At 72.9% G+C, this 111,418-nt stretch carries 100 protein-coding genes, 5 tRNA genes and 2 pseudogenes; 34 read left to right on the top strand and 73 right to left on the bottom strand.

Going from position 1 to position 111,418, the window contains the following annotated elements; genetic code table 11:
* Positions 1-89: 89 nt before the first annotated feature.
* Positions 90-1,292, bottom strand: a complete 1,203-nt coding sequence (ftsY, locus tag ACZ4K2_RS06360) for a signal recognition particle-docking protein FtsY (RefSeq protein ID WP_467474292.1) — start codon at positions 1,290-1,292, stop codon at positions 90-92.
* 171 nt (positions 1,293-1,463) lie between these two features.
* Between ftsY and ACZ4K2_RS06355 the strand changes: the two genes are divergently transcribed.
* Positions 1,464-2,918, top strand: a complete 1,455-nt coding sequence (locus ACZ4K2_RS06355) for a cytosine permease (RefSeq protein ID WP_467474291.1) — start codon at positions 1,464-1,466, stop codon at positions 2,916-2,918.
* 367 nt (positions 2,919-3,285) lie between these two features.
* On the opposite strand, the gene ACZ4K2_RS06350 is transcribed toward ACZ4K2_RS06355, so the two are convergent.
* The 4 genes from ACZ4K2_RS06350 to ACZ4K2_RS06335 all read right to left on the bottom strand — a co-directional run bounded on the left by ACZ4K2_RS06350 (position 3,286) and on the right by ACZ4K2_RS06335 (position 9,670).
* Positions 3,286-4,704, bottom strand: a complete 1,419-nt coding sequence (locus ACZ4K2_RS06350) for a sugar porter family MFS transporter (protein WP_467474289.1) — start codon at positions 4,702-4,704, stop codon at positions 3,286-3,288.
* 238 nt (positions 4,705-4,942) lie between these two features.
* Positions 4,943-8,572 (bottom strand): chromosome segregation protein SMC, encoded by a 3,630-nt coding sequence (gene smc, locus ACZ4K2_RS06345; protein ID WP_467474288.1) that lies wholly within the window; start codon positions 8,570-8,572, stop codon positions 4,943-4,945.
* A gap of 242 nt (positions 8,573-8,814) precedes the next feature.
* Entirely contained in the window at positions 8,815-9,018 is a 204-nt protein-coding gene (locus tag ACZ4K2_RS06340; protein ID WP_030346494.1) for a hypothetical protein, read from the bottom strand.
* Between the two features lie 370 nt (positions 9,019-9,388).
* Positions 9,389-9,670, bottom strand: coding sequence for an acylphosphatase (locus ACZ4K2_RS06335; protein WP_467474286.1), 282 nt, complete (start codon positions 9,668-9,670; stop codon positions 9,389-9,391).
* A 137-nt stretch (positions 9,671-9,807) separates the two neighbouring features.
* Between ACZ4K2_RS06335 and ACZ4K2_RS06330 the strand changes: the two genes are divergently transcribed.
* Entirely contained in the window at positions 9,808-11,253 is a 1,446-nt protein-coding gene (locus tag ACZ4K2_RS06330; RefSeq protein ID WP_467474284.1) for a CAP domain-containing protein, read from the top strand.
* A 22-nt stretch (positions 11,254-11,275) separates the two neighbouring features.
* Here ACZ4K2_RS06330 and ACZ4K2_RS06325 read toward each other — a convergent pair whose 3' ends face one another.
* A complete protein-coding gene (locus ACZ4K2_RS06325) occupies positions 11,276-11,782 on the bottom strand; it encodes a GNAT family N-acetyltransferase (RefSeq protein ID WP_467474282.1) in 507 nt (168 codons plus the stop codon).
* Between the two features lie 129 nt (positions 11,783-11,911).
* Positions 11,912-12,775, bottom strand: a complete 864-nt coding sequence (locus ACZ4K2_RS06320; RefSeq protein ID WP_467474280.1) for a hypothetical protein — start codon at positions 12,773-12,775, stop codon at positions 11,912-11,914.
* Between the two features lie 321 nt (positions 12,776-13,096).
* Between ACZ4K2_RS06320 and ACZ4K2_RS06315 the strand changes: the two genes are divergently transcribed.
* The gene (locus ACZ4K2_RS06315) at positions 13,097-13,504 is read left to right on the top strand and encodes a winged helix-turn-helix transcriptional regulator (protein WP_467474278.1); all 408 of its coding nucleotides are present in this window, start codon (positions 13,097-13,099) and stop codon (positions 13,502-13,504) included.
* Here ACZ4K2_RS06315 and mutM read toward each other — a convergent pair.
* The 8 genes from mutM to recG all read right to left on the bottom strand — a co-directional run bounded on the left by mutM (position 13,477) and on the right by recG (position 20,793).
* Positions 13,477-14,337 (bottom strand): bifunctional DNA-formamidopyrimidine glycosylase/DNA-(apurinic or apyrimidinic site) lyase, encoded by an 861-nt coding sequence (mutM, locus tag ACZ4K2_RS06310; RefSeq protein ID WP_467474276.1) that lies wholly within the window; start codon positions 14,335-14,337, stop codon positions 13,477-13,479. The genes ACZ4K2_RS06315 and mutM overlap by 28 nt on opposite strands.
* Positions 14,338-14,428: 91 nt before the next feature.
* A complete protein-coding gene (rnc, locus tag ACZ4K2_RS06305) occupies positions 14,429-15,244 on the bottom strand; it encodes a ribonuclease III (RefSeq protein WP_467474657.1) in 816 nt (271 codons plus the stop codon).
* A gap of 20 nt (positions 15,245-15,264) precedes the next feature.
* Positions 15,265-15,438 (bottom strand): 50S ribosomal protein L32, encoded by a 174-nt coding sequence (gene rpmF, locus ACZ4K2_RS06300; protein ID WP_007493396.1) that lies wholly within the window; start codon positions 15,436-15,438, stop codon positions 15,265-15,267.
* A gap of 2 nt (positions 15,439-15,440) precedes the next feature.
* Positions 15,441-16,094, bottom strand: coding sequence for a YceD family protein (locus ACZ4K2_RS06295; RefSeq protein WP_467474273.1), 654 nt, complete (start codon positions 16,092-16,094; stop codon positions 15,441-15,443).
* A 131-nt stretch (positions 16,095-16,225) separates the two neighbouring features.
* Positions 16,226-17,320: an ATP synthase F0 subunit B gene (locus ACZ4K2_RS06290; protein WP_467474272.1), complete on the bottom strand. Its 1,095-nt coding sequence runs from the start codon at positions 17,318-17,320 to the stop codon at positions 16,226-16,228.
* A 57-nt stretch (positions 17,321-17,377) separates the two neighbouring features.
* Positions 17,378-17,857 carry a pantetheine-phosphate adenylyltransferase gene (coaD, locus tag ACZ4K2_RS06285; protein ID WP_467474655.1) on the bottom strand — a complete coding sequence of 160 codons (480 nt, stop codon included), beginning with the start codon at positions 17,855-17,857 and terminating at the stop codon, positions 17,378-17,380.
* Positions 17,858-17,883: 26 nt separating this feature from the next.
* Entirely contained in the window at positions 17,884-18,471 is a 588-nt protein-coding gene (rsmD, locus tag ACZ4K2_RS06280; protein ID WP_467474270.1) for a 16S rRNA (guanine(966)-N(2))-methyltransferase RsmD, read from the bottom strand.
* Positions 18,472-18,582: 111 nt separating this feature from the next.
* Positions 18,583-20,793: an ATP-dependent DNA helicase RecG gene (recG, locus tag ACZ4K2_RS06275; protein ID WP_467474269.1), complete on the bottom strand. Its 2,211-nt coding sequence runs from the start codon at positions 20,791-20,793 to the stop codon at positions 18,583-18,585.
* Between the two features lie 195 nt (positions 20,794-20,988).
* On the opposite strand from recG, the gene ACZ4K2_RS06270 reads away from it, so the two are divergent.
* Complete coding sequence (locus ACZ4K2_RS06270) at positions 20,989-22,830, top strand: HSP90 family protein (RefSeq protein WP_467474267.1); 1,842 nt, start codon at positions 20,989-20,991, stop codon at positions 22,828-22,830.
* Complete coding sequence (locus tag ACZ4K2_RS06265; protein ID WP_467474266.1) at positions 22,823-25,888, top strand: tetratricopeptide repeat protein; 3,066 nt, start codon at positions 22,823-22,825, stop codon at positions 25,886-25,888. Before ACZ4K2_RS06270 ends, ACZ4K2_RS06265 begins: the two co-directional genes overlap by 8 nt.
* Before the next feature lie 380 nt (positions 25,889-26,268).
* On the opposite strand, the gene ACZ4K2_RS06260 is transcribed toward ACZ4K2_RS06265, so the two are convergent.
* Positions 26,269-28,014, bottom strand: a complete 1,746-nt coding sequence (locus ACZ4K2_RS06260; protein WP_467474264.1) for a DAK2 domain-containing protein — start codon at positions 28,012-28,014, stop codon at positions 26,269-26,271.
* A 258-nt stretch (positions 28,015-28,272) separates the two neighbouring features.
* Here ACZ4K2_RS06260 and rpmB point away from each other — a divergent pair, with 258 nt between their 5' ends.
* On the top strand, positions 28,273-28,458 hold the full coding sequence (gene rpmB / locus ACZ4K2_RS06255) for a 50S ribosomal protein L28 (protein ID WP_004924906.1): 186 nt from the start codon (positions 28,273-28,275) through the stop codon (positions 28,456-28,458).
* 282 nt (positions 28,459-28,740) lie between these two features.
* Here rpmB and thiD read toward each other — a convergent pair whose 3' ends face one another.
* Positions 28,741-29,535, bottom strand: a complete 795-nt coding sequence (thiD, locus tag ACZ4K2_RS06250) for a bifunctional hydroxymethylpyrimidine kinase/phosphomethylpyrimidine kinase (protein WP_467474653.1) — start codon at positions 29,533-29,535, stop codon at positions 28,741-28,743.
* Between the two features lie 11 nt (positions 29,536-29,546).
* Positions 29,547-30,512, bottom strand: coding sequence for a thiamine-phosphate kinase (locus ACZ4K2_RS06245; protein ID WP_467474263.1), 966 nt, complete (start codon positions 30,510-30,512; stop codon positions 29,547-29,549).
* Between the two features lie 247 nt (positions 30,513-30,759).
* Here ACZ4K2_RS06245 and ACZ4K2_RS06240 point away from each other — a divergent pair, with 247 nt between their 5' ends.
* Positions 30,760-30,993, top strand: a complete 234-nt coding sequence (locus tag ACZ4K2_RS06240; protein ID WP_467474262.1) for an Lrp/AsnC family transcriptional regulator — start codon at positions 30,760-30,762, stop codon at positions 30,991-30,993.
* Positions 30,994-31,013: 20 nt separating this feature from the next.
* The gene (locus tag ACZ4K2_RS06235) at positions 31,014-31,535 is read left to right on the top strand and encodes a DUF3515 domain-containing protein (protein WP_467474260.1); all 522 of its coding nucleotides are present in this window, start codon (positions 31,014-31,016) and stop codon (positions 31,533-31,535) included.
* A 46-nt stretch (positions 31,536-31,581) separates the two neighbouring features.
* On the opposite strand, the gene ACZ4K2_RS06230 is transcribed toward ACZ4K2_RS06235, so the two are convergent.
* From ACZ4K2_RS06230 to ACZ4K2_RS06220, 3 genes are all read right to left on the bottom strand, one after another.
* Positions 31,582-32,739 (bottom strand): D-alanine--D-alanine ligase family protein, encoded by a 1,158-nt coding sequence (locus ACZ4K2_RS06230; protein ID WP_467474259.1) that lies wholly within the window; start codon positions 32,737-32,739, stop codon positions 31,582-31,584.
* Positions 32,740-32,865: 126 nt separating this feature from the next.
* Complete coding sequence (locus ACZ4K2_RS06225; RefSeq protein ID WP_467474257.1) at positions 32,866-33,876, bottom strand: NAD(P)H-dependent glycerol-3-phosphate dehydrogenase; 1,011 nt, start codon at positions 33,874-33,876, stop codon at positions 32,866-32,868.
* Entirely contained in the window at positions 33,873-34,667 is a 795-nt protein-coding gene (locus tag ACZ4K2_RS06220; RefSeq protein WP_467474256.1) for a lysophospholipid acyltransferase family protein, read from the bottom strand. The genes ACZ4K2_RS06225 and ACZ4K2_RS06220 overlap by 4 nt, the downstream gene beginning before the upstream one ends.
* A gap of 198 nt (positions 34,668-34,865) precedes the next feature.
* On the opposite strand from ACZ4K2_RS06220, the gene cofC reads away from it, so the two are divergent.
* Positions 34,866-35,504 carry a 2-phospho-L-lactate guanylyltransferase gene (gene cofC / locus ACZ4K2_RS06215; protein ID WP_467474255.1) on the top strand — a complete coding sequence of 213 codons (639 nt, stop codon included), beginning with the start codon at positions 34,866-34,868 and terminating at the stop codon, positions 35,502-35,504.
* A 47-nt stretch (positions 35,505-35,551) separates the two neighbouring features.
* Complete coding sequence (locus ACZ4K2_RS06210) at positions 35,552-35,755, top strand: hypothetical protein (RefSeq protein WP_467474253.1); 204 nt, start codon at positions 35,552-35,554, stop codon at positions 35,753-35,755.
* Between the two features lie 84 nt (positions 35,756-35,839).
* Here the strand turns inward: ACZ4K2_RS06210 and ACZ4K2_RS06205 are convergent, their stop codons facing one another.
* The 4 genes from ACZ4K2_RS06205 to leuC all read right to left on the bottom strand — a co-directional run bounded on the left by ACZ4K2_RS06205 (position 35,840) and on the right by leuC (position 39,182).
* On the bottom strand, positions 35,840-36,517 hold the full coding sequence (locus ACZ4K2_RS06205) for an HU family DNA-binding protein (protein ID WP_467474251.1): 678 nt from the start codon (positions 36,515-36,517) through the stop codon (positions 35,840-35,842).
* 136 nt (positions 36,518-36,653) lie between these two features.
* On the bottom strand, positions 36,654-36,884 hold the full coding sequence (locus ACZ4K2_RS06200) for an SCO5555 family protein (RefSeq protein ID WP_467474249.1): 231 nt from the start codon (positions 36,882-36,884) through the stop codon (positions 36,654-36,656).
* A gap of 274 nt (positions 36,885-37,158) precedes the next feature.
* On the bottom strand, positions 37,159-37,752 hold the full coding sequence (gene leuD, locus ACZ4K2_RS06195) for a 3-isopropylmalate dehydratase small subunit (RefSeq protein WP_467474247.1): 594 nt from the start codon (positions 37,750-37,752) through the stop codon (positions 37,159-37,161).
* 2 nt (positions 37,753-37,754) lie between these two features.
* A complete protein-coding gene (leuC, locus tag ACZ4K2_RS06190; RefSeq protein WP_467474245.1) occupies positions 37,755-39,182 on the bottom strand; it encodes a 3-isopropylmalate dehydratase large subunit in 1,428 nt (475 codons plus the stop codon).
* Between the two features lie 204 nt (positions 39,183-39,386).
* Between leuC and ndgR the strand changes: the two genes are divergently transcribed.
* The gene (gene ndgR / locus ACZ4K2_RS06185) at positions 39,387-40,103 is read left to right on the top strand and encodes an IclR family transcriptional regulator NdgR (protein ID WP_023546516.1); all 717 of its coding nucleotides are present in this window, start codon (positions 39,387-39,389) and stop codon (positions 40,101-40,103) included.
* Positions 40,104-40,367: 264 nt separating this feature from the next.
* Here ndgR and ACZ4K2_RS06180 read toward each other — a convergent pair whose 3' ends face one another.
* Positions 40,368-40,889 carry a DUF4188 domain-containing protein gene (locus ACZ4K2_RS06180; RefSeq protein WP_467474243.1) on the bottom strand — a complete coding sequence of 174 codons (522 nt, stop codon included), beginning with the start codon at positions 40,887-40,889 and terminating at the stop codon, positions 40,368-40,370.
* An 80-nt stretch (positions 40,890-40,969) separates the two neighbouring features.
* On the opposite strand from ACZ4K2_RS06180, the gene ACZ4K2_RS06175 reads away from it, so the two are divergent.
* The gene (locus tag ACZ4K2_RS06175; RefSeq protein ID WP_467474242.1) at positions 40,970-41,614 is read left to right on the top strand and encodes a MerR family transcriptional regulator; all 645 of its coding nucleotides are present in this window, start codon (positions 40,970-40,972) and stop codon (positions 41,612-41,614) included.
* 53 nt (positions 41,615-41,667) lie between these two features.
* On the opposite strand, the gene ACZ4K2_RS06170 is transcribed toward ACZ4K2_RS06175, so the two are convergent.
* The 6 genes from ACZ4K2_RS06170 to ACZ4K2_RS06145 form a co-directional block, all read right to left on the bottom strand.
* A tRNA-Glu gene (locus ACZ4K2_RS06170) sits at positions 41,668-41,740 on the bottom strand.
* Positions 41,741-41,768: 28 nt separating this feature from the next.
* Positions 41,769-41,840 (bottom strand) — tRNA-Gln (locus ACZ4K2_RS06165).
* Between the two features lie 21 nt (positions 41,841-41,861).
* A tRNA-Glu gene (locus tag ACZ4K2_RS06160) sits at positions 41,862-41,934 on the bottom strand.
* 29 nt (positions 41,935-41,963) lie between these two features.
* Positions 41,964-42,036 (bottom strand) — tRNA-Glu (locus ACZ4K2_RS06155).
* A gap of 21 nt (positions 42,037-42,057) precedes the next feature.
* Positions 42,058-42,129 (bottom strand) — tRNA-Gln (locus ACZ4K2_RS06150).
* 90 nt (positions 42,130-42,219) lie between these two features.
* Positions 42,220-42,963, bottom strand: a complete 744-nt coding sequence (locus tag ACZ4K2_RS06145) for an HAD family hydrolase (RefSeq protein ID WP_467474240.1) — start codon at positions 42,961-42,963, stop codon at positions 42,220-42,222.
* Positions 42,964-43,004: 41 nt separating this feature from the next.
* Here ACZ4K2_RS06145 and ACZ4K2_RS06140 point away from each other — a divergent pair, with 41 nt between their 5' ends.
* Positions 43,005-43,289 (top strand): type II toxin-antitoxin system RelE family toxin, encoded by a 285-nt coding sequence (locus ACZ4K2_RS06140; protein WP_467474238.1) that lies wholly within the window; start codon positions 43,005-43,007, stop codon positions 43,287-43,289.
* 62 nt (positions 43,290-43,351) lie between these two features.
* Here ACZ4K2_RS06140 and gltX read toward each other — a convergent pair whose 3' ends face one another.
* From gltX to ACZ4K2_RS06125, 3 genes are all read right to left on the bottom strand, one after another.
* Entirely contained in the window at positions 43,352-44,836 is a 1,485-nt protein-coding gene (gltX, locus tag ACZ4K2_RS06135) for a glutamate--tRNA ligase (RefSeq protein WP_467474237.1), read from the bottom strand.
* Positions 44,829-45,614, bottom strand: a complete 786-nt coding sequence (locus ACZ4K2_RS06130) for a fumarylacetoacetate hydrolase family protein (RefSeq protein WP_467474235.1) — start codon at positions 45,612-45,614, stop codon at positions 44,829-44,831. Before ACZ4K2_RS06130 ends, gltX begins: the two co-directional genes overlap by 8 nt.
* 240 nt (positions 45,615-45,854) lie before the next feature.
* The gene (locus tag ACZ4K2_RS06125; RefSeq protein ID WP_467474233.1) at positions 45,855-46,049 is read right to left on the bottom strand and encodes a hypothetical protein; all 195 of its coding nucleotides are present in this window, start codon (positions 46,047-46,049) and stop codon (positions 45,855-45,857) included.
* A 570-nt stretch (positions 46,050-46,619) separates the two neighbouring features.
* Between ACZ4K2_RS06125 and ACZ4K2_RS06120 the strand changes: the two genes are divergently transcribed.
* From ACZ4K2_RS06120 to ACZ4K2_RS06085, 8 genes are all read left to right on the top strand, one after another.
* Positions 46,620-50,408: a sensor histidine kinase gene (locus tag ACZ4K2_RS06120; protein WP_467474231.1), complete on the top strand. Its 3,789-nt coding sequence runs from the start codon at positions 46,620-46,622 to the stop codon at positions 50,406-50,408.
* Positions 50,409-50,417: 9 nt separating this feature from the next.
* Positions 50,418-50,831 carry a roadblock/LC7 domain-containing protein gene (locus tag ACZ4K2_RS06115; protein ID WP_218515991.1) on the top strand — a complete coding sequence of 138 codons (414 nt, stop codon included), beginning with the start codon at positions 50,418-50,420 and terminating at the stop codon, positions 50,829-50,831.
* Between the two features lie 111 nt (positions 50,832-50,942).
* Positions 50,943-51,341, top strand: coding sequence for a DUF742 domain-containing protein (locus ACZ4K2_RS06110; protein WP_467474229.1), 399 nt, complete (start codon positions 50,943-50,945; stop codon positions 51,339-51,341).
* The gene (locus ACZ4K2_RS06105) at positions 51,322-51,897 is read left to right on the top strand and encodes a GTP-binding protein (protein ID WP_467474228.1); all 576 of its coding nucleotides are present in this window, start codon (positions 51,322-51,324) and stop codon (positions 51,895-51,897) included. The genes ACZ4K2_RS06110 and ACZ4K2_RS06105 overlap by 20 nt, the downstream gene beginning before the upstream one ends.
* A 382-nt stretch (positions 51,898-52,279) precedes the next feature.
* Positions 52,280-55,573 carry a sensor histidine kinase gene (locus ACZ4K2_RS06100; protein ID WP_467474227.1) on the top strand — a complete coding sequence of 1,098 codons (3,294 nt, stop codon included), beginning with the start codon at positions 52,280-52,282 and terminating at the stop codon, positions 55,571-55,573.
* Positions 55,574-55,583: 10 nt separating this feature from the next.
* Positions 55,584-55,997, top strand: coding sequence for a roadblock/LC7 domain-containing protein (locus ACZ4K2_RS06095; RefSeq protein ID WP_004983065.1), 414 nt, complete (start codon positions 55,584-55,586; stop codon positions 55,995-55,997).
* A 94-nt stretch (positions 55,998-56,091) separates the two neighbouring features.
* A complete protein-coding gene (locus tag ACZ4K2_RS06090; protein ID WP_467474225.1) occupies positions 56,092-56,655 on the top strand; it encodes a DUF742 domain-containing protein in 564 nt (187 codons plus the stop codon).
* Positions 56,636-57,217, top strand: a complete 582-nt coding sequence (locus ACZ4K2_RS06085) for a GTP-binding protein (RefSeq protein WP_009314218.1) — start codon at positions 56,636-56,638, stop codon at positions 57,215-57,217. The genes ACZ4K2_RS06090 and ACZ4K2_RS06085 overlap by 20 nt, the downstream gene beginning before the upstream one ends.
* A 166-nt stretch (positions 57,218-57,383) precedes the next feature.
* Here ACZ4K2_RS06085 and ACZ4K2_RS06080 read toward each other — a convergent pair whose 3' ends face one another.
* The 3 genes from ACZ4K2_RS06080 to ACZ4K2_RS06070 form a co-directional block, all read right to left on the bottom strand.
* Positions 57,384-57,578, bottom strand: a complete 195-nt coding sequence (locus ACZ4K2_RS06080) for an acyl-CoA carboxylase subunit epsilon (RefSeq protein ID WP_467474223.1) — start codon at positions 57,576-57,578, stop codon at positions 57,384-57,386.
* A 35-nt stretch (positions 57,579-57,613) separates the two neighbouring features.
* The gene (locus tag ACZ4K2_RS06075) at positions 57,614-59,209 is read right to left on the bottom strand and encodes an acyl-CoA carboxylase subunit beta (protein WP_467474222.1); all 1,596 of its coding nucleotides are present in this window, start codon (positions 59,207-59,209) and stop codon (positions 57,614-57,616) included.
* A gap of 357 nt (positions 59,210-59,566) precedes the next feature.
* Positions 59,567-60,073 (bottom strand): hypothetical protein, encoded by a 507-nt coding sequence (locus ACZ4K2_RS06070; RefSeq protein ID WP_467474220.1) that lies wholly within the window; start codon positions 60,071-60,073, stop codon positions 59,567-59,569.
* A 215-nt stretch (positions 60,074-60,288) separates the two neighbouring features.
* On the opposite strand from ACZ4K2_RS06070, the gene ACZ4K2_RS06065 reads away from it, so the two are divergent.
* Both ACZ4K2_RS06065 and ACZ4K2_RS06060 read left to right on the top strand, forming a co-directional pair.
* Positions 60,289-60,891 carry a YceI family protein gene (locus ACZ4K2_RS06065; protein WP_467474651.1) on the top strand — a complete coding sequence of 201 codons (603 nt, stop codon included), beginning with the start codon at positions 60,289-60,291 and terminating at the stop codon, positions 60,889-60,891.
* Positions 60,892-61,022: 131 nt separating this feature from the next.
* Entirely contained in the window at positions 61,023-61,571 is a 549-nt protein-coding gene (locus tag ACZ4K2_RS06060; RefSeq protein WP_467474219.1) for a GNAT family N-acetyltransferase, read from the top strand.
* Positions 61,572-61,637: 66 nt separating this feature from the next.
* On the opposite strand, the gene ACZ4K2_RS06055 is transcribed toward ACZ4K2_RS06060, so the two are convergent.
* Positions 61,638-62,060, bottom strand: coding sequence for an ATP-binding protein (locus tag ACZ4K2_RS06055; RefSeq protein WP_467474217.1), 423 nt, complete (start codon positions 62,058-62,060; stop codon positions 61,638-61,640).
* 112 nt (positions 62,061-62,172) lie between these two features.
* Between ACZ4K2_RS06055 and ACZ4K2_RS06050 the strand changes: the two genes are divergently transcribed.
* Entirely contained in the window at positions 62,173-62,994 is an 822-nt protein-coding gene (locus ACZ4K2_RS06050) for a helix-turn-helix domain-containing protein (protein ID WP_467474215.1), read from the top strand.
* On the top strand, positions 62,991-63,233 hold the full coding sequence (locus ACZ4K2_RS06045) for a DUF397 domain-containing protein (protein ID WP_467474214.1): 243 nt from the start codon (positions 62,991-62,993) through the stop codon (positions 63,231-63,233). Before ACZ4K2_RS06050 ends, ACZ4K2_RS06045 begins: the two co-directional genes overlap by 4 nt.
* An 8-nt stretch (positions 63,234-63,241) precedes the next feature.
* Here the strand turns inward: ACZ4K2_RS06045 and ACZ4K2_RS06040 are convergent, their stop codons facing one another.
* Positions 63,242-64,618, bottom strand: coding sequence for a hypothetical protein (locus tag ACZ4K2_RS06040; protein ID WP_467474212.1), 1,377 nt, complete (start codon positions 64,616-64,618; stop codon positions 63,242-63,244).
* A 124-nt stretch (positions 64,619-64,742) separates the two neighbouring features.
* On the opposite strand from ACZ4K2_RS06040, the gene ACZ4K2_RS06035 reads away from it, so the two are divergent.
* On the top strand, positions 64,743-65,345 hold the full coding sequence (locus tag ACZ4K2_RS06035; RefSeq protein ID WP_467474210.1) for a GOLPH3/VPS74 family protein: 603 nt from the start codon (positions 64,743-64,745) through the stop codon (positions 65,343-65,345).
* A 22-nt stretch (positions 65,346-65,367) separates the two neighbouring features.
* Here ACZ4K2_RS06035 and ACZ4K2_RS06030 read toward each other — a convergent pair.
* The 4 genes and pseudogenes from ACZ4K2_RS06030 to ACZ4K2_RS06015 form a co-directional block, all read right to left on the bottom strand.
* Positions 65,368-65,792 (bottom strand): annotated as a pseudogene (locus tag ACZ4K2_RS06030) (VOC family protein).
* 13 nt (positions 65,793-65,805) lie between these two features.
* Positions 65,806-67,416, bottom strand: coding sequence for a citramalate synthase (cimA, locus tag ACZ4K2_RS06025; protein ID WP_467474208.1), 1,611 nt, complete (start codon positions 67,414-67,416; stop codon positions 65,806-65,808).
* Between the two features lie 285 nt (positions 67,417-67,701).
* Positions 67,702-69,024 carry an MFS transporter gene (locus ACZ4K2_RS06020; protein WP_467474206.1) on the bottom strand — a complete coding sequence of 441 codons (1,323 nt, stop codon included), beginning with the start codon at positions 69,022-69,024 and terminating at the stop codon, positions 67,702-67,704.
* Between the two features lie 97 nt (positions 69,025-69,121).
* On the bottom strand, positions 69,122-69,697 hold the full coding sequence (locus ACZ4K2_RS06015) for a TetR/AcrR family transcriptional regulator (protein ID WP_467474204.1): 576 nt from the start codon (positions 69,695-69,697) through the stop codon (positions 69,122-69,124).
* 11 nt (positions 69,698-69,708) lie between these two features.
* Here ACZ4K2_RS06015 and ACZ4K2_RS06010 point away from each other — a divergent pair.
* Positions 69,709-69,804 (top strand): annotated as a pseudogene (locus tag ACZ4K2_RS06010) (MBL fold metallo-hydrolase); the annotation flags it as partial.
* Between the two features lie 164 nt (positions 69,805-69,968).
* Here ACZ4K2_RS06010 and ACZ4K2_RS06005 read toward each other — a convergent pair.
* From ACZ4K2_RS06005 to ureA, 4 genes are all read right to left on the bottom strand, one after another.
* Positions 69,969-70,580 (bottom strand): TetR/AcrR family transcriptional regulator, encoded by a 612-nt coding sequence (locus ACZ4K2_RS06005; protein WP_467474202.1) that lies wholly within the window; start codon positions 70,578-70,580, stop codon positions 69,969-69,971.
* A gap of 793 nt (positions 70,581-71,373) precedes the next feature.
* Complete coding sequence (locus tag ACZ4K2_RS06000) at positions 71,374-72,417, bottom strand: agmatine deiminase family protein (RefSeq protein WP_467474200.1); 1,044 nt, start codon at positions 72,415-72,417, stop codon at positions 71,374-71,376.
* A gap of 16 nt (positions 72,418-72,433) precedes the next feature.
* Positions 72,434-74,158 (bottom strand): urease subunit alpha, encoded by a 1,725-nt coding sequence (locus ACZ4K2_RS05995; RefSeq protein ID WP_467474198.1) that lies wholly within the window; start codon positions 74,156-74,158, stop codon positions 72,434-72,436.
* Positions 74,155-74,850, bottom strand: coding sequence for an urease subunit gamma (gene ureA / locus ACZ4K2_RS05990; protein WP_467474197.1), 696 nt, complete (start codon positions 74,848-74,850; stop codon positions 74,155-74,157). The genes ACZ4K2_RS05995 and ureA overlap by 4 nt, the downstream gene beginning before the upstream one ends.
* Before the next feature lie 143 nt (positions 74,851-74,993).
* On the opposite strand from ureA, the gene ACZ4K2_RS05985 reads away from it, so the two are divergent.
* Positions 74,994-76,427, top strand: coding sequence for a cytosine permease (locus ACZ4K2_RS05985; RefSeq protein WP_467474195.1), 1,434 nt, complete (start codon positions 74,994-74,996; stop codon positions 76,425-76,427).
* A 5-nt stretch (positions 76,428-76,432) separates the two neighbouring features.
* Here ACZ4K2_RS05985 and ACZ4K2_RS05980 read toward each other — a convergent pair whose 3' ends face one another.
* The 4 genes from ACZ4K2_RS05980 to ACZ4K2_RS05965 form a co-directional block, all read right to left on the bottom strand.
* Positions 76,433-77,521 carry a branched-chain amino acid aminotransferase gene (locus ACZ4K2_RS05980; protein WP_467474193.1) on the bottom strand — a complete coding sequence of 363 codons (1,089 nt, stop codon included), beginning with the start codon at positions 77,519-77,521 and terminating at the stop codon, positions 76,433-76,435.
* A gap of 239 nt (positions 77,522-77,760) precedes the next feature.
* Positions 77,761-78,804: a 3-isopropylmalate dehydrogenase gene (locus ACZ4K2_RS05975; RefSeq protein ID WP_467474192.1), complete on the bottom strand. Its 1,044-nt coding sequence runs from the start codon at positions 78,802-78,804 to the stop codon at positions 77,761-77,763.
* A gap of 140 nt (positions 78,805-78,944) precedes the next feature.
* Positions 78,945-79,076, bottom strand: a complete 132-nt coding sequence (locus tag ACZ4K2_RS05970) for a hypothetical protein (protein WP_467474190.1) — start codon at positions 79,074-79,076, stop codon at positions 78,945-78,947.
* Positions 79,077-79,355: 279 nt separating this feature from the next.
* Positions 79,356-79,895 carry a GNAT family N-acetyltransferase gene (locus tag ACZ4K2_RS05965; RefSeq protein WP_467474189.1) on the bottom strand — a complete coding sequence of 180 codons (540 nt, stop codon included), beginning with the start codon at positions 79,893-79,895 and terminating at the stop codon, positions 79,356-79,358.
* 78 nt (positions 79,896-79,973) lie between these two features.
* On the opposite strand from ACZ4K2_RS05965, the gene ACZ4K2_RS05960 reads away from it, so the two are divergent.
* Positions 79,974-80,846: an alpha/beta fold hydrolase gene (locus ACZ4K2_RS05960; protein WP_467474187.1), complete on the top strand. Its 873-nt coding sequence runs from the start codon at positions 79,974-79,976 to the stop codon at positions 80,844-80,846.
* Between the two features lie 62 nt (positions 80,847-80,908).
* On the opposite strand, the gene pruA is transcribed toward ACZ4K2_RS05960, so the two are convergent.
* Together pruA and ACZ4K2_RS05950 are read right to left on the bottom strand one after the other, a co-directional pair.
* Positions 80,909-82,540 carry an L-glutamate gamma-semialdehyde dehydrogenase gene (pruA, locus tag ACZ4K2_RS05955; protein ID WP_467474186.1) on the bottom strand — a complete coding sequence of 544 codons (1,632 nt, stop codon included), beginning with the start codon at positions 82,538-82,540 and terminating at the stop codon, positions 80,909-80,911.
* 40 nt (positions 82,541-82,580) lie between these two features.
* Entirely contained in the window at positions 82,581-83,507 is a 927-nt protein-coding gene (locus ACZ4K2_RS05950) for a proline dehydrogenase family protein (protein WP_467474184.1), read from the bottom strand.
* Positions 83,508-83,671: 164 nt separating this feature from the next.
* Here ACZ4K2_RS05950 and ACZ4K2_RS05945 point away from each other — a divergent pair, with 164 nt between their 5' ends.
* The gene (locus tag ACZ4K2_RS05945) at positions 83,672-84,955 is read left to right on the top strand and encodes a PucR family transcriptional regulator (protein ID WP_467474183.1); all 1,284 of its coding nucleotides are present in this window, start codon (positions 83,672-83,674) and stop codon (positions 84,953-84,955) included.
* Positions 84,956-84,989: 34 nt separating this feature from the next.
* Here ACZ4K2_RS05945 and ACZ4K2_RS05940 read toward each other — a convergent pair whose 3' ends face one another.
* Positions 84,990-85,571, bottom strand: a complete 582-nt coding sequence (locus ACZ4K2_RS05940) for a TetR/AcrR family transcriptional regulator (RefSeq protein ID WP_467474182.1) — start codon at positions 85,569-85,571, stop codon at positions 84,990-84,992.
* Between the two features lie 95 nt (positions 85,572-85,666).
* Here ACZ4K2_RS05940 and ACZ4K2_RS05935 point away from each other — a divergent pair, with 95 nt between their 5' ends.
* A complete protein-coding gene (locus ACZ4K2_RS05935; protein WP_467474181.1) occupies positions 85,667-87,271 on the top strand; it encodes an MFS transporter in 1,605 nt (534 codons plus the stop codon).
* Positions 87,272-87,350: 79 nt separating this feature from the next.
* Here ACZ4K2_RS05935 and serA read toward each other — a convergent pair whose 3' ends face one another.
* From serA to ACZ4K2_RS05905, 6 genes are all read right to left on the bottom strand, one after another.
* Positions 87,351-88,940 carry a phosphoglycerate dehydrogenase gene (gene serA, locus ACZ4K2_RS05930; protein ID WP_467474179.1) on the bottom strand — a complete coding sequence of 530 codons (1,590 nt, stop codon included), beginning with the start codon at positions 88,938-88,940 and terminating at the stop codon, positions 87,351-87,353.
* Between the two features lie 227 nt (positions 88,941-89,167).
* The gene (gene ilvC / locus ACZ4K2_RS05925) at positions 89,168-90,166 is read right to left on the bottom strand and encodes a ketol-acid reductoisomerase (protein WP_467474178.1); all 999 of its coding nucleotides are present in this window, start codon (positions 90,164-90,166) and stop codon (positions 89,168-89,170) included.
* 115 nt (positions 90,167-90,281) lie between these two features.
* Positions 90,282-90,806, bottom strand: a complete 525-nt coding sequence (ilvN, locus tag ACZ4K2_RS05920) for an acetolactate synthase small subunit (RefSeq protein ID WP_467474177.1) — start codon at positions 90,804-90,806, stop codon at positions 90,282-90,284.
* A 30-nt stretch (positions 90,807-90,836) separates the two neighbouring features.
* The gene (locus tag ACZ4K2_RS05915; RefSeq protein ID WP_467474176.1) at positions 90,837-92,687 is read right to left on the bottom strand and encodes an acetolactate synthase large subunit; all 1,851 of its coding nucleotides are present in this window, start codon (positions 92,685-92,687) and stop codon (positions 90,837-90,839) included.
* Between the two features lie 244 nt (positions 92,688-92,931).
* Positions 92,932-95,946, bottom strand: a complete 3,015-nt coding sequence (locus tag ACZ4K2_RS05910; RefSeq protein ID WP_467474174.1) for a putative bifunctional diguanylate cyclase/phosphodiesterase — start codon at positions 95,944-95,946, stop codon at positions 92,932-92,934.
* Between the two features lie 381 nt (positions 95,947-96,327).
* Positions 96,328-97,305, bottom strand: coding sequence for a 2-hydroxyacid dehydrogenase (locus ACZ4K2_RS05905; RefSeq protein WP_467474173.1), 978 nt, complete (start codon positions 97,303-97,305; stop codon positions 96,328-96,330).
* Positions 97,306-97,380: 75 nt separating this feature from the next.
* On the opposite strand from ACZ4K2_RS05905, the gene ACZ4K2_RS05900 reads away from it, so the two are divergent.
* Positions 97,381-98,379, top strand: a complete 999-nt coding sequence (locus tag ACZ4K2_RS05900; protein ID WP_467474649.1) for an aldo/keto reductase — start codon at positions 97,381-97,383, stop codon at positions 98,377-98,379.
* 98 nt (positions 98,380-98,477) lie between these two features.
* Positions 98,478-99,638, top strand: coding sequence for a PQQ-dependent sugar dehydrogenase (locus ACZ4K2_RS05895; protein WP_467474171.1), 1,161 nt, complete (start codon positions 98,478-98,480; stop codon positions 99,636-99,638).
* A 152-nt stretch (positions 99,639-99,790) separates the two neighbouring features.
* Here ACZ4K2_RS05895 and ACZ4K2_RS05890 read toward each other — a convergent pair whose 3' ends face one another.
* The 12 genes from ACZ4K2_RS05890 to ACZ4K2_RS05835 all read right to left on the bottom strand — a co-directional run bounded on the left by ACZ4K2_RS05890 (position 99,791) and on the right by ACZ4K2_RS05835 (position 110,278).
* Positions 99,791-99,988 (bottom strand): DUF6191 domain-containing protein, encoded by a 198-nt coding sequence (locus tag ACZ4K2_RS05890; protein WP_467474170.1) that lies wholly within the window; start codon positions 99,986-99,988, stop codon positions 99,791-99,793.
* A 37-nt stretch (positions 99,989-100,025) separates the two neighbouring features.
* The gene (locus ACZ4K2_RS05885) at positions 100,026-103,070 is read right to left on the bottom strand and encodes a helix-turn-helix transcriptional regulator (RefSeq protein WP_467474168.1); all 3,045 of its coding nucleotides are present in this window, start codon (positions 103,068-103,070) and stop codon (positions 100,026-100,028) included.
* Between the two features lie 212 nt (positions 103,071-103,282).
* A complete protein-coding gene (locus ACZ4K2_RS05880; protein ID WP_467474167.1) occupies positions 103,283-103,474 on the bottom strand; it encodes a hypothetical protein in 192 nt (63 codons plus the stop codon).
* A gap of 196 nt (positions 103,475-103,670) precedes the next feature.
* Positions 103,671-104,372, bottom strand: coding sequence for a hypothetical protein (locus tag ACZ4K2_RS05875; RefSeq protein WP_467474166.1), 702 nt, complete (start codon positions 104,370-104,372; stop codon positions 103,671-103,673).
* A gap of 54 nt (positions 104,373-104,426) precedes the next feature.
* Positions 104,427-104,999 carry a GNAT family N-acetyltransferase gene (locus ACZ4K2_RS05870; RefSeq protein ID WP_467474164.1) on the bottom strand — a complete coding sequence of 191 codons (573 nt, stop codon included), beginning with the start codon at positions 104,997-104,999 and terminating at the stop codon, positions 104,427-104,429.
* Between the two features lie 94 nt (positions 105,000-105,093).
* On the bottom strand, positions 105,094-105,384 hold the full coding sequence (locus tag ACZ4K2_RS05865) for a hypothetical protein (RefSeq protein WP_467474647.1): 291 nt from the start codon (positions 105,382-105,384) through the stop codon (positions 105,094-105,096).
* Positions 105,385-105,648: 264 nt separating this feature from the next.
* Complete coding sequence (gene gatB / locus ACZ4K2_RS05860) at positions 105,649-107,163, bottom strand: Asp-tRNA(Asn)/Glu-tRNA(Gln) amidotransferase subunit GatB (protein ID WP_467474162.1); 1,515 nt, start codon at positions 107,161-107,163, stop codon at positions 105,649-105,651.
* Between the two features lie 16 nt (positions 107,164-107,179).
* Positions 107,180-107,419 carry a hypothetical protein gene (locus tag ACZ4K2_RS05855; RefSeq protein WP_467474160.1) on the bottom strand — a complete coding sequence of 80 codons (240 nt, stop codon included), beginning with the start codon at positions 107,417-107,419 and terminating at the stop codon, positions 107,180-107,182.
* Positions 107,416-108,915 carry an Asp-tRNA(Asn)/Glu-tRNA(Gln) amidotransferase subunit GatA gene (gene gatA / locus ACZ4K2_RS05850; protein WP_467474159.1) on the bottom strand — a complete coding sequence of 500 codons (1,500 nt, stop codon included), beginning with the start codon at positions 108,913-108,915 and terminating at the stop codon, positions 107,416-107,418. Before gatA ends, ACZ4K2_RS05855 begins: the two co-directional genes overlap by 4 nt.
* Positions 108,916-108,920: 5 nt before the next feature.
* Positions 108,921-109,217, bottom strand: a complete 297-nt coding sequence (gene gatC / locus ACZ4K2_RS05845; RefSeq protein WP_006130840.1) for an Asp-tRNA(Asn)/Glu-tRNA(Gln) amidotransferase subunit GatC — start codon at positions 109,215-109,217, stop codon at positions 108,921-108,923.
* 126 nt (positions 109,218-109,343) lie between these two features.
* Positions 109,344-109,838, bottom strand: coding sequence for a cupin domain-containing protein (locus tag ACZ4K2_RS05840; protein ID WP_467474157.1), 495 nt, complete (start codon positions 109,836-109,838; stop codon positions 109,344-109,346).
* A gap of 68 nt (positions 109,839-109,906) precedes the next feature.
* A complete protein-coding gene (locus ACZ4K2_RS05835) occupies positions 109,907-110,278 on the bottom strand; it encodes a DUF4267 domain-containing protein (RefSeq protein WP_467474155.1) in 372 nt (123 codons plus the stop codon).
* A gap of 90 nt (positions 110,279-110,368) precedes the next feature.
* On the opposite strand from ACZ4K2_RS05835, the gene ACZ4K2_RS05830 reads away from it, so the two are divergent.
* The gene (locus ACZ4K2_RS05830) at positions 110,369-110,947 is read left to right on the top strand and encodes a TetR/AcrR family transcriptional regulator (RefSeq protein WP_467474154.1); all 579 of its coding nucleotides are present in this window, start codon (positions 110,369-110,371) and stop codon (positions 110,945-110,947) included.
* Positions 110,948-111,418: the final 471 nt, after the last annotated feature.

The following is a 111,418-nucleotide window of genomic DNA, read 5'->3' as shown; positions in this document are numbered from 1 at the left end:
CCGTCCCCGGCTGCACTGCGGGGGCGGGCGCTTGCTCGGACGCGAGAACGGTCCCATGGTCGTGGAGGCCTCCGACGCTCCGGAGGGGGTCAGTCCCCGATCAGCGCGTCCACGAACGCCTCCGGCTCGAACGGCGCGAGATCGTCCGCGCCCTCGCCGAGCCCGATCAGCTTGACCGGCACGCCCAGCTCGCGCTGGACCGCGACCACGATGCCGCCCTTCGCCGTGCCGTCCAGCTTGGTCAGCACGATGCCGGTGATGTCCACGACCTCGGCGAACACGCGGGCCTGCACCAGACCGTTCTGGCCGGTGGTGGCGTCCAGGACGAGCAGCACCTCGTCGAGCGGCGCGTGCTTCTCCACGACCCGCTTCACCTTGCCCAGCTCGTCCATGAGACCGGTCTTGGTGTGCAGCCGTCCGGCGGTGTCGATGAGGACGACGTCGACCCCCATCTCCTTGCCTTCCTTGACCGCGTCGAAGGCGACGGACGCGGGGTCGCCCGCCTCCGGCCCGCGCACGGTGTAGGCGCCGACGCGCTCGCCCCAGGTCTGGAGCTGGTCGGCGGCGGCGGCGCGGAAGGTGTCGGCCGCGCCGAGCACCACGCTGCGGCCGTCGGCCACGAGGACGCGGGCCAGCTTGCCGGTGGTGGTGGTCTTGCCGGTGCCGTTGACGCCGACGACCATCACGATGCCGGGCTTGCGGTCCTCGGGCTCGGTCCTGACCGTGCGGTCGACCTCGGTGCCGACCAGCTTCAGGAGTTCCTCCCGGAGCAGGGCGCGCAGTTCCTCGGGGGTGCGGGTGCCGAGCACCCTGACGCGTTCGCGCAGGCGCTCGACGAGTTCCTGGGTGGGCAGCACACCGACGTCGGCGGTGAGCAGCGTGTCCTCGATCTCCTCCCAGGTGTCCTCGTCCAGGTGCTCGCGCGAGAGCAGCGTGAGCAGGCCCTTGCCGAGGGCGTTCTGCGAGCGGGACAGGCGGGTGCGCAGGCGGACCAGGCGGCCTGCGGTGGGCTCCGGGATCTCGATCCCGGGAGCCTCGACAACGGGGGGCTCCTCGACGACGACCGGTGCGGGCCCGCCCGGGAGATCCACCTCCTCGATCGTCCGGCGCGGTTCGTCGCGCGGCGTCTCGGCCTCGTCGCCGACGTGCGGCTCGGCCGGGGGCGCGGTGATGTCGGGCGCTGCGGGGGGCGGCGGGGGCAGCGGCTTCCGGCGCCGGCTGCCCACGATCAGCCCGCCGAGCGCGCCGAGCACGACCACGGCGATGACTACAGCAAGGATGACGATTTCCATAACCCGACCAGTATCGGCCATGGGGTGCGCCGGGGGCCCGTTTGTGAGTTCCTCCGAGAGACAAACACCGCTTAGCATGAGGACTCGGAGCAAAGTACGATGGTGGACCCTCTATCCACGCGCGTAGAGTCCCCACGTCACCCCGTCCCCCCACCGTCTGGCACCACTTCCATGAGCACATCCGTCGAGACCGAGGGCGCTCTCGAAACCCGTGGTATCGAGCAGGTCCCCGATCACGAGCGCACCGCGAAGACCCGCGCGCTGTTCCCCACCTGGGTCGGTGCGAACATCAGCGTGCTGCTGCTGACCATGGGCGCGAGCCTGGTCGTGGCGTACCACCTGAACTTCTGGCAGGCGCTGATCGTCGCCGTGGCCGCGCCGGCCGTGTCGTACGGCCTGGTCGGTCTGATCGGCATCGCGGGCAAGCGGGGCGGCGCGCCCGGCATGGCGCTGTCGCGGGCGGTCTTCGGGCAGCGCGGCAACCTCCTGCCCGGTTCGCTGATCTGGGTCGCGCGCTGGGGCTGGGAGACGATCAACGCGGTGACCGGCGCGTACGCGCTGCTCACCATCCTGGACATCCTGTTCGGCATCAAGGCCAACGGCGTGCTCGACATGGTGACGCTGCTGGCGTTCGTCGTCTCGACGTTCGCGATCTCCGGGCTCGGCATCAACGCCGTGCAGAAGTGCAACAAGTACGCGACCTACCTCTTCGCCGTCTTCTCGGTGCTGGTCCTGGGCTACCTGGTGGCGAACACCGACTGGTCGGAGGTGCTGCACCAGGGCGCCGGCTCCACGGCCGCGGTGATCACCGGCGTCGGCATGATCGCGGCCGGCGGTGTCAGCTGGATCCCGACCGCGCCGGACTTCACCCGCTACCTGCCGCGCACGGCGTCCTCGAAGGCCATCGTGGGGACGGCGGTGGGCGGCGCCGGTGTCGTCGTGCTGCCGATGGTCCTGATGGGCGCGGTCATGGCGGTCTCCACCCCCGACCTGGCCTCGGCGTCCGACCCGGTCTCCTTCCTCGGCGAGATCCTGCCGACCTGGATCGCCGTGCCGTACCTGTGCATCGCGCTCATCGGCATGCTGCTGATCAACTCGATGTCGATGTACTCGGCGGGCTTCACCGCGCAGACGCTGGGCTTCAAGGTGCCGCGGCACTGGGCGGTCTCGGTGAACGCCGTGATCTCGCTGGTCTTCGGCGGGGTGCTGATGCTGGTGGCGACGAGCTTCATGGGCTCGTTCATCGCCTTCCTGTCCCTGCTGGCGGTCGCCTTCTCGGCGTGGGTCGGCGTGTTCGGCGCGGACATGCTGCGCCGCCCCGACTACGACGGCGAGGCCATGGCGGACACCACCCGAGCCAGCGCCTACTGGTACAAGGGCGGCTTCTCCCCCGCGGCCGTGGCCGCCTGGGCGGTCGGCCTGGTGGCGGGCCTGATGTTCACCACCTCGGACTGGTTCACCGGCCCGCTCGCCGGCAACAACGTCATCGGCGAGTACGGCCTCGGCTGGGTCGCCACCATCGTGATCTCCGGCGTGCTGTACCTGGTGCTGCCGAAGCCGGCGGTGGCCACCGCGGCCCCGGCCGCCGGCGAGACCGCAGAGGTGCCGGCGCCCGCGGGCGCCTGAACACCGGCCCGCTCGGCCACGACCGCCTGGCGCCGCGCCGGCCACCGTCCCCCTCCACCGCACCGGAGGGGGACTTTCCATGCCCGTCACGGCCGTACGTCCCGACGGGGCCCCGCGCCCGATGCGCCTCCCGCGCGGACCCCGCTGCCGTACCCCGCCGAGGACCCGGACCGGGTGTGGGCCGGGTACGGCGGGCGCTTCCCGGACGGAGGCCCGCGCCTACGTCGCCCGGCGGGCGGGACGGGGACGGGACGGCCGCCGCCCCCGGTCCGGGCGGTGTGCCGGGCCGGGGGCGGCGGACGGTGCGGGGAGAGGGGCAGCGGGGACTTGGCCCCTCTCCCCGGTTCGGGGGGCTTCGCCGGGCGGGTCAGCCCATCTCCTCCAGGGACTTGCCCTTCGTCTCCTTGACGAACTTCAGGACGAACGGGATGGAGAGCGCGGCGAAGACGGTGTAGATCACGTAGGTGCCGGAGAGGTTCCAGTCGGCCAGCGACGGGAAGCTCGCGGTGATGGCCCAGTTGGCGATCCACTGCGCGGAGGCGGCGACACCGAGGGCGGCGGCGCGGATCCTGTTCGGGAACATCTCGCCGAGGAAGACCCAGACCACCACGCCCCAGGAGAGGGCGAAGAAGAGGACGAACAGGTGGGCGGCGACCAGGGCGACCCAGCCCTGGGTGCTCGGGAGCTTGCCGTCGACCAGGGGGTGGCTGAACGCCCACGCCTCCAGCGCGAGGCCCACGACCATGCCGGTCGAGCCGATCAGGGCGAGCGGCTTGCGGCCGATGCGGTCCACGAAGATCATCGCGATCACGGTGCCGATGATGTTGATGATCGACGTCGTGAAGGAGTAGAAGAACGATTCCGTCGGGTCGACGCCGACCGACTGCCACAGCGTCGAGGAGTAGTAGAACGCGACGTTGATGCCGACGAACTGCTGGAAGACCGACAGGCCGATGCCGATCCAGACGATCGGCCGGAAGAGGAAGGAGCCGCCGAGCAGGTCCTTGAAGCTGGACTTGTGCTCGCGCTTCATGGCGCGCTCGATCTCGGCGATCCGGGCGTCCAGGTCGATCTTGTCGCCCTCGACCTCCTTGAGCACCTCGCGGGCGCGCTGCTTGCGGCCGACCTCGATGAGGAAGCGGGGCGACTCGGGGATCGCGAAGGAGAGCAGGCCGTAGAGGGCCGCCGGGATCACCATGACGCCGAGCATGACCTGCCAGGCCTCCAGGCCCATCAGCTTGCCGCGCTGGTCACCGCCCGCCGCGTTCAGGATGGCCCAGTTGACGAGCTGGGAGACGGCGATGCCGACCACGATCGCGGCCTGCTGGAAGGAACCGAGGCGGCCGCGGTAGGCCGGCGGGGCGACCTCGGCGATGTAGGCGGGGCCGATGACCGAGGCCATGCCGATGGCGAAGCCGCCGATGATGCGCCAGAAGGCGAGGTCCCACAGGGCGAACGGCAGGGCGGAGCCGATGGCGCTGATGGTGAAGAGGACGGCGGCGATCTGCATGCAGCGGATGCGGCCGATCCGGTCGGCTATGCGGCCGGCCGTGGCGGCACCGATGGCACAGCCGATCAGGGCGATCGCGATGACCTGTGCGAGGGCCGCGGAGCCGATGTCGTAGCGGCTGCGGATGGCCTCGACGGCGCCGTTGATGACGGAGCTGTCGTAACCGAAGAGGAAGCCGCCCATGGCGGCCGCCGCCGCGATGAAGATGACGTGCCCGAGATGTTCGGGGTGAGCCGTTCTGGCTCCTGGCTGAGGTGCCTGCGCTGTGCTGGTCACGTGTAACTCCTCGGGCCACGGCAACGCTGCCGGGGTGGGGGCGAGCCCTTCTGGCTTCCAGTGGCGCATACGTTCGCACCACTTACACCTGAAGGTATAGACAACGCTGCAGAGACTATGCCTTCAAGTTTCGAAATCAATAACTGGACTGATGTGAAATTCAAGATACGACCATCCTGCCCGTGTTCAAGAGCTGAACACAGGGCGGGGCGATTCGCCGTCGGATGCCGGAGGCGGGTCAGCGCAGCCGCTGGGAGATGACCTTCGAGACCCCGTCGCCCTGCATGGAGACGCCGTAGAGCGCGTCGGCCACCTCCATCGTGCGCTTCTGGTGTGTGATCACGATCAGCTGGGACACCTCCTGGAGCTCCTGCATGATGCGGATCAGCCGCTGGAGGTTGGTGTCGTCCAGCGCGGCCTCGACCTCGTCCATGACGTAGAACGGACTCGGCCGGGCCTTGAAGATCGCCACCAGCAGCGCGACGGCCGTCAGGGAGCGCTCGCCGCCCGAGAGCAGGGAGAGCCGCTTGACCTTCTTGCCCGGCGGACGCGCCTCGACGTCCACGCCCGTGGCGAGCATGTCGTCGGGGTCGGTCAGCACCAGGCGGCCCTCGCCACCGGGGAACAGCCGGCCGAAGACGCCCTCGAACTCGCGGGCGGTGTCCCGGTACGCCTCGGTGAACACCTGCTCGACGCGCTCGTCGACCTCCTTCACCACCCGAAGCAGGTCGGCCCGGGTCTTCTTCAGGTCCTCGAGCTGCTCACCGAGGAACTTGTGGCGCTCCTCCAGCGCGGCGAACTCCTCCAGCGCCAGCGGATTGACCTTGCCCAGCTGCTGGTACGCCCGCTCGGCCGCCTTGAGCCGCTTCTCCTGCTCGGCGCGCACGAAGGGGCGGGGCCGGTTCCGCGGGTGCTCCGGGTCCTCCGGCAGCCGCTCGCCGTCGGCGGGGGGCGAGGGCGGCACGAGCCGGTCCGGACCGTACTCCGCCACCAGCCCCTCCGGTTCGACACCCAGCTCCTCCAGCGCCTTGGTCTCCAGCTGCTCTATGCGCAACCTCTTCTCAGCACCTAGTACCTCGCCTCGGTGAACTGAATCCGTCAACTTGTCGAGTTCCGACTTCAGTTCACGGCCGGCCGTGCGGGCGGCGGCCAGCTCCCGCTCGCCCCGGTCCTTGGCCGTCTCGGCGGCGGAGCGCTCCCGCTCGGCCCGGACCAGGGACACCTCGACGTGCGCGAGGAGCTGCCGGGCGCCGGCGGCGACGGCCCCGGCGACGGCCGCCTCGTGCCGCGACCGGGCCCGGCGCCGCTCGGCACGCGCCCGTGCCTCGCGTTCCGCACGGGCCGCCCGGTCCAGGGCGTCGGCGCGGCCGGCGAGCCCCTTGACCCGCTCCTCGTGCGTACGGACCTGGAGACGGGCCTCCATCTCGGTCTGCCGGGCGTTGGCCCCGTCGGCGGCGAGCCGGTCCCGCACCGAGGTGTCCGGCTCCTCGTCCACCGGCAGCTCCTCGGCCACGGCCAGCCGCTCGGCCAGTTCCTCGGCCTCCAGCACGGCCTTCTCCAGCGCGTCCTGCGCGCGCGCCGCGGCCGCTGCCGACCGCTCGGCCTCCCCGGCGGCCCCGCGTGCCTGTCCGGCCAGCCGTCCGAGCTGCTGGGCGACGGCCGACTTCTCCCGGTCGGCGGTCCGCCGGCGCTCCCCCAGTTCCTCGACCAGGACCGCTGCCTGCGCGCGGCGCCCGGCCGCCGCGCGCTGGGCGCCGGCCAGTTCCTCGCAGCGGACGGCCAGGGCGGCCAGCTCGGCGGCGGCCTCGTCGACGGACGCCCGCACCTCCAGCAGGCTGGGCGCGCCCGCCGAACCGCCGTGCGCGAAGTGGGCGCCGAGGAGGTCTCCGTCGGCGGTGACGGCGGTCAGCTCCGGGCGGGCGCGGACCAGGTCCCGGGCGTCCTCCAGGGTGTCGACGACGACGGTGCCGGACAGCAGCCTGCGCACGGCCGGCATGAGGTCGGCGGGGCCGCGGACCAGGTCCGCGGCGAAGGTGTGGGGGCGTGTGAGTGGGGTGCCGGACGGGTGGCCGTCCGCGGGCGCGCCGTGGTCCGTCGCGGCGGTCCCCGCCCGCGCGCCCGGCGCCGGGCCACCGTCCTCGTGCTCCGGGGCGCCCGCCAGGATGAGGGCCGCGCGGCCGCCGTCCTGCTTGCGCAGCAGGGTGAGCGCCTCGGCGGCCGCCGCCGGGGTGGTGACGGCGATCGCGTCCGCCGACGCGCCGAGGGCGGCGGCGAGCGGGACCTCGTGACCCGGTTCGATCGTCAGCAGTTCCGCGGCCGGACCGAGGATCCCGGTGAGCCGGTCCCGGGCGCCCAGCAGTATTCCCGTGCCGTCCTTGCGGCGCAGGCCGAGCGCCAGCGCGTCGTGGCGGGCCTGGGTGGCCGCCCGTTCGCGCTCGGCAGCGGTGAGGGCCTCGCGGGCCGCGCTCAGCTCCGCCTCCGCCTGCGCCAGCTCGCGCCTGGCGGCCTCGTGCCGGCCGGACAGGTCGGCGTCGCCCGCGTCGAGGCCGTCGACCTCCGCCCGGAGCGCCTCGTACTCCTCCTGGGCGCGCACCGCGCGGTCGCCCGCCTCGTCGCGGGCCACGGCCAGCCGGTCGATCTCGGCCTGCGCGGCGGCGGCGCGGGAGCGGGCCGCGCCGACCTGGCCGGTCAGCCGGGCGAGGCCCTCGCGGCGGTCGGCGATGGCACGGGCGGCGTCCTTCAGCGCGCGTTCCTCCGCGGCCAGCTCGCGCTCCAGTTCGGCGCGGTGGGCGACGGTGTCGTCGAGGGCGTGCCGGGCCGCGTCCAGGGCGGCCTCCAGCTCGGCCTCCTGCTCGCGGACGCGGGCGGCCTCGCGTTCCAGGTCCTCGGGGTCCCGGCCGCGCCGCTCCTCGGGGGGCGCGGCGGTGGCGCTCGTGACCCGGGCGTCGGCCAGCGAGACGGTGCCGCGCACGCGTTCGGCGAGCTGGGACAGTTCGTACCAGGTCTGCTGGGCGCGCTGGAGGCGCGGAGCGAGCCGGCGGACCTCGTCCTCCAGCAGGGCCTCGCGCTGGAGGGCCTTCCTCAGCTCCTGCTCGGCGGTCTCCCGGCGTTCCTTCAGGGCCGCCTCGTCGGCGATCTCGGTCCGCAGGGCGTCGCGCAGGCGCACCAGGTCGTCGGCGAGGAGCCGCAGCCGGGCGTCGCGCAGGTCGGCCTGGATGACGGCCGCCCTGCGCGCCACCGCGGCCTGGCGGCCCAGCGGCTTGAGCTGGCGGCGCAGTTCGTCGGTGAGGTCCTGCACGCGGGCGAGGTTGGCGCGCATCGCGTCCAGCTTGCGGAGCGCCTTCTCCTTGCGTTTGCGGTGCTTGAGGACGCCCGCGGCCTCCTCGATGAAGGCGCGGCGGCCCATGGGGTCGGCGTGCAGGACGGAGTCGAGCCGGCCCTGGCCGACGATGACGTGCATCTCGCGGCCGATGCCGGAGTCGGAGAGGAGTTCCTGGATGTCCAGCAGCCGGCAGGTGTCGCCGTTGATCTGGTACTCGCTGCCGCCGTTGCGGAACATGATCCGCGTGAGGGTGACCTCGGCGTACTCGATGGGCAGGGCCCCGTCGGAGTTGTCGATGGTCAGGGACACCTCGGCGCGGCCCAGCGGGGGGCGGCCGGTGGTCCCGGCGAAGATGACGTCCTCCATCTTGCCGCCGCGCAGGGACTTGGCGCCCTGTTCGCCCATGACCCAGCTGAGCGCGTCCACGACGTTGGACTTGCCCGAGCCGTTCGGGCCGACGACACACGTGATCCCTGGTTCGAACCGGAGCGTGGTCGCGGAGGCGAACGACTTGAAGCCGCGGAGGGTCAGGGCCTTGAGGTGCACGCCGCCGGACTCTACCCGGCGCCGCTATCTCACTCCACGGACACTCGCAACCCCTCGGTTTCGCCACTGGACAGGCAGGGCACACCAGATGTTGAAGAAAGTGAAAGGATGTGGGGGGAAAAAACGAAGGGACGCCGAAGCGTCCCTTGCAAATCTGCCGGCCGGTTCGCAGCCGGATGGATCAACTGAGCGGTTGATGGGGGCAGCCCGATCTCTGACACTGCCGGGGAGCGGCACAGTGATCAGGTCAGCGCAGGCTCCGCCTGGTGTGCGTCGATGCTCTCCATGATCCTGTCCTGAGAGGCGGCGGCCGTCAGCGCTTCGTTCTCCGCCTGGATGCGTCCGAGCTCGGACTCCAGGTCCTGGACACGCTGCTGCAACCGTCGCATCTCGGCGAGGAGTCGAGGGTCGGAGCCGCCGACGTAACCGAGAAGCGCCTTTGCCATGATGGATGGTCCTCCACAATGAGTGACCGACCGATGCGGTGTGGGTCGTGAGGGATTCGCACCCGCGGTGCTTGGCACATCCGGGTGTTGCTCTGCTGTTGCTCCATGCCAAACAGCTAAGGTGCGCGGGGCTTTCAGCGTCTCACCAAAAAGTTTGACGGTCAACACGATCACGCCCCGTATTGGTGGGCTCACCGGGGCGAGCGGCCGGGAAAGCGGCGGCGCTGCGATTCCTCCGGGCCCTCGGGGCGTGGCGACCAGCAGTACCTGCGGAGCCTGCCATGCCGCGCCCGTCTTGGCAACCACCAGGGCGTTTCCGCTTTCCGCATGCGCCACCGGCGGTTCGGCCCGCGGACCCGGCGGAACCGGATCAGCGGATGGCGAAGCCGTCGTAGCCGCCGCGCGGTGTGTCCCAGATCTCGGTGACACCGTCGACGCGCCCGGGCGTGTCGCTGCCCTGGAGCCAGTCGAGCAGCCCCTCGCAGTACTCCCGCGGCCCCTCGGCGACCACTTGCACCCGCCCGTCGGCCAGATTGAGAGCAAAGCCACTCAGCCCGCCGATCTCCAGCGCCTTGGCGCGCGTGAACCAGCGGAAACCCACACCCTGCACGTGTCCACGCACCCAGGCGATCAGTCGAACGTCCTCACTCATGGCTGCAACCTAACCGGCCGGTGCCACTCGGGACACATCGTCCCCGGGCGCCATGGGGTACCGTCCGGACGCGGTACATCGCAGTTGTGAACTCGCTCGGCGGAGGAACTCGCTCGGCGGAGGAAGAGGACAGGGACATGGGACGCCACCGACGCTCCGCCGCCGGCCGCGCCGCCGGGGGCCACGTCACGGGCGTCACGCATCCGCAGACTTCCGGTACGGGGAGCGACGACGGCCCGCCCGCGTCCGCCCCCTCCGCCGGGCCGCGTCCGATGCCCATGGGCACCGCGCCCTACCTGAACCCCGAGGCGTACGCCGAGGCCACCGCCAAGGCGCGGGCCTACCTGTTCTCGGCGGACGGGGACGGTCCGCAGGCCGCGCCCGGCCCGGTCCCGGACCCCGGCTCCGACGGTTCCGGCGGTGGCTCCGCCCCGGAGGACGGTCCCTCCCCCGGCCACCGGCGGCGCACCAGGGCCGGGCGGCCGGTGCGCGCGGGTCTGCTCGGCATCGCCGTCGCCGTCGCCCTGGGCGCGGTCGCGGTGGCGACCGGCGTGCTGCCCGGCCTTGACCGGCTCGGCGGCGGTGCGCATCCCGCCGGCGGGGACCGGGTGCGGACCGCGGCGGCGCCGCGCAACACGGAGAGCCCGCAGGGCGGCACCTCGGGCAGCGCCCACACCGGCGACGGAGCCCGCACGGGCGGCCGTACGAGCGGCCCGGCCACCGGTGGCACGGAGCCGTCCGGCGCGACGAGCCCGTCGTCCTCCCCTGCTTCCCCTTCCTCCCCTTCGAAGCAGGCGCCCCGCGAGATCGCCCCGCCGAGGAGGACCCCGGAGAAGCAGGCGCCGGCGGCCGGGCCCGCCAAGCCGTCCACGTCCGCCCGCCCGTCCGCGCCCGTCAAGCCGCCCGAGCCGTCGGCGCCGGCCGAGCGCAAGGCGTCGAAGACGGCCGCGCCCTCGGCGCCGGCCAGGCCCGGGCCGTCCGCGTCCGCCCGGCCCTCGGTACCGGCCGCACCCGAGTCGTCGGCACCGGCCAGCCCTTCGGCCCCCACCAAGCCCGAGCCGTCGACGCCGGCCGCCCCTTCGACGCCGGCCGGGCCCAGGCCGTCCGCCTCCGCCACGTCGGTCCGGCCGAAGCCCAGCCCCACCCCGTCCCGTACGGCCACCGGGAAGCCGTCGCCGACCTCCGCGCCGGTGACGGTGCCGCTGGAGGCGACCGCCGGGGCCGAGGTGCTGAGCCTGGTCAACGACGAGCGGGCGAAGGCCGGGTGCCGCCCGCTCGCGGCGAACTCCGCGCTGACCGGGCTGGCCGAGGCGTACAGCGACGACATGGCCGCGCGCGGCTTCTTCGGCGACACGGACCCCGGCGGCGGAACGCCCTGGAGCCGGGCCGCGAAGGCCGGGATCACGGGTCTCGGCGGCGAGAACCTGGCCAGGGGCCAGGTTGACGCGACCGCCGTGGTGACGGCCTGGATGAACAGCGCCGGGCACCGCGCCAACATCCTGAACTGCGGCTTCGAGACCCTCGGCGTCGGCGTCCACTTCGGCCCGGGCGGGCCTTGGTGGACGCAGGAGTTCGGCTACTGAGGCGACGGGGCGCGCCGCGTGGTCACGGGCGTGGGACGGTGATCCAGAACCGGTCCTCACCTCGTGCCCGGCCGTCATGACTGCCGCCGTTGGCCTGGATGACGCGGCGGGACGCCTCGTTGTCGGACGCACAGGTCAGCAGCACGCGATCGAGGCCGAGCGACCGGCACTCCGCCAGCCCGGCCGCGAGCATGTTCGTCGCGTGGCCCTGCCGGCGCCACGGCGTGACCACGTGGTAGCCGATGTGGCCGCCCGCCTCGGCCAGTTCCGGCGTCAGACGGTGCCGGAGGACGAGCGTGCCGAGGTAGTGCTCACCGGAGACGTACCAGAACATGGTGCTGGGCACCTCCCAGCGGGTCCGCACGCCCCGGCGCTGCGCGACGTAGGCGTCGAAGTCGTCGGCCGCCGGGCCGATCCAGTCGGTGGACCGTCCGGCCGCCAGGCAGTCGGCTCGTTCACCGGCCAGGTACGACTCCCGTACCGTCGCCGTCGGCCAGACCAGACGCGGTGGTTCGCTCAGTTGGGTCATGCGCCCAGTCTCCACAGGACCGGGCGCGGGGTCTCCGGCTTTTTCGGGGTGCCGACCCGTCACGGTCCCGGCCGGGCGACCGGGACCGTGACGGGAACCGGCGTCGCGCCGGACGGGGCCGGTCCGGGGTCAGCCGTTGCAGTTCGGGACGGGGATGTCGCTGCCGGCGCAGTTGGTGGGCACGTTGCCGTTCACCCTGCTGGAGATCAGGGTGATGGTGCCGCCGGCGTTCAGGGCGCCGCCAGGGGCGACGTCGGCCACGTTGCTGTTGACGTTGCTGGACGTGAGGGTGATCGAGCCGCCCCCGAAGTTGGCGACGCCGCCGGCGCGGTGGGCGATGTTCTCGTTCACGTTGGTCTTCGTGATCTGGAGGGTGCCGTCGTTGGCCGCACCGCCGCCGGACCCGCCGATGGCCCGGTTGCCGATGATGCGGCTGCCGATGATGGTCATGAACCCGTCGTTGGCGACGCCGCCGCCGTTCACGTTGGCGGTGTTGCCCATGATGCGGGTGTCCTCGATCCGGGTGACGGAGCCGGAGCCGCCGCCGATCCCGCCGGAGAAGTTGGCGTGGTTGGCGACGATGGCGCTGCGGGTCACGCTCAGCCTGCCGCGGTTGGCGATGCCGCCGCCGAAGTCGGGCGCGTCGCCGTTGGTGAGGGTGGCGTCCGTGAGTGAGAGGTTGCCGTTGGGGGCGACGGACAGGATGCCGAAGGGGGCCGCGGAGCCGCGGGTGAGGGTGCTGTTCCGGGCGTTGATGAAGATCGTGCTGGTGATGTCCGGCAGCGGGGAGGTCAGCACGTAGCCGCAGCCCGGTGACAGCACCAGGTTTCCGCCCCCGGAGGCGTTGGCCGCGGTGATGGCGGCGGACAGGGCGGCCGCGCTGCAGGGGACATCGGTCTGGGCCGCCGCGGGCGTGGCGGTGGCCACGACCGACGCGAGGGCTCCGGCACACAGGGCGTGGGCGATGAGTGCCGATGGCTTGCGGGTGAACATCAACGGGGCTCCTTCGGGCTCGCGGATCCGCGGGGTGCTCCCGGGTCGGAGTCGTGGTGTCGCGTCTCGGGGGGAGCGGGGTTGATGCTGCCCGCGCCGGCACCTGCGGTGACGGCTCGAACGGACGATCCCCTCGGACGGGGTAGCCGTTTCCGTCCGACGGCCGACGGGAGGGGGCCGGGCGGCCGGTGGTACGGGGGCGCCGCCACCCCGGCGCGCCGGCGAGCCTCTGGAAGTACCGGAGCAACGGCGAGGGGAGTGCACTAACCATCCGTTAGTGCAATCTGGCGGTAAGCGCTGTGCGGGCGTACCCTTGCGTACATGAGCGCGCCCCTCCAGGACCCCACTCGGGACCACGACGACCTCGCGTACAACGTCTTCGCCAGGGCATGCCCGTCACGCGGCACGCTGGAGCACGTCACGGGCCGCTGGGGCGGGCTGACGCTCGGCGCGCTGCACGAGGGCTCGCTGCGCTTCAACGAGCTGCGCCGGCGCGTCGACGGGGTGAGCGAGAAGATGCTGTCCCAGACGCTGCACGCGCTGGAGCGGGACGGGCTGGTGCACCGCGAGGCGCAGCCGACGAACCCGCCCCGCGTGGACTACGAGCTGACCCCGCTGGGCCGCCGGGTGACCGAGCGGCTGCTGGCGCTCATCCACTGCGTGGAGGGCTCGATGGACGACGTCCTCGCCGCCCGCACGCGTTACGACGAGGCGCGCGGCGCCCGCTGACACTTCGGGCAGAAGTAGCTGGACCGGTTCATCCACGGCCGGCGGCGCATGGGGGTGCCGCAGCGCCCGCACGGCAGGCCCTCACGGCCGTACGCGTCCAGGGACCGGTCGAAGTAGCCGGACTCGCCGTTGACGTTGACGTACAGGCTGTCGAAGCTGGTGCCGCCGACGGCGAGGGCCGCGTTCATCACGTCCCGGACGTGGCCGAGGAGTTCCGCCGTGACCGGGCGGGTGAGGTGGGCCGTCGGGCGCTCGTAGTGGATGCGGGCGCGCCACAGGGCCTCGTCCGCGTAGATGTTGCCGACCCCGCTGATCAGGGACTGGTCCAGCAGGGCCCGCTTGATGGTGGTCCGCTTGCGGCGCAGCGCCTGGTGGAAGGCGTCGTCGTCGAAGAGCGGGTCGAGCGGGTCCCGGGCGATGTGCGCGATGACGTCGGGCAGTCCGTCGGGGGTGTTGTCGTGCAACGACAGCCCGCCGAAGGTGCGCTGGTCGACGAAGCGGAGCTGCGTGCCGAGCGAGTCGGCGAACCGGACGCGGATGCGCAGGTGCTTCTCGTCCGGGGCGTCGTGCGGCTGGACCAGGAGCTGGCCGCTCATGCCGAGGTGGGCGAGGACGGACTGGTTCGTCTCCTCCAGCGGCAGCCACAGGTACTTGCCGCGCCGGCAGGGCGCGCCGATGTGGTGGCCCTTGAGCCGGTGCGCGAAGTCGTCGGGCCCGGCGAGGTGGCGGCGCACGGCACGCGGGTGCAGCACCTCCGTCTCGGCGACGGTCCGGTGGGCGACCCAGCGCTCCAGGCCGCGCCGGACGACCTCGACCTCGGGCAACTCGGGCATCGGGACCCCCGTCAGAACCGTACGGACCGGTGGATGAGCCGAGCGCCCGCGCCGGCGTGGACGGCCGGGGCGGGCGCTCGGGTGCTGCTGATCAGGCGGTGGCGGACGACGCGTCGCCGTCCTTGGCCGCGGCTTCGGCGGCCCGCGCGGCCTCGGTGGCCTCCTCGGCCGCCTTGGCCCGCTCGTCCGCCGCGGCCCGGATGGCCCGCCAGGCGGACTCGGCGGCCTGCTGCTCCGCCTCCTTCTTGCTGCGGCCGGTGCCGGTGCCGTACGAGACGCCTCCGACGCGGGCGGCAGCAGTGAAGGTCTTCTCGTGGTCGGGGCCGGTCTCCGTGACCAGGTACTCGGGTACGCCGAGTCCCTCGATCGCGGTCAGCTCCTGCAGGGACGTCTTCCAGTCCAGGCCCGCGCCCAGGTTGGAGGACTTCTCGATCAGCGGGTCGAACAGGCGGTGCACCAGTTCGGAGGCCGCGTCGAGGCCCTGGTCGAGATAGACCGCGCCGATCACCGCTTCCAGGGTGTCGGCGAGGATGGACGCCTTGTCCCGGCCGCCCGTGCCCTCTTCACCACGGCCGAGCCGGATGAAGGCGCCCAGGTCGAGGCCGCGGCCGACCTCCGCCAGCGCACGCGAGTTGACCACCGCGGCCCGCAGCTTGGCCAGCTGGCCCTCGGGCAGGTCGGGGTGGGTGCGGTACAGCGTGTCGGTGACGACGAGGCCGAGTACGGAGTCCCCGAGGAACTCCAGACGCTCGTTCGTCGGCAGACCGCCGTTCTCGTACGCGTAGGAGCGGTGGGTCAGCGCACGCACCAGAAGGGCGGACTCGAGCTGGTAGCCGAGCCGCCCTTCCAGAAGCGTGTGGGACGAGGCCTGGTTGTCCGCCTGGCCGTGCTTCTTCGCCGTGGACACAGTGCCTCTCACCAGCCCGCTCAGACTTCGAGGACCTGGCGCTTGTTGTAGGTGCCGCAAGACGGGCACGCGATGTGCTGCAGCTTGGGCTCGTGGCAGCGCTCGCACGCAACCAGGGTGGGGACCGCAGCCTTCCACTGCGACCGGCGGTGGCGCGTGTTGCTGCGCGACATCTTCCGCTTCGGAACAGCCACGGCTACTTCTCCTGCTTCTCGTCGGCGCGTGCTGACTGAGGCGCGCCGCCGCTCATCTCGTCCTTCTCGCCGTCTTCGAGTGAACCGGCGAGTCCCTGCAAAGCCGCCCAACGGATGTCGACGGCGTCGTGGTGGTGGTCCGGGTCGTCCGCGAGCCGCGCTCCGCACTCGGAGCACAGGCCCGGACAGCCTTCCTGGCACACCGGCTGCATCGGCAGTGCGAGCACCACCGCATCGCGCAGCAGAGGTTCGAGGTCGAACAGTCCGTCCTCGAGGTAGAACCTGTCCTCGTCGTCCTCGGCGTCGTCGCCCGGTTCCGCGATCACGCGGCCCCGGTCGTCGGCGTCAGGGTACGAGAACAGTTCCTGGAAGTCCGCTTCGAGCTCCAGCCCGACCGGCTCCAGACACCTTACGCACTCCCCCTCGGCCTGTGCACGGGCGGTGCCTGTGACGAGCACCCCTTCCATGACCGACTCGAGCCGGAGTTCGAGCTCCACCGGGGCGCCTGTCGGCACTCCGATGACCCCCTGGATGCCGAGGTCGGCGGGGGCGTCGATCGTGCGGGTCAGGCGCTGGAGCGCGCCAGGACGCCGACCCAGCTCGTGCGTATCGAACACGAGGGGGTTGCGGTGGTCGAGGCGGGCGTTGGAGGCCATTCCTGCTTTCGATCTACGAGCTGGGAGGGACGCCGCCCGTCGGTGTTCCGGGCAGCGTTGATCGCGGGCATACGCGCGACCGAAGAGCCAGGATACTGGACCTTTCGCTCAGCGCCCAATCCGGTCCCCGGCTACAGGCCCCGGCCCTGCTCGTACGCCCTCAGCTGATCCGCGCTGATCATGCTCGTGTCGAAGAGGCTGGTCTCGTCGAGCGCGTAGCCCTGCTGGGCCTGCTGCTCCGGCTGCCGCTGGGGCTGCTGCGCGTGGGGCTGCTGGGGGTCGTAGCCGCCCTGCGGTGCCTCGTAGCCCTGGTAGGCGTAGGGCTCGGCCTGCTGGTAGCCGTACGGGTCCTGCTGGGGGGCGTACTGCGGCTGCCGCGGGAAGTCCGCGTACGGCTCCGGCTGCTGTTCGTAGCCGTAGGCCGGCTGCGGCTCGAACGAGGGCTGCGCGGGCTGCGGCTGCGCGGGCCGTGCCAGTTCCGGCTGCCGCCGGGGCGTGCGCTCGACGTCCGCGAGCGCCGCGAGGTCGGCGAGGTAGTCGGCGTCGCTGGAGTGCTGGAAGGTCGTGGTGTCGTCGGCGAGGGCACCGAGGTCGTCGGTGGCGATCCGGCCGTGCAGCTTCTGCCGGCCGCGGCCGACGGCTTCAAGGGTCTTGGCGAGGACCGCCTCGAAGGCGCCCAGCTTGACGTCGACGTACTGGTCGGCGTTGTGGCGCAGGGTCTCCGGGTCGTGGCTGCGCTCGGGGGCGTCCTCGTCCTCGTAGCCGTTCTCGTCGACCCCGGGGCCGGTGCCGAGGAGCTTCTCCCGGCCGCGGCCGACCGAGCCGAGGGTCTTGGTGAGGACGACCTCGAAGTTGGCGAGCTTGGAGTCGACGTAGTCGTCGGCCTCGGCGCGGATCTCCTCGGCCTCCTGGCGGGCCTCGGTGACGATCCGGTCGGCCTCGTCCTGCGACTGGCGGGCGATCTCGGTGCCGGAGATCAGCGAGCCGCGCTCGGCGCGGGCGCTCTCGATGATCCGCTCGGCCTCCCGCCGGGCCTGCTCGACCATCTGCTCGCGGTCGCCGATCAGCTCCTGCGCCTGGGCGAGGGAGCCGGGCAGCGCCTGGCGCACCTCTTCGAGCATCGCGAGCAGCTCGGCGCGGTTGACCACGCACGACGCCGACATGGGCATGGACCGGGCCCCGGAGACCGTGGAGACGATCTCGTCGAGCTTCTTCTGCACGTCCACCTGTGCTCGCCACTCTCTACAGCCGGGTTGGAGACGGACGGGACGACTGTAGCCCCATCAGCCCCTGTCGAGGCGCGCGTTCAGGGCCTGGAGGACCTGGGCGGGCACCAGGTGGGAGATGTCGCCGCCCCAGGCGGCGACCTCCTTGACGAGGGAGGAGGAGAGGAAGCTGTACGTGGGGTTGGTGGGCACGAAGAGCGTTTCGACGCCGGTGAGGCCGTTGTTCATCTGGGCCATCTGGAGCTCGTAGTCGAAGTCGCTGACGGCGCGCAGGCCCTTGACGATGGCGGGGATGTCGCGCTGCTTGCAGAAGTCGACGAGGAGGCCGTGGAAGGCCTCCACGCGGACGTTGGTGTACTCCGAGGTGACGTCGCGGATCAGCTCGATCCGCTCGTCGATCTCGAACAGGCCCTTCTTGGACTTGTTGATCATCACCGCGACGTAGACCTCGTCGTAGAGCCGGGAGGCCCGGGCGATGATGTCGAGGTGTCCGTTGGTGATCGGGTCGAACGACCCGGGGCAGACGGCGCGGCGCACTCGTGATCCCTCGCTCTCCGGTCCGGTCATCGTGCGTCTTCGCACGTAGAGGCGGCGCGACCGTACCAAAACGTTCCCTCGCCGTAGCGACGGGACCTGATCGCCTCGAAGCCGTCCGGCCAGTCGAACACGCCGCCTCTGGTGCTGCGCTCCACGGTGACGAGGGCTTCATCGGTGAGCCAGCGTTCCGAGCGGAGTGTGAGCAGGATCTCCCGAAGATCGTCGTCGGTGACGGCGTACGGCGGGTCGAGGAAGACCAGGTCGTACGGGGTCTCGGGGGGTGCGGTGCGAATGACTTGTTCCGCTTTGCCCGCCCTCACCTCGGCGCCGGGGAGGCCGAGGCCGCGCACGTTCTCCCGCACCGTGCGGGCCGCCCGGGCGTCCGCCTCGACCAGCAGGGCGTGGCCGGCGCCCCGGGAGAGGGCTTCGAGGCCCACGGCGCCGGAGCCCGCGTAGAGGTCGAGGACCCGCTCGCCGTCGAGGGGTCCGCCGAGCAGGGACTGCCACGTGGAGAAGAGACCCTCCCGGGCGCGGTCGGAGGTCGGTCGGGTGCCGGTGCCCGGGGGGACGGCGAGGCGACGTCCGCCGGCTGCGCCGGCGATCACGCGGGTCATCTTGGGTCCTTGGTCGTGAGCGGCTACGGCTTCCAGTGTGACGGGTCGCGCCGGGTGCGGCGGCGGACGCACCCGGCGGGCCCCGGCGCGCGCGTCCCGCGTCCCCCCTTGTCAGCCTTTCTCCAGGTACTGCTCCCGCTCCTCGTCCAGGAGGGCGTCCAGGGCCGTGCGCAGGGCCGGCAGGCCGGTCAGTTCCGGGTCCGCCGCGACCACCGCGGCCGCCTCCTGCCGGGCCTCCGCGATGACCTCCTCGTCCTCGATGACGGCGAGGACCCGGAGGCTGGAGCGGGCGCCGGACTGGGCCTGGCCGAGGACGTCTCCCTCGCGGCGCTGTTCGAGGTCGATCCGGGAGAGCTCGAAGCCGTCGAGGGTGGCGGCGACCGCGTTCAGGCGCTGGCGTGCCGCGCTCGCCTCGGGCATCTCGCTCACCAGCAGGCACAGGCCGGGGGCGGAGCCCCGGCCGACCCGGCCGCGGAGCTGGTGGAGCTGGGAGACGCCGAAGCGGTCGGCGTCCATGATGACCATGGCCGTGGCGTTGGGGACGTTGACGCCGACCTCGATGACGGTGGTGGCGACCAGGACGTCCGCCTCGCCGGCCGCGAACCGGCGCATCACGGCGTCCTTGTCGTCGGGGTGCATGCGGCCGTGCAGGACCTCCACCCGCAGTCCCCGCAGCGGGCCCGCGGCCAGTTGGCCGGCCACGTCGAGCACCGCGAGCGGGGGCCGCTTCTCGGCCTCGTCCTCGGGGGACTTCTTCCTGGCCGCCGCCTTCTTCGGGTCGTCGTCCTCGTCGCCGATGCGCGGGCAGACCACGTACGCCTGGTGGCCCGCGGTCACCTCCTCGCGCACCCGTTCCCAGGCGCGGGAGAGGAAGTGGGGCTTGTCCGCGGCGGGGACGACGTGGCTGGCGATCGGGGAGCGGCCGGCCGGGAGCTGGTCCAGGACCGAGGTCTCCAGGTCGCCGAAGACCGTCATGGCGACCGTGCGCGGGATGGGGGTGGCGGTCATGACGAGGAGGTGCGGGGGCTGCTTGCCCTTGCCGCGCAGCGCGTCGCGCTGTTCCACCCCGAAGCGGTGCTGTTCGTCCACCACGACCAGGCCGAGGTCGTGGAACCTGACCTTGTCCTCGATCAGGGCGTGGGTGCCGATGACGATGCCGGCTTCGCCGGTGGCCAGGTCGAGCAGGGCCTGGCGGCGGGCCGCCATGCCCATCGAGCCGGTGAGCAGCACCACCTTGGTGCCGTGTTCGGCGCCGCCCAGCATGCCCGCCGCGGCCAGGTCGCCCATCATCTCGGTGACCGAGCGGTGGTGCTGCTGGGCGAGGACCTCGGTGGGCGCGAGCATGGCCGCCTGGCCGCCCGCGTCGACGACGGCGAGCATGGCGCGCAGGGCGACCAGGGTCTTGCCCGAGCCCACCTCGCCCTGGAGGAGCCGGTGCATGGGGTGCTCGGCCGCCAGGTCGTCGAAGATCTCCCGGGAGACCTTCCGCTGGCCCTCGGTGAGGGCGAACGGCAGCCGGCCGTCGAAGTCCGTGAGGATGCCGTCGGGCTTCGGCCGCCGCGGGACGGCCGCGAGCTGGGTGTCGGCGTGCCGGCGGCGGGCCAGCGCGACCTGGAGGACGAAGGCCTCGTCCCACTTCAGGCGGTCGCGGGCGTCGGCGATGTCGGCCTTGGTGTGCGGCCGGTGGATCTTCAGCAGGGCCTCGGGCAGCGGGACCAGGCCGCGGCCGGCGCGCAGGGAGCCGGGGAGCGGGTCGAGGGCCTCCTGGGCGCTGGGCAGGACCGTCTGGACCGCCTTGCCGATCTTCCAGGACTCCAGTTTGGCGGTGGCCGGGTAGATGGGGATCAGGGACCCGGCCCAGGTCTCCACGGCCTCGTCGCCGTCGCCGTGGAGCAACTCGTAGGCGGGGTGGGCGAGCTGGAGGCGGCGGTTGAAGACCGAGACCTTCCCGGCGAACATCGCGCGGGTGCCGGGCAGCAGCTCCTTGTGCGGTTTGTGGACGCCGTGGCCGAAGAAGACGAGCTGGAGCCGGCCGCTGCCGTCGGTGATGGTGACCTCCAGCCGCTGGCCCTTGCCGCGGGGGGCCTTGGCCGAGGCGAAGGTGTGCAGGCGGGCGTCGGCGACCTGGGCGACCACCGTGACGTGCTCGTCCATGGGGAGGTCGGCGAGGTGGGTGAGCTGGCCGCGCTCCTCGTACCTGCGCGGGTAGTGGTGCAGGAGGTCGCCGACGGTGTGCAGGCCGAGGTGCTCGGCCATCACCTTCGCGGTGGCGGGGCCGAGCACCTTCTTGAGCGGTTCTTGCAGTGCGGGCACGGGATCCATTGCACACCACGGCACCGACAATGCCGCAGCCGCGCCTCGCCGGTTCCCCCCGGAACGCGGTGAACATCGGTGAAACTCCTGGTCAGCCGCGCTGATCCGGCCCTAGGATGGCGCTTTGGCCATCCTTCGCGGTCACCGCCTGGCCGGGACCGCCCGACCCCGCGCCGCACGCGCTCCCCCGCCGGCGCAGTGACGATGGACTCCCAGACCTCACAGCCGTCCCAGGCATCGCCGTCGCCCCGTACGCCTCACACGTTCCAGGTCGACCTGCGCGGTCTGGTGGACCTCCTCTCCCATCACCTCTACTCCAGCCCGAAGGTCTACCTGCGCGAGCTGCTGCAGAACGCCGTGGACGCCGTCACCGCCCGGCGGGCCGCCGACCCCGGCGCCCCGGCGCGGGTGCGGCTGTACGCGGCGGACGGCGGGCTGCGCGTGGAGGACACCGGTGTCGGGCTCACCGAGCCCGACGTGCACAGCCTGCTGGCGACCATCGGCCGCAGCTCCAAGCGGGCGGAGGGCCTCGCGGAGGTCCGGTCGGAGTTCCTCGGCCGGTTCGGCATCGGGCTGCTCGCCTGCTTCGTGGTCGCCGAGCGGATCAGGGTCGTCAGCCGCAGCGCCGCCGTGCCGGGGGCCCCGCCGGTGGAGTGGACGGCCCGGGACGACGGTTCGTACACCGTGCGGACGCTGCCCGCGGCGGAGCGGCCCGAACCGGGCACCACCGTGTACCTGACGCCGCGGGCCGGGGCGGCCGAGTGGCTCGCGCCCGGGCGGGTCCGTGCCCTGGCCCGGGAGTTCGGCGCCCTGCTGCCGTACGACGTCCGGGTCGACGGCGAACCGGTCGCCGGGCCGCCCGCGCCGTGGGACCGCGCGTACCCCGGTCCGGCCGCCCGGCGGGCGGCGCTCGCCCGGCACTGCCGGGAGGTGTTCGGGTTCGACCCGCTGGACTCGATCGACCTGGACGTGCCGCTGGCCGGGGTGCGCGGGGTGGCCTACGTGCTGCCCGCGGCGGCCGGCCCGGCCCGGCGGGCGGCCCACCGGGTGTACCTGAGGGGAATGCTGCTCACCGAGCGGGCCGAGCAGTTGCTGCCGGACTGGGCGTTCTTCGTGCGCTGCGTGCTGGACACCGACAGCCTGCGGCCGACCGCCTCCCGCGAGGCGCTCTACGAGGACGAGACCCTGGCCGCCGTGCGGGACGCGCTGGGCGAACGGATCCGGGCCTGGCTCACCGGGCTCGCGGCGGGCGACCCCGAGCGGCTGGCGGACTTCCTCGCCGTGCACCACCTGGGCGTGAAGTCCCTCGCCCGGCACGACCCGGAGATGCTGCGGACGATGCTGCCGTGGCTGCCGTTCGAGACGACCGACGGGCGGATCTCCCTGGCGGAGTTCGCCCGGCGGCACCCGGTGGTGCACTTCACGCGGACGGTCGAGGAGTACCGGCAGGTCGCGCCGATCGCCGCCGCGCAGGGCGTCGGCGTGGTCAACGGCGGCTACACGTACGACACCGAGCTGGTCGAGGCGCTGCCGCGGGTACGGCCCGGGACGGTGGTCGCCGAGCTGGACGCGGACACCGTGACCGCGCACCTGGACCCGGTCGATCCGGGTGCGGAGCTGGCGCTGTCCGGGTTCCTGGCCGCCGCCCGGGACCGGCTGGGCCCGCTGGGCTGCGACGTCGCGCTGCGGGCGTTCCACCCGCTGTCCGTGCCCGCGCTGCACCTGGACGACCGGGCCGCCCGGCACGAGCGGGCCCGTGCGGACGCCGAGGAGCGGGCCGACGACCTGTGGGCGGGCATCCTGGGCTCGCTGCGCGGCGGCGCCCCGCGCGCGCGTCTGGTGCTCAACCACCTCAACCCGCTCGTCCGGCGCATCGGCGCGCTGGACGATCCGGAGCTGATCGGCACCGCGACCGAGGCGCTGTACGGGCAGGCGCTGCTGATGGCGCGGCGCCCGCTGCGGCCGGCGGACTCGGCGCTGCTGAACCGGGCGTTCATCGGGCTGCTCTCCTGGGCGACCCACGGGGAGGGGACGGACAGTGAGTGAGATCACGGACTTCGACGGGCTGCGCCGGGCGCTGGCGGAGAACGCCGAGCGGCCGGAGGGACCGGCCCGCAACGCGCGCGCGGAGCGGCTGCTCGCCGAGGCGGAGCGGCTGGACGTGCCGCTCGCGGTCATCGAGGCGCTCGGGCACCAGCTGAAGGTCTACAACTACAGCTCCGAGAAGGACCGGATGTTCGTCCCGTTCGCGCGGCTGCTGCGGATGTGGGACGAACGGCCGGAGGACTTCGACGAGTACGAGGCGCACTCGCTGCACTGGACCTTCAAGTGGGTGTCGGCGGGCATGCTGGACCAGCCGCACGTGCCGCTCGACTCGATCGAGCGGTGGCTCGGCGAGATGGCGCACCGCTACCGGCTCGCCGGGCACTCCGAACGGGCCGTGCGCGCTGCCGAGTTCCAGGTGGCCGCGCACGTCGGGGACCTCGCGCGCGCGGAGCGCGCGTACGCCGCGTGGCTGGCCGCCGACCGCGACGCGATGGCCGACTGCCACGCCTGCGAGCTGCGCGGGCAGGGCGCCTGGCAGGTCCGGTGCGGGCGGGACGCGCGGGCCCTGGAGCTGTGGCGGCCGGTGCTGGAGGGCGAGTTCGCCTGCGCGCACGAGCCGCACACCGTGCTGGCCTCCTCGCTGGCCCCGCTGCTGCGCCTCGGCCGCGTGGACGAGGCCCGGGCGCACCACCTGCGCGGCTTCCGGCTGGTGCGGCCCATGGAGAGCATGCGGGGCGCGTACGCCGACCACGTGGAGTTCTGCGCGCTGACCGGCAACGAGGCGCGCGGGCTCGAACTGCTGGCGGAGCGGCCCGCCTACTTCACGGACACCGGGCAGCCGCGCAGCCGGCTCGACTTCCTGGCCGTGGTGGCGCTGCTGGCGGACCGGCTGACCGGGCTGGGCCACGGTGGGCGGCGGGTGCCGGGGCCCGCAGGGCGGACCTGGACCGCCCGGGAACTGGCCGCGCACGCGCGCGTGGAGGCGACGGAACTCGCCGCGCGGTTCGACCGCCGCAACGGCACCTCGTCGGTCGGCGACCGGGTCCGCGCGCGGATGGCCCAGCGCCCGCTGGTGGAGCGGCTGCCGCTGGGCGTGCGGGCCGCCCGGTCCACGGCGGTCCCGGCGGCCCCCGTGCCCCCGCCGGTCGCGGAGGGCCCCGCCGCGCAGGGGCCGGGGGTGGCCGCCGGACCGTCGCCGGCGGAGCTGGTCGCCGAGGCGCGGCGGCTGTCGGACACCCTGCGGCCGCATGCCCTGGAGGCGTGGGCGGCGGTCGCGCGGGCCGCCCCGGACGGCACCGGACTGGCACCGCGGGACCGGGCGGAACTGGCGGACCACGAGGCGATGGCCCGCGGCCCCGAGGGGCTGCCCCTGTTCGAGCGGGCGGCGGAGCTGTACGCGGCGGCGGGCGATCCGGGCGAGGCGCTGGCGGCCCGCGCGCGGGGGGCGTACGTCCGGGCGCTGGCCGGTGAGGTGGCCCCGGCCCTGGCCACGGTCACGGGCCTGTACGACGAGGTGCTCGCGCTGTACGCCGACGAGGGCACCGGGGTGCGCCAGACCGCGTCCGTGGTGATGAGCCGGGCCCGGATCCTGATGCGCCGGGTCCACGAGGCCGCCGGCCGCAACGGTCCGGACGACGGCGTCCGCCGGGCCGCCGCGGACGCCGGGACGGCCGCGCGGGAGGTGCTCGCGCTCGTCGAGGGGCACGGCGGGGACGACGTGCGGCCGGCCGCGCGGGCCGCCGAGGCGCGGGCGATGCTCGCCGAACTGGCCGGGATGGCCGGGGACGCGGACCGGGCGGCGGGGCTGTTCCGGCGGGCCGCCGCCGAGTACGTGGCCGCCGGACTGCCCTGGTTCGCCGTGGAGTACGAGGTGCAGGTCGCCGCGCTGGCCCACCAGGCCGGCGACCTGGCCGGGGCCGAACGGGCGCTGCGGGCGGCCCTGGAGCACGGCGGGCCGTACGTGGAGCCGGTCGGCCGGGCCCAGCTCCACCTCCAGCTCGCCGAGGTGCTCGGCGCCCGGGACGCGGCCGGTGAGGCGGCCGGGCACGCGCTGGAGGCCGCGCACTGGGCCGACGAGGCCGGTGAGGGCGCCACCCTGGGCGGCTGGGCGCGGCAGCAGCTCGGCGGGTTCCTGCTGCGCCAGGGCCGGTACGCGGAGGCCGCCGAGGTGCTGGAGTCCGCGCTGGCCGACCTGAGCACCGACGCACACGGCGACGGCGTGGTCGTCCAGGCCCACTGGTGGCTCGGGGACTGCCTGGGCGAGCTGGGCGAGCACCGGGCCGCCGCCGAACAGTGGCTCCTGGCCGCCGAGCTGGCCCGGCACTGGCCCGAGCAGCGGGACCACGCCACGCTCGCCCACCTCGCCGCCGAGTCGCTGGGCCACGCCGGTCTGGCGGAGGAGGCGGAGCGGGCCTACGCGCGCGCGGGGGAGCTGTGGCGCGCGCTCGGCGACACGCGGTTCCTGGTCCGCTCGCTGCGCGCCCGCGCCTGGCTGGCGCTGGACCGGGACTCCGGGGCGGCGGACGCGCGCGAGCTGATGGCGGCCGCGGTCCGCGAGTGCGAGACGGCGCTGTCGGCGGCGGACCCGGCGGACCGGGATGAGCCGGCCGCCGAGCTGGGCGCGACGCACCGCCAGTTCGCCGAGCTGCTGGCCCGTTCGGTTGCCGGGGAGGCCGAGGACGCGGTGGTCCGGGCCGTGTTCGCGGAGGCGCTGGAGCAGACCGGCCGGGCCGTGGCGGTGTTCGGCGCGCTCGGCGCGGCCGGGCTGCACGACCGTACCGGCGCGGAACTGGCCGCGGGCCGGCTGGAGGCGGACCTGGGCCGTCCGGCACGGGCGGCGGCACACGCGCGTGCCGTGCTCGCCGCGTACGCGGACGCGGACGCGGACACCGGCGACGGCGGTCTCGGCGATGACGGAGACGGGGACGGGGACGGGGACGGCGGGACCGTCCGCGCGCGCCGGGCGGAGGCGGGCCTGCTGCTGGAGGCGGCGCGGGAGGCCTGCGGTTCCGGGGGGACGCTGGAGACGGACACCGCGCGGTCCGGCCCGGAGGTCTGAGGCGCGGAGGTCTGAAGCGCGGAGGTCTGAGGCAAGGCGGGCTCGGGCCGGGCGGCCTGGGTCCGGCAGGTCTGCGGCCGGGCGGCCCGAATCCCGCAAGTCTGCCGACGGGCGGGCTGAGGCCAGGCGGACGGACCGGGTGCGGCGATCGGGCCCGGCACGCCCGTCGGACCCGGTAGGCCCACCGGACCCGGTACGGCCGTCGGACCCGGTGCCGCGGCCGGGGCGCGTCGGCCGCGGCACCGGGTCCGCCACCCGGGCTCGTCGCCCGGAGCCGTCACCCGGAGCTGCCACTCGGGCCGGTCACCTCAGGCCCGGCACCCGGACCCCGTCGTGCCGCCCCGGTCGCCGGTCTCCGGTCACCGAGCGCCGCCCGCCGGTCACTCCACGCCGACGAGGAGCAGCGCCCCCTGCCGGCCGCCGTGGTACACCACCGTGTCCACGGCCAGGTAGGACTCCCGGACGCGGGCCTCCAGGTGCGCGGCGACGCTCTCGGGCGCCTCGTCGCCGACGACGAGCGTGACCAGTTCGCCGCCGGCCTGGAGCATGCGGTCCAGGAGGGTGCCCGCGGTGGTGGTGACGTCCGCGCCGATCACCGCCACGTCACCGTCGATCAGGCCGAGCACGTCCCCGGCCTGGCAGATGCCGGCCGTCGTCCAGGACCGGTGCTCGGCCACCACGACCTCGGCGTAGCGGGTGGCGCCCGCCGCCGAGGTCATCTGGACGACGTCCTCGTCGAACCGGCGCCCCGGCTCGTGCACGGCGAGCGCGGCCATGCCCTGGACCGCCGAGCGGGTGGGGATCAGGGCCACCCGGATGCCCTCGGTGCGGGCCTGCTCGGCCGCCGCGGCGGCCGTGTGGCGCAGCTCGGCGTCGTTGGGCAGCAGGACGACCTCGCGCGCGTGGGCCCGCCGTACCGCCTGCACCAGTTCCCCGCTGGCCGGCGGCTCCCCGGGCCGGGCCAGGACGGTGGTCGCGCCGGCCTCGGCGTACAGCCCGGCCAGTCCCTCGCCCGGTACGACGGCCACGACCGCCCGCTGGGCGCGCTCGCGCGGCGGGCGCCCGCGGCCGGTGTGCGCGTCGCCGAGCCCGAAGTGCGTGATCCGGATCCGGTACGGCCGCCCGGCCTCCACCCCGGCCTCCACGGCGGCGCCGGCGTCGTCGACGTGCACGTGGACGTTCCACAGGCCGTCGCCGCCGACCACCACCAGGGAGTCCCCGAGGGCGTCGAGCCGCGCGCGCAGCCGGGTGACGGCCGCGTCGTCGGCCTCCAGCAGGTAGATCACCTCGAACGCGGGGCCGCCGGTCACGGCCGCCTCGGCCCCGGACCCGGTCCCGCACGGCCCGGCGCCGGGCGCGCCGCCCGCGGGCGGCTCCCCCGGCTCCGGCTCGGCCTCGGCGCACGCTTCGACGGCCCCCGCGCCCCGGGAGGCCTCGCGCGGCACGCCCTCCCACGGCGGGGCCTGCCGGAGCGCCTCCCCCGTGAACGCCTCCACCAGCGCTCCCAGCACCGCCACCAGGCCCCGTCCGCCCGCGTCGACCACGCCGGCCCGCTCCAGCACGGCCAGCTGGCCCGGCGTCGCGGCCAGGGCCGTCAGGGCGCCCTCGTAGGCGGCCCGCGCGACCGTCCCGCAGTCGCCCCCGGACCCCTCGGCGGCGTCGGCGGCGGCCGAGGCGACCGTGAGCACGGTGCCCTCGACGGGGCGGGCGACGGCCTGCCGGGCGGAGTCGGCGGCCCGGCGCAGCGCCCGGCCCAGTCCGGGGCCGTCGACGCGGGCGGCGTCCCCCGCCTCCGCGAGCACCTGCGCCATCCCGCGCAGCAGCTGGGCCAGGATCGTCCCGGAGTTGCCCCGGGCCCCGATGAGCGCCCCGTGGGCCATGGCCCGCACCGCGTCCGCCAGGGACGGCTCCGCGCGGCCGGTCTCGTACCCCGCGAACACCGCCTCCACGGCCGTCGCCGCCGACTCCAGGGTCAGGTACAGGTTGGTCCCGGTGTCGCCGTCCGCCACCGGGTAGACGTTGATCGCGTCGATCTCCTCACGGGCCCCGCCCAGTGCCCGGAGCGCCAGACCGCACCAGGTGCGCACCGCGAGAGCATCGAAGAATGTCTGCGGCACCTGCGCCACCTGCGCCTCCCTGAGCTGGCTGGACGTGGGACGCAGCGTAGACCCCGGACCGGTGCCCTCCGGTGGAGGGCCGGGGACGGGGGACGCGGCGGCCATGGTAGTTTCGTTGCACCGAAGCAGGCGTTGTATGCTGCTCCGGTTGCCCGATCCGATCGGGCCGTTCCCCTGGCACCGCCACTCAAGATCTCAGTTTTTAGGATCTCGATCCCGGCATGCCGGGATTATCCGTAAGTGCATCTGAAGTCTTTGGAGTGACCCGTGGCTGCCAACTGCGACGTCTGCGGCAAGGGGCCGGGCTTCGGCAACAACATCTCGCACTCGCACCGCCGTACGCCCCGCCGCTGGAACCCGAACATCCAGCGTGTGCGTACCGTGGTCGGCGGGACGCCGAAGCGCGTGAACGCTTGCACCTCGTGCATCAAGGCCGGCAAGGTCTCGCGCTGACGGTACTCCCCCATTCTCGGGCTGGCTCGAGCGGGGGAACCCCATCCGCGCGCGGCCCTGCCTGGTTCGCTAGCACTGAGCCGGTCCACCTCACGGTGGGCCGGCTCTTTGCCGTGCCCGAGACCGTGACGAGCCGCCTGGATCCACGGGAACGCGCTTCGGCATCCTGGGCCCGGGTGGGGTCCACGGCGACGACGGCGTCCTCCCCGACCCCGGCGGCCCCCGGCCCCGGGCCCTGCTCACGCTGCTGCTGCTCGACCCGGCCGGCGACCGCGATCGAGCTCAGGGAGTATCCCGCCTGAGCGCCCAGCCGTGATCGACGGGGCCGATGCCGCCGCCCAGCGCGAACCCGGCGGCGATCGCCCCGGTGACGTACTGCTTGGCCGCGGTGACCGCCTCCGGCACGGACCACCCCTTCGCCAGGCCGCAGGCGATCGCGGAGGCGAGGGTGCAGCCGGTGCCGTGGGTGTGCCGGTTGTCGTGGCGGGGGGCCCGCAGCAGGTGCTCCTCGGAGCCGTCGGTGAGCAGGTCCACGGCCTCCCCGGACAGGTGGCCGCCCTTGATCAGCACCCAGCGCGGGCCGTACGCCAGCACGGCGTCGGCGGCCCGCCGCAGATCGGCCTCGGACTCGACCCGCACGCCGGTGAGTTGGGCCACCTCGTCGAGGTTCGGGGTGGCGACGGTGGCCGCCGGGAGCAGCTCGGTCCGTACGGAGTCCAGCGCGGAGGCGGCCAGCAGCGGGTCGCCGTGCTTGGAGACGCCCACCGGGTCCACCACGGCCGGGGCGTCCGTCCCGGCGATCAACCGGGCGACCTCCCGGACCAGTTCGGCGGAGGACAGCATGCCGGTCTTCACGGCCTGCACGCCGATGTCGTCGACCACGCTGCGGTACTGGGCCCGGACCGCTTCCACGGGCAGTTCCCAGGCGCCCTGGACGCCCAGCGAGTTCTGCGCGGTCACCGCGGTGAGCACGCTCATGCCGTGCACGCCGAGGGCGAGCATCGTCTTCAGGTCGGCCTGGATCCCCGCGCCGCCGCCGGAGTCCGAGCCGGCCACCGTCAGCACGCGGGGCGGCACCGTGGACGCGCTCACGACTCGATGTCCCCGAAGTGGTCCCAGCCGCCCTTGCTGGTCCAGGGCGCCCCGTCGACGGTGACCTGGGGCAGCGCGGACGGGTGCAGGACCTCGCCGATGACCTTCCAGCGGGCCGGGAGCTTGGCGTCCGGCGGGAAGGTGGCCACGATCGCGTGGTCCTCTCCCCCGGACAGCACCCATTGCAGCGGGTCCACGCCGACGGCCTGCCCGATGTCGTTCATCTGCGTCGGGATGTCGATCGCGCCGGAGCGGATGTCGATGCGCACCTTGCTGGCCTCGGCGATGTGCCCGAGGTCGGCGATCAGGCCGTCGCTGACGTCGCACATCGCGGTGGCGCCGAGCGCGGCGGCGGCCGGGCCCGCGTGGTACGGCGGCTCGGGTCGCCGGTGGGCCTCCACGAAGGCGCGGGGCGAGCGGAAGCCGCGGGAGAGCACCGCGTACCCGGCCGCGGACCAGCCCAGCCAGCCGGTGACGGCCACGAGGTCGCCGGGCTGGGCGCCCGCGCGCGTGACGGGTTCCTGGTTGCGCAGGTCGCCGAGCGCGGTGATCGACACCATGATCGTGTCGCCGCGCACGACGTCCCCGCCGACCACGGCGGCGCCCGCGACCTGGCACTCGTCGCGCAGGCCGTCCATCATCTCGGTGGGCCAGGTGACCGGCAGTTCGGCCGGGACGACCAGGCCGAGCAGCAGCGCGGTCGGCACGGCGCCCATCGCCGCGATGTCCGCGAGGTTCTGCGCGGCGGCCTTGCGGCCGACGTCGTAGGCGGTGGACCAGTCGCGGCGGAAGTGCCGGCCCTCCAGCAGGATGTCGGTGCTCGCCACCACCCGGCGGTCGGGTGCGGCGACCACCGCGGCGTCGTCGCCGGGGCCGATCCGGACCGCCGGGGTGGTGGTGAGACGGGAGGTGAGCTCCCTGATGAGCCCGAACTCCCCGAGCTCACCAACAGTGCCCTTCATGTCCCTTGCTCCCCTTCTCTCCCGTGCCGTGCCCAGTCGCGCGTCATCAGTGTCCCCGATACCGTCGAGATGTCCGTCGTCCCGGTCGTCACGACCGCCCCCGCGGCCGTGACGGCCGTCAACGTCCGCCGTCCCTGCACCCTGGCGCGCACGCCCGGTCCCCTCGGGTCTCCCCGCGGGGAGCGGCAACGCGATACCGTGGCGTTCCTTTCCCCCACATGATCCTCGTGGCCGCTCTGGAGGTTCCGTGGTACAGGCGTACATCCTGATCCAGACAGAGGTCGGCAAGGCGTCGACCGTCGCCGAGACGATCAGCAAGATCCCTGGAGTGATCCAGGCCGAGGACGTGACCGGTCCGTACGACGTCATCGTGCGCGCCCAGGCGGAGACGGTCGACGAACTCGGCCGCATGGTGGTCGCCAGGGTCCAGCAGGTGGACGGCATCACGCGCACGCTGACCTGCCCGGTCGTGCATCTGTAGCCCCCGTCTACGCTGGGCCGGTGAACTTCTTCCGTCACCGGCCTCTCGGCCTGCTCGCGCCGGCCCTGCTCCTCGGGCTCGCGGGCTGCTCCGCGGCGGACGACGGCCACACCGTGGCCGTTCCCACCCCCGACGCGAAGACCGCCCCGCTCTGCCGGGCCCTGGACGAGGCGTTGCCGCACACGGTGGACGGACTGAACCGCCGGGACCCCGAGCCCCGGTCCGCCTACACGGCGGGCTGGGGAAGCCCGGAGATCATACTGCGCTGCGGCATCGTCCGGCCGCCGAAGATGGTCGATCCCGCCGTGGCGAAGGGCGACGACCCGAACGCGATCGGCGGCGGGGTCGACGGCGTCGACTGGCTGATGGAGAAGGAGGACGACGGGACGTGGCGGTTCACCACGTCCGGTCGCTCCGCTTACGTGCAGGTGACGCTGCCGAAGAGGCTGTCCGGGCCGGACGACGGCGCCCAGGTGATGATGGATCTGGCGGCGGCGGTGAAGAAGACGATCCCCCTCGGGGTCGCCTCCATGCGGTACTGAGCCATGCGGTACTGAGCCGCCGCCGGTTCGGCGCGGGTCCGGTGGGTCAGCGCAGGCCGGTGGAACGGCGCAGCGCCGCCTGCACCAGGCGGTCGACCAGCTCGGGGTAGTCGATCCCGCTGGCCTCCCACATCTTCGGGTACATCGAGATGGGCGTGAAGCCGGGCATGGTGTTGATCTCGTTGATCACGAACTCGCCGTCCTCGGTGAGGAAGAAGTCCGCGCGGACCAGCCCCTCGCAGGAGGCCGCGTCGAACGCCTCGACCGCGAGCCGGCGCACCTCGGCGGTCTCCTCCTCGGTGAGCGGGGCCGGGACGACACCGGGCGTGGAGTCGATGTACTTGGCGTCGAAGTCGTAGTACGCGTGCGCGTCCGGCGGCGGGATCTCGGCCGGGACGGAGGCGCGCGGCCCGTCCTCGAACTCCAGGACGCCGCACTCGATCTCGCGGCCCCGCAGCGCCGCCTCGACGAGGATCTTGGGGTCGTGCCGCTGCGCCTCGGCGATCGCCTCGTCCAGCCCGGCGAGGTCGTCGACCTTGGTGATGCCGATCGACGAGCCCGCGCGCGCGGGCTTCACGAACAGCGGCCAGCCGTGCTCGCCCGCGAAGTCGACGATCCGCTTGCGGGCGGCGGACTCGTCCCGCGCCCACTCGCGGGGGCGGATCACCACGTACGGGCCGACCTTGAGCCCGAAGGAGGTGAACACCCGCTTCATGTACTCCTTGTCCTGGCCGACGGCCGAGGCGAGCACGCCCGAGCCCACGTACGGCACCCCGGACAGCTCCAGCAGGCCCTGGAGGGTGCCGTCCTCGCCGTAGGGGCCGTGCAGCACCGGGAAGACCACGTCGACCTCGCCGAGCGCCTTGGGCACCGAGCCCGGCTCGCTGTAGACGACCTCGCGGTTCGCCGGGTCGACGGGGAGCACCACGCCGCCCTCGCCCGACTCGGCCAGCTCCTCCACGCGGGGGGTGCGCCGGTCGCTGATGGCCATCCGCTCCGGCTCGTCGGCCGTCAGCGCCCAGCGACCGTCCGCGGTGATGCCGATCGGCAGGACGTCGTAGCGCGTCCGGTCGATGGCCTTCAGGACGGCGCCGGCGGTGACCACGGAGATCCCGTGTTCGGAGCTGCGCCCGCCGAACACGACGGCCACACGCGGCTTGCGGAATGGCTGCTCAGGGCTCTGGGGGAGGTTCTCGGTGCTCATATCGCGTTGAGAGTACCTGGCGGCGGCGCCCAAGTCAGCGGGCGCTCCCGGGCCGTCGCTCAGCGTCGCGCGGACGGTCGCACAGCGTCGTGCGGGCGGCCCGGGGAGGGGTCGTGCGGGCCGCTCTCAGCGCCGTTCGGGCTTGGCGCTGCGCGCCATCAGCTCCTTGAGCGCGGCGACCGGCGACTTGCCCTCGTGCACGATGCCGACGACCGTCTCGGTGATGGGCATGTCGACGTCGTGCCGGCGCGCCAGATCCAGCACGGACTCGCAGGACTTGACGCCCTCGGCGGTCTGCCGGGTGACCGCGATGGTCTCCTCCAGGGTCATGCCCTTGCCGAGGTTGGTGCCGAAGGTGTGGTTGCGGGACAGCGGCGAGGAGCAGGTGGCCACCAGGTCGCCGAGGCCCGCGAGTCCGGAGAAGGTCAGCGGGTCGGCGCCCATCGCGAGGCCGAGCCGGGTGGTCTCGGCGAGTCCGCGCGTGATGAGCGAGCCCTTGGCGTTGTCGCCGAGCCCCATGCCGTCGGCGATGCCGACCGCGAGCCCGATGACGTTCTTGACCGCGCCGGCGAGTTCGCAGCCGACCACGTCCGTGTTGGTGTACGGCCGGAAGTACGGGGTGTGGCAGGCGGCCTGGAGCCGCTGGGCGACCCGCTCGTCGGTGCAGGCCACGACGGCGAGGGCGGGCATGCGGGCGGCGATCTCGCGGGCCAGGTTGGGGCCGGTGACGACCGCGACCCGGTCGGCGCCGACCTTGGCGACGTCCTCGATGACCTCGCTCATCCGCATGGTGGAGCCGAGTTCGACGCCCTTCATCAGGGAGACGAGGACGGTGTCCGGTGCGAGCAGGGGGGTCCACTCGGCGAGGTTGGCGCGCAGGGTCTGGGAGGGGACCGCGAGCACGGTGAAGTCCGCGTCGCGCAGCGCCCCGGCCGCGTCGGCGGTGGCCCGCAGGTTCCCGGGCAGTTCTACGCCGGGCAGGTAGTCGGGGTTGGTCCGGGTGGAGTTGACCGCCTCGGCCAGCTCCGGCCTGCGGGCCCACAGGGTCACGTCGCAGCCGGCGTCGGCGAGGACCATCCCGAAGGCGGTGCCCCACGAACCGGTGCCCATGACGGCCGCCCGCACAGGCTTGCTCACTTGCTCTGCCCTTCCGCTTGCTTGCCCTGCGTCTGCACCTGTGCCCGGGCCTGCGCCTGCGCCTGGGTGCGGCGGCGCTGCTCGATCCGCTCACGGCGCGGGTCGTACGGGGCCTCGGGCGCCTTCTCGCCGCGGATCTCCTCCAGCAGGCGGGTGATGGCGGCCATGATGACCTCGGTGGCCTCCTTGAGCACCTCCGGTGTCATCTCCCGGTCGTGGAAGCGGGAGAGGTCCACGGGGGCGCCCGCGAGCACGTGGTGCGTCTTGCGCGGGAAGAGGTTCGGCTTCTTGGCGTACGGCGGCAGCAGTTCGTTGGCGCCCCACTGGGCGACCGGGACCACCGGGCACTTGGTCTCGAGGGCGACCCGCGCGGCGCCGGTCTTGCCGGTCATCGGCCAGCCGTCCGGGTCGCGGGTGAGGGTGCCCTCGGGGTAGAAGGCGACGCACTCGCCGCGCTCCACGGCGTCGATCGCGGCCCGGAAGGCGCTGAGCGCGTCCGTGGACTCCCGGTAGACGGGGATCTGCCCGGTACCGCGCATGGCGGCGCCGACCAGACCCTTCTTGAAAAGCCCGCTCTTCGCCAGGAATCGCGGGACCCGTCCGGTGTTGTACTGATAATGCGCGTATGCGAAGGGGTCCACGTGTGAATTGTGGTTCACCACGGTGATGAATCCGCCCTCGGCCGGAATGTGCTCCATTCCACGCCAGTCCCGCTTGATCAGAACCGCCAGCGGCGGTTTGCAGATCACCGCGGCGAAGCGGTACCAGAAGCCGATTCTGCGGCGGGGCACAAGGACACCTTCCTCTAGGACTGCCACCCCGGCGGGGGCCGCACAAGTCTGGCCCCGGGCCGCCGGTCTGTCGAGAACACCGTACGCCCGCCCGTCAGCCGCCCCCACCCTTGTGCGGGGCCGCGCGCGCCTCCCGCCGCCCGGGCCGGCGGACGGCCCGGGTGACAATGAACGGGACGAGAGAGGGACGGTACGCCGGTGCAGTGGACCTTGGTCATCCCCCTGAAGCCCCTCGCGCGGGCCAAGAGCAGGCTCGCGGGCACGGCCGGCGACGAGGTGCGCCCCGGGCTGGCGCTGGCGTTCGCGCAGGACACCGTGGGTGCGGCGCTGGCCTGCGCGGCAGTGGCGGATGTGGCGGTCGTCACGGACGACGGGCGGGCCGCGCGGGAGCTGGCGGCGCTGGGCGCGCGGATCGTTCCCGACTCCCCCCGCGCCGGCCTGAACGCGGCCCTGGCGCACGGCGCGGCCGTCGCACGGGAGATCCGCCCCCGCGCCCCGGTCGCGGCCCTGAACGCCGACCTGCCGGCGCTGCGCGAGACGGAACTCCTGCGGGTGCTGACCGCCGCCGCGGAATTCCCGCGGGCCTTTCTCGCGGACGCGGCCGGACCCGGCACGACTTTGCTGGCGGCGGCCGGTGAACAGGAATTGCGGCCCGCGTTCGGCTTCGGCTCCCGTATGCGGCACCGCGCGTCGGGGGCGGTGGAACTCCTGCTCCCCGGGGTCGAATCGGTACGGCAGGACGTGGACACCGGCGCGGACCTGCGGGCGGCGCTGGCGCTGGGCGTGGGCCCCCGCACGAAGGCGGCCGCGGCGGGGCTGCTGATCCCGGGCTGCTGAACGGGCCGGGGAAGCGCTCCGCGCCCCGGCGGATTAGGCTGGCCGCCATGCAGGCCACCGCATACACCTACGACCCGGAGACCCGCAGCGGCCGGGTACTTCTCGACGACGGCACCCCGGTCCCGTTCGGCGCCCCGGCGTTCGACGCCGGCGGCCTGCTGCTGCTCCGGCCCGGTCAGCGCGTGCGGATCGAGACCGAGGGGTCCGGCAGCGACCTGCGGATCACCCTGGTCACCCTCCAGACCCTGTAACCGTCCCCGCACACGCCGCGGGCCGGGCTCCCCGAGGGAGTCCGGCCCGGCGCGTGAGTGCTGTGGCGGCCTTGCGACGCCGCCCTACGACGTCGCCTTGCGGGCGGTGGTCTTCTTCGCCGTGGTCTTGCGGGCCGTCGACTTCTTGGCCGGGGCCTTCTTCGCGGTGACCTTCTTCGCCGGGGCCTTCTTCGCGGCGGTCGTGCTCTTCTTCGCGGCGGTCTTCGACGCGGCGGTCTTGGCGGTGGCCGCCGCCGTGGTCTTCTTCGCGGGGGCCTTCTTCGCCGTGGTCTTCTTCGCGGCGGCGGCCGTGGTCTTCTTCGCCGCGGCGGGGGCCTTCTTCGCCGCCGTGGCCTTCTTCGCGGCACCGGCCGTCTTCTTGGCGGCGGCCTTCTTGCCGGCGGCCTTGGCGATGGTGGGCGGCGGGCCGGACAGGCTGCCCTTCGGGGCCTTCTTGACCGAGACCTCGCCACCGCGCGGGAGCTTCTTCGAGCCGCTCACGAGGTCCTTGAAGCCCTGACCGGCGCGGAAGCGCGGCACGGACGTCTTCTTGACCCGAACCCGCTCGCCCGTCTGAGGATTGCGGGCGTACCGGGCGGGGCGGTCCACCTTCTCGAAGGAGCCGAAGCCGGTGACCGAGACCCGCTCGCCCGCGACGACCGCGCGGACGATGGCGTCCAGGACATGATCGACGGCGTCGGCGGCCTGCTGGCGGCCTCCCAACTTGTCGGCAATCGCTTCTACGAGCTGCGCCTTGTTCACGTCTTCCCCTTCGGAGACATCGCCAGAACGAAAGTGTTCAAGCTTTTTCGCACGTTAGGCAGATATATACCGCAAATCAAACACGAAACGGGCTTATCACCCTTGTGCCGCAACGGACTCGGCGGCTCCGTGCTGTTCAGCGGTCCTCGTCGGGGATCCGACCCTCGTCGAGGTCCGCACCGAACCGCTCGAGCCGCTTTGCCGCACCGGCGAGATCGTGCTTGGCCGCGGCCGTAATGACCAACAGCTTCCGGGTCAGCGCCATCCGTACGCCCTCCGGGACTTGCAGTGCGCGCACTCTTGCGTGCGCTTCCTTGAGCTGGTTCGCGACCGCCGCATAGAGCTGGAGTTGGCCGTCGTGTCCCATGCACAGATTGTGCCATCTGGGGCGAGTTGTCGCCTGCGCAGGGGGCAACTGCGGCCTCAAATGGCTCTCCAGGCACTTGCGGAGACCATGAACACGGCACTCATCTACCCGGCCAACACTCTTTGTAACATGCGCAGTTGGCCCGCGCGAGACGGAACCGCAGGTCCGTCCGGGTGCGGACATGGCTGTACCCCCGATCGTGGTGACCGGGGGTACAGGGGGGAGGTGGTGGTGGCCGAAACCCGACCCGCGAGGGGGGCCGGTCGGCGCCGGATCAGAGCTGGAGCGTCCGCGGCTTGTAGGCGGGCCGCTCCGTCTCGTAGGCGGCGATGTCGGGCTCGTTCCGGAGCGTGATGGAGATGTCGTCCAGGCCGTTCAGCAGCCGCCAGCGGGAGTTCTCGTCCAGCTCGAAGGGGGCGGTGATGCCCGCGGCGCGTACCTCACGCGCCTCGAGGTCCACGGTGATCTCGGCCGTCGGGTCCTGCTCGGTCAGCTCCCACAGGGCGGCTACGATCTTCTGCTCCAGGACCACGGTGAGCAGGCCGTTCTTCAGCGAGTTGCCCCGGAAGATGTCGGCGAAGCGCGCGGAGATCACGGCCTTGAAGCCGTAGTTCTGCAGCGCCCAGACGGCGTGCTCGCGGGAGGAGCCGGTGCCGAAGTCGGGGCCGGCGACCAGCACCGAGGCGCCCTGCCGCTCGGGGCGGTTGAGGACGAACTCGGGGTCCTTGCGCCAGGCCTCGAACAGCCCGTCCTCGAAGCCGTCGCGGGTGACCTTCTTGAGCCAGTGCGCGGGGATGATCTGGTCGGTGTCGACGTTGCTGCGGCGCAGCGGGACGGCCCGGCCGGTGTGGGTGGTGAAGGCTTCCATGGTTATCGGGCTCCAGCGGGGGCGGGGACGTCGGTCAGGTCGGCCGGGGAGGCCAGGTGGCCCAGGACGGCGGTGGCGGCCGCGACCTGCGGCGACACCAGATGGGTACGTCCGCCCTTGCCCTGCCGGCCCTCGAAGTTGCGGTTGGAGGTGGAGGCCGAGCGCTCACCGGGGGCGAGCTGGTCCGGGTTCATGCCGAGGCACATCGAGCAGCCCGCGTGCCGCCACTCGGCGCCGGCCTCCTTGAAGACCACGTCCAGGCCCTCGGAGACGGCCTGGAGGCCGACCCGCGCGGAGCCGGGGACGACGAGCATCCGTACGCCGTCGGCGACTTTGCGGTCCCGCAGGAGGTCGGCGGCGGCGCGCAGGTCCTCGATGCGGCCGTTGGTGCAGGAGCCTACGAAGACGGTGTCCACCTCGATGGAGCGCAGCGGCTGGCCCGCCTCCAACCCCATGTACTCCAGGGCCTTTTCGGCGGACAGGCGCTCCGATGCGTCTTCGTACGAAGCCGGGTCGGGGACGGACGCCGAAAGCGGTGCGCCCTGGCCGGGGTTGGTGCCCCAGGTGACGAACGGCGACAGCTCGTCGGCGGCGATGACGACCTCGGCGTCGAAGACGGCGTCGTCGTCGGTCCGCAGGGTCTTCCAGTACGCGACGGCCGCGTCCCAGTCGGCGCCCTCCGGGGCGTGCGGGCGGCCCTCGAGGTACGCGAAGGTCGTCTCGTCCGGGGCGATCATGCCCGCGCGGGCGCCGGCCTCGATCGACATGTTGCAGATGGTCATCCGGGCCTCCATCGAGAGCTTCTCGATGGCGGAGCCGCGGTACTCCAGGACGTAGCCCTGGCCGCCGCCCGTACCGATCCGGGCGATGATCGCCAGGATCAGGTCCTTGGCGGTGACACCCTCGGGCAGGTCGCCGTCGACGGTGATCGCCATGGTCTTCGGGCGGGCCATCGGCAGCGTCTGGGTGGCCAGCACGTGCTCCACCTGGGAGGTGCCGATGCCGAACGCCAGCGCGCCGAAGGCACCGTGCGTGGAGGTGTGCGAGTCGCCGCAGACCACGGTGGTGCCGGGCTGGGTCAGACCGAGCTGCGGGCCGACGACGTGCACGACGCCCTGCTCGACGTCGCCCAGCGGGTGCAGGCGCACCCCGAACTCGGCGCAGTTCTTGCGCAGCGTCTCCAGCTGGGCCCGGGAGACCGGGTCGGCGATGGGCTTGTCGATGTCGAGGGTCGGGGTGTTGTGGTCCTCGGTCGCGATGGTGAGGTCGAGGCGGCGGACCCGGCGGCCGTTCTGGCGCAGGCCGTCGAAGGCCTGGGGGCTGGTCACCTCGTGCAGCAGGTGCAGATCGATGTAGAGGAGGTCGGGCTCGCCCTCGGCGCGCCGGACGACGTGGTCGTCCCAGACCTTCTCCGCGAGTGTCCTACCCATCGCTTTCCCTCCGGCCGGCGAACGTCCACCGGCCAAACTAGAGATCTTGAGGAAGCGGCGTTCCCTTTCAGGGCCCTTGACGTCGTGATTCCGGGCGTCCACCGCCGGGCCCGTTGGTTCGCGGGCCGCTGTGTGCTTCCAGGGTGGCGCGTTCCACGGAAAATTGAACTTGCGTTTCACAGAGTGAGACGTGAGTATCGTTGCATGGACAACAGTAGCGGCGTCGGCGTTCTGGACAAGGCGGCCCTCGTCCTGAGCGCTCTGGAGTCCGGTCCGGCCACCCTCGCGGGTCTGGTCGGCGCCACCGGACTGGCACGACCCACGGCCCACCGCCTGGCCGTGGCCCTGGAACACCACCGCATGGTGGCACGCGACATGCAGGGCCGTTTCATCCTCGGCCCGCGCCTCGCGGAGCTCGCGGCGGCGGCGGGCGAGGACCGCCTGCTCGCGACGGCGGGCCCCGTGCTCACCCACCTCCGCGACGTCACCGGCGAGAGCGCGCAGCTCTACCGGCGCCAGGGTGACATGCGGATCTGCGTGGCCGCGGCGGAACGCCTGTCCGGCCTGCGGGACACGGTCCCGGTCGGCTCCACGCTGACGATGAAGGCGGGCTCCTCGGCGCAGATCCTGCTCGCCTGGGAGGAGCCCGAGCGCCTGCACCGCGGTCTCCAGGGCGCCCGCTTCACGGCGACGGCCCTGTCCGGGGTGCGGCGGCGCGGCTGGGCCCAGTCCATCGGCGAGCGCGAGCCGGGCGTCGCGTCCGTCTCCGCGCCCGTACGCGGCCCCTCCAACCGCGTGGTGGCCGCCGTGTCCGTCTCGGGCCCGATCGAGCGCCTGACCCGTCACCCCGGCCGCATGCACGCCCAGGCGGTCATCGACGCGGCGGCCCGTCTCTCGGAGGCCCTGCGCCGCTCGGGCTGAGGCCCACGGCGGTCCCGCCGGAACACGGTCAGCCCCAACGCCGCGGCACCGTGGTCCGGCAGGACCGGTCCGGGCCCGTCCGCGCCCTCGGCGCCGCGCCACCGCGCCGGGGGCCGCCTCACCCCTCTCGCCGAGGACGCAGGACGGAGGCGGTGTCGTCGACGCGGCCGGAGCCGCCGCCGTGCGTCGAGCCCCGCGCCCCGCATCCGCGAGCGGCGGTCCGCGCGGCACCCGGCACCGCGGCCGCCACCCGCCCCGCGGCCGTCATGCGGTCCCGTCCGCGCGGCCGTCGGCCGTCCCGCCCCTGCCCGTCCGGTGCGCGAAGCGCTCCGCGGCGGAGCGGCCCCGGCGCTCCAGCGGCACCTGGCCGTGCGCGGCGGCGAGACCGAAGGGCGGCATGTCCGCGTAGATCGCCTCGTAGGAACCCTCGGGCACCACGTACGTCTCGTGCCAGATCCCGACCCGCCCGCGCAGCCTGCCGGCGCGCTCCTTGCGGTTGACCGCGGCCCACGCCGTGCGGTGGAAGGCGTCCGGGGCGGCCGCGTAGGCGTAGAGCTTCTCCTTGGACTCCCAGTACTGGACGACGTAGTAGGTGCGCGGCGACGCCGTCAGCAGCACCTTGGCGCGCAGCCCGCGTCCGGGGTCCTTCTCCAGCTCCCGCAGCATGCGCAGCATCGCGAGCATGACCGGCAGCCACAGGTGCACCGCCCGGAAGCGGTTGACGCGCATGCCGATCAGCAGGACGACGACCTCGCCCCGCGCGTCGGCGGTCGTTCGGGACACCATGGGTTCCCCCTCATCGGTGAGCGGCGCTATCCAACGTCCTCTGCTTGGATAGTGCCGTTATCCGAGGAGGCGCGCAAGGGATGCGGCTGGCCGAACTGAGCGAGCGCAGCGGTGTGTCCACCGCGACGATCAAGTACTACCTGCGCGAGGGGCTGCTGCCGCCGGGCCGCCAGGTGAACGCCACGACGGCGGAGTACGACGAGGAGCACCTGCGGCGGCTGCGGCTGGTGCGGGCGATGATCCAGGTGGGCCGGCTGCCGGTGGCGAAGGTGCGCGAGGTGCTCGGGCACGTGGACGACGAATCCCTGGGGCGCTCGATCCGCCTGGGCGCGGCGCTGTGGGCGCTGCCGCAGGTAGCCGAGCCGGACGAGGACGACGTGTACGTCCGGGCCGCGCACCGGGAGGCCGCCGCGCTCCTGGACCGGCTCGGCTGGGGGCACGCCAGGCAGCTCACGTCCCTCTCCCCCGCGTACCGCTCGCTGGTGGTGGCGGTGGCCGCGTTCCGCCGGCTCGGCTACGACTGGGGGGCCGAACAGCTCGCGCCGTACGCCGAGTTGATGCACCGGACGGCCGCCCTGGACCTGGACAACATGGAGGCGCACGCCTCGGAGGCGGAGCGGATCGAGTTCGCCGTCCTGGGGGCGATCCTCAACGAGCCGCTGCTCCAGGCGCTGCACCGGCTGGCCCAGGAGGAGGAGTCGGCGCGGCGGTACGGCTTCGAGTGAGCGCCGCCGGGCACGACGAAGGCCCCCCGCCGAAGCGGAGGGCCTTCTCGATGTACCCCCGACCGGATTCGAACCGGCGCTACCGCCTTGAGAGGGCGGCGTGCTAGGCCGCTACACAACGGGGGCCTGGACACTGCGTTTCCGCAGGCCCGAGCTGGTCTACCTGGACTCGAACCAAGACTAACTGAACCAGAATCAGTCGTGCTGCCAATTACACCATAGACCAATGATGGTTTAGACCAGTCAGTACCCCCGACCGGATTCGAACCGGCGCTACCGCCTTGAGAGGGCGGCGTGCTAGGCCGCTACACAACGGGGGCCCTAGCGATCCCGACAAGATCGGAATCAGTACCCCCGACCGGATTCGAACCGGCGCTACCGCCTTGAGAGGGCGGCGTGCTAGGCCGCTACACAACGGGGGCTTTGCAGATAAGCTCTGCGAGCTGGCCTACCTGGACTCGAACCAAGACTAACTGAACCAGAATCAGTCGTGCTGCCAATTACACCATAGGCCACTGGAACTCAAGCCCTCGCGGGGTTCTCGTTCTAGTCTGCTCCTCCGGGTTCCGGCCTTTCGGCCCGCTCCCCTCGGCGCAGGAAGAACATTACCCGAAGGTGGACGGGGCTCCAAAACGGGTATCCGCGCGGACGAGCGCCGGGAGTTCGGCGAGGGTGGAGATCCGGTGCGCCGCGGCGGTCTCCACGGCCCCTTCCACCGCCCGGACCCGGGCCGTGCCGCGGTCGATCCAGACCGACAGCAGCCCGGCCTCGGCGGCGCCCCGCCCGTCGATCTCGGGGTGGTCCCCGACGTACGCCACCTCGTGCGGGGGCAGCCCCAGCGCGTCGCAGACCGCCAGGAACGCGCCCGCCGCCGGCTTGGAGACGCCCAGCTCGGCGGCGCACAGGACCGCCTCGAAGCGGTCGAGCAGGCCGAGGGTGCGCAGCTTGCGCTCCTGCACGCGGATGCTGGAGTTGGACAGCACCGCGTGCCGGTGGCTGGCGGCGAGGGCCTCCAGGACGGGCAGGACGTCCGGGAAGAGGCTCCAGGCGGCCTCGTAGTGGACCAGGTAGCGGTCGAACCACGCGTCGGCCTCGGCGTCGGACAGCTCCCGGCCCGCGAAGATCCGGACGCGGTCGCGGCGCTGGGTGACGAAGTCCACCTCGCCGGCCGCGAACCGGGCCCACTGCGCGTCGGTGATCTCCCGCCAGCGCAGCAGTGCCTCCTCCACGCCGTCGTACGCGTCGAGGAGTGCCTCCGCCGCGAGGTGGGCGCGCATGCCCTCCCGGTCGGCGGTCGTGTAGTCGAAGAGGGTGTCGTCGACGTCCCAGACCACGGCTCTGATCGTCATGGCCCCGACGGTACCGCCGGACGGCTGGCACACTGAAGGCCATGAACGAGTACCGCGTCCAGTTCACCGTCGAGGCCCGCGCGACCTACGAAGCCCTGCCGGCCGAGCGCCGTGCCCAGCTCGACCGGGCCGTGCGGATACTGGCTCGCGACCCGTTCCGGAAGAACGCGACCGCCCAGCTCGGACCGGACGAGAACCTGCGCAAGGCCTACGTCGCCCCCGGCGTGGTGCTGGAGTACATGGTGGCGGGCGCGATCATGGTCGTCGTCGTGCTGGAGATCTTCGACGAGAGCGCCTATCTGATCGACGAGGCCGACGCGCGGTGACCGGACACGCGTGAGGGGCGGCGCCCGGGTCCCGCGGGTGCCGCCCCTCGTGTCCGGGCCGGTCAGGCGCTCAGCCGGGCCAGCGCCGCGTCGATCCGGGCCAGGGTCCGCTCCTTGCCCAGGACCTCCAGGGACTCGAAGAGGGGCAGGCCGACCGTGCGTCCGGTGACGGCGACGCGGACCGGGGCCTGGGCCTTGCCGAGCTTGAGGCCGTGCGCCTCGCCGGCGGCCAGGACGGCGTCCTTCAGGGACTCGGCCGAGGTCCAGTCGGCCGCCTCCAGCTTCTCCCGGGCCGTGCGCAGCAACGCGTCGGAGCCCTCCTTCATCGCCTTGGCCCAGGAGGCCTCGTCGAAGACCGGCTCGGCGAGGAACAGGAAGTCGACGTTGTCGGTGATCTCGGAGAGGACCTTCAGACGGGTCTGGGCGTGCGGGGCGATCGCGTCCCACTTCGCCGCGTCGAAGTCCTCCGGCGCCCAGGGGGCGAACGGCGCCTGGAGCCACGGGCGGCAGCGCTCGGCGAACTCCTTCACGTCCAGCAGGCGGATGTGGTCGGCGTTGATCGCCTCGCACTTCTTCAGGTCGAAGCGCGCCGGGTTGGGGTTCACGTCGGCGATGTCGAAGGCCGCGACCATCTCGTCGATCGTGAAGATGTCCTGGTCCGCGGAGAGCGACCAGCCCAGCAGGGACAGGTAGTTGAGCAGTCCCTCGGGCAGGAAGCCCCGCTCGCGGTAGAGGTTGAGGGAGGACTGCGGGTCGCGCTTGGAGAGCTTCTTGTTGCCCTCGCCCATGACGTACGGCAGGTGGCCGAAGGCCGGGGTCTGCTTGGCGATGCCCAGCTCCGTCAGCGCCTTGTACAGGGCGACCTGGCGCGGGGTGGAGGAGAGCAGGTCCTCGCCGCGCAGGACGTGGGTGATCTCCATCAGTGCGTCGTCGACCGGGTTGACCAGCGTGTACAGCGGGGCGCCGTTCGCGCGGACGATGCCGTAGTCCGGCACGTTCTCCGGCGTGAAGGTCAGCTCACCGCGGACCAGGTCGGTGAAGGTGATCGTCTCGTCCGGCATGCGGAAGCGGACGATCGGGGCGCGGCCCTGGGCCCGGTACTCCTCGACCTGCCCGGCGGTCAGGTCGCGGCAGTGGCCGTCGTAGCCGGAGGGCCTGCCGGCGGCGCGGGCGGCCTCGCGGCGGGTGTCCAGCTCCTCCTGGGAGCAGTAGCAGTGGTAGGCGTACCCGCCGTCCAGCAGCTTGCGGGCCACGTCCGCGTAGATGTCCATGCGCTGCGACTGGCGGTACGGCGCGTGCGGGCCGCCGACCTCGGGGCCCTCGTCCCAGTCGAAGCCGAGCCAGCGCATCGCGTCGAGGAGCTGGTCGTACGACTCCTCCGAGTCGCGGGCCGCGTCGGTGTCCTCGATGCGGAAGACCAGGGTGCCCTGGTGGTGCCGGGCGAACGCCCAGTTGAACAGGGCGGTGCGGACCAGGCCCACGTGGGGGTTACCGGTGGGCGAGGGGCAGAAACGGACGCGTACGGGGGAGCCGGGTGCGCTAGCCACGCTTGACAACCTTGTTGGTGAGAGTGCCGATGCCTTCGATGGTGACGGCGACCTCGTCGCCGACGTGCAGGGGGCCGACCCCCGCGGGGGTGCCGGTGAGGACGACGTCGCCGGGCAGCAGCGTCATGGCCTCGGAGATGTTGACGATCAGGTCCTCGATCGGGTGGATCATCTCGCTCGTGCGGCCGAGCTGGCGCTGTTCGCCGTTGACCGTGAGCTGGACGGTCAGGTCGTTCGCCCGGGCCAGGTCCAGGTCCGTCTCCACCCAGGGGCCGAGCGGGCAGGACGTGTCGAAGCCCTTGGCCCGCGCCCACTGCTTCTCGCGCCGCTGCACGTCGCGGGCGGTGACGTCGACGGCGCAGGTGTAGCCGAAGATCACGTCCTTGACGCGGTCGCGCGGGACCTCGCGGCACATGCGGCCGATGACGACGGCCAGCTCGGCCTCGTGGTGCAGTTCCTCGGTGAAGGAGGGGTACTGGATGGCGTCGCCGGGGCCGATCACGGAGGTGGACGGCTTGAAGAAGGCGAAGGGCGCCTCGGGCACCTCGTGGCCCAGCTCGCGCGCGTGGTCGGCGTAGTTGCGGCCGAACGCCACGATCTTGTTGGGCAGCACCGGCGGGAGCAGCCTGACCTTGCCCAGCGGCACCTTGGTCCCGGACAGCTCGAAGTCCGCGAACGGGATGCCCTTGATGATGTCGAGGACGAGTTCGTCCTGCTCGTCGCCCTCGACCGCGCCGAAGGCTACGTTCCCGTCGATGGAGAACCTGGCGATGCGCACGGGATGCTCGCGCCCCTCACTGAGAACCGGCGTACTGACGCCCCAGGTTATCGGAGGCCGGTGAACTCATGCGCTCGCGGGGGCGTCGCCGCAGGTCAAGGGCGGGTCACCGACACGGGTCGGGCAGCGCCGCCGGGGCGCCCGGAGCGCGCCGGGCGGCACCGGTCCCGCGGAGAAGACGAGGGCGCGGCCGCGGGGATCCGTCCGATCCCCGCGGCCGCGCCCGGTGCGTCACGTCGGTCACTCGGCGATCGCGGCACCCGCGCCGGCCGGGACGTCCATCAGGATGGTGCGCCGGGGGTTGGCGGTCTGGGCGGGGAGGTCGACGGCGTGCTCCGGCAGCTCGGGCGTGTGCAGCTCGCCGGCGTCGTCGAGGTGCGCCAGGGTCGTGCGTCGCGGGTTGGCTATCTTGCGGAACATCATCGTCGTCTTCACCGTTGTCGTCCTGTGGCCTCTGGTCGGGTGGGTGGACAGAGCTGTCCCTGCTGTAAAGCGTCAGGCTAAACATCCGATTCCCCGACGAAGCCGCCAACTGCCCAGGAGAAGCGTGTGAGTTTGCTCACGACGTCGCGGGCAAAGCGGTCAATTCCGGCCGACAACACGCCGCGGTGAAACGGACATTGACCCCCTGAAGCCACCATTCCGCTCCTGATCATGGCGACTGGGACACCTGGTGCCGGGCGACGACGTGCAGAGATACGCCCGGTATCGCCCGAATCGACTACCACCAGCGGTAATCCGCCACTCACACCCCGTCACGTAAGTCACAGCTCGGCTCACTGCCCTTGTTGGAGATCCTGCACTGTGCTGGAATTCCACGGAACCGCCGCAGGATCGAGCCGGCGCGCAGGGGGCGCACACAGCGCCGGGCGGCGGCGAGACAGGGGGAACCAGCGCCGGTCACTCAAGACCACCGGGGGGCGTATTCAGGGCGCTCTCCAAACGCCGACACCGTGTCCCCACCGCTCACGCGGAGGGACGCCTGGTCCAGAGGTTGCGACGCTAGTGCAGGGACGTTTCAAGAGGGATGGCAGCGCTTCGGCGGAGCCGGAGCCGCACGGCGGGACTGGCCCGATGGCCGTCAGCTCCTCGCCCCAGCACGCCCAGACCCCGGGTCCGGCGCCGGCCGGGGACGGCGGTGAGCGCGGCGGGCGTCCCGGCGCCCCGGCCCCCTCCGCCGCCGCGGCGGCGCCCTCGGGCACCCCCAAGCCGTCGGCGAAGTCCGCCCAGGGACCGGGCGACGCCGGCACGCGGCTGCACCTGCGCAACTGGCGCATCTCCACCCGTCTGGTGTCGCTGCTCGCGCTGCCCGTGGTCGCGGCGACCACGCTGGGCGCGCTGCGCATCAACCAGAACATGGACGACATCCAGCAGCTCGACAACATGAAGCTGCTGACGGAGATGACCAAGCAGGCCACCGAGCTGGCCATGGCCCTCCAGGACGAGCGCGACCAGTCGGCCGGGCCCCTCGCGCACGGCGGGCTGAAGGCGAACGACTACCAGATCAAGGCCTACCAGCAGAAGAGCGACCGGGCCCGCGACCAGTTCCTCGACGCCTCCGAGCAGATCGACGCGGCCAGCAAGGACGGCAACCTCCAGGGCGTGCGCGACGCCCTCGTCGGCCTCGCCAACCAGCTCGACGACCTGGCCAGGATCCGGCAGAAGGCCTACGGGGCGAAGGACAACGCCTCCCAGACGGTCGAGTCCTACCACCGGCTCATCACCCAGCTGATCGGCCTCTCCCAGGACATGGCCGAGGCGTCCAGCAACCCGGAGATGATCTCGCGCACGCGCGCCCTGGCGGCCTTCTCCACCGCCAAGGAGTACGCGTCCGTGCAGCGCGCCATGATCGCGGCCGCGCTGCCCGCGACCACCGACAAGAAGGGCGACCTCGCCGAGAACGACCGCCTCTACGGCCAGTCGGCGTACGAGAGCGAGAACTCCGAGCTGGCGATCTTCCGCAAGATCTACGCGGACCAGAACGCCGAGGAACTCCTCAAGCCGATCGACGAGGGCAACCCGACGATCGAGTCCGCGGACACCTACGCCAAGCGGTCCTTCGAGTCCCCGGACGGCCTCCAGCAGCTCCCGGCGCGGTCCTACAAGGACTGGGTGGACGACAGCTCGACCAAGATCGAGCAGATGAAGAAGATCGAGCACACGCTGCTCGAGGAGATGGAGCAGAAGGCCCGCGAGCTGAAGAGCGCCACCCAGCGGGACGCCATCATCTCCGGTGCGCTGATCCTGCTCGTGCTCGGTGTCTCGCTGGTCGGCGCGTTCGTCGTCGCCCGGTCCATGATCCGCTCGCTGCGCCGGCTCCAGGAGACCGCGACCAAGGTCGCCCAGGACCGCCTGCCCGAGCTGGTCAAGCAGCTCTCGGAGGCGGACCCGCAGGACGTCGACACCTCCGTGGAGTCCGTCGGTGTGCACTCCCGGGACGAGATCGGCCAGGTGGCCGCGGCCTTCGACGACGTGCACCGCGAGGCGGTCCGCCTCGCCGCCGAGCAGGCCCTGCTGCGGGGCAACGTCAACGCGATGTTCACCAACCTCTCGCGCCGCTCCCAGGGCCTGATCCAGCGCCAGCTCTCGCTGATCTCCGAACTGGAGTCCCGCGAGGCCGACCCCGACCAGCTCTCCTCGCTGTTCAAGCTCGACCACCTCGCCACCCGTATGCGCCGAAACGGCGAGAACCTCCTCGTCCTCGCCGGCGAGGAGCCCGGCCGCCGCTGGACCCGCCCGGTCCCGCTGGTCGACGTGCTCCGCGCCGCCGCCTCCGAGGTGGAGCAGTACGAGCGCATCGAGCTGGCCTCCGTGCCGACGACCGAGGTCGCCGGCCGCGTCGTCAACGACCTCGTGCACCTGCTCGCCGAGCTGCTGGAGAACGCCACCTCGTTCTCCTCCCCGCAGACCAAGGTCAAGGTCACCGGTCACGCGCTGCCCGACGGGCGGGTGCTGATCGAGATCCACGACACCGGCATCGGCCTCTCCCCCGAGGACCTCGCGGCGATCAACGAGCGGCTGGCCTCGCCGCCCACCGTGGACGTCTCCGTCTCCCGCCGCATGGGCCTCTTCGTGGTCGGCCGCCTGTCGCAGCGGCACGGCATCCGCATCCAGCTCCGCCCGTCCGACTCCGGCGGCACGACCGCGCTGGTCATGCTGCCCGTGGACGTCGCCCAGGGCGGCAAGAAGCCCGTTCCCGGCAAGCCCGGTGCGCCCTCGACCGGCGGTCCCGCCGCCGCGCAGGCCGCCGCCGGTGCCGCCGCGGCCAGGCGCCAGAACGGCAACGGCGGCGGTGCCCCGGCCGGTGGCGGACTGCTCGGCTCCGGTCCGGGCCCGCGCGGCCAGGTCGGCACCGGCCAGGGCGGCCGTCCGGGCGCCCCGGGCGGCGGGCGCGGTCCCCAGGGCCGTCCCGGTTCCCCGCAGCAGGGCCGGCCGGTGCCCGCCGGTTCCGGCGCGGGCGGCTTCGGCGGGCAGGCGCCGGGTGGCCCGCAGGGGCTCCAGGACGCCGACCCGAACGGGCCACAGCAGGACTTCTTCGCCGGCCGCGGCCAGCGCCGCGCCGGTGCTCCCGCGGACCAGGGCCGCCGGCCCCAGCTCCCGCCGCGCGGCGGGCCGCGGGCCGAACTGCCCGGCGGCGACGGCCAGTCGCGCACCCCCGGCTGGGGCGACGCGCAGGGCCCACTCTCCCGTGCCTCGCTGGACGCCCCGCGCGGCCACGACGAGCAGGACCCGCAGACCTCGCGCATGCCGCGCGTGGACGACCGCCAGGGTCCCGGCGCGACCGCGGAGATGCCCCGGATCGACGCCCAGGACCCGACGGCGACGGGCGCGTTCCAGCGTCCCGAGCTACCCGGCTCCGGCGGTTCCGCTCCGCACCCGGGCCAGTTCGCCCGCCCCGACGACCTCCGGCAGACGGGCCGCTTCCCGCACCCCGACGCCCCCCAGCAGCCCGGGCACTTCGACGCCCCGGGCACCCAGCAGGACTCGGGCGCCTTCGTCCGCTCCGACGTGTTCGGCACGCCGGGCGCCGGGCGCCCGGACCACGACGTGCAGCAGCACACGGGCCAGTTCCCGGCCCCGCAGGCGTACGACGGCGGCTACGAGGGCGGTTGGGACGCCGGCTCCACCGGTCAGCACGCGCTGCCCGGCCGCCAGAACCCCGGCCACCCCGGGCAGTTCGAGCGTCCGCAGCCGGCCGGCCCCGACGAGTTCGGCGCCCCGCGCCGGCCGGCCCCGCAGGCCCCGGCCCCCCAGCAGCGTCCGGTCCACTCCGAGCTCGACGACGGGGGCGCCGCGCAGCGGCCCGCCGACGGCCGGGGACCGGGCGAGGGATGGGCGCTGCCGCCGGCCAGCGGTCCGGGCGACGGCCGTACCCCGCTGTACGACACGCTGGAGACCAACTGGTTCCACGGCCAGCAGCAGGAGGGCGCGAACGCGTCCCAGCAGCAGCCGCAGCAGCCACAGGGCCCCGGACAGCAGCAGCGTCCCGGGCCGAACACAGGTTCCTGGCGCACCTCGCCGAACGACGAACTCGTCCGGCAGGCCGAACGCGTCAGGCAGCCCGCCGCAGGCGGGATCACCACCTCCGGTCTGCCGCGCCGGGTCCCCCGGGCGAACCTCGTACCCGGCACGGCACAGCAGCAACAGCACCAAGCCGGTCCGCAGGTCTCGCGTGCGCCTGACGACGTACGCGGACGGCTGACCAATCTTCGTCGGGGCATCGCTCAGGGCCGTCAGGCCGGCAGCGGCCAGACCGGCAGCTTCCCGAGCCCCACTCACCAGCAGGAGCGTTAGTTGAGTCCGATGAGCCAGGCGGCACAGAACCTGAACTGGTTGATCACCAACTTCGTGGACAACACCCCCGGGGTGTCCCACACCGTGGTGGTCTCCGCCGACGGCCTTCTGCTGGCGATGTCCGAAGGCTTCCCACGGGACCGCGCCGACCAGCTCGCGGCCGTCGCCTCCGGTCTGACCTCCCTCACGGCCGGGGCGTCCCGGATCTTCGAGGGCGGCAACGTGGCGCAGACGGTCGTCGAGATGGAACGCGGGTTCCTCTTCCTGATGTCCATCTCGGACGGGTCTTCCCTCGCGGTGCTGGCCCACCCGGACGCGGACATCGGCCTCGTCGGCTACGAGATGGCACTGCTCGTCGACCGCGCGGGGGCGGTACTCACCCCGGACCTGCGCGCCGAACTACAGGGAAGTCTGCTTCACTGACCTCCCCCGGCACCACCCACCTCACAAAAACACCGTCCGGCCGCCACAATCCCCCCACCGGCCCCGTCAGACGGCTTGACTGACCGACTTGCTGTCCCGCCCGGAGGATTCATGACCCCGCCCACCGCCCATCATGATCCGTACGCGGAGCCGTACGAGGACGAGGGCGACCAGCCGCTGGTGAGGCCGTACGCCATGACCGGCGGCCGGACCAGGCCTCGCTACCAGCTCGCCATCGAGGCGCTGATCAGCACGACGGCCGACCCGGCAGCGCTCATGGGCCTGCTCCCGGAGCACCAGCGGATCTGCCATCTGTGCCGCGAGGTCAAGTCGGTCGCGGAGGTCTCCGCGCTGCTGGCCATGCCACTCGGTGTGGCGCGGATCCTGGTGGCCGACCTCGCCGAGGCCGGCCTGGTCGCCGTGCACCAGCCGGGCGGCGACGAGAACAACGGCGGCGCTCCGGATGTGACGCTGCTCGAAAGGGTGCTCAGTGGACTTCGCAAGCTCTGACACGGGCCGGGCCACCACCTCGGCGAAGATCGTGGTGGCGGGTGGCTTCGGCGTGGGCAAGACCACGTTCGTCGGCGCCGTCTCGGAGATCAACCCGCTGCGCACGGAGGCCGTCATGACGTCCGCCTCGGCGGGCATCGACGACCTCACCCACACCGGGGACAAGACGACGACCACCGTCGCCATGGACTTCGGCCGCATCACCCTGGACCAGGACCTGATCCTGTACCTGTTCGGCACCCCCGGCCAGGACCGCTTCTGGTTCATGTGGGACGACCTGGTCCGCGGCGCCATCGGTGCCGTCGTGCTGGTCGACACCCGCCGCCTCGCCGACTGCTTCCCCGCCGTCGACTACTTCGAGAACAGCGGGCTGCCCTTCGTCGTCGCCCTCAACGGCTTCGACGGCCAGCAGCCGTACGCCCCCGAGGAGGTGCGGGAGGCGCTGCAGATCGGGCCGGACACCCCGATCATCACGACGGACGCCCGCCACCGCGGCGACGCCAAGTCGGCGCTGATCACGCTGGTGGAGCACGCCCTGATGGCACGCCTGAAGTAACAGCCAAGTGCGACGGGCCGTAAGGCAGTTGCCGTACGGGGCAACGGAGCCGACTGTGGCCTTTGACACGGTCGGCTCCGGCGTTCATAACGGTTCGGCAGAGGAATCCCCCGCCGTCGCCACGCGACGCGGTCGCGCGGTGCCACTGTGCGCACGAACGTCCCGCCTTTTGACAGCGCTCGCTCTGTATGACCGTTTTATCTCTCGTTTACAAGTGAGCACTCCGCCGGTGCGCACTGTTTGGAAGTGCACTGGTCCGCGTGCTGGAATGCCTGAACCGCCCGATGGCCGAAGACGCACTCCGTAGTGGTCTGTGCGCGAACCGGGCTCTGAGAGACTGCGGCACGACGTAGGTGCCGACCGCCGAGAGGTTGTTGGTCGAGTGAGGCGAAGCAAGAACGGTCCCGAGCCGTCGGCTCGGGGCAACTTCACCCCGCCGCCGCGTGCCGCGGCGGCCGCGCCCGTTCCCGGCGCGGAGCCGGCGGCCTCCCCCGCGTCCGGCGGGAGCCGTCTCTCCCCGCGGAACTGGCGGGTGCCGACCCGGCTGAACGCCATTCTCCTCATACCCGTGATGGTCGGTCTCGTCATGGGCGGTTTCCAGGTCAAGAACTCGATCGACACCTGGCAGCAGGCCCGCGACGCCGAGAACACCGCCCGTCTGGTGCGTGCCGCCCTCGGTTACGCCGACGCCCTGGAGAACGAGCGCGACGTCACCGCCGCGCCGCTGCTGCTGAAGAAGAAGGACGCGGAGGCGAAGGCCACCGTCGACCAGGCCCGCCGGGCCACGGACGCGGCCGCGGCCACCTTCCACGAGGCGACGAAGAGCGCCCCGGGCGACTCCGGCCTGCAACGGCGGCTGAAGCTGTTCGGCGAGGCCGAGCCCAAGCTGGCGCAACTGCGGCAGGTGGCCTACACCTCCAGGACGACCGGCGTCCAGACCGAGGAGGGCTACGTCACGGTCGCCCACCCGCTGATGGAGTTCGCCAACGAGCTGGGCCTGGGCACCGGCAACATCACCTCCTACGGCCGTACCGTCTACGCGATGTCGCTGACCAAGGCGGCGCTGTCCCTGGAGCGTTCGATCGGCACGCACCTGCTGGTCAAACCCGGTCCGGACGCACCGAACCTGGCGACCCAGCGGGTCTCCCTCTCCTCTTACGCCTACCTCGAACGCATCGCCATCGAGGAGTACACGGGCGGTGGCACCGAGGCCGACGCGCAGAAGCTCGACGACGCCAGGGAGAGGATCAAGGCGGACGGCGCGGCCCTGGCCCAGAAGGCCAAGGCGGCGGACCCGCAGTACGTCGCTCCCCCGGCCGACCCGTCCGACATGGTCACGGCGGTCGCCACCATGCAGGACACCAGCGAGTCCACGCGCCGGCAGCTCGCCGCCAAGGGCATCACCGCCGACAACTGGTGGGCGGCCAACACGCTGAAGTACAAGGCCTACCGCCAGATCGAGTCCGACCTGGCCGACAAGGCCGTGGGCGAGGCGTCCGGCATCGCCGACGACGCCAAGACCTCCGCCTTCATCACCGGTGCCGTGGTCGTCGTCGCCCTGCTGGCCGCCTTCATCCTGGCCGGTCTGGTGGCCCGCCAGATGAGCCGCTCGATGCGCCGGCTGCGCAACGCCGCGTTCGGCATCGCCGAGCAGCGCCTGCCGATGCTGGTCGACCAACTCTCCCGTACCGACCCGGGCCGGGTCGACACCCGGGTGGCGCCGATCCCGATCACCACCAAGGACGAGATCGGCGAGGTCGCCCGCGCCTTCGACCAGGTCCACCGCGAAGCGGTCCGGCTCGCCTCCGAGCAGGCCCTGCTGCGGGGCAACATCAACGCGATCTTCACCAACCTCTCCCGCCGCAACCAGTCGCTGATCGAGGGCCAGCTCACCCTGATCACCGACCTGGAGAACAACGAGGCGGACCCGGACCAGCTGGAGAACCTCTTCCGGCTGGACCACCTGGCCACCCGTATGCGCCGCAACGGCGAGAACCTCTTGGTCCTCGCCGGCGAGGAGCCCGGCCGCCGCTGGGACCAGCCGGTGCCGCTGGTCGACGTGCTGCGGGCCGCCTCCTCGGAGGTGGAGCAGTACGAGCGCATCGAGCTGTCCGGGGTGCCGGAGGCCGAGATCCACGGCCGCGCGGTCACCGACCTCGTGCACCTGCTGGCCGAGCTGCTGGAGAACGCCACCACGTTCTCCTCCCCGCAGACCAAGGTCCGGGTGACGGCGACCCGCCTGCCCGACGGCCGCGTCATGATCGAGATCCACGACAAGGGCATCGGCCTGACCGCCGAGGACTTCGCGGACATCAACCACAAGCTGGCCAACCCGCCGACCGTGGACGCCGCGGTCTCCCAGCGCATGGGCCTGTTCGTGGTCGGCCGGCTGTCCGACCGGCACGGCATCCGGGTCCAGCTCCGCCCCTCGGGCGAGCAGGCCGGCACGACCTCCCTGGTCATGCTGCCGGACGCGATCACGCACGGCGGTGGCGGCGAAGCCCCGCGGGACCGCGACGACTTCACCGTCTCGCAGATCATCCCGGAGCAGCAGTTCCAGGGTGAGGGCTTCGGCCAGGTGCAGCAGCCCCTGCGCACCGCCGCCGAACTCGGCTTCGACGACAGCCGCTACACCGAGGTGCCGGACGACGCCCGCGGCCTCGACCCGGTCGGCCGTTCGCGGATGCGCGACGAGCGCCGGGCGTCGCTGGACACCCCTGCCCCCGGGGCGCCGGCCGAGGAGCCGCGGCAGGAGAGCGCCGGGCCCGCCACCGGCTACACCGACCCGTTCACCAGTCAGCACGCGTACCCGGAGCAGCAGTCCTACCAGGAGCAGCAGCAGGCGTACGGCGACGGGCGGCAGCAGGCGTACGACGAGCAGCAGCGGCAGGGCTTCGAGGCGCCGGCGTACCAGGACCCGCAGCAGCACGCGGCGTACGAGCGGTCCTACGAGCAGCCGTACGACGAGCAGTACTACGCGCCGAACGGCGGGGTGCCGCAGCACGAGGGCCTCTCCCCGAACGGTGGTCATCCGGAATCGGCGGCGGCGTACCCGGACCCCGCCCAGACGCCGGCCTACCGGGACGACTGGCCGCAGCAGGACGCCTACCAGCACGGTTACCCGGCCCAGTACGCTCCGGAAGCGGAATCCGCGCAGGCCGCTGACGCGGGTGAGCGCGACCGCGTAGGCTTCGACGGTCCGGGCACGGACTCCCCCGCCGCACACGAGCTGACCGACGCCGGGCTGCCGCGCCGCGGTTCCACCGCGAGCGGTGCGAACGGCGCCGGCGCCCCCGACGGCACGGCGCGCGCGCAGCGGGAGACGCCGGCCCCGGCACCGGGCGGCACGCCGGGAGCGAGCGGCGACAGCGGCTGGCGTTCGGCGAACGACGAGCGGTGGCAGCAGGCCTCCCAGCTCCGCAAGCCCAAGGCAGGCGGGGTCACCGCCTCCGGTCTGCCGCGGCGGGTACCCAAGGCCAACCTGGTCGAGGGTGCCGCCGAGTCCACCCCCCAGGGAGGCCCACAGGTCTCCCGCGCCCCGGAGGACGTCCGGGGCAGGCTGAGCAACCTGCGCCGGGGCGTCCAGCGTGGACGCAGCGCAGGCAGTGAAACGAACGGCCAGGCCACTACCGATCAGCACAGTGGTCCTGACAGCACCTACGACCAGGAGCGTTAGTGTGAGCCCGATGAGCCAGGCGGCACAGAACCTGAACTGGTTGATCACCAACTTCGTGGACAACACCCCGGGGGTGTCCCACACCGTGGTGGTCTCCGCCGACGGACTCCTTCTGGCGATGTCCGAAGGCTTCCCCCGCGACCGTGCCGACCAGCTCGCGGCCGTCGCCTCCGGTCTGACCTCGCTGACCGCCGGTGCCTCGCGCATCTTCGAGGGCGGCAGTGTGAACCAGACGGTTGTGGAGATGGAGCGAGGATTTCTCTTCATCATGTCCATTTCCGACGGTTCGTCGCTCGCGGTGCTGGCCCATCCCGAGGCGGACATCGGCCTCATCGGGTACGAGATGGCCCTTCTGGTGGACCGCGCGGGCACGGTCCTCACCCCGGATCTCCGCGCGGAGCTCCAGGGAAGCCTTCTCAACTGACAATCGGACGGTGCGTATTCGCGTCCCGGGGCCGTAAGGTTTCGGGACGCGGCTCCACAGGGATGGGCGCCCGACGCACTCGGAGGAGGAGAAAGTGGCAACACCCCCAGGCGGTTCGTCTTCGGGCAACTGGTCGTACGGTCCCGCACAGGGCCAGGGCGACGGTTCGGCGAACCGGTACGGCTTCCCCTCCGCTCCCCGTCACCGGCGGCCGTACGGTCCGCAGGGCCCGGGCCCCTCTCCGTACGACCAGCCTCCGGCCCCGCGCATCCAGCCGGTCCAGCCGCAGCACCAGCCCGAGCCGGCCCCGGCCGCGAACAACCCCCTGGTGCGTCCGTACGCCATGACCGGCGGCCGGACCCGCCCGCGCTACCAGCTCGCCATCGAGGCACTGGTGCACACCACCGCCGCTCCGCACCAGATGCAGGGCCAGTTGCCCGAGCATCAGCGGATCTGCAATCTGTGCCGGGAGATCAAGTCGGTCGCGGAGGTCTCCGCGCTGCTGTCGATCCCCCTCGGCGTGGCCAGGATTCTCGTCGCCGACTTGGCGGAGGCGGGCCTGGTCGCCATCCATCAGCCCGGCGGCAACGAGAACGCCGGAGGCCAGCCAGACGTGACTTTGCTCGAAAGGGTGCTCAGTGGACTTCGCAAGCTCTAGCGGCGGTCCTTCCCGCTCCACCACCTCCGCGAAGATCGTGGTGGCGGGCGGCTTCGGCGTGGGCAAGACCACGTTCGTCGGCGCTGTCTCGGAGATCAACCCGCTGCGCACAGAGGCCGTCATGACGTCCGCGTCGGCCGGCATCGACGACCTCACCCACACCGGGGACAAGACGACGACCACCGTCGCCATGGACTTCGGCCGCATCACCCTGGACCAGGACCTGATCCTGTACCTGTTCGGCACCCCCGGCCAGGACCGCTTCTGGTTCATGTGGGACGACCTGGTCCGCGGCGCCATCGGCGCGATCGTCCTGGTCGACACCCGCCGCCTCGCCGACTGCTTCCCCGCCGTCGACTACTTCGAGAACAGCGGACTGCCCTTCGTCATCGCCCTCAACGGCTTCGACGGCCAGCAGCCGTACAACCCGGACGAGGTGCGCGAGGCGCTGCAGATCGGCCCGGACACCCCGATCATCACGACGGACGCCCGCCACCGCGCGGACGCCAAGTCGGCGCTGATCACGCTGGTGGAGCACGCCCTGATGGCACGCCTGCGGTAGCGCCGGACCACCGGAACCGGCCCCCGCCTCTCCTCCCGAGAGCGACGGGGGCCGTTGCGTGTGCGGGGACGCCGGGGAGCGGAGGGGGCGGGAGCCGGGCCGCCGGACGCGCCGCGGCCCCGCCCTCCCGGAGGAGTGGCGGGGCCGTGGGTACGCGCGGAAGGGCTCAGTGCCAGCTGTGCGGGGCGCGGAAGCCGCCCTCGCGCTCCAGGCGGCGCCAGCCCGCCCGGGGGCGGCCGCGGTGGGCCTGGGCGGAGGGCTCGGTGCGGGCGGCGGCGCGGGCCATGAGGATGGCCGTGATGGCGGCGACCTCCTCGGGCTCGGCGTGGCCCTTCTCGACGCGGATGTCAGGAGTGCTCATGGGTGTCAGTCTCCGGGGCAGAGGGGTCCGCTGGGTCACTGCGGCGGGTTGCCGTGCTTGCGCGAGGGCAGGTCGGCGTGCTTGGAGTGCAGCATCGCCAGGGACTTGATCAGCACCTCGCGGGTCTCCGCGGGGTCGATGACGTCATCGACCAGGCCGCGTTCGGCCGCGTAGTACGGGTGCATCAGCTCGGCCTTGTACTCCTTGACCATCTTCTGACGCATGGCCTCGGGGTCCTCCGCGCCGGCGATCTGGCGGCGGAAGATGACGTTGGCGGCGCCTTCGGCACCCATGACGGCGATCTCGTTGGTCGGCCAGGCGTAGGTCAGGTCGGCGCCGATGGACTGGCTGTCCATGACGATGTACGCCCCGCCGTACGCCTTGCGCAGGATGAGCGAAATCCTCGGCACGGTCGCGTTGCAGTAGGCGTACAGCAGCTTCGCGCCGTGGCGGATGATTCCGCCGTGCTCCTGGTCGACACCGGGGAGGAACCCCGGCACGTCCAGGAACGTCACGATCGGGATATTGAAAGCGTCACACATCTGTACGAAACGCGCAGCTTTTTCACTCGCCTCGATGTCCAGGACGCCGGCGAGGACCTGCGGCTGGTTGGCGATGATGCCGACCACCTGGCCGTCCAGGCGGGCCAGGGCGCAGATGATGTTGCGCGCCCAGCGCTCGTGGACCTCCAGGTACTCGCCGTCGTCGACGATCTCCTCGATGACCTTGGCCATGTCGTACGGCCGGTTGCCGTCGGCCGGGACCAGGTCGAGCAGGACGTCGGAGCGGCGGTCCGCCGGGTCCGAGGAGTCCGCGCGGGGCGGGTTCTCGCGGTTGTTCTGCGGGAGCAGCGAGAGCAGGTACCGCACCTCGGCGATGCAGGTCTCCTCGTCGTCGTACGCGAAGTGGCAGACGCCGGAGGTCTCGGCGTGCACGTCGGCGCCGCCGAGGCCGTTCTGGGTGATCTCCTCGCCGGTGACCGCCTTGACCACGTCCGGGCCGGTGATGAACATCTGCGAGGTCTCGCGGACCATGAAGACGAAGTCCGTCAGGGCCGGGCTGTAGGCCGCGCCGCCCGCGCACGGGCCGAGCATCACCGAGATCTGCGGGATGACGCCCGACGCCCGGGTGTTGCGCTGGAAGATGCCGCCGTACCCGGCGAGCGCCGAGACGCCCTCCTGGATGCGGGCGCCGGCGCCGTCGTTCAGCGAGACCAGCGGGGCACCGGCCGCGATGGCCATGTCCATGATCTTGTGGATCTTCGTGGCGTGCGCCTCGCCCAGCGCGCCGCCGAAGATCCGGAAGTCGTGGGCGTAGACGAAGACCGTCCGGCCCTCCACCGTGCCCCAGCCGGTGATCACACCGTCGGTGTACGGCTTCTTCGCCTCCAGGCCGAAACCGGTCGCCCGGTGCCGGCGCAGCTGCTCGACCTCCTGGAAGGACCCGGCGTCCAGGAGCAGCTCGATCCGCTCCCGCGCCGTCAGCTTGCCCTTGGCGTGCTGCGCCTCGGTCGCCTTCTCGCTCGGACCGGCCACGGCCCGGGCACGGATGCCGTGCAGCTCGGCGACCCGTCCGCGCGCGTCCGTCGGCTCACCGGTCGGCTCACCCGTCGTCTCTTCCAAAACGGTCATGTAGCGACCTTACGAAGGACACCAAGAAAAGCGAGCCGTCGACTCTGTACAGTCTCCGGCCCGTTTTCCTGGTACGAGTGAACAGAACCGGGGCGGAATGCAGCCGTTCCGACTGCTCAGACGGGCGTCGGCTTGTAGGTAGACGACAAGACGTCAGCCGGGAGCCACCTCACATTCACGGCGGCAACATGCCATCACCGGAGTGACACGGAGGGCCCGGACGGCGGTCAGCCGGGAGGGCCCGGGCGCCGTCGGCACCCCCACCGTACCCGTCCGCCGGAGGTGCCCGGCCGCCGGACCCGTCCGGGGGACGGCGCCGGCCGGACCCGCGGCCGGCCGGTCACCGCCCTCCCGCGGTCAGCAGCCGCCGCAGTTGTAGTAGAGGACGTCCCAGTGGTTGCCCTCGTCGGCGTAGATGTTGCCGGAGCCGGACTTGTACTGCGGGGCTCCGTCGCCGCGCAGGCCGATGTAGGTGAAGGTGTTCTTGACGTACGAGGTCACGCACGTGTTCTTGGCGTAGTCGAGCTTGTAGCCGTTCCAGTGCGAGTAGGTGCCGGAGGCATGCCCCGTCTCGGTGCCGCCGGTGATGTTCAGGGCGCAGCCGCTGGCCCCCTTGAGGGTCTGGGCGCCCTGCGCCGTGGCGAGGTTGAGCTGTTCGAAGGACGTACAGGTCGAGTTGTTCCGGTCGGAGCAGTTGCCGGAGGACGACCAGGTGATGCCGGACGAACGGAACATCGAGGTGGCGGTCGCGTGGCTGATCTTGCTGACGGCGAAGGCGTCGGTCGCGGTGCCGAGGACGGCGACGCCGGGCGCGGCGACGAGGGCCAGCGCGGTCAGGAGCGCGCGGGTCTTGAGCGGCTTCATGAGTACCTCCCTGCGGTGGGCCGTGCTTCTTCGGTGGGTCGGCTGTGCAGGCGGTGCAGGCAGATGGTGCACGAGGGCCAGGTGTGCGCACCAGGGGGCGGATGTGGTGACTCTGTGCGATCCTGGGAACACCATCCGGATGATGTTGAAAATTAAACGGAATGGGTCTACTGTCGGACGCGTCGGTTCGTTTAACGTTCAACCAGGAGGCCATCATGGGCATCTTCAGCCGCAAGGACAGCACCCCCGCCGCCGCGCAGACCACCGCCGGCCCCGACCTGAGCGCCCTGACCGGCGACTACACGATCGACCAGGCCCACAGCACGATCGGCTTCGTGGCCCGGCACGCCATGGTCACCAACGTCAAGGGCGGTTTCTCCGAGTTCACCGGCTCGCTGCACCTGGACGGCGCCGACCCCAGCCGGTCGACCGCCACGCTCGACATCCAGATGGCCAGCATCGACACCGGCAACGCCGACCGTGACGCCCACCTGAAGTCGGCCGACTTCTTCAAGATCGACGAGTTCCCGACGATGACGTTCCGCTCCACCGGGGCGCAGGCCCTGGGCGGCGACGACTACCGCATCACCGGCGACCTCTCCATGCTCGGCGTCACCAAGCAGATCTCCATCGACCTGGAGTTCAACGGCTCCGCGAAGGACCCGTTCGGCAACGAGCGCGCCGGTTTCGAGGGCAAGGCCGAGCTGCTGCGCTCCGAGTGGGGCCTGACCTGGAACGCCGCGCTGGAGACGGGTGGCGTCCTGATCTCCGACAAGATCAAGCTGGTGTTCGACATCTCGGCGATCAAGAACGCGTGAGCCCCCGGCGGCCCGGCCGGCCCCGGCGCCCCGCCCCCGCGCGCCCGCCCTCCACCCCTGCTCGCCGGCAGGAGGGGGCGGGCGCTTCGGCGTGCCCCGGGGGGTCCTGAGTGATCGACTAGGGTTGCCCGATGTTCAAGGGAAAACTGGTCAGGCTGCGCGCGCTGCGCGCGGCGGACGCCGAGCACCATCTCCGCTGGCGCAACGACCCCGAGGTGGTGCGCTGGGCCGCGGGCGGCGACCCGTCCTTCGGCCCGGTCACGGCGGAGGCGATCGGGCTCGGCTTCGACACGATGCTGCGCCTGAGCCCGCGGGAGTCGGCCGTGTTCACGGTCGAGGACCTGGCGAGCGGCGAAGTGATAGGCATGGCCGACTACCGGGACCTCGACCCCTACGCCGGGGTGGCCACGCTGGGCGTCACCATCGGCGAGCGGGAGTTCTGGGGCCGCGGCCACGGCAGTGACGCGGTACGGCTGCTCGTGGACCACCTGTTCGGCGCCTACTCCCTGAACCGGCTGGAACTGGATACCTGGAGCGGCAACGAGCGCGCCGTGCGCGCCTTCACCAGGCTCGGCTTCCGCGAGGAAGGCCGCCGCCGGTCGGCGGTGCTGGTGGGAGGGGAGCGCTACGACCGCGTGCTCTTCGGCATGCTGCGCGAGGAGTGGGCGAACCCCGTGTGATCCGGCGTCCCGGCCCGGGGGCGGACGGGAAACCCCCGGGCAAGCGGCCGTAGCCCGCCGGCAGCCTCAGGTGCGGTCGCTCCCCGCCCCGAACTCGCACCAGACGACCTTGCCCGGGTCCCGTTCCGTCACGCCCCACTTGTCCGCGAGGGCGGCGACGAGCAGCAGGCCCCGGCCGTGTTCCGCCTCCGCCTCCCGGAGTCCGTCCGGGACCCGGACCACACCTCCCCCGCTGTCGTGCGCCTCCACGCGCAGGGCGCCGTCGGTGTGCAGGGTCAGCCGGAGGAGGAAGCCGCGGCCGGCCGGGACGCCGTGGAGGAGGGCGTTGGTCGCCAGTTCGCTCACGCAGAGCAGTACGTCGTCGCCGCGCTCGGTGGCGGCCCAGTCCGTCAGCGCCTCGCGGGCGAACTCGCGTGCGATCCGTACCGACCTGCGGTCGCGGCGGTAGAACGCCTGGCGCGTGTGGGGGGTCTGAGGTTCCGCGTTCATGAGCCGAGTGTCACTGAGCGTCACTACACTGGGTCAGTGAGTGAAGTCGTAGTGCTGATTGCTACGGGTCCACTACGAGGGATCGTGGCGCGCGCGGGGGAAGGGAACGGCCATGCACGAGGCAATGAGGCCGAAGAAGGTCGGTTCCTGGTACGCGGTGGGTGCGCTCGTGGCGCACTTCCGGAAGAAGGCGCGTCTCACGCAGGAGCGGTTCGCGGAGCTGGCGAGCCTGTCGGTCGACACGGTGAGGTCGATCGAGCAGGGCAGGCTCGCCCTCCAGCCCGACCGGGCCGAGCAGTTCGACGAGCTGCTGGAGACGGGCGGCGCGTTGGCGGTCCTGGTGGCCCGGCTGCCGGTACGGGACCGGATCGTGCAGTTCGCGCAGGGGCTGGTGGATCACGAGCAGGAGGCAATGAGCATCCTCTCGTATCAGAGCCTGGTGGTTCCGGGGCTCCTACAGACCAGGGACTATTGCCGTGCCGTGTTCGGCTACCGCTACCCAGCGCTCGGAAACGAGACCGCCGAGCAGTGGGTGAACGCCCGGATGGAACGACAGTTGATCTGGCAACGGGAACGGCCCCCCGTCGGCCACTTCGTCATGGAGGAGGGCATCCTCCGGCGGGAGGTCGGAGGCCCGGAAGTCATGCGAGAGCAGATCCGGCAGATCCTGGAGTACACCGAGCCGGCTCACATGAGCTTTCAGATCATGCCTGAGGCCCGGACGCCACATGCTTGCCTCGACGGCCCCATGGTGCTGCTGGAAACTCCCGAGTACGACCGCCTCATCTACTTGGAAGTACAGCGCGCCAGTTTTCTCGTCGCTGACCCCGATGAGGTCAGCGACTATCACCTCCAGTATGGAATGCTGCGGTCACAGGCCCTCTCACCCGACGAGAGCATGCGCCTCCTAAACGGACTGCTAGGAGAGTCATGAACACCGCAGCATTGGCGTGGTTCAAGTCCAGCTACAGCGGCAGCCAGGGCGGCGACTGCCTCGAACTCGCCTACACCTGGCGCAAGTCCAGCCACAGCGGCAGCGAGGGCGGCGACTGCGTGGAGGTCGCCGCCCACCCCGCCGCCATCCACGTCCGCGACTCCAAGAACACCACCGGCCCCGTCCTCAGCCTCTCCCCCGCCGCCTGGGGCGGGTTCCTGGGCGGCGTCGGCCGCTGAGCGGGGGCTCAGAAGCCTCCGCCGAAGTCGCCTCCGTCGCCGCCCCCGCCGAAGTCGCCGCCGCCGTCGCCGAAGCCGCCCCCGAAGTCGCCGGGGCTGAAGTCGGTGCCCGAGACGTCGCCGCCCTCGTAGCCGCCGGAACCGAAGTCGCCGGGCCCGCCGAAGTCGCCGTACCCGGTGCCGTAGTCGGCCGCGTAGGAGGGGGCGGCCATCATGCCGCCCAGCACCGTGCCGACGAGGAGGCCGGGCAGGATGCCGCCGCCGAAGTAGCCGCCGGCCCAGGGGCCGTAGGCGGGGCCCGCGTCCCAGTAGGGGCGGCGGCCGTACTCCGTGTCGACCTCGCGGACCGCCGGGTCGAGTCCGTCGGCCAGCCGGGCGGCGTCCGCCGCGCAGACCGGGACCTCGCGTGCGGCTCCGCCGGGCGGGGTCCAGGTGGCGTCGGCGACCGCGGGCCCGTGCCGGGGGTCGAAGAAGCAGGGCGGGCGGCGCTCGGGGAGGGGACGGCGCTCGCGCCGGGCGGCGAGCCGGGCGAGGGAGAAGCGGCCGTCCTCCAGCGCCTCGGTGACCCCGCGGACGTCCTCCGGTTTCGCCGCCGCGGCCATGCGCTGCTTGGCGGTGTCGTAGGCGTCGAGCGCGTGCTCGTAGTCGGCGCGCATGGCGTCGTCGGCGCCCGGCTCCGCGGGCTGGAAGTCGAGGCGGTCGAGTTCCTCGCCGAACGCGGTGATGTCCTCGTCCACCACCACCCGCAGCCGGTCCAGGGCGGCCCGCTGCTCCTCCTCGCGGCGCCGGCGGTTGCGGCGGACCAGGGCGTAGGCGCCCGCGCCGCCGGCCACCAGGACCGCGCCCGCCGTGATCAGCACCGCGCCGGAGGCCCCGCCGTCCCCGGTCGAACCGCCCCAGCTCCTCGGGGCGTGGCCGCCCATGTTGGCGAGGGCGCGGTCGGTGAAGTCGGTGAGCTGGGCCTTGGCGTCCTCGCCCTGGACACTGGCGACCAGGTTCCTGCGGGCCGTGGCCGACATGACGGAGGAGTCGGCGCGGGCGTCGAAGCGGTCGCCGAGGCGGATGCCGTACAGGCCGGTGACGCCGGTGGCGGCACGCAGGTGCGAGAACAGGTCCTTCGTGGGGTAGCCGGCCGGGAGGACCGCGACGAACAGGGGTTTGTCGGCGTCCTTGATCCGCGCGGCGAGCGTGGCGGCGTCCGCCGCCGAGAGCTGGTCCCGGGCCGCCGGGTCGACGTAGACCGGGCCCTTGCGCAGGGCCTCGGCGACGGTGGAGACGCCGGTGTCCGCGCGGGCGCCGGGGGCGAGCGCGAACACGGCCGCCAGCACCAGCGTCAGGGCGGCCAGCAGGGCGGGGACGCTTCGGGTCCGCGGCAGGGCCTTCATGTCTCGAACCTACCCGAAGCCCCCGCGGTCCGGCCGCCCGGCGGATGCCCGCCGGCCCGGCCGGGCCCGGGGGGCGGCGGTGTGGCGTGGTGCGGATCGGCCGTCCCGGGACCAAGGTGGAGGCATGACCACACCGCAGGATCTCTTCCTCGTCAGCCTCGACATCCCCCGTGAGCAGCCCGTCGAGCAGGGGGACCTGTCCCTGGCGCTGGCCGGGGCCGAGCTGGTCGACCTCCTCGGCGCCCGGGCGCTCACCCTGGCGGACGGGCGGATCGTGCCGGGTCCGGTGCTGACCACGGGCGACCGGCTGCTGGACGAGGCGGGCGCGGCGCTGGTCCGCGAGGAGCCGTACGAGACGGTGGAGGACTGGCTGTGGCGGCGCGGGCAGGGGCTGGCGACGGCCTACCGGGACGTCCTGGAGGGCGAGGGGCAGCTCACCGGGCGGCGCCGGCACTGGCTCGCGCTGCGCGACCGGGACGACCCGGCGGCCGACACCCCGGCCCGGCGGCGCGCGGCCGACCGGTGGTGGTCCCACGAACCCGTCCTGGCGGGGCTCGCCTCCACCCTCGGCATCCCGGACGACCGCCCGGCCGCGCCCGAGCCCGGGGACGAGGCGGTCGTCACCGTGCTGGTGGCGGTCGGCGACGCGGTGACGGAGCTGGAGGCCGTGCGGGAGCGGCGGCGCATCGAGAACGTGGCCTTCGACAACATCTGGCGGGCGCCCTGAGCGGCACCGGGCGGCCCCCGCCTCACAGGATCAGCTCGCCGATCCCCAGCAGGTTGCCCTCGCTGTCCCGGAACCAGGCGCCCCACTCCCCGCGCGCGCCCTTGCCCGGGTAGTTGCCCTCGATCTCGGCGATGCCGTGCCGGCTGCGGAAGCCCGGCGCGTCGACCTCCTCGAAGACGACGCCCCGGCGGCACGGTTCCGCCACGGCCGCCTCGATGTCGTCCACCTCGAAGGCCATCTGGGTGAACGTGCCGGGCGAGGCCCCGTCGAGCGGAACATGACGAAGTCCACGCCCGCGCACCGGTACAGCAGTCCGCCGGGCCGCTCGTCCACCGGGTGCGGGCCCAGCCGCTCGGCGTAGAAACGCCGGGCCCGTTCCAGGTCCCGTGCGGGGAGCCGGGTCGCGACCCGGGCCCCGGCCGACGCGCCGCTCGCGTGTGAGGTCATGCCTCCACTGTGCCTACCGGGCGGGCTCCACGCCCGCCCGGAGGAGGCCGTACGTGTACGCGTCCTCCAGGGCCTGCCAGGAGGCGGCGATGACGTTCTCGGCCACGCCCACCGTGGCCCACTCGCCCGAGCCGTCCGAGGTGGAGATGAGCACGCGGGTGGTGGACGACGTGCCGTGCTTGCCCTCCAGGATGCGGACCTTGTAGTCGACCAGCTCCAGGTTGGCGAGCTGCGGGTAGATCCGCTCCAGCGCCACGCGCAGGGCCCGGTCCAGGGCGTTGACCGGGCCGTTGCCCTCCGCGGTGGCGACGATCCGCTCGCTCTTGGCCCAGAGCTTGACGGTGGCCTCGTTGGCGTGGGTGCCGTCGGGCCGGTCCTCCACGATGGCCCGCCAGGACTCGACGTCGAAGTACTTCAGCGGCCGGCCCTCGACCTCGGCGCGCAGCAGCAGTTCGAAGGAGGCGTCGGCGGCCTCGTAGGTGTACCCCTTGAGCTCCCGCTCCTTCACCCGCTCGACCACCCGGCCGACCAGCTCGCGGTCGCCGCCCAGGTCGATGCCCAGCTCCTTGCCCTTCAGCTCGATGGAGGCGCGGCCCGCCATGTCGGAGACCAGCATGCGCATGGTGTTGCCGACCAGTTCGGGGTCGATGTGCTGGTACAGGTCCGGGTCGACCTTGATGGCGGAGGCGTGCAGGCCGGCCTTGTGCGCGAAGGCGGAGACGCCCACGTACGGCTGGTGCGTGGACGGCGTCAGGTTGACGACCTCGGCGATGGCGTGGGAGATGCGGGTGGTCTCGCGGAGCCTGCCCTCGGGCAGCACCTTCTTGCCGTACTTCAGTTCCAGGGCCGCGACCACCGGGAACAGGTTGGCGTTGCCGACGCGTTCGCCGTAGCCGTTGGCCGTGCACTGCACGTGGGTCGCGCCCGCGTCGACGGCGGCCAGCGTGTTGGCGACCGCGCAGCCGGTGTCGTCCTGGGCGTGGACGCCGAGCCGGGCGCCGGTGTCGGCGAGGACGGTGGAGACGACCGCGTGCACCTGGGCGGGGAGCATGCCGCCGTTGGTGTCGCAGAGGACGACGACGTCGGCGCCGGCCTCGGCGGCGGTGCGGACGACGGCCTTGGCGTACTCGGGGTCGGCGCGGTAGCCGTCGAAGAAGTGCTCGCAGTCCACGAAGACCCGGCGGCCCTGCTCCTTGAGGTGGGAGACGGTGTCGCGGACCATCTCCAGGTTCTCGTCCAGGGTGGTGCGCAGGGCCAGCTCCACGTGCCGGTCGTGCGACTTGGCGACCAGGGTGATCACCGGGGCGCCGGACGCCAGCAGCGCCTGGACCTGGGGGTCCTCGGCGGCCTTCGTGCCGGCGCGGCGGGTGGCGCCGAAGGCGACGAGCCGGGCGTGCCGGAACTCGATCTCCGCCTGGGCACGGGCGAAGAACTCGGTGTCGCGGGGGTTGGCGCCGGGCCAGCCGCCCTCGATGAAGCCGACGCCGAAGTCGTCCAGGTGCCGGGCGATGGCGAGCTTGTCCGCGACGGTGAGGTTGATGCCCTCGCGCTGCGCGCCGTCGCGCAGCGTGGTGTCGAAGACGTGGAACGAGTCGTCGAGCTCGCTGGTTGCCGTCTCGGTCATGTTCTCAAGGCTCCTGTTGTGGATCTTCGGTCTTACCGGAATGACCGGCTCCACCGTCCCCCCAGTATTCCCTCGCGCTCCGTCGCCGGCTGAAGGTGGGCCGGAAAACGAAAAAACCCCTCGCGGGTGCGAGAGGTCTGCGCGCGGGTCGAGGACGACGATGGCCACCCGCATCTGGTCGTACGAGGTGGTCACTGCGGACCGGCGCGCCTGCTGCCCATAATCATGGCGAACGAGAGCACGGGGAAAGTCTGGCACAGCGCCGCGCCCGATCAGTCCACCGTCTCAGTATGCGGTCGGCGGGCTGGACTTTCGGGAGTCCGCGGCGCTCCCCCGGCCGGCCTCCACCCGGTTCAGGTCCAGGTCCTTCGTCTCGCGCATGGTGACGTACACGCCGAGCGAGACGGCGGCGCAGGCGGCCACGTACCAGGAGAAGCCGGATTCGATGCCGCCCTTCTTGAACCACAGCGCGACGTACTCGGCGGTGCCGCCGAAGAGGGCGTTGGCGACGGCGTACGGCAGGGCCACCCCGAGCGCGCGCACGCCGGTGGGGAACAGCTCGGCCTTCACGCAGGCGTTGATCGAGGTGTAGCCGGTGACCACGGTCAGCGCGAGCAGGGCGAGGCCGAGGGCGGACCAGTAGCCGTCGGCGTGCCGGAGCAGGGTCATGATCGGGACGGTGAGGACGGTGGAGCCGACCGCGAAGGTGATGAGCAGCGGGCGGCGGCCGACGCGGTCGGAGAGGGCTCCGGCGAACGGCTGGAGCGCGGCGAAGACGATCAGGGCGGTGAAGGAGACCAGGGTCGCCGTCTCCTTGGGCAGGCCCGCGGAGTTGGAGAGGTACTTGGTCAGGTAGGTCGTGTAGGTGTAGTAGGCCACCGTGCCGCCCATGGTGAGGGCGACGACCAGGAACGCCTCGCGCCGGTGCTGCCACAGGACGCGCAGGGTGCCGCGCTCCCCGGCGTGTGAGGTGTCCTGCGCGTACACCTCGGTCTCCGGCATGCTGCGGCGCAGGTGGAAGACGACCACCGCGCCGAGCGCGCCGACGGCGAACGGGATGCGCCAGCCGTAGCCGTGCAGGGCGTCGTCGGACAGGGTGTGCTGGAGGACGATCAGCAGGCCGAGGCCGGCGATCTGGCCGGCCGTCATGGACACGTACTGGAAGCTGGAGGCGAAGCCGCGCCGGGCCGGGTCCGACGCCTCGGTGAGGTAGGTGGCGCTGGCCGCGTACTCGCCGCCCACCGACAGGCCCTGGAGCAGGCGGGCGACGAGCAGGACGAGTGCGCCGCCGTAGCCGGCGACCGCGTAGGTGGGGGCGACGGCGACTAGGAGCGCCGACGCCGACATCAGGGTGACGGTCAGGGTGAGCGCCGCCTTGCGGCCCTTGCGGTCGCCGACCCTGCCCAGCAGCCAGCCGCCCACCGGCCGCATGAAGAAGCCGACGGCGAAGATGCCGGCGGTGTTCATGAGCTGGGCGGTGGGGTTGCCGCTGGGGAAGAACGCGCCGGCGAAGTAGGGGGCGAAGCTCGCGTACACGAACCAGTCGAACCACTCGACCATGTTGCCCGCCGAGCCCACCCAGATCCGCTTCCAGTGGTGTCGTCCCATGGCCCGTTACTGCCCGCCGGCACCCCGGACGACGCCTGCGGCGGGCCGGCGGGCGGGCGCCCGGTCACCGGCTCTTCCCGGGACCGCCGTCACCCGGTCACCGGCCGCCCTTCCCGGGGGCGCCGAGGAGGTCGGTCACGAGCCGGCGGGCGTAGGCGGCGTCGAGGCCGGCCGGGCGGAAGAGGATGCGGTACATCAGGGGGGCGACGACGCGGTCCATGGCCGCTTCGACGTCCGGGGCGCCCTCCTCGGGGCCGACCGCGCGGGCGAGGATGACGTCGATCTGCTCCGCCGCGTAGGCCGAGCACCGGCCGGCGTTGTCGCCGTCCGGGTCGCCGAGCAGGGCGTCGCGGACGTACGCGCGGCCCGAGCCGGACGCCATCTCGTCGAGGAACTGCTCGGCCCAGGCAGTGAGGTCGGAACGCAGGTCGCCGTGGTCCGCCGGCTCACCGTCGGGGCGCAGTCGCTCCACCGCGACGTCCGACAGCAGTTCGGCCAGGTCGCCCCAGCGGCGGTAGATCGTCGACGGGGTGACGTCGGCGCGCTGGGCGATCAGCGGGACGGACAGCGCGTCGCGCCCCACCTCCGTCAGGAGTTCACGCACGGCGGAGTGCACCGCGGCCTGCACCCGGGCGCTGCGCCCGCCGGGGCGGACCATCTGCTTGCGGCTCATGACACCAGTTCACCCTGCTGCTGGGCACCCACTTCGCCCCGCCCACCGCCGGCCGGGTCGTCGCCCACGGCGACGCGTACCGGCTGCTGCCCGTCCCCGCGGCCTGACCGGGTCCGCGGGTTCCTCACGGAGGTGGCGGACGACGAACCGGCACTCGCGGCGTCGCCGCAGCGGTACGCCGGCGGCCCGCCGCGCGGGGACCACCGGTCGCCCGCGCCCCCGCAGGCCGTACCGGCCGCCGGGGCGGTGGTACCCGACCGGGCGGAGCCGTCTAGCGCGCCAGCAGCGCGTCCTCGACGAACTCCCGTACGTGCCGCAGCACTTGTGCGCGGTCGGTGCCGCGCAGTCCGATGGCGACGTGGATGGAGAACCCGTCGAGCAGCGCCCGCAGCCGCGCCGCGAAGCGGTCCGCGTCCACCGCGCGGAACTCGCCCCGCGAGATGCCCTCGGCGACCAGTGCGACCAGGTCGCGGTGCCAGGCGCCCTCGATCGCCGCCTGGCGCTCACGCGCGGCCTCGTCGGCGTTCTGCGAGCGGTTCCAGACCTCCAGCCAGAGCGTCCAGTGCGGGTCGCGGTGGCCGTCGGGCACGTACAGGTCGACGTAGGCGGACAGGCGCTCGCGGACGGTTCCGGGGCCGGTGAGCAGCCGGCCGCGCTCCGCCCCGAGCCGTCCCTCGCTCCACTCCAGGGTCCGCAGCAGCAGCTCGTCCTTGGAGCGGAAGTAGTACAGCAGGTGGCCGCTGCTCATGCCGACCTCGCGGCCCAGCCCCGCCATGGTCAACTTCTCCAGACCACGCTCGGCGATCATGCCCATGGCGGCGGCGAGGACCTCCTCGCGCGGCGGGGCGGGGGTACGGCGACGGGGCGCCGGAGCCGCGCTCATGCCGGCACCGCCCGGCCGACGTGGGCGGCACGGGCGGCACGGGGAACGGCCCGGGCCGCGTACCCGGTGGTGCGGTCACCGGCCGCGACCGCCGGCATGGCGCCGGGCTCCCCGGCCGGGCCACGGCGGCCGGTGAACCGCGCCGCACCAGGACGCGGGCACGGCTCGACCACGCCCGGCGGATGCGGGACGCACATGCCGCGAGGCCCAGCGGGGACGACAAGGCCGCGCACCGCCGCGTACCCGGCGGCACGGCCGACGGCCGCGACCGCAGGCCCGGTGCCGGGCTCCCCGGCCGGGCCACGGCGGCCGGTGAACCGCGCCGCACCAGGACGCGGGCACGGCTCGACCACGCCCGACGGATGCGGGACGCACATGCCGCGAGGACCGGCGGGGACGACAAGGCCGCGCACCGCCACGTACCCGGCGGCACGGCCGACGGCCGCGACCGCAGGCCCGGTGCCGGGCTCCCCCGCCGGGCCACGACAGCCGGTGAACCGCATCGCACCAGGACGCGGGCACGGCTCGACCACGCCCGACGGATGCGGGACGCGCGCGCCGCGAGGCCCGGCGGGGACGACGAGGCCGCGCACGATGGCGCGGCCGGCGGGCGCGAACGGCGGATCGGCGGCGTGGCGCCCGCGCGGCGGCCACGCTCCACCGGGAGCGGGCAGCTCGTGCCGGCCGCCGGGCCCGGGGATCACGTCGGGGCGCCGGGCCGGTGCGGTGAGCCGGGGGTCGCGCGCGGCGCGGGGCAGTACTTCCACGCGTCTGTTCTACCCGAACGCCCGCGTCACCGGGTCTTCGGCTGCTGCTGCGTGATGCAGTGGATGCCGCCGCCGCCCGCGAAGATCGTCCGCGCGTCCACCAGGGTCACCGTCCGCTCGGGGAACAGGCGGCGGAAGATGCCGGCGGCGATCTCGTCGCGCGGGTCGTCGAAGCCGCACAGCACGACCCCGCCGTTGCACAGGTAGTGGTTGATGTAGGAGTAGTCCGCCCAGTGGCCGTCGGCCTCCAGGACGGTCGGGGCGGGTACCTCGACGACCTCCAGCGCGCGGCCCCGGGCGTCGGTCGCCGACTTCAGCAGGCCGATGACCTCCTTGGTGACCTCGTGGTCCGGGTGCGCCGGGTCCGGCTGGTGGTGCGCGACCACGACGCCGGGGCGGGCGAAGGCGGCCACGATGTCGACGTGGCCGAGGGTGCCGAAGCCGTAGGGCGGGTAGTCGCTGGTCAGGCCGCGGGGCAGCCAGATCGCCTTCTCGGTGCCGAGGTGGGCGTGGATCTCGGCCTCCACCTCCTCCTTGGACCAGTGCGGGTTGCGCTCGGGGCCGAGCTGCACGGTCTCGGTGAGCAGGACGGTGCCCTCGCCGTCGACGTGGATCGCGCCGCCCTCGTTGACCAGCTTGGAGGCGTACGTCTTCGCGTCCGCGAGGCCGGCGACGTACGCGCCGATCTTCGAGTCGTGCTCCCAGCGGGCCCACTCCTGGGCGCCCCAGCCGTTGAACGTCCAGTCGACGGCGGCCAGTTCACCCCGGTCGTTGGTCAGGAAGGTGGGGCCGATGTCCCGCATCCAGGCGTCGTCCAGGTCCCGCTCGACGGTCTCGACACCGGCGCCGAGCAGGGCCCGCGCCTCGGCGGACTGGCCGGGGCCGCACACCACCGTCACCGGCTCGAAGCGGCGGACGGCGCGGGCCACCGACGCCCAGGCGAGGCGGGAGCGGCGGAGGTCCTCCGGGTCGTCGAAGGTGGGGTTGGGGCCGGGCCAGGCCATCCAGGTGCGCTCGTGCGGGGTCCACTCGGCGGGCATCCGGAAGCCGTCGGCGGCGGGCGTGGTCATGTGCATTCCCGGGTTCTCAGAGGAAGTAGAGGCGGTTGAGGGAGACGGAATCGGCGGGCTCGGAGCTGAGCGGGTCGCCGTCGAGGGTGACCAGACCGGTGCGCTGGTCGACGTCGACCGCTCCGACGCGGGCGTTCAGCCGCAGGTCGGCGGGGCCGATGCCGCGGGTGCCGCGGACGGCGACCCGGCGCCGGCGGGTGGGCATGGTGTCGTAGCCCTGCTCGACGGCCGCCCGGGCGACGAACGCCACCGAGAGGTCGGCGGCCGTGGCGCCGTACGCCCCGAACTGCGGCCCGAGGACGAGGGGTTCGCAGGTGTCGGTGGCCGCGTTGGGGTCGCCGACCACGCCGTAAGCCGGGAAGCCGGCCTTGAGGACGAGCTGCGGCTTGGCGCCGAAGTACTCCGGGCGCCACAGCACGATGTCGGCGAGCTTGCCGGGCTCGATCGAGCCGACCTCGTGGGCGAGGCCGTGCGCGATGGCGGGGTTGATGGTCAGCTTGGCCATGTAGCGCAGGACGCGGGCGTTGTCGTCGCCCTCGCCGTCGCCCTCCATCGGGCCCAGCTCGGCCTTCATCTTGCCGGCCATGGCGAACGTGCGGCGGACGGTCTCACCGGCGCGGCCCATGCCCTGCGCGTCGGAGGAGGTGATGCCGATCGCGCCCAGGTCGTGCAGCACGTCCTCGGCGCCCATCGTGCCGGCCCGGATCCGGTCGCGGGCCATGGCCGCGTCGCCGGGGAGGTCGGGCTTGAGGTCGTGGACGGAGACGATCATGCCGTAGTGCTCGGCGACGGCGTCCCGGCCGAAGGGCAGCGTGGGGTTGGTGGAGGAGCCGATCACGTTCGGCACACCGGCCATCTTCAGCACGTTGGGCACGTGCCCGCCGCCGCAGCCCTCGATGTGGAAGGCGTGGATCGTGCGGCCCTCCAGCACCCGGAGGGTGTCCTCGACGGACAGGCACTCGTTCAGCCCGTCGCTGTGCAGGGCCACCTGGACGTCGTGCTCCTCGGCGACCCGCAGCGCGGTGTCCAGGGCGCGGGTGTGCGCGCCCATGTCCTCGTGCACCTTGAAGCCGCTCGCGCCGCCCTCGGCGAGTGCCTCGATCAGCGGCGCCTCGTGGGAGGACGAACCCCGGCCGAGGAAGCCGATGTTGACCGGCCAGGCGTCGAACGCGCCGAACGCGTGGCGCAGCGCCCAGGGCGAGTTGACGCCGACGCCCCACACCGGGCCGAACTCCTGCCCGATGATCGTGGTCACCCCGGAGGCCAGGGACGCCTCCATGATGCGCGGGGACAGCAGGTGGACGTGGGTGTCGACGGCGCCCGCGGTGGCGATCAGACCCTCGCCGGAGACGATCGAGGTGCCGGTGCCGACGACCACGTCGACGCCGTCCAGGGTGTCCGGGTTGCCGGCCCGCCCGATGGCCGAGATGCGGCCCTCGCGGATACCGATGGACACCTTCCGGATGCCCTGCACCGCGTCGATCACGACGACGTTGCTGATCACCACGTCACAGGTGTCGCGGACGGCGGCGGCCTTCAGGTGCAGTCCGTCGCGGGCGGTCTTGCCGAAGCCGGCCAGGAACTCGTCGCCGTACTTCTGGGCGTCGGACTCGACGCGGACGGTCAGGCCGGAGTCGCCGAGCCGGACGCGGTCGCCGGCCCGGGGGCCGTGGGTCGCCGCGTAGGCGTGCGGATCGACGTGGATCGACCGGCTCACCTCGCGCCCCTTCGAGCGGCTCATCGCTGCTCTCCTTCCGTCGTGACGCCGAGGTACCCGCAGGCGGCGGCCCTGCGCAGGGCCTCCTCGCGCGCGCCGGGCGCGTCCAGCGGCCCGTCGACCAGCCCGGCGAAGCCGATGGCGACGCGGTCGCCGCCCACGGGCACGAGACCGACCTCCTCGCTCTCGCCCGGCCCGAAGCGGACCGAGGAGCCCGCGGGTACGGCGAGCCGCATGCCGTAGGCGCTCCGCCGGTCGAAGTCGAGGCGCGGGTTGGCCTCGAAGAAGTGGAAGTGGGAGGTGACGGAGACCGGCACGGTGGCGGTGTTGGTCACGCGGAGCCGGACGACCGGCTCGGGGTCGGCGTGCTCGGGTCCGGGCAGCAGCGCGCCCGGCGCACCCTCGCCCAGTCCGCCGCCGATGGGGTCGGAGACGACCGCCAGCCGGGAGCCGTCGTCGAAGACCGCCTCGACCATCACCTCGCCGACGACGTCGGCCACGCCCGGCAGCACGTCCTCGGGGCCGAGCACCGACCGGGCCGCCTCGATGGCCTCGGCGAGCCGCCTGCCGTCCCGGGCGGCCTCGCAGACGGTGTCCGCGATCAGCGCGGTGGCCTCCGGCACGTTGAGCCGCAGGCCGCGCGCCCGGCGGGCCCGGGCCAGCTCGGCGGCTCCGAAGAGCAGCAGCCGGTCACGTTCCGTGGGGGTCAGTCTCACGACGCGACACCTCCTTGTCCTCCACAGGTTAGAGCATCACTCTAAACACAGAATCCGCCGAACAGAAGGATTGACCCGAGGTCCACGCTCACGTCACATTGAGCGTCGTTCTAACCCAGTGGCGGCCATCGAAGGGACCAGCCATGCCGATCGAACAGCGCGGAGTCGACACCATCCCGGACGAGGAGCGGACCAGCGGTCCGCGCGACCTCGTGTCGATCCTCCTCGGCTCCAACCTCTGCCTGGGGGTGATCATCTTCGGCTGGCTGCCGCCGTCCTTCGGGCTCGGCTGGTGGGCGTCGGTGAGCGCCGTGGTGGCGGGCACCCTGGTCGGCACGGTCTTCACGGCCCCGCTGGCGCTGGTCTCCCTGCGCACCGCGACCAACCTGTCCACCTCTTCCGGCGCCCAGTTCGGGGTGCGCGGCCGGCTGGTCGGCTCGGTGGTCGGACTGCTGCTCGCCCTCGGCTACACCGCGCTGACGGTGTGGATCGGCGGGGACGTGATGCTGGACGTCCTCGGCCGCCTGTTCGGGGTGCCGGCGGACGGGGTGTCGTACGCCCTCGTGTACACGGTGCTCGCCGCCGCGACCGTCGCCGGCGCGGTCTACGGCTACCGCGTCCTGCTCGCCACGTCCCGGGTGCTGGCCGTCGGCATGACGGCCCTGCTCCTCCTCGGCGTCCTCGCCTACGCCCCGCACTTCACCACCGCCGCGCTGCCGGGCGCGGGCGGCTACCTGCTGGGCTCCTTCTGGCCCACCTGGTTCCTTGCGGTGGTCGCGGCGGGCCTGTCCGGGCCCATCGCCTTCATCACCCTGCTCGGCGACTACACCCGCTACATCTCCCCCGCCCGCCACTCCGGGCGCCGGGTCCTGCACGCCACCTGGCTCGGCCTGATCCTCGGGCTGCTGGTGCCGCAGCTCTTCGGCACCTTCACGGCGTACGCGACCCGCGCCGCCACCGACTACGCGGGCCCGCTGGTCGCCCGGTCCCCCGGCTGGTACCTCGTGCCGCTGCTGCTGGCCGCCTCGGCCGGCTCGGTCGGCAACGCGGGCCTGATGCTGTACTCCATGGGCCTGGACCTGGACGCGATCCTGCCCCGCGCCTCCCGCGCCCGCGCCACCTGCACGGTCGCCGTCGTCGCCACCGCGTGCGTCTTCGCGGGCCACTACGCCTGGAACGCGCAGTCCGCGATGACGTCCTTCGTGCTGCTGCTCACCGCCGTCGGCACCCCGTGGGCGGTCGTCACCCTGATCGGCTTCGTCCGCTGCCGCGGCGAGTACGACGCCGACGCCCTCCAGGTCTTCAACCGCCGCTCGCGGGGCGGGATCTACTGGTACCGGGCGGGCTGGAACCCGCGGGCCACCGCCGCCTGGGCGGCCGGTGCGGCGGTCGGTCTGCTCGGGGTCTCCCTGCCGTCGTACCAGGGCCCGCTGCTGCGCCTGACCGGCGGGGTGGACTGCAGCTTCCTGCTGTCGGGCGCTGTCGGCGGTGCGGTGTACCTGCTGCTGACCGCCGGCCGGGAACGGCCGGGGGCCGCCGCGGACACCGAGGAGTCCGCGGCGGCCCTGACCGTCTAGCTCCGTCAGCCGACGCGGTGCATCCAGCCGTGCTCGTCCTCGGTCAGGCCGCGCTGGAGGCCGAGCAGGGCCTCGCGCAGCCGCTGGGTGACCGGGCCGGGCGTGCCGTCGCCGTGGGTCCACTGGTCCGTCTTGGTCTTGGCGTGGCCGATCGGGGTGACCACGGCCGCCGTACCGCAGGCGAAGACCTCGGTCAGCGCGCCGGACGCCGCGTCCTCGCGCCACTGCTGGAGCGTGACCACGCCCTCCTCGGCGGTGTAGCCGAGGTCGCGGGCGACCTGGAGCAGGGAGTCGCGGGTGATGCCCTCCAGGATGGAGCCGGTCAGCGACGGGGTGACGATCCGGTCGCCGTAGACGAAGGCGACGTTCATGCTGCCGCTCTCCTCGACCTTGGTCCGGGTGACCGCGTCGAGGTAGACGACCTGGTCGCAGCCGTGCGCGGCGGCCTCGGCCTGCGGCAGCAGGGAGGCGGCGTAGTTGCCGCCGGTCTTGGCGTCACCGGTGCCGCCCGGGACGGCGCGGACGTGGTCCTCGGAGATCCAGATGGTGACCGGCCGCACGCCGCCGGCGAAGTAGGCGCCGGACGGGGAGGCGATCAGCATGAACAGGTACTCGTTCGCCGGGTGCACGCCGAGCGCGGCCTCCGTGGCGAACATGAACGGCCGCAGGTACAGGGACGCCTCGCCGCCGTGCGGCGGGACCCAGTCGGCGTCCTGGGTGAGCAGCGCGTCCAGGGCGCCGATGAACAGCTCCTCGGGCAGCTCGGCCATCGCCATGCGGCGGGCGGAGCTGCGGAAGCGGCGCGCGTTGGCCTCGGGGCGGAACACCGCGACGGAGCCGTCCGGCTGGCGGTACGCCTTCAGGCCCTCGAAGATCTCCTGGCCGTAGTGCAGGACGTGGGTCGAGGGGTCGAGGGAGATCGGGCCGTACGGAACGAGCTGCGCGTCGTGCCAGCCGCGGCCCTCGGTCCACTTGATCGTCACCATGTGGTCGGTGAAGTGGCGGCCGAATCCGGGGTCGGCCAGGATGGCCTCGCGCTCGGCGGCGGCGAGCGGGCTGGCGGACGGCTTGAGCTCGATCGTGGGCGTCGTCATCAGTGGTTGTCCTTCACCGGTTGTAGTGACGGGCCGCGCTCACGCCTGTACTGCCGGTCGTCGGTGCTAGGACGTCCGAGCACTCCCTCATACCGCGGCTCCGCGTTCGATTATCGCGCGGCGCCGGTAGTGGTCGGAATCGGGGTGAAGCGGCCCAGGGTTGATGGTGGCACCCGGTGAGGCACAGGAAAAGCCGCCGGGTGCGTCTGCGACCCGGCGGCTCGGTGTAGCGCGGCGGGTCAGCCGGCTACGCGTACGGCGAGCGCGTCGCCGATCTCGGCGGTGGCGCGGGCGGGCCGCCCGGCACGCTCGGTCAGGTCGGCGGTGACCGCCGCGTCGATGCGGTCGGCCTCCGCGTCGTAGCCGAGGTGGCGCAGCAGCAGGGCGACGGACAGGACGGTGGCGGTGGGGTCCGCCTTGCCCTGCCCGGCGATGTCCGGGGCCGAGCCGTGGACCGGCTCGAACATGGACGGGAACTCGCGGGTGGGGTTGATGTTCCCGGAGGCGGCCACGCCGATGCCGCCGGAGACGGCCGCGGCGAGGTCGGTGATGATGTCGCCGAAGAGGTTGTCGGTGACGATGACGTCGAACCGGCCCGGGTCGGTGACCAGGTAGATCGTGGCCGCGTCGACGTGGATGTAGTCGGTGGTGACCTCGGGGAACTCCGCGGCCACCCGGTTGAAGGTGTTCGTCCACAGGTGCCCGGCGAAGGTCAGCACGTTGTTCTTGTGGACCAGCGTGAGCTTCTTGCGCGGGCGGGCCTGGGCGCGGGCGAAGGCGTCGCGGACGACGCGCTCGACACCGTAGGCCGTGTTGACGGACACCTCGGTGGCGACCTCGTGCTCGGTGCCCTTGCGGATCGTGCCGCCGTTGCCGGTGTACGGGCCCTCGGTGCCCTCGCGGACGACGACGAAGTCGATCTCCGGCTGGCCGGCGAGCGGGGTGGCGACACCCGGGAGCAGCTTCGACGGACGCAGGTTGACGTGGTGGTCGAAGGCGAAGCGGAGCTTGAGCAGGAAACCGCGCTCCAGGACCCCGGACGGCACCGACGGGTCGCCGATGGCGCCGAGCAGGATGGCGTCGTGCTTCCGGAGCGCGGCGAGGTCGGCGTCGGTGAGGGTCTCACCGGTGGCGTGGTAGCGCCGGGCGCCGAAGTCGTACTCCTCGGTCTCCAGCTTCACATCCTGCGGCAGGACGGCGGAGAGGACCTTCAGACCCTCGGCCACGACCTCCTGGCCGATGCCGTCACCGGGGATCACTGCGAGATTGATGCTGCGAGACATGTCGGCACCCTACTCCTCGTCCCATTGCATGACACACCTTGTCCGCCATGCGGACATGGACGGGTCGCGGGCGCTTGTCGCCGCGGGGTGCGGCGCGCCGGGCGGGGCCGTGCCGCGCCCGGCGTGAGCGGCGGTCCGGCTCAGTGGCCGGTCGCGCCACCGTTGTCCCGGCGGTCCAGGGCGCGCTGGAGGGCGGCGGCGGCGTTCTTGCGGTCGGACTCGCTCGCGCGGGTCACGTGGCGGACGCGGCGGCGGACGGTCGTCTCGGCCATGGGAATCGACTCCTTCGGCGGAACGCGGAGCGTGGCGGTGTGGGGATGCGAGACGCCGGAAGGGGCGGGGAGCACCGGCCGCAGGGGTTGCCTGCACAGGGCCCGGCTCACGACCGCCATTCGCTGGATGGAGCGAGACGTTCGGCTCCTTCCAAGCTAAGGGAGCGGTCCACGTCTGTCTGCCCAATTACTCGGACTTCCTACTATCTGAGACGGCGGACCGTGTCGCACCGCGCTGACCTGCGCTCTCGTGCGCCCGGGGTACGCTCCGCGCGCCGGTCAGGTGACGTCCCCGTCCCGCCAGTCGAAGACCAGTTCCCCGGCCGGGTCGAGCGGGCCGGCGAGCGCGGGCCGCAGGTACACGCCCCCTTCCTCCTCCGGCAGCCGCACGATGCCGTCCGGCGAGAGCGCGTGCACCCGGCCGGGCCAGCACTGCCAGCCGCGGGCGGTGTACAGCGCGGCCCCGGCCTCGCTCGCCGACAGCGCGCCGAGGTCGTAGGCCCGCTCGGTCACCCGCTCCAGCTCGGCCATCACCCGCCCGCCGAGCCCGGTGCGCCGGACGTCGGCCCGGACGGCCACGGCCTCCACGTACCCGGTGCGCAGCCAGCGCCCGCGGTGCCGCAGCCGGCGCATCACGACGGCGCCGTGCGCGGCGAGCCCGGCCGCGTCCCGGACGCGCATGTGCAGGCCGCCCAGCCCGTGCTCCCAGTCCTCGTCGGAGAAGTCGCCGTCGAAGGCGTCGTTCAGCAGGGCGCGGATCTCGGCGAGGTCGGCCGGCCGGAGGTCCGCGGTGTGGGCGAGGTCGGGGCGAGGTGTCATGGCGCCAGTCTCACACCCATCCGCCTAACCTGTGAAACTTTATTGACCGGTTAGGTGTGGGCGTGCTGGACTGCCGTCATGCCTACGCACCGGGTCCACCACCGCACCCTGACCGTCCGCGGCCTCGACGTGTTCTACCGCGAGGCCGGCCCGGCGGACGCTCCGGTCCTGCTGCTCCTGCACGGCTTCCCGAGCAGTTCGCACATGTTCCGCGACCTGATCCCGCTCCTCGCCGACCGGTACCGGGTCATCGCCCCGGACCACATCGGCTTCGGCCGCTCGGCCGCGCCGGACCCCGCCGCGTTCCGGTACACCTTCGACGGACTCGCGGCGGTCACGGACGAGTTCACCCGGCTCCTGGGGCTGGAGCGGTACGCCCTCTACGTCCAGGACTACGGCGCCCCGATCGGCCTGCGCCTGGCGCTCGCCCACCCCGGCCGGGTCACCGCGCTCGTCACCCAGAACGGCAACGCCTACGAGGAGGGGCTCGGCGCGGCGGCCTGGGCGCCGGTGCTGGCGCTCATCGAGCGGCGCGACCCCCAAACCGAGGCGCCGGTCCGGGAGATCTACACGCCCGAGGGGGTCCGGTGGCAGTACCTGCACGGCGTCGCGGACCCGACCCTGGTCAGCCCGGACGCCTACGAGCACGACGCGGCCCTGCTCGCCCAGCCCGGCCAGCCGGAGATCCAGCTCGACCTGATCTGCGACTACGGCTCCAACTTCGCGCTGTACCCGTCCTTCCACGCCTGGTTCCGGGAGAGCCGGGTGCCGCTGCTCGCGGTCTGGGGGGCGCGCGACGAGATCTTCGTGCCGGAGGGGGCGCTCGCCTTCCGCCGGGACCTCCCCGACGCGGAGATCCACCTGCTGCCCACCGGCCACTTCGCGCTGGAGACGCACGCGGCCCAGATCGCCGGCCTGATGCGCGACTTCCTCGGCCGCCACTTGCGCTGACATGGCGACGGGCCGGGAGGACCGCGCGTGGCAGTCCTCCCGGCCCGGGTTCGCGGGGCGGGTCAGCCCATGTGCGGGTACGCGTAGTCGGTCGGCGCGACCAGGGCCTCCTTGATGGCCCGGGTCAGCGTCCAGCGCAGCAGGTTCTGCGGGGCGCCGGCCTTGTCGTTGGTGCCGGAGGCACGGCCGCCGCCGAAGGGCTGCTGGCCGACGACGGCGCCGGTCGACTTGTCATTGATGTAGAAGTTGCCCGCCGCGTAGCGGAGCCGCTCCATCGTGTGCGCGGCCGCGGCGCGGTCGTTGGAGATGACCGCGCCGGTGAGGGCGTAGTCCGACACCGACTCCATCTGGGTCAGCATCTCGTCGTACTTGTCGTCCTCGTACACGTGCACCGCGAGGATCGGGCCGAAGTACTCGGTCCTGAAGACCTCGTTCTCCGGGTCGGTGCACTCGACGACGGTCGGGCGGACGAACCAGCCGACCGAGTCGTCGTAGCTGCCGCCCGCGACGATCGTGCAGGACGGGTCCTCCTTGGCCCGGTCGATCGCGGCCTTGTTCTTGGCGAACGAGCGCTCGTCGATCACGGCGCCGATGAAGTTCGACAGGTCCGTGACGTCGCCCATGGTCAGGTAGTCGACCTCGGCCGCGAACTCCTCCTTGAAGCCCGAGTTCCAGATGGAGGCCGGGATGTAGGCGCGGGAGGTGGCGCTGCACTTCTGGCCCTGGTACTCGAAGGCACCGCGGGTCAGCGCCGTCTTGAGGACCGCGCGGTCGGCCGACGGGTGCGCGACGAGGAAGTCCTTGCCGCCGGTCTCGCCGACCAGGCGCGGGTAGGAGCGGTACTTCTCGATGTTGTTGCCGACCGTCTTCCACAGGTACTGGAAGGTCTTGGTCGAGCCGGTGAAGTGGATGCCGGCCAGGTCGCGGTGGTTCAGGGCGACCTCGGAGACGGCGATGCCGTCGCCGGTGACCAGGTTGATGACGCCCTTGGGCAGGCCCGCCTCCTCCAGCAGCCGCATGAGCAGCACGGCGGCGTGGGTCTGGGTCGGGGACGGCTTCCAGACCACCACGTTGCCCATCAGCGCGGGCGCGGTGGGCAGGTTCGCGGCGATCGCCGAGAAGTTGAACGGCGTGATCGCGTAGACGAAGCCCTCCAGCGGGCGGTGGTCCAGGCGGTTCCAGACACCCGGGGAGTTCGCCGGGGGCTGCTCGGCGAGGATCTGGCGGGCGTAGTGCACGTTGAAGCGCCAGAAGTCGACCAGCTCGCAGGGGCTGTCGATCTCGGCCTGCTGGGCGGTCTTGGACTGGCCCAGCATGGTGGAGGCGGCGATGGTCTCGCGCCACGGACCGGACAGCAGCTCGGCGGCGCGCAGGATGATCGCGGCGCGGTCGTCGAAGGACATGGCGCGCCAGGCCGGCGCGGCGGCCAGGGCCGCGTCGACGGCGTCCTGGGCGTCCTGGGCGGTGGCGTTGCGCAGGGTGCCGAGCACGGCCTTGTGGTTGTGCGGCTGCACGACCTGGAACGGCTCGCCGCCGCCCATCCGCTGCTCGCCGCCGATGGTCATCGGCAGGTCGATCGGGTTCTCCGCCAGCTCCTTGAGCTTGGCCTCCAGCCGGGAGCGCTCGGGGGAACCGGGGGCGTAGCCGTGCACCGGCTCGTTGACGGGGGTGGGGACCTGGGTCACAGCGTCCATGAGATCCGTAACTCCTTGTACGTGAGCGGGTGGTTCGGGCTCAGCCCTTGCTGACCATGGAACGGAGGAAGAACCGCAGGTTGGCGGGCTTCTCCGCGAGGCGGCGCATGAAGTAGCCGTACCAGTCGGTGCCGTAGGCGGTGTAGACGCGCATGCGGTGGCCCTCGGCGGCCAGCCGCAGGTGCTCGTCGCCGCGGATGCCGTACAGCATCTGGAACTCGTACTCGTCGAGCTTGCGGCCGGCCTTGTGGGCCAGCTCCTGGGCGATGGAGATCAGGCGCGGGTCGTGCGACCCGATCATCGGGTACCCCTCGCCCTCCATCAGTGTGCGCAGGACACGCACGTAGGCCTTGTCGATCTCGTGCTTCTGCTGGTACGCGACCTCGGCGGGCTCCTTGTAGGCGCCCTTGACCAGGCGGACGCGGCTGCCGGACTCGGCCAGGCGGCGGGCGTCGGCCTCGGTGCGGAACAGGTACGCCTGGATGACGCAGCCGGTCTGCGGGAAGTCCTTCCGCAGCTCCTCGTGGATGGCGAACATCGAGTCGAGGGTGGTGTGGTCCTCGGCGTCCAGGGTGACCGTCGTGCCGATGGCGGCGGCGGCCTCGACGACCGGGCGGACGTTCGCGAGGGCCAGCTCGTGGCCCCCCGCCAGCGCCTGGCCGAACATGGAGAGCTTGACCGACATCTCGACCCGCTCGCCGAGCTCCAGCTCCTTGAGGTGGTCGATCAGCGCCAGGTACGCGTCCCGGGCGGCGGCGGCCTGCTCGGGGGTGGTGATGTCCTCGCCGACGACGTCCATCGTCAGTTCCAGGCCCCTGGCCGTCAGGTCCTCGATGATCGGGACGACGTCCGCCACGGTCTCGCCGGGGATGAAGCGGTCGACGACCTGCTTGGTCACCGGCGCCGCCGAGATCAGGCGGCGCATCCGGTCGCTACGCGACGCGGCGAGAATCACGGGACCCAGCACGGGGCACCTCCACAACAAGGCCAGAAGAAGGCCGAAACCCGTCCATACGGGTACGGCACGGAGAACCACCGTGAAATCTAGGGACCCCCTCGATCCTGGGCCATCGACAGCTGTCACGCATCCGTGCCCGGGATCTCAGACAGATGTATGAAGGTGGCCGGAAAATGGGGGAGAATGCCCGGATGGCGGCGGATTACAAGGCGGACTACCAGGAACTGGTGGACGAGATCTCGGAGCTGCTGGGCGTGCCGGCGACCCTGGAGAACCGGGACTTCGAGCTGATCGCCTTCGGCGCGTACGACAGCGACGAGCTGGACGCCTCCGCGCTGGACCCGGTGCGCACCCGCTCGATCCTGACCCGGCGTTCCACGGCGGCGGTCCGGGCCTGGTTCGAGGGGTTCGGCATCACGCGCGCGACCGGCCCGGTGCGCATCCCGGCGAGCACGGAGGCCGGGGTCTACCGCGGCCGGATCTGCCTGCCGGTACGCCACCGGGGGGTCGTCCTCGGCTACGTCTGGCTGCTGGAGGGCGACCCGGAGCCGACCGGGCAGCAGCTCGCCGCGGCGACGGAGGTGGCCGGCCGGATCGGCGCCCTGCTCGCGGACGAGGCGGAGGCCGGGGCGGGGCTGAGCCGGGAGCTGCGGGCGGTGCTCACCGCGGAACGCGGCTGGCAGCGGGACATGGCGGTGGCCGACCTGCGCACCGCCCTCGGCTCCCGCGCCGACGGTCCCCTCACCCTGGTCTGCGTCGCCCCCTGGCCGTCGGCCGACCCGGACGACGCCCCGGCCGCCCGCACGATCCCGCACGCCGCGGCCCTGTGCACGCTGCCCTGGGGCGCCGCCGGGCAGAGCCTGGCGCTGCTGGTGCGGCTGCGGACCACCGAGACGAGCGCCTCCGCGCTGGCGGCGGCCGCGCGGCTGCTGAAGGAGGCCGGGGCGGCACGCGGGGCGGCCGCCGCGGCGCGCGGGGCCGGGGCCCGGGTGGCGGCGGCGGTCGCCGCGGGGTTCGCCGCGCAGGCCCGGGCGGCCGGGACCGCCGGGTGCGCCGCCGGGATCGGCGAGCCCCGCTCCGGGCTCACCGAGCTGGACGAGGTCTGGCAGGAGGCGTCGGCCGCCGCGCGCGCCGCGCTGGCCGAGCCGCGGTTCGGCCCGGTCGCCGAGTGGGCGCGGATCGGGGCGTACCGGCTGCTGACCACGCTGCCGCCGGAGGCCGCGCACGACCGGGTGGTCCGCCCGCTCCTCTCCCCCGCCCACCGGGAGCTGGCGCGCACGGCCGAGGTCTACCTGGACTGCGCGGGCCAGGCCGGCCGCACCGCCTCCGAGCTGGGCGTCCACCGCCAGACGCTGTACTACCGGCTGTCCCGGGTGGAGCAGCTCACCGGCCTGGACCTGGACGACGGGGAGGACCGGCTGCTGCTGCACATGGCGCTGAAGCGGGCGCGGCTGTGACCGTCCCGCGCGGCACCGCCCGGCCGGCGGCCGGTCAGCCCTTGGTGGACTCCATCAGCCGCCGCAGCCCCTCGGTGAGCTGTTCGGCGGTGGTCGCCGAGTCGGGATCGAAGAGCCACTGCACCATGAGGCCGTTCAGCAGGGTCTGGTAGAGACGGCCCTCGGTCTCGGCAGCCTCCGGGGCGAGGTCGGCCTCCGGGACGCCGCTGAACAGGGCGGCGAGCCCCGCCCGGCCCTCGCGCTGCGCCTCGGCGAGCAGCTTGCGCACCTCCTCCAGCCGCTCGTCCTGGAACATCAGCTCGAAGCTCAGCAGCCAGACGGCCCGCGACTCGGGCACCGTGCGGATGATGCCGGCCCACACCTCCTGGAACCGCTCCAGCGTCCCCGGCGGCTGCGTCACCCGGCCGCCGATTCCCGGATCGAACCGCTCGCCGACGCCCTCGATCAGGCCGATGTACGCCTGCACCAGCAACTCGGCCTTCGACCCGTAGTGGTAGCCGATCGACGCCAGGTTGGTGCCCGACTCCCTGACGACGTCCCGCGCGGTCGTGCGCAGGAAGCCCTTCTCCAGCAGGCAGCGCTTGGCGCCTTCGAGCAGATCCTCACGGTGTCCCATTCGGCCACCCTACCCGGATCCATACAAGCGTCCTAGACAAGTGACTTACACAAGCGTTCTAGACAGACGTATAAGACGCCCGTACAGTCCTCGGCATGACGAACCCGACGAGCACCACCGCCCCCGCCGACGCCGCCCCCGGCCGCGCCGGACGCCGTGAGTGGACCGCCATGGGCGTGCTGATGCTGCCGCTGCTGCTGGTCTCGATGGACGTCTCCGTCCTGTACTTCGCCACCCCCGCGATGAGCGCGGACCTGCACCCCAGCGGCACCCAGCAGTTGTGGATCTTCGACGTCTACGGATTCGTCCTGGCCGGCCTGCTGATGACCATGGGCTCGCTCGGCGACCGCATCGGCCGCCGCAGGCTGCTGCTGGCGGGTGCCGCCGCCTTCGGCGCCGCCTCGCTCCTCGCCGCCTACGCCGACAGCGCCGGGACCCTGATCGCGGCCCGCGCGATCCTCGGCATCGGCGGCGCGACCCTGATGCCGTCCACGATGGCGCTGGTGCGCACGATGTTCACCGACCCCGCGCAGCGCGCGAAGGCGATCGGCCTGTGGTCCGGCGTGATGACCGGCGGCATCGCCCTCGGCTCGGTGATGAGCGGCATCCTGGTCGAGCACTTCTGGTGGGGCTCGGTCTTCCTGGTCAACCTGCCCGCGATGGTGCTCCTGCTGGTCCTCGGCCCGGTGCTGCTGCCCGAGTCGAAGGACCCCGCGCCCGGCCGCTTCGACCTGCTGAGCGTCCCGCTGTCGATGGCCGCCGTGCTCCCCGTGATCTACGGCGTGAAGGAGATCCCCTCCGAGGGCTGGCACCCGCTGTACGTCGTCTCGATCGCCGTCGGCCTGCTCTTCGGTGCCCTGTTCGTCCACCGGCAGCGCACCGGCGCCTCGCCGCTGATCCCGCCGGCCCTGCTGCGGGGCCGCGGCTTCACCCCGGCGCTGGTGCTGAACCTGGTCGCCGCGCTCGCCATGCTGGGCTCGGCCGTCTTCACCACGCAGTACCTCCAGTCGGTGCTCGGCAAGAGCCCGCTGGCGGCGGCCCTGTGGAGCCTGCTGCCCTCCGTGTTCATCGGCTTCGCCGGCCCGGTCACCGCGGTGCTCGTCCAGCGGGGCGTCCACCGGGCGTACGTCGTCTCCGGCGGCTTCGCCGCCATGGCGGCCGGATACGCGATGCTCACCCTCATCGGCACCGACTCGCTGTGGCTGGTGCTGGCCGGGGCCGGGGTCCTGGCCTGCGGGATGGTCGCCATCACGTCCCAGTTGGTCGACCTGGTCATGAGCAGCGCCCCGGTGGAGCGGGCGGGCACGGCCTCCGCACTGCTGGAGACCAGCACCGAGTTCGGCGGCGCCCTCGGCATGGCCGTCCTCGGCTCCGTCGGTACGGCGGTCTACCGGCACGACATGCCGGCCGGCGCTCCGGCCCCGGCCCGCGAGACCCTGGGCAACGCGCTCGTCACGGCCGCGCACCTGCCCGGCGGCGCGGGCGAGTCCCTGGTCACCGCGGCCCGGGCGGCGTTCACCAGCGGCTTCCACAGCGCGGCGATCGCCGGGGCGGTGCTGACGGCGCTGGCCGCGGTGGCCGCGGCGGTGACCCTGCGGAGCATCGAGGTCCGCGAGAACCCGGGGACCGGGGAGAGCGGGGAGAGCGGGGAAACCGGAGAGATCGGGGAGGCCGCGGAGGCCGGGCGGGCCGGCGCGTAGCGCAACGGCGGAACGCCGGACGGGCCGAGGGTTCTCGGCCCGTCCGGCGTTCCGGCGTCCAGCGGTCCCGGCCGGGACCTCAGACCAGGTTCACCGAGCGGGCGGACGTCGCGCCGATCTCCTCGGCGACCTCGGCCAGCACGTTCGGGGCCACGGTGTCGTCGACGGTCAGCACCGCCAGCGCCTCGCCGCCCGCCGCCGCACGGGCGACCTGCATGCCCGCGATGTTGAGGCCGCCCTCGCCGAGGATGCGGCCGACGGTGCCGACGACGCCCGGACGGTCCTCGTAGCGCAGCACCACCATGTGGTCGGCGAGGGCCAGGTCCACGTCGTAGTCGCCGACGGCGACGAGCTTCTGCACGTGCTTCGGGCCGGCCAGCGTGCCGGAGACCGACACCTCCTCGCCGGTGCCCAGCGTGCCGCGCACCGTCACCACGTTGCGGTGGTCGGCCGACTCCGAGCTGGTCGTCAGCCGGACCTCGACCCCGCGCTCCTGGGCGAACAGCGGCGCGTTGACGTACGACACCGTCTCGTCGACGACGTCCTCGAACACGCCCTTGAGCGCGGACAGCTCCAGCACCTTCACGTCGTGCTGGGTGATCTCGCCGTAGACCTCGACGTCGAGGCGGACCGCGACCTCGCCGGCGAGCGCGGTGAAGATCCGGCCGAGGCGCTCGGCGAGCGGCAGACCCGGCTTGACGTCCTCGGCGATGACGCCGCCCTGGACGTTGACGGCGTCCGGCACCAGCTCGCCGGCGAGGGCGAGGCGCACCGACTTGGCGACGGCGATACCGGCCTTCTCCTGCGCCTCGTCCGTCGACGCGCCCAGGTGCGGGGTGCACACGACCTGGTCCAGCTCGAAGAGCGGGGAGTCGGTGCAGGGCTCCTTGGCGTACACGTCGAGGCCGGCGCCGGCGACGCGGCCCTCCTTCAGCGCCGCGTACAGCGCCGCCTCGTCGACGATGCCGCCGCGGGCCGCGTTGACGATGCGCACGCTCGGCTTGACCTTGCGCAGCGCCTCGTCGCCGATCAGGCCGAGGGTCTCGGGGGTCTTGGGCAGGTGGACGGTGATGAAGTCGGAGACCTCCAGCAGCTCGTCCAGCGACAGCACCTTGACGCCCATCTGCGCGGCCCGGGCGGGCTGCACGTAGGGGTCGTAGGCGACGACCTTCATGCCGAAGGCGGACATCCGCTGGGCGACCAGGGCGCCGATGCGGCCGAGGCCGACGACGCCGAGGGTCTTCTCGGCCAGCTCGACGCCCGTGTACTTGCTGCGCTTCCACTCGGCGTTCTTCAGCGCGGCGTTGGCCTGCGGGATGTTGCGGGCGGTGGCGAGGAGGAGACCGCACGCCAGCTCGGCGGCGGTCACGATGTTGGAGGTCGGGGCGTTCACGACCATCACGCCGGCCTTGGTGGCGGCGGAGACGTCGACGTTGTCCAGGCCTACGCCGGCCCGCGCGACGACCTTGAGCTTCTTCGCGGCGGCGACCGCCTCGGCGTCGACCTTGGTGGCCGAGCGGATCAGGATCGCGTCCACGCCGGCGATGGCCGGGAGCAGTTCGGAGCGGTCCGCCCCGTTGCAGTGCCGGATCTCGAAGTCCGGACCGAGTGCGTCGACGGTGGCAGGCGACAGCTCTTCAGCGATGAGTACGACAGGTTTCGAGCTCACGTGAGTCCTCACATGTGCGATGCGGACGGCCGTCCCGACGGCCGCAGGCGGTGGAGGGGGGCTAGCCGCGGAAGACGCACGACGCTGTGGGCCTGACGCGTGTTGTGGAGCAGTCTAGTGGCGGGGCGCGGTTCGCATTGCGCCTCCGCGGAAGGATCACTCGTCCGGGGCTGGACGGGGTGGACAACAGGGGCCGGAGCGGTGTGCCCCGGCCCCCGTCGCGAGGCTCACGCCTCCTCGTCGACCCAGCTCATCAGCTTCCGCAGCTGCTTGCCCGTGGTCTCCAGCAGGTGCTCGGAGTCCTGCTGCTTGTACTCGTTGTACTTCTTCAGACCGCCGTGGTACTCGTCCATCCAGTTCTTGGCGAAGGTGCCGTCCTGGATCTCGGCGAGGATCTTCTTCATCTCGGCCTTGGTGGCGTCGGTGATGATCCGCGGGCCGGTGACGTAGTCGCCCCACTCGGCGGTCTCGGAGATGGACCAGCGCATCTTCTCCAGGCCGCCCTCGTACATGAGGTCCACGATCAGCTTCAGCTCGTGCAGGCACTCGAAGTAGGCGATCTCCGGCTGGTAACCGGCCTCGGTCAGCGTCTCGAAGCCCGCCTTGACCAACGCGGCCGTGCCACCGCACAGCACCGCCTGCTCGCCGAAGAGGTCGGTCTCGGTCTCCTCGGTGAAGGTGGTCTTGATGACGCCGGCGCGGGTGCCGCCGATGCCCTTGGCGTACGACAGGGCCAGCGCGAAGGCGTTGCCGGAGGCGTCCTGCTCCACGGCGGCGATGCACGGGACGCCGCGGCCCTCCTCGTACTGACGGCGCACCAGGTGGCCCGGGCCCTTCGGGGCGACCATGCAGACGTCCACGCCGGCCGGGGGCTTGATGAAGCCGTAGCGGATGTTCAGGCCGTGGCCGAAGAACAGCGCGTCGCCGTCCTTGAGGTTGTCCTTGACGGACTCCTCGTAGACCTGGGCCTGGATCGGGTCCGGGACCAGGATCATGATGACGTCGGCCTCGGCGGCGGCCTCGGCCGGGGTCACCACGCGCAGGCCCTGCTCCTCGGCCTTGGCCTTGGACTTGGAGCCCTCGTGCAGACCCACACGGACGTCGACACCCGAGTCACGCAGCGACAGCGCGTGGGCGTGGCCCTGGCTGCCGTAACCGATGACCGCGACCTTGCGGCCCTGGATGATGGACAGGTCGGCGTCGGCGTCGTAGAACAGCTCGGCCACTTTGGGTTCTCTCCTTGTGTGCAGGTGGTGCACCCACCGTATGACGGCGGGCGGGAAGGAAGTTCGGGGGTCTCGGCATACGGGCGGCCCGGTCGCGGGCCGCCCGTTCCCAGTCTTACGCCGACCGGTCGAGCGCGCGCAGCGAGCGGTCCGTGATCGAACGGGCGCCGCGGCCGATCGCGATGGTGCCGGACTGCACCAGCTCCTTGATGCCGAACGGCTCCAGCATCTTGAGCATGGCCGTCAGCTTCTCGTGGGACCCGGTGGCCTCGACGGTGACGGCGTCCGGGGAGACGTCGACCGTCTTCGCGCGGAAGAGCTGGACGATCTCGACGATCTGGGAGCGGGTCTCGTTGTCGGCGCGGACCTTCACCAGGACGAGTTCGCGCTGCACGGCCTGGCCGGGCTCCAGCTCGACGATCTTCAGCACGTTGACGAGCTTGTTGAGCTGCTTGGTCACCTGCTCCAGCGGCAGGTCCTCCACGCCCACCACGATGGTGATGCGGGAGATGTCGGGGTGCTCGGTGACACCGACCGCGAGCGAGTCGATGTTGAAGCCGCGCCGGGAGAACAGGGCGGCGATCCGGGCGAGGATGCCCGGCGTGTTCTCCACCAGGACGGAGAGCGTGTGCTTGGACATGGTGTTCTGCTCTTCCTTGCCGGTCGCAGGTCAGTCGTCGTCGTTGTCGCCGAAGTCGGGGCGGACGTCCCGTGCGGCCATGATCTCGTCGTTGGAGGTGCCGGCGGCGACCATCGGCCAGACCATCGCGTCCTCGTGGACGATGAAGTCGACGACGACCGGGCGGTCGTTGATGGCGTTGGCCTCGGCGATGACCTTGTCCAGGTCCTCCGGGCGCTCGCAGCGCAGGCCCACGCAGCCCATCGCCTCGGACAGCTTCACGAAGTCCGGCACGCGCGTGCCCTTGGCGTCCGGGTTGACGTCGTCCGGACCGCTGTGCAGCACGGTGTTGGAGTAGCGCTGGTTGTAGAACAGGGTCTGCCACTGGCGGACCATCCCGAGGGCGCCGTTGTTGATAATGGCGACCTTGATCGGGATGTTGTTCAGGGCGCAGGTGGTCAGTTCCTGGTTGGTCATCTGGAAGCAGCCGTCGCCGTCGATCGCCCAGACCGTCTGCTGCGGCGCGCCGGCCTTGGCGCCCATCGCGGCCGGGACCGCGTAGCCCATCGTCCCGGCGCCGCCGGAGTTCAGCCAGGTGGCGGGCTGCTCGTACTGGATGAAGTGCGCGGACCACATCTGGTGCTGGCCGACGCCCGCCGCGAAGATCGTGCCCTCGGGGGCGAGCTGCCCGATCCGCTCGATGACCTGCTGCGGCGAGAGCGAGCCGTCCTCGGGCTGGTCGTAGCCGAGCGGGTAGGTCTCGCGCCACCGGTTCAGGTCGCTCCACCAGGCGGTGTAGTCGCCCTTGTGGCCCTCGCTGTGCTCCTTCTGCACGGCCTGCACCAGGTCGGCGATGACCTCGCGGGCGTCGCCGACGATCGGCACGTCCGCGGCGCGGTTCTTGCCGATCTCGGCCGGGTCGATGTCGGCGTGGACGATCTTGGCGTACGGGGCGAAGCTGTCCAGCTTGCCGGTGACGCGGTCGTCGAAGCGGGCTCCGAGGGCGACGATCAGGTCGGCCTTCTGCAGCGCGGTGACGGCGGTGACCGCACCGTGCATGCCCGGCATCCCCACGTGCAGCGGGTGGCTGTCGGGGAACGCGCCGAGCGCCATCAGGGTGGTGGTGACGGGCGCTCCGGTGAGTTCGGCGAGGACCTTCAGCTCGGCGGTGGCCTGCGCCTTGAGGACGCCGCCGCCGACGTAGAGGACGGGCCGGCGGGCGGCGGTGATCAGCTTGGCGGCCTCGCGGATCTGCTTGGCGTGCGGCTTGGTCACCGGGCGGTAGCCGGGCAGGTCCAGGACGGGCGGCCAGGAGAAGGTGGTCTTCTTCTGGAGGATGTCCTTGGGGATGTCGACCAGGACCGGCCCGGGGCGGCCCGTCGAGGCGATGTGGAACGCCTCCGCGATCACCCGCGGGATGTCCTCGCCCTTGGTGACCAGGAAGCTGTGCTTGGTGATCGGCATGGTGATGCCGACGATGTCCGCCTCCTGGAAGGCGTCCGTGCCGATCGCGGAGGACACCACCTGCCCGGTGATCGCGACCAGCGGGACGGAGTCCATGTTGGCGTCGGCGATCGGGGTGACCAGGTTGGTGGCGCCGGGACCGCTCGTCGCCATGCAGACGCCGACCTTGCCCGTGGCCTGCGCGTAGCCGGTGGCCGCGTGGCCGGCGCCCTGCTCGTGCCGGACCAGGACGTGCCGCACCCGGGTGGAGTCCATCAGCGGGTCGTACGCCGGGAGGATCGTGCCGCCGGGAATGCCGAACACCGTGTCCACACCGACCTCCTCGAGGGAGCGGATGAGGGACTTCGCACCCGTGACGTGCTCGACGGGGGCGGACTGCTGTCCTCCGGAACGGGGCCGCGGCTGCGGATGGTGGGCCCCGGTGGCCTGCTCGGTCATCGGCATTCTCTTCTCGATGCTGAGGGTTTTTAGCGAGGTTTGTACGGAGTTCACGTGCCGCACGAGAGGCACTCGTGCAACAAAAAACCCCTCGTGCCGGAAGGCAAGCGAGGGGAGCGCGCCGGATAGGTCGCTGGGGATTCCGGATCGTCCTCCGGTGGTTCCCAGCTCAGCCGACGCGCTTTCCAAGTACGAGAATTCGGGTGCGCATGGCACTGACCCTCCCCCCGGCACGCACCACGTGTCAAGTGGGTGGGACGGGAGTCTCAGCATGTGAGCGAAGGGTACTGCCGCCTCCGAGAACGGCGGGGACACCCCCTGTGTACACCCCCTTCGGCTCTCGCACACTGCCGGCGAACGCCGGTTCCGGGGCGTGCGGCACCGGGTAGTGGCCGGAACCGAGCGCTCGGCGCAGCCGGTATTCGTCCAGCGCTCCGGCGAACGCCAGCCCCTGCCCGTGGGTGCAGCCCATCGCGCGCAGCGCGACCGCCTGCTCGGGCAGGTCGACGCCCTCCGCCACCGACTGGAGCCCGAGATCGCCGGCGATCCGCAGCAGACCACTGGTGATCTTGTGCAGCCGCGCGGACTCGACCACGCCCTCGACCAGCCCGCGGTCGAGCTTGAGGATGTCCACGGGCAGCCGCCGCAGGGCCGTGATGGCCGCGTAGCCGCTGCCGAAGCCGTCCAGGGCGATCCGCACCCCGAGCCGGCTGAGCACCGAAAGCCGCCGCTCCAGCTCGTCCAGGGGAATCCGCGGACTGGTCTCGGACAGCTCGATGATCAGTGCCCCGGGCGGCAGCCCGTGCCGGGTCAGCAGCGCCTCCACCGAGCCCAGCGGCAGCGAGCGGTCCAGCAGCCGCCCGGCGCTCATCCGGACCGCCACCGGCACGACGACCCCGGTCGCGGCCCGCTCGGCCGCCTGCTCGACGGCCTCCTGGAGGATCCAGCGGTCCAGTTCCGCGGTCTTGTCGCCGCCCTCGGCCACCCGCAGGAACTCGGCCGGGGTGAACAGCACCCCCTGGGAGGAGCGCCAGCGCGCCTGCGCGGAGACGGCCGTGATCCGGCCGTTCTGCAGGCCCACCACGGGCTGGTGCAGCAGGGTGAACTCGCCGTCGTGCAGCGCGGCCCGCAGGCGGGTCGCCAGCTCCGCCTTGCGGACGACGTCCTGCTGCATCTGCGGCCGGTACAGCTCGACGCGGCCCTTTCCGGCCGCCTTCGCGCGGTACATCGCCAGGTCGGCGTTGCGCAGCAGTTCGCCCGCGCCCAGGCCCGGCTCGGCGAAGGCGACGCCGATGGAGGCGTTGACCCGGACGTCGTTGCCGTCGATGGCGTACGGCTGCGACAGGGTCCCCCGGAGGCGGTCGGCGAGCTCCAGGATGTTGCGCTCCCGGGCGATGCGGTCCCGGGTGCCGTCCCCGACGATCAGGGCGGCGAACTCGTCGCCGCCGAGCCGGGACGCGGTGTCCCCCTGCCGGACGGCGTCCTGGAGCCTGCGGGCGGCCTGGACGAGCAGCTCGTCCCCGGCCTGGTGCCCGATCGTGTCGTTGACGGCCTTGAAGCCGTCCAGGTCGATGAAGAGCACGGCCGTGCCGCGCAGCGCGGTCCCCCGGTCGGTGGCCCGGCGGCCGGACAGGGCCTGCTGCACGCGCCGGGTGAACAGCGCGCGGTTGGGCAGGTCGGTCAGCGGGTCGTGTTCGGCGTTGTGCTGGAGCTGGGCCTGCAGGCGCACCCGCTCCGTCACGTCCCTGCTGTTGAAGATGAGCCCGCCGTGGTGCCGGTTGACGGTCGACTCGACGTTGAGCCAGCCGCCGTCGCCGGAGCGGAACCGGCACTCGATGCGGGTGGTGGGCTCCTCCAGGGGGCTGGCGGCGAGGAAGCGGCGCACCTCGTGCACCACGCAGCCCAGGTCCTCCGGGTGGATGAGGCAGGCCAGCTCGGTGCCGACCAGGTCCTCGGCGGACCGGCCGTACACCCCCGCCGCGGCCGGGGAGACGTACCGCAGGATGCCGTTCGGCGCGGCGATCATGATGACGTCGCTGGACCCCTGCACCAGGGAGCGGAAGTGGTTCTCCTTCTGGGCCAGTTCCTGGGTGAGGGTGATGTTGTCCAGCAGCATGATGCCCTGCCGGATGACGAGGGCCAGCACCACGGCGCCCGCGGTGATCAGCACGACGTGGTCGGGTCTGCGGCCGTTGAGGACGCTGTACAGGATGCCCAGGGTGCACACGGCCGCCGCGAGGTACGGCGTGAGGGCGGCGAGGGAGCCGGTGAGCGGGCGGCCGGCCGGGTAGCGGGCGGGCTCGCCCGCCGGCGCGGGCAGCGGCGCGTGGTGGCCCGTGCCGCGCTGGCCCGGCACGTGCTCGTGGACCACGCGCGTGCGCCCCTGGACCGCGCGTGCCCCCGCCGCGCCCCGGCGCCGGGGCGCGGCCCAGGGGGCGTAGGCGAGCAGCAGCGAACCGGCGAACCAGCCCGCGTCCAGCAGTTGCCCGGAGCGGTAGTTGCTGTGCAGCAGCGGTGAGGTGAACAGGGCGTCGCACATCACGGTCAGCGCGAGCGCGCCGATCGCGGTGTTCACCGCGGTGCGGTTGCCCGGGGCCCGGCGGAAGTGCAGGGCGAGGACCATGCTGACGAGGGCGATGTCGAGCAGCGGGTACGCCAGCGACAGCGCGGCGTGCGCCACGCTCGACCCGTCGAACCGGGCCGCCTGCGCGAGCGCCAGGCTCCACGACAGGGTCAGCAGCGAGCCGCCGATCAGCCAGGCGTCCAGCCCGAGGCAGATCCAGCCCGCCCGGGTCACCGGCCGCTTGGCGAGCACCAGCAGACCCACGATGGCGGGCGGCGCGAAGCACAGGAAGAACAGGTCGGCGTAGCCCGGGCTGGGCACCGTGCGGCCCAGGACGACCTCGTACCAGCCCCAGACCGCGTTGCCCAGGGCGGCCATGGCCGAGGAGAGGGCGAACAGCAGCCACGCCGAACGGAAGCGCACGCGCCGCTTGCGGGCGTACAGGAAACAGGAGACCGCGGCGGTGCCCGCCGCCGCGCTCAGACCGAAGTCGCCCATGAGGAGCGCGACTCCGTCCGTACCCCAGTCGAACGCGGCTCCGACGGCGTAGGCCGCGCAGACCAGGGCGAGGATGAGCTGCTCCATCAGGCGCCTGCCGTCCCCGCCGGCCGGCCGGCGGCGGGGCGGCAGCTGCCGCGGGTGCGGTGCGCGCACCGCGTCGTCGAGGGCGGTCGTCACGGAGGGCGGCGCAGTCACCGGGGCCTCCCGTTCCGCGCCGCTCCCGGGGCCCGGCGGTCCCGCTGCGCCGGGTGGTTCCCGCGGCGGCCGGCGTTCTCTCGCCGGTGGTGACTGTGGTGGCCGGTGTGCTGACCGCGTCGGTGCGCGGTCGTGCTCCAGGGTCGTCGCCGGCGGCTCCGCCGCGTCGGATCGTTCGTCCATAGGCCGTACATCGCCCGTCGCCCCCCTCACAGATCTGAGATGTCCGTCCCCGGCGCCGATGGTCCGCGGCGCTGCCCCTGTCGGGACGATACACCAGGATCGTCACTCAGGGACATAGCTTCTCTACTCTCCGTGACCACCAGCGGTTATGTGCGCACGGGACGCGTCCGAAAGATTGCGGAGGGTGCCGGAAGCGGGCTACCGCCCCTTTTCCCCCGTCGGTCCGGATCCGGTGGTGATGATCACGTTCCGCAGGGGTTCCCCGGCGGCGAACCGGGTGAGCTGGTCGGCGAGCAGCCGCCTGGCGCGCGGCAGGAAGGCCGAGGAGGGGCCGCCGACGTGCGGGCTGATCAGCACGCCGGGCGCCTGCCACAGGGGGTGGCCCGGGGGCAGTGGTTCCGGGTCCGTGACGTCCAGCGCGGCGGTGATCCGGCCCCGTTCCAGCTCGGCGAGGAGCGCCCCGGTGTCGACCACGGGCCCGCGCGCGACGTTCACCAGCAGCGCCCCGTCCTTCATCCGGGCGAGGAAGCCGGCGTCGACGAGGCCCCGGGTCTCCTCGGTGAGCGGCGTGCAGAGGATCACGACGTCCGCGTCCGGAAGCAGTGAGAGCACGTCGGTGACCGGGTGCACGGGGCCGCGCGCCGTGGTGCGCCCGGAGCGCGCGATGCGCGCCACCCGCGCGACCTCGAACGGCACGAGCCGGTCCTCGACGGCGGCGCCGATGGGCCCGTAGCCGACGATCAGGACGTTCTTGTCGGCCAGGGACGGGTGGAAGCCGCCCGTCCAGCGCTCCTCCCGCTGGGCGCGGACGAAGCCGGGGATGCCGCGCAGCGCGGCGAGGGTCAGGGTGAGCGCCAGTTCGGCCGTGCTCGTCTCGTGCACGCCGCGTGCGTTGCAGAGCCGTACGCCGGGCGGGAGCGCCGACAGCCGCGCGGTGATGTCGTCCACCCCGGCGGTGAGCGTCTGGACGACCCGGACGCCGGTCAGGTGCTCCAGCGGCCCCACCCGGACCGACAGCCGCTTCATGTACGGCACCACGTACACGGCGCAGTCCGCGGGGTCGCCGGGAAACGGCTGGTCACCGTTGTCTCCGCCGTCCCAGAACAGGTACCGGAGCCCGGCGGGCAGCCCGTCGATCTCCTCGGGCGGAAGGGGAAGCCAGACGTCTTTGCTCATGCGAGGAGGCTATGTCAGGGGCGTACGGGCGCAGAGGTTAGGTTGGTGGCCGGGCAGAGGGAGGTTCACGAGCAGGTGGAGCGCAGGACGATCGGCGCGGGGGGACTCGCGGTGGGGGCCGTCGGACTCGGATGCATGCCGATGAGCTGGGCGTACAGCGGATCGCGGCGGCGTGGCGACGAGTCGCTCAGGACCGTGCACCGGGCGCTGGACCTGGGCTGCGACCTCCTGGACACCGCGGACATGTACGGCCCGTTCACCAACGAGCTGCTGCTGGGCCGGGCGCTCAGGGACCGGCGCCGGGACGCCTTCGTGTCCACGAAGGTGGGGCTGCTGGTGGGCGAGCAGCACGTCGTGGCCAACGGCCGGCCCGGCTATGTGCGGCGGGCCTGCGACGCCTCGCTGCGCCGGCTCCAGACCGACGTGATCGACCTGTACCAGTTGCACCGGGCCGACCCGGAGGTGCCCGTCGAGGAGACGTGGGGGGCGATGGCCGATCTGGTGCGGGCCGGGAAGGTGCGGGCGCTGGGGCTGTGCGCGGTGGGGGCGCGCGCCGGGCGCCGTTCGCGCGGCGGGCCGCACGACACGACACTGCGCCAGTTGCAGCGGGTGCAGCAGGTGTTCCCGGTGAGCGCGGTGGAGGCGGAGCTGTCGGTGTGGTCCCCGGAGGCGCTGCGGGGGCTGCTGCCGTGGTGCGAGGCGCGCGGGGTGGGCTTCCTGGCGGCGATGCCGCTGGGCAACGGGTTCCTGACCGGCACGCTGACGCCGGGCGAGGGCTTCGAACCGGACGACCTGCGGGCCCGGCACCCCCGGTTCACCGCCGAGATGATGGCGGCCAACCAGCCGATCGTCGCGGGACTGCGGCGGATCGCCCGCCGGCACGGCGACGACGTGACCCCGGCCCAGGTGGCCCTGGCGTGGGTGCTGGCGCAGGGCCGGCAGGTGATCGCGCTGCCGGGCACGAAGCGGGAGCGGTGGGCCGCGCAGAACGCGGCGGCGGCCGGGCTGCGGCTGACCGCGCGGGACCTGGCGGAGGTGGCGCGGCTGCCGGCGGCCCAGGGCTCGTGGGACTGAGCCTCCGGCGCCGCCGGCCGCCCCGGGAGGGAACCCCCGGGGCGGCCGGGGAGTATGAGAGGGAGAGGGTGCCGTCGGACCACCGCCTCGGAGGGGCCATGAGCGTGCGACATCGAGCTGTACCGGCCGTGCTGGCCGCGACCGCCCTGCTGCTGACGGCCGGGTGCTCCTCCGGCGGCGGGGACTTCCCGGGCCGGCTGCCCGCCTCCGCCTCCTCCGGGGCGGCCTCCTCCGCGCCCGCCGCCACGGAGTCGGCGGCGCCGGCCGAGGGGTCGGCGCGGGTGGTGCGCACGGTGGCCGAGGGCCTGAAGTCGCCGTGGGGACTGGCCGCGCTGCCCGGCGGCGGTCTGCTGGTCTCCTCCCGGGACGAGGCGACGATCACCCGGATCGACGTGGGGACCGGGAGGAAGACCGAGCTGGGCACGGTCTCCGGGGTGTCCCCGGACGGCGAGGGCGGACTGCTGGGCATCGCCCTCTCCCCCGACTACGCCTCGGACCACATGGTCTACGCCTACTTCACCTCGGCCTCGGACAACCGCATCGTCCGCATGCGGTACGACGAGCGGAAACCGGCCGGTGAGCAACTGGGCGCCCCGGACACGGTGTTCAAGGGCATCCCCAAGGGTGTCATCCACAACGGCGGCCGGATCGCGTTCGGTCCGGACGGGATGCTCTACGCGGGCACCGGCGAGAGCGGGCGGCGGGGTCTGGCGCAGGACCGGGCGTCGCTGGGCGGCAAGATCCTGCGGCTGACCCCGGAGGGCGAGCCGGCGCCGGGCAACCCCTTCCCCGACTCCCCCGTGTACTCCTACGGCCACCGCAACGTCCAGGGCCTGGCCTGGGACGACCGGCAGCGGCTGTTCGCCTCGGAGTTCGGGCAGGACACCTGGGACGAGCTGAACGCGATCAAGCCCGGTGACGACTACGGCTGGCCCGAGGCCGAGGGCAGGTCCTCCGGCGCCCGCTTCCACGACCCGCTCGTCCAGTGGCACACAGCCGAGGCCTCGCCGAGCGGCATCGCCTACGTGGACGGCGTCATCTGGATGGCGGCCCTGAAGGGCCGGCGGCTGTGGCGGGTCCCGCTGCGCGGCACGGAGGCGGCCGCGGCCCCGCAGGCGTTCCTCACCGACGCGTACGGCCGGCTGCGCACCGTGCTGCCGGCCGGTGGCGACAGGCTGTGGCTGGTCACGAGCAACACCGACGGCCGCGGGGAGCCGGGCCGGGGCGACGACCGGATCCTGGAGGTCCGGGTGCGCTGAGCGGCGCGGCCCGGCACCGCCGGGCCGTCACACCTCACGGTTCCGGCACGTCACCGGCCGGGACCGGTCCCGCACCGCCGGGACGTCACCGTTCGGGCGCGTCATCGTTCCGGCGCTTCGTCGGCCGGGCGCGGCCCGGCACCGCCGGCGCGTCACCGTTCCGGCGCGGGCCGGTCCTCGCCGGGCGGTCCTTCCGTGCGGCGGATCACCGCCTTGCCCGACGCCAGGTCGATGGGACCGCGGCCGGGGTCGCCGTCGCCGACGTCCTCACGGGTCAGTTCCAGCCGGTTCTGCTCGTCCCGGGTGTGCTGGCGCCCGGGCGAGAACAGTTCCTCGAAGACGTTGAACACGGCTCCCCCTTGTCGCCGGTTTCCTCCAGCGTAGGTCTCAGCCCGGCGTTTCGGCAGCGAGCGTCCCGGCCATGAAGAGCCCCAGCCGGTGGGCCACCGCCGCCGCCTCGCCCCGGCCCGAGACACCGAGCTTGCCCAGGATGTTGGAGACGTGGACGCTCGCGGTCTTCGGGGAGATGAACAGCTCCTCGGCTATCTGGCGGTTGGTGCGGCCGGCCGCGACCAGGCCGAGGACGTCCCGCTCGCGGCTGGTGAGCCCGAGCACCCCGGCCGGGTCGGCGGGGGCCGCGGCCCGCCCCGGTGCCCCGGCCGGGGCGAGGCGGGCACGCTGGACCAGCCGGGCGACGGCGTCGCCGAGGGGGCGGGCGTCCAGGTGGGCGGCGACCGCCGCGGCCAGCCGGAGCAGTTCCGCCGCGCGGTCCCGCTCGTCGTCGCCGCCCTCGGCCAGCAGTGCCCCGGCGAGGCGGTGGCGGACCCGGGCGAGGTCGTAGGGGCGGTCGAGGCACTCGAAGTCGGCGACGACCGGGGCCCAGGTCTCGACGGTGTCCCGGCCCGCCGCGCGCAGCAGTTCGGCCTCGGTCCACCGGCCGTAGGCCGTCCAGAGGGGGACGCCCGTGGTGAGGGTGCGGGCGGCCGCCGTGACCCGGTCGAGGATCTCGGCGCGGCCGGCCCGGGCGGCGGGCAGGGCGCGGGCGTCGGCCTCGGCGGTGGCGGCGGCCAGCAGCAGCGGCCATCCGTAGCGGTGGGTGCCGGGCGGGAACCCGGCGTCCAGCTCCGGCAGCAGCACCGCGCGGGCGTCGGCGATCCGGCCCTCGGCCGCGGCGACTCCGAGGGCGATGCGGGCGAGCGGCAGGGACTGCTGGGGTCTCGGGTCGTGGGCGCCGTACCAGGAGCGGGCGGCGGCCAGTTGCCGGCCGGACTCGGCGAGGTCGCCGCGGGCCAGGGCGAGGTGGGCCAGGCGCAGGGCGCCCGCGGCCCGGGGCTTGGCGCCGTGGCCGACGCGGGTCGCGTGCGCGGCGGCCTCGGCGGCCTCCTCCCACCGGCCGAGCGAGTACAGCGCGTCGGAGAGGTTGCCCCAGGCCCAGGCACCGGAGTCCAGCAGCCCGTACCCGCGGCAGAACTCGATGCCCTCGCGCAGCAGCGGGACGGCCTCCCGGTCCCGGCCGACGCCGCACAGCGCGGCCGGCAGGTTCACGTAGGCGCGGCCCGCGACGGGGTGCACGTTCTCGGCGAGGGTGTCCCGCAGGACCTGCCGCATCCGCGCGAGGCCCGACTCCGGGTCGCCGGCCTCCACCGTCAGGCCGCCGAGGGTGAGCAGGGCGTGCAGTTCGGTCTCGCGGGCGCCCACCATGCACGCGTACTCCACGGCCCGTTCGGCCGCGGCGAGGGCCTCGGGGCCGGGACAGTGCTGCATCGACCAGGTGGCGGCGACCGCCAGCACCTCGGCGTGCACCTCGGACGGCGGCAGACCGCGCACCAGGTCCTGGGCGGTGCCCAGTTCGCGCCAGCCGTCGCCGCGGGCCTGCGCCTGGACCAGCCGGGAGCGCTGCACCCAGAACCAGGCGGCCCGCAGCGGGTCGTGCTCGTCCTCCAGCAGGCGCAGGGCCCGCTTGATGATTTTCAGCGCCCGTTCCCGTTCACCGCCGAAGCGGCCCGCCACGGCGGCCTCCGCCATCAGGTCGAGATAGCGCAGCGGGGTGGTGGCCGGATCGCAGCCGCACGGCGGGTAGACCTCCACGTAGTCGACCGGGCGCAGGGCCGAGCGCACCTCCTCCGGTGCGCTGTCCCACAGCTCCATCGCGCGCTCCAGCAGGCCCAGTTGCTCGGTGTAGGCGTGCCGGCGGCGGGCGACGACCGAGGCGGCCAGGACGGCGGGCAGCGCCTTCGCGGTGTCGTGCGCGTGGTACCAGAAGCTGGCCAGGCGCATCACCCGGGCGTCGGCGGGGACGAGCGACGGGTCGGCCTCCAGCGCCTCGGCGCAGCGGCGGTTGAGCCGGGAGCGCTCGCCGGGCAGCAGGTCGTCGGCGACGGCCTCGCGGACCAGGGAGTGCCGGAAGCGGTAGCCGTCGCCGGTCCGGGTCGCGGTGAGGATGCCGGCGCCGACGGCGGCGCGCAGCGCCTCGATGAGGTCGTCCTCGGGGATCCGCGCCACGGCGGCGATCAGCCGGTACTCCACCGTGGAGCCGCCCTCGGCGACGATCCGGGCGACCCGCTGGGCGCTCTCGGGCAGCGCCTCGACCCGGACGAGGAGCAGGTCGCGCAGGGAGTCGGTGAGGCCGGTGCGGTTGCCCTGGCAGCCGGCGACGGCGAGTTCCTCGATGAAGAAGGCGTTGCCGTCGGAGCGTTCGTAGATCTCGTCGACCTGGGCCGGGTCGGGTTCGGCGGCGAGGATGCCGGCGATCTGGCGGCCGGCCTCCTCGCGGGTGAAGCGGGCGAGTTCGATGCGGCGGACGGTGCGCAGCCGGTCCAGTTCGGCGAGCAGCGGGCGCAGCGGATGGCGGCGGTGGATGTCGTCGGAGCGGTAGGTGGCCAGGACGAGGAGGCGGCCGGCGCGCAGGGTGCGGAAGAGGTAGGCGAGGAGGTGGCGCGTGGAGGCGTCGGCCCAGTGCAGGTCCTCCAGGACGAGTACGACGGTCCGTGCGGCGGCGACCCGCTCCAGCAGCCGGGCGGTGAGTTCGAACAGGCGGGCCGTGCCCTGCTCGTCGGGGCGGCCCCCGGCGGCCTCGCCGAGGTCGGGCAGCAGCCGCGCCAGTTCCTCCTCCTGGCCGGCCGCCGCGTCGGCGAACTCCTCGGGCAGGGCGTCGCGCAGGGCGCGCAGCGCGGTGGAGAAGGGGGCGAACGGCAGCCCGTCGGCGCCGATCTCGACGCAGCCGCCGACGGCGACGACGGCGGCACGGCCGGCGGCGGCCGTGCCGAACTCCTCCACCAGGCGGGTCTTGCCCACGCCCGCCTCGCCGCCGAGCAGCAGCGCCTGCGGCTCGGCCGCCGCGGCGCGGCCGAGCGCGTCGCTCAGCGTGGCCAACTCGGCGGCGCGGCCGATGAACACGGGACTGACGGACCTGGTCTCCACAGGCCCGAGCATCGCACGAGGCGGGGAGGGCCCGGCACCGGTTTTCCACAGGCCCCGTGTGATGGTCGTACCGGCCGGGCTCGGTTGCGGCGGTGGTGCCGGGGCCGGCACCGCCGTCGGTGCCGTGCGCACGGGCGGCAGGACCGCACGGCTCCCCGGGAGGGCCCTGCGGTCCTGCGGCAGCGAGCGCCCGACCCCCGTGCGGCCGCTCCCCGCACCCGTGGTCACGCGGCGCGCGGCAGCCGGAGCCGGCGGGGCCGGTCGGTATGCGACTCGGCGGCCGGGGCCCCGTCGCCGGCGGTCGGGGCGCTGCGGGCGGCGCGGCGGGAGCGGACGACCTCGCGGGCCAGGCGCTCCTGCTGGGCCGTGCGGCGCAGTTCGGCGGAACGGATCCGGAGCAGTTCCATCTCGTGCATGGCGGTTCCTTCGGTTCGGGCGGTGTGGTGCGTCGCGTTCTGCGATGCCTCCACTCTCGTCCGGCAAGGGGTCCGCCACATCGGGAGAGTTCCGCATCTTCGCGCGCCCGGCGGGCCGTACGCGCGCGCGTAAGGGGCCTTAGACCGTCCCCTGGGCGGGTGCGGATTCCCTAAGGCCCCCGTGAGCAGCGGGTTCTCAGCCGGCCGAGGGCAGTCCGAGCAGTACGTCGGAGTACTTCAGGACGGCCAGCAGCAGCCCGACGGCGCCGAGCGAGACGCCCGCCCAGGCGACCGACTTGATCCAGGGGGCCTGCGGCCGGCCGGGCGCCCCGAACGCGGGCCGGGCCAGCACGACCGCGCCGGTGACCAGCGCGGCCAGCGCGAACAGGCCCGCCCACAGCGCGGTGGTGTGCCAGGCGTTGCCGTAGACCGCCTCGATCTGCTGGGCGACGCCCGCGGTGGTGGAGGTACGGAGCTGGCCCACGAGCTGTTCGCGGGCGGCGGCGACGGTGCCGATCCAGCCCCCGCTGAGCGAGACGAGGCCCAGCGCGGCGGAGACCACGGCGCCGGCGCCCTGGCCGACCCCGGAGGGCGCCCCGGCCCCGGCATCCGCCGACTCGGCCCCGGCGGCGTCCGTGCCGTCGGTGTCTTCGGTGTCGACCGTGTCTTCGGCGTCGGCCGTGTCCTCGGTGCCGGCCGTCCCGTCGGCGTGGTCCGGGCCACCCGCCTCGCCGTGCCGGGCGCGCTCCGTGTCCGCGCCGTCCCCGGTGTTCCCGGTGTCCGGTCCCCCGGCCCCTGCGGTTCCCGCCTCACCGGCGGTCCCGGCCGCCGTCGTCGTCTCGTCGTCCTTGCGCGCCCCGGTGCCGGCCGTGGCGCCTTCCGTCGTGTTCGTTGCCATGCCCGGCACCGTACGGACGCTCTCTGAGAGGCCCCTTAATGATCGGCCGGGCGCTCAGCCCTCGTGCGTGTCACGCGCGCGTGCCGCCCGCCACTCGGGCGCGAGCAGCGCCCAGATCTCGGTGGAGGTGCGCACCCCCCGGTGCGGGTAGTTCTCGCGGAGCACGCCCTCGCGGGTCATGCCCAGGCGCCGGGCGACATCGAGGCTCGGCTCGTTGGCGGAGGACGCGTACCACTCCACCCGGTGCATGCCGCGCTCCTCGAAGGCCCAGTCGAGCAGCACCCGCATGCCGCGCGTGACCAGCCCGCGGCCGGCCGCCGCGGGCTCCAGCCAGCAGCCCGCCTCGCAGACCCCGCTCGCGGTGTCCCAGACCCGGAACAGCACCCCGCCGACGAGCCTGCCGTCCAGCCAGATCCCGTGCACGCCGCCCGCGTCGGCGCCGCGCTTGTCGGCGTACGACTTCAGCCAGGCACGGGCACCGTCGACATCGGGCATCACGTCCGGCAGGCCGATGTGCCGGCCGATGAACTCCCGCCCGCGGTCGATGCCGGCGAGGAGTTCCTCGGCGTGCCACACCTCCAGGGGCCGCAGTTCGGCGCCGTCGTCGCCCAGTGGTCTCGCGTACATCGTGCCGCTTCCCTCCGCAGTCCGTCCCCCGGCTCCCGCAGGACCCGGCCGAGCCTCTCACACGCGGTCCGGCCCCGGGACACGCGGCGGCGGGTCAGTCGAACTGGTCCCCGAGGGCCATGACCATCGTGCCGGCGACCAGCAGCCACAGGGCCCTGCGGGTACGGCCCCGCCACCCGAGCACCGCCGCGAGCGCGCACCCGGCGGCCCCCAGGGCGTAGGCGGCGGGCACCGGCGCCGGGGCGGGGCCGGCGGCCCGGAGCAGCGCGGCGGCCAGCCCGGCCAGCGTCAGCAGCGCGCCGGTGCCGGCGGCGGTCCAGCGGGCCCGCCGGGCGTCCTCGATGTACTCCTCACCGGCCTCAGCACTCTCGAGGGACTCACCGATCCCACCGGTCTCACCCGCCCCGTCGATGCCGGTGGCTGGTTCGGGCCGTCCGGGCCGTCCGCCGTCCGCGGGGCGGGCGGTGCCGTGGGGGTACCCGGCGGCCGCGGCCGTCACGGGCCCGGCGCCGGAGTCGGTGCGCATGCTCATGGCGGGCGAGCGTACCCAGGTGCCCGCCGGGCCGGCGCGCCCACCCCCACCCGGGGCGGGCGGGCACGCGTACGGCCCCGGAGGCGTGCCTCCGGGGCCGTACGGCGCGGTGCGGGCTCAGCCCTCCTCGACGCCCAGCCGCTGAAGGATCAGCTCCTTCACGCGGGCCGCGTCGGCCTGGCCGCGGGTGGCCTTCATGACGGCGCCGACCAGGGCGCCGGCCGCGGCCACCTTGCCGCCGCGGATCTTGTCCGCGATGGCCGGGTTGCCGGCGATGGCCTCGTCGACCGCCGTACCGAGCGCGGAGTCGTCGGAGACGACCTTGAGACCGCGCTTGTCGACGACCTCGTCCGGGGTGCCCTCGCCCGCGAGGACGCCCTCGATGACCTGACGGGCCAGCTTGTCGTTCAGGTCGCCCTTCGCGACGAGCTCGGTAACCCGGGCCACCTGCTGCGGCGTGATCGCCAGCTCGTCCAGCGAGGTGCCGGACTCGTTGGCGCTGCGGGCCAGTTCGCCCATCCACCACTTGCGGGCGGAGGCCGCGTCGGCACCGGCGTCGATCGTGGCGACGATCGGGTCCAGCGCGCCGGCGTTGAGGATCGCCTGCATGTCGGTGGCCGAGATGCCCCACTCGGCCAGCAGCCGGGTGCGGCGGGCCAGCGGCAGCTCGGGCAGCGCCGCGCGGATCTCCTCGACCCACTCGCGCGAGGGGGCGACGGGGACCAGGTCGGGCTCCGGGAAGTACCGGTAGTCCTCGGCCTCCTCCTTCACCCGGCCCGAGGTGGTGGACCCGGTGTCCTCGTGGAAGTGGCGGGTCTCCTGGATGATCGTGCCGCCCGAGGACAGCACGGCCGCGTGCCGCTGGATCTCGAAGCGGGCCGCACGCTCCACCGAGCGCAGCGAGTTGACGTTCTTCGTCTCGGAGCGCGTGCCGAACTTCTCGGCGCCCTTGGGCATCAGCGACAGGTTCACGTCGCAGCGCATCTGGCCCATCTCCATGCGGGCGTCGGATACGCCGAGGGCCCGGATGAGCTCGCGCAGCTCGCGGACGTACGCCTTCGCCACCTCGGGGGCCCGCTCGCCGGCGCCCACGATCGGCTTGGTGACGATCTCGATCAGCGGGATGCCGGCCCGGTTGTAGTCCAGCAGGGAGTGGGACGCGCCGTGGATGCGGCCGGTGGCGCCGCCGACGTGCGTCGACTTGCCGGTGTCCTCCTCCATGTGGGCGCGCTCGATCTCCACGCGGAAGGACTCCCCGTCCTCAAGCTGCACGTCGAGGTAGCCGTCGAAGGCGATGGGCTCGTCGTACTGGGAGGTCTGGAAGTTCTTCGGCATGTCCGGATAGAAGTAGTTCTTCCGGGCGAAGCGGCACCACTCGGCGATCTCGCAGTTCAGCGCGAGACCGATCTTGATCGCGGACTCGACGCCGGTCGCGTTGACGACCGGGAGCGCGCCGGGCAGGCCGAGGCAGGTGGGGCAGGTCTGCGAGTTGGCGTCGGCGCCGAGGGTCGTCGAGCAGCCGCAGAACATCTTGGTCCTGGTGCCGAGTTCGACATGGACCTCGAGGCCCATGACGGGGTCGTACGACGCCAGCGCGTCCTCGTACGACACCAGGTCGGTCGTGGTGGTCACGGTGAAAACTTCCCTCTCAGCCCAGCAGGACGTCGTCGTCGCCCAGCCGCTTCAGCTCGCGGTAGAGGATGGCGAGGCCGGTGGCGATGCCTGCGGCGGTGACGACGGCGTCGACGAGCCGCAGCGTGTCGTTCTCCGCGCGGGCCTTCTTGATCTGCTTCGCGGCGCCGACCGCGCCGAACGCGGTGGCGGCCATGGACAGGTACGTACCGGACTTGGACTTCTTGAAGCCCTTGGCCTTGGTCAGTGCGCTCACAGCGACGGTGCCTCCTCCAGCAGCGGGTGACCCCACTTTTCCACGAAGGCGGCCTCGACGGCGGCGCCCACCTTGTACAGCCGGTCGTCCTGCATCGCCGGGGCGATGATCTGCAGGCCCACCGGGAGGTTGTCCTCCGGGGCCAGGCCGCAGGGCAGCGACATGGCCGCGTTGCCCGCCAGGTTGGTCGGGATCGTGCACAGGTCCGCGAGGTACATCGCCATCGGGTCGTCGGCGCGCTCGCCGATCGCGAAGGCGGTGGTCGGCGTCGTCGGGGAGACGATCACGTCGACCTGCTCGAAGGCCTTCTCGAAGTCCCGCGTGATGAGCGTGCGGACCTTCTGGGCGGAGCCGTAGTACGCGTCGTAGTAGCCGCTCGACAGGGCGTACGTGCCGAGCATGATGCGGCGCTTGACCTCGGGCCCGAACCCGGCCTCGCGGGTGAGGGAGGTGACCTCCTCGGCGGAGTGGCCGCCGTCGTCGCCGATCCGCCGGCCGTAGCGCAGGCCGTCGAAGCGGGCGAGGTTGGAGGAGCACTCGGACGGCGCGATCAGGTAGTACGCCGACAGGGCGAGGTCGAAGGACGGGCAGTCCAGCTCGACGATCTCGGCGCCCAGCTCCCTGAGCAGCTCGACCGACTCGTCGAAGCGCTGGATGACACCGGCCTGGTAGCCCTCGCCGCGGAACTGCTTGACCACGCCGACGCGCATGCCGGCTACCGAGCCGTTGCGGGCGGCCTCGACGACCGGCGGGACCGGGGCGTCGATGGAGGTCGAGTCCAGCGGGTCGTGGCCGGCGATCACCTCGTGCAGCAGGGCCGCGTCCAGGACCGTGCGGGCGCAGGGGCCGCCCTGGTCGAGGGAGGAGGAGAAGGCGACCATGCCGTAGCGGGAGACCGCGCCGTAGGTCGGCTTCACGCCGACCGTGCCGGTGACGGCGGCCGGCTGGCGGATGGAGCCGCCGGTGTCGGTGCCGATGGCGAGCGGGGCCTCGTACGCGGCGAGCGCGGCGGAGGAGCCGCCGCCGGAGCCGCCGGGGATCCTGGTGAGGTCCCAGGGGTTGCCGGTCGGGCCGTAGGCGCTGTTCTCGGTGGAGGACCCCATGGCGAACTCGTCCATGTTGGTCTTGCCGAGGATGACGACGTCGGCGGCCTTCAGCCGCTTGGTGACCGTCGCGTCGTACGGCGGGATCCAGCCCTCCAGGATCTTCGAGCCGACGGTCGTGGGCACGCCCTCGGTGGTGAAGATGTCCTTGAGCGCGAGCGGGACGCCGGCCAGCGGGCCGAGCTTCTCGCCGCGCGCCCGCTTCTCGTCCACGGCGCGGGCCTGGGCGAGGGCGCCCTCGCGGTCGACGTGCAGGAAGGCGTGCACCTTCTCGTCGACGGCCTCGATGCGGGCGAGGTGGGCCTCGGTGACCTCGACGGCCGTGAGTTCGCCGGCGGCGATCTTCTCGGCGGTCTGCGCGGCCGTGAGCTTGATGATGTTGCTGTCCGTCATGGCGGTCACTCCTCCCCCAGGATCTGCGGCACCTTGAAACGCTGCTGCTCCTGGGCCGGGGCGCCGGAGAGCGCCTGCTCGGGGGTGAGCGAGGGACGGACCTCGTCCGCCCGCATGACGTTCGTCAGCGGGAGCGGGTGCGAGGTCGGCGGTACGTCTTGGTCGGCGACCTCGCTGACGCGGGCCACCGCGCCGATGATGTCGTCGAGCTGTCCCGCGAAGTGGTCGAGTTCTTCGGGCTTCAGCTCCAGACGCGCCAGCCGGGCGAGGTGGGCGACCTCCTCGCGCGTGATGCCAGGCATGCAGCGATCCTCTGGGGTGAGTGTGTGTGGTTTGGGGCCAATCCTATGGGGCGGGCACCGGTGCCCGTGAAACGGTTTCCCCGGGCACCGCTCTCACCGGTGGCCCGGCGTCGGCGCACCGCCGGCTCACCGGTGGCGGCCGTCCCACGCGGCGCTCGGCAGGAAGTGGTTGTCGTACCGCTCCTGGACCTCCAGCAGGCTCTCCGGGGCGGCCTCGCCCAGGCGGATGCGCTGGAGGTGGCGGAAGTACTCGAAGCGCTCGACGCCCGGGGCGATGACGACGAGCAGGTCCGCGGTGCTGCCCGGGGCGGCGGCGAAGGCGTGCGGCCGGTCGGGTGGGACGATGACCAGATCGCCGCGCTCGGCGGTGACCACGTCGTCGCCGGAGAGGATCTCGGCCTCGCCGTCGAGCAGGTAGAACATCTCGGCCGAGTGGTGGTGGACGTGCGGGCGCGCTCCGTCGGCGCCCTCGGCCAGGGTGACCCGGACGGTGGACAGCGCGCCGCCGCCGGCACTGCTGTCGGCCAGCAGCCGCACGCCGACCGGGGTGCCGCCGAGGACCTCCGCCTCGGCGTCCCGCACCAGCACGGTCTCGTCGAACCTGGGCACGAACAACGACATGGTGTCTCTCCCCCTGCGGGTGGGGCCCTGCGAGTGGGGCCCTGCGGGTGAATTTCCGTGGGTGGGTGTCAGACCGCGAACAGCAGTCCGGCGCCGATCAGCACGACGGCCGCGGTGGCGAGGTGGATCCCGAAGGCGACCGCCCCCGGGCCGCCGTTCCGCAGGACTATCAGCGTGTCGACGAGGGGGACGAGTGCCACGCAGAGCATGAACCAGGCCTCCGCGCGGGCACCGGCGAAGGCGAGCAGGACGAGCCCCAGCAGGCCGAAGGTGCCGTCCTTGAGCCCCTTGACCGACAGGTAGGCGCGGGCGTCGCCGCGTGGGTCGGCCGGGACGCCGTACCCGGCCGCCGCGGGGCCGGGCCGGAACCAGAAGCGGTAGCCGAGGAACAGGCAGAACAGGTCGAGCACGACGGCCAGGGTGTACGCGGTGACGGTCACGCCTCTCTCCTCATTTCCTAGCAGCGCTAGATGTGAGAGCGAAGTTAGCAGAGCGTCGACAGGTTGGCTAGCATTGCTAGAATCCTGGTCATGTCGATCCAACGGCGCCGGGAGCGCGAACGGGCGGAGCGCGAGCGGCTGATCGTCTCGGCCGCACGGGAGCTGGCGGAGGCCGAGGGCTGGGACGCGGTGACCACCCGGCGGCTGGCCGCCGAGATCGAGTACAGCCAGCCGGTCCTCTACGGCCACTTCGCGAACAAGGACGCGATCATCGCGGCGGTCGCGGTGCGGGGCTGCGCCGACCTGGCGGCGGAGCTGCGCCGGGCGCGCGCGGCGGCACGGGGGACGCGGGAGGCGCTGACGGCGGCGGCGCGGGCGTACACCTCCTTCGCGCGGCGCCGGCCCGCCCTGTACGACGCGATGTTCACCCGTCCGGTGGGCCTGCCGTTCGCCACGGCGGAGGCACCGGCCCCGCTGCGGGAGGCGTTCGGCGAACTGCTGGCCGTGGTGGAGCCGCTCGCGCGCCCGGACGAGGAGCCCGGTCCGCTCACGGAGACGTTCTGGGCGGGGCTGCACGGCCTGGTGTCGCTGACGCGGAGCGGACGGCTCTGGCAGGAGGCCCACGAACGACGGCTCACCCTGCTGATCGACCACTTCTCGGGCCGCTGAGAACGACACGGGGTGCGGCCGAGCGGGATGCCCGGGGGTGCGGCGGAGCAGGGCGCAGGCGGCCTGACCGTGCGGGAGCGGCCGGCCCCGGGCCCGTCGGCCCACAGCCGTCAGCGTCCGGGCCTCGGCGCGGCGCCGTCGGCGCGGGGTACCACCGTCCGAGGCGGCGGGGCATCACTCGGCCCGGCCGTGCGGGCCGACGGAGAGACGGTCCGGCGGCCGGCAGCCCGGCACGCGAGCGCGGGGACGATGCGCGGGCCGCCCCGCCACACAGGCACAGCCACCCCGAACCCATCGACGCGGAACCGCCACCGCGAACACATCGGAGGACTGCCCGGCGACCAGCAGCCCGGCACGCGGACGCGGGCACGATACGCGGGCCGCCCCGCCACACAGGCACAGCCACCCCGAACCCATCGACGCGGAACCGCCACCGCGAACACATCGGAGGACTGCCCGGCGACCAGCAGC

Source organism: Streptomyces sp. NPDC025833 (genome assembly GCF_055558055.1).
Note: the sequence above shows the minus strand (reverse complement) of the source record. Positions and strands in the feature narration are given on the sequence as shown.

What these genes read in the sequence shown, in the direction of transcription:
- ftsY (WP_467474292.1), bottom strand. Translation starts at nt 1,292, where the DNA reads ATGGAAATCGTCATCCTTGCTGTAGTCATCGCCGTGGTCGTGCTCGGC.
- ACZ4K2_RS06355 (WP_467474291.1), top strand. Translation starts at nt 1,464, where the DNA reads ATGAGCACATCCGTCGAGACCGAGGGCGCTCTCGAAACCCGTGGTATC.
- ACZ4K2_RS06340 (WP_030346494.1), bottom strand. Translation starts at nt 9,018, where the DNA reads ATGGCAAAGGCGCTTCTCGGTTACGTCGGCGGCTCCGACCCTCGACTC.
- ACZ4K2_RS06335 (WP_467474286.1), bottom strand. Translation starts at nt 9,670, where the DNA reads ATGAGTGAGGACGTTCGACTGATCGCCTGGGTGCGTGGACACGTGCAG.
- ACZ4K2_RS06330 (WP_467474284.1), top strand. Translation starts at nt 9,808, where the DNA reads ATGGGACGCCACCGACGCTCCGCCGCCGGCCGCGCCGCCGGGGGCCAC.
- ACZ4K2_RS06325 (WP_467474282.1), bottom strand. Translation starts at nt 11,782, where the DNA reads ATGACCCAACTGAGCGAACCACCGCGTCTGGTCTGGCCGACGGCGACG.
- ACZ4K2_RS06320 (WP_467474280.1), bottom strand. Translation starts at nt 12,775, where the DNA reads ATGTTCACCCGCAAGCCATCGGCACTCATCGCCCACGCCCTGTGTGCC.
- ACZ4K2_RS06315 (WP_467474278.1), top strand. Translation starts at nt 13,097, where the DNA reads ATGAGCGCGCCCCTCCAGGACCCCACTCGGGACCACGACGACCTCGCG.
- mutM (WP_467474276.1), bottom strand. Translation starts at nt 14,337, where the DNA reads ATGCCCGAGTTGCCCGAGGTCGAGGTCGTCCGGCGCGGCCTGGAGCGC.
- ACZ4K2_RS06295 (WP_467474273.1), bottom strand. Translation starts at nt 16,094, where the DNA reads ATGGCCTCCAACGCCCGCCTCGACCACCGCAACCCCCTCGTGTTCGAT.
- rsmD (WP_467474270.1), bottom strand. Translation starts at nt 18,471, where the DNA reads ATGACCCGCGTGATCGCCGGCGCAGCCGGCGGACGTCGCCTCGCCGTC.
- recG (WP_467474269.1), bottom strand. Translation starts at nt 20,793, where the DNA reads ATGGATCCCGTGCCCGCACTGCAAGAACCGCTCAAGAAGGTGCTCGGC.
- ACZ4K2_RS06270 (WP_467474267.1), top strand. Translation starts at nt 20,989, where the DNA reads ATGGACTCCCAGACCTCACAGCCGTCCCAGGCATCGCCGTCGCCCCGT.
- ACZ4K2_RS06245 (WP_467474263.1), bottom strand. Translation starts at nt 30,512, where the DNA reads ATGAAGGGCACTGTTGGTGAGCTCGGGGAGTTCGGGCTCATCAGGGAG.
- ACZ4K2_RS06230 (WP_467474259.1), bottom strand. Translation starts at nt 32,739, where the DNA reads ATGAGCACCGAGAACCTCCCCCAGAGCCCTGAGCAGCCATTCCGCAAG.
- ACZ4K2_RS06210 (WP_467474253.1), top strand. Translation starts at nt 35,552, where the DNA reads ATGCAGGCCACCGCATACACCTACGACCCGGAGACCCGCAGCGGCCGG.
- ACZ4K2_RS06200 (WP_467474249.1), bottom strand. Translation starts at nt 36,884, where the DNA reads ATGGGACACGACGGCCAACTCCAGCTCTATGCGGCGGTCGCGAACCAG.
- leuD (WP_467474247.1), bottom strand. Translation starts at nt 37,752, where the DNA reads ATGGAAGCCTTCACCACCCACACCGGCCGGGCCGTCCCGCTGCGCCGC.
- leuC (WP_467474245.1), bottom strand. Translation starts at nt 39,182, where the DNA reads ATGGGTAGGACACTCGCGGAGAAGGTCTGGGACGACCACGTCGTCCGG.
- ndgR (WP_023546516.1), top strand. Translation starts at nt 39,387, where the DNA reads ATGGACAACAGTAGCGGCGTCGGCGTTCTGGACAAGGCGGCCCTCGTC.
- ACZ4K2_RS06180 (WP_467474243.1), bottom strand. Translation starts at nt 40,889, where the DNA reads ATGGTGTCCCGAACGACCGCCGACGCGCGGGGCGAGGTCGTCGTCCTG.
- ACZ4K2_RS06175 (WP_467474242.1), top strand. Translation starts at nt 40,970, where the DNA reads ATGCGGCTGGCCGAACTGAGCGAGCGCAGCGGTGTGTCCACCGCGACG.
- ACZ4K2_RS06145 (WP_467474240.1), bottom strand. Translation starts at nt 42,963, where the DNA reads ATGACGATCAGAGCCGTGGTCTGGGACGTCGACGACACCCTCTTCGAC.
- ACZ4K2_RS06140 (WP_467474238.1), top strand. Translation starts at nt 43,005, where the DNA reads ATGAACGAGTACCGCGTCCAGTTCACCGTCGAGGCCCGCGCGACCTAC.
- ACZ4K2_RS06115 (WP_218515991.1), top strand. Translation starts at nt 50,418, where the DNA reads ATGAGCCAGGCGGCACAGAACCTGAACTGGTTGATCACCAACTTCGTG.
- ACZ4K2_RS06110 (WP_467474229.1), top strand. Translation starts at nt 50,943, where the DNA reads ATGACCCCGCCCACCGCCCATCATGATCCGTACGCGGAGCCGTACGAG.
- ACZ4K2_RS06095 (WP_004983065.1), top strand. Translation starts at nt 55,584, where the DNA reads ATGAGCCAGGCGGCACAGAACCTGAACTGGTTGATCACCAACTTCGTG.
- ACZ4K2_RS06080 (WP_467474223.1), bottom strand. Translation starts at nt 57,578, where the DNA reads ATGAGCACTCCTGACATCCGCGTCGAGAAGGGCCACGCCGAGCCCGAG.
- ACZ4K2_RS06075 (WP_467474222.1), bottom strand. Translation starts at nt 59,209, where the DNA reads ATGACCGTTTTGGAAGAGACGACGGGTGAGCCGACCGGTGAGCCGACG.
- ACZ4K2_RS06070 (WP_467474220.1), bottom strand. Translation starts at nt 60,073, where the DNA reads ATGAAGCCGCTCAAGACCCGCGCGCTCCTGACCGCGCTGGCCCTCGTC.
- ACZ4K2_RS06065 (WP_467474651.1), top strand. Translation starts at nt 60,289, where the DNA reads ATGGGCATCTTCAGCCGCAAGGACAGCACCCCCGCCGCCGCGCAGACC.
- ACZ4K2_RS06060 (WP_467474219.1), top strand. Translation starts at nt 61,023, where the DNA reads ATGTTCAAGGGAAAACTGGTCAGGCTGCGCGCGCTGCGCGCGGCGGAC.
- ACZ4K2_RS06055 (WP_467474217.1), bottom strand. Translation starts at nt 62,060, where the DNA reads ATGAACGCGGAACCTCAGACCCCCCACACGCGCCAGGCGTTCTACCGC.
- ACZ4K2_RS06050 (WP_467474215.1), top strand. Translation starts at nt 62,173, where the DNA reads ATGCACGAGGCAATGAGGCCGAAGAAGGTCGGTTCCTGGTACGCGGTG.
- ACZ4K2_RS06045 (WP_467474214.1), top strand. Translation starts at nt 62,991, where the DNA reads ATGAACACCGCAGCATTGGCGTGGTTCAAGTCCAGCTACAGCGGCAGC.
- ACZ4K2_RS06040 (WP_467474212.1), bottom strand. Translation starts at nt 64,618, where the DNA reads ATGAAGGCCCTGCCGCGGACCCGAAGCGTCCCCGCCCTGCTGGCCGCC.
- ACZ4K2_RS06035 (WP_467474210.1), top strand. Translation starts at nt 64,743, where the DNA reads ATGACCACACCGCAGGATCTCTTCCTCGTCAGCCTCGACATCCCCCGT.
- cimA (WP_467474208.1), bottom strand. Translation starts at nt 67,416, where the DNA reads ATGACCGAGACGGCAACCAGCGAGCTCGACGACTCGTTCCACGTCTTC.
- ACZ4K2_RS06020 (WP_467474206.1), bottom strand. Translation starts at nt 69,024, where the DNA reads ATGGGACGACACCACTGGAAGCGGATCTGGGTGGGCTCGGCGGGCAAC.
- ACZ4K2_RS06015 (WP_467474204.1), bottom strand. Translation starts at nt 69,697, where the DNA reads ATGAGCCGCAAGCAGATGGTCCGCCCCGGCGGGCGCAGCGCCCGGGTG.
- ACZ4K2_RS06005 (WP_467474202.1), bottom strand. Translation starts at nt 70,580, where the DNA reads ATGAGCGCGGCTCCGGCGCCCCGTCGCCGTACCCCCGCCCCGCCGCGC.
- ACZ4K2_RS06000 (WP_467474200.1), bottom strand. Translation starts at nt 72,417, where the DNA reads ATGACCACGCCCGCCGCCGACGGCTTCCGGATGCCCGCCGAGTGGACC.
- ACZ4K2_RS05995 (WP_467474198.1), bottom strand. Translation starts at nt 74,158, where the DNA reads ATGAGCCGCTCGAAGGGGCGCGAGGTGAGCCGGTCGATCCACGTCGAT.
- ACZ4K2_RS05985 (WP_467474195.1), top strand. Translation starts at nt 74,994, where the DNA reads ATGCCGATCGAACAGCGCGGAGTCGACACCATCCCGGACGAGGAGCGG.
- ACZ4K2_RS05980 (WP_467474193.1), bottom strand. Translation starts at nt 77,521, where the DNA reads ATGACGACGCCCACGATCGAGCTCAAGCCGTCCGCCAGCCCGCTCGCC.
- ACZ4K2_RS05975 (WP_467474192.1), bottom strand. Translation starts at nt 78,804, where the DNA reads ATGTCTCGCAGCATCAATCTCGCAGTGATCCCCGGTGACGGCATCGGC.
- ACZ4K2_RS05970 (WP_467474190.1), bottom strand. Translation starts at nt 79,076, where the DNA reads ATGGCCGAGACGACCGTCCGCCGCCGCGTCCGCCACGTGACCCGCGCG.
- ACZ4K2_RS05965 (WP_467474189.1), bottom strand. Translation starts at nt 79,895, where the DNA reads ATGACACCTCGCCCCGACCTCGCCCACACCGCGGACCTCCGGCCGGCC.
- ACZ4K2_RS05960 (WP_467474187.1), top strand. Translation starts at nt 79,974, where the DNA reads ATGCCTACGCACCGGGTCCACCACCGCACCCTGACCGTCCGCGGCCTC.
- pruA (WP_467474186.1), bottom strand. Translation starts at nt 82,540, where the DNA reads ATGGACGCTGTGACCCAGGTCCCCACCCCCGTCAACGAGCCGGTGCAC.
- ACZ4K2_RS05945 (WP_467474183.1), top strand. Translation starts at nt 83,672, where the DNA reads ATGGGGGAGAATGCCCGGATGGCGGCGGATTACAAGGCGGACTACCAG.
- ACZ4K2_RS05940 (WP_467474182.1), bottom strand. Translation starts at nt 85,571, where the DNA reads ATGGGACACCGTGAGGATCTGCTCGAAGGCGCCAAGCGCTGCCTGCTG.
- ACZ4K2_RS05935 (WP_467474181.1), top strand. Translation starts at nt 85,667, where the DNA reads ATGACGAACCCGACGAGCACCACCGCCCCCGCCGACGCCGCCCCCGGC.
- ilvN (WP_467474177.1), bottom strand. Translation starts at nt 90,806, where the DNA reads ATGTCCAAGCACACGCTCTCCGTCCTGGTGGAGAACACGCCGGGCATC.
- ACZ4K2_RS05915 (WP_467474176.1), bottom strand. Translation starts at nt 92,687, where the DNA reads ATGACCGAGCAGGCCACCGGGGCCCACCATCCGCAGCCGCGGCCCCGT.
- ACZ4K2_RS05905 (WP_467474173.1), bottom strand. Translation starts at nt 97,305, where the DNA reads ATGAGCAAAGACGTCTGGCTTCCCCTTCCGCCCGAGGAGATCGACGGG.
- ACZ4K2_RS05895 (WP_467474171.1), top strand. Translation starts at nt 98,478, where the DNA reads ATGAGCGTGCGACATCGAGCTGTACCGGCCGTGCTGGCCGCGACCGCC.
- ACZ4K2_RS05885 (WP_467474168.1), bottom strand. Translation starts at nt 103,070, where the DNA reads ATGCTCGGGCCTGTGGAGACCAGGTCCGTCAGTCCCGTGTTCATCGGC.
- ACZ4K2_RS05880 (WP_467474167.1), bottom strand. Translation starts at nt 103,474, where the DNA reads ATGCACGAGATGGAACTGCTCCGGATCCGTTCCGCCGAACTGCGCCGC.
- ACZ4K2_RS05875 (WP_467474166.1), bottom strand. Translation starts at nt 104,372, where the DNA reads ATGGCAACGAACACGACGGAAGGCGCCACGGCCGGCACCGGGGCGCGC.
- ACZ4K2_RS05870 (WP_467474164.1), bottom strand. Translation starts at nt 104,999, where the DNA reads ATGTACGCGAGACCACTGGGCGACGACGGCGCCGAACTGCGGCCCCTG.
- gatA (WP_467474159.1), bottom strand. Translation starts at nt 108,915, where the DNA reads ATGACGGACAGCAACATCATCAAGCTCACGGCCGCGCAGACCGCCGAG.
- gatC (WP_006130840.1), bottom strand. Translation starts at nt 109,217, where the DNA reads ATGCCTGGCATCACGCGCGAGGAGGTCGCCCACCTCGCCCGGCTGGCG.
- ACZ4K2_RS05840 (WP_467474157.1), bottom strand. Translation starts at nt 109,838, where the DNA reads ATGTCGTTGTTCGTGCCCAGGTTCGACGAGACCGTGCTGGTGCGGGAC.
- ACZ4K2_RS05830 (WP_467474154.1), top strand. Translation starts at nt 110,369, where the DNA reads ATGTCGATCCAACGGCGCCGGGAGCGCGAACGGGCGGAGCGCGAGCGG.